We start from the raw sequence: 115,343 nt of genomic DNA, 5'->3' as shown, positions 1-115,343 counted from the left end.
ACCCGGTCGAGATCCTGGGCCTGAACAGCGTGCCCACGGCCGGCGACGAGTTCCGCGTGTTCGAGGACGAGCGCGACGCCCGCAAGCTCGCCGAGGAGCGCGCGCTGCGCGCGCGCTTGGCCGAGCAGGAGACGAAGTCCCACGTGAGCCTGGACGACCTGTTCAGCCGCATCGAGGAGGGCAAGCAGACCGACCTGAACCTCATCGTGAAGGCCGACGTGCAGGGCTCCATCGAGGCGCTGCGCGACGCGTTCGAGAAGATGGACCAGTCCGAGGTGCGCATCAACATCGTGCACTCGGCCGTGGGCGGCATCACCGAGACCGACGTCACGCTGGCCTCCGCCTCCGACGCCATCATCATCGGCTTCAACGTGCGTCCCACGGGCAAGTCGAAGGTCCAGGCCGAGAAGGAGAAGGTGGACATCCGCCTGTACCGCGTCATCTACCAGGCCATCGAGGAGATCAACGCCGCGCGCGTGGGCCTGCTGTCCCCCGACATCGTGGAGGAGGACACCGGCATCGCCGAGGTGCGCGAGACGTTCAAGGTGCCGAAGGTGGGCACCATCGCCGGCTGCTACATCACCGAAGGCGAGATCCACCGCGACGACAAGGTGCGCATCGTGCGCGACGGCACCGTGATCTTCGAGGGCGTCATGGCCAGCCTGCGCCGCTTCAAGGACGACGTGAAGTCCGTGAAGCAGGGCTACGAGTGCGGCATCGGCATCGAGAAGTTCCAGGACCTCAAGGTGGGAGACACCATCGAGGGCTACCAGGTGAAGGAAGTCGAGCGCACGGAATAACGATGATCGAGGCGCGGGTTGGAAGGTGGATGCTTTTCAACCCGGCCCGCAACGGGGGGGGGTGGCGCGATGTCCAGTCGCTCGGCAGTCCTGCTCGCGCGAAACGTCCGCTGGACGTTTCGGCTCGTGCGGAACTCGCTTGGTGGACACCGTGCCACCCCCTGTTGCTATTGAAACTATATGGCTACCGTTTGCCCTAACGCGTCCGTCTGCTTCGACGATGCGGTAACCTGCGAGAGCGGTATCCCTCTCTTTAGAAGATGAGAAGAAAGAACAGTGAAGAAGGAGGCGGCATCATGAAGCAGGGTTCTTCAAACCGCAAGGTCAACGAGCAGGCGCGCGAGGTCATCGCGAGCATCCTGCTGTTCGAGATATCCGATCCGCGCTTGGAGCTCGTCACCGTCACAGGTTGCGAGGTCAGCTACGACCGCAGCGTGTGCAACGTGTTCTACACCACCGAGCCCGAGCGCTACGACGACGTGGCGGCGGCCTTCCAGAAGGCGGCCGGGCGCATCCGCTCGCTCATGGCGCGGAAGCTCTCGTGGCGCGTGGCGCCCGAGCTGCGCTTCCTGCTGGACCAGAGCGTCGACCAGGCGGAGCGCATCGCGAGCGCGCTCGCGGCCGACGCGCACCGCAGCGCCGTGGCGGCGCCGACGGACGCCGACGTGCCGGCCGACGCCGACGCGTTCGCGAGCGAGCGCGTCGCCGAGCAGCAGGCCGAGGAGAGCGCGCGGGACGGGGAGGACGCATGAGCGTCACGCCCCAAACGAACACGACCCTGCCCGAGCTGGCCGCCGCGCTGCTCGAGCGCGACGACTTCGTCATCTGCGGGCACGTGAGCCCCGACGGCGATTGCATAGGCTCGCAGCTCGGGCTCATGCATGCGCTGCGGTCGCTCGGCAAGCGGGCCGTGTGCTTGCTGGCGAAAGACGAGCCCATCGACGTGCGCCTGGCGTTCTTGCCGGGTGCCGACGAGCTTGCGCCCGCCGCGACCTACGCGGGCCCCGCCTCCACGTTCGTGGCGGTGGACGTGCCCATGCGCGACCGCATGAACTCCGCCGCCGCGCGCCTTCTGGACGCGTGCGACTTCTCGGTCACCGTCGACCACCACGCGTTCGACGAGCGCATGAGCGACCTCGCCTACGTCGACCCGGACACCGCGGCCACGACGATGCTCGTGTGGGAGCTCGCGGGCCTCATGGGCGCCGAGCGCGGAGCCGAGCTCGCCACGTGCTGCTACACGGGCCTCGTCACCGACACGGGGCGCTTCCAGTACCAGAACACCGACGCCGCCGCGCTCGCGGCGGGCGCCGCCATGGTGGAGGCGGGCGCCGACCCCGCCGCCGTCGCGCGGCACATCTTCCAGAACCGCTCGCTGCCCTCCGTGAGGCTCGAGGCGCTGGCCGTCGAGCGCATGCGCTTCGGGGCCGGCGGGGCCTACGCGCTCAGCTGGGTGAATCGCGCCGACTTCGAGGACACGGGGGCCGTCAAGGCCGACGCCGAGCCCATCATCGACGCGCTGCGCTCCCTGCGCGGCGTGCGCGTGGCGTGCATGCTGCGCGACCAGGGCGACTCGGTGCGCGGCAGCTTCCGCGCGAAAGACGGCACGGACGTGGCGGCGCTCGCGCGCACGATGGGCGGCGGCGGCCACAAGGCGGCGGCCGGCTTCACCTTGCCGGGGTCGATGGACGCGGCGGTCGAGCGCGTGAGCGCGCTTCTGTCCGACGACCTGGACACGGGGGAGCGCGGGGCGTGAAGCGAGGCACTTCGGGGCTCTCCCTGGTCGTGGGGGTCAACAAGCCCGCGGGCATGAGCTCGCACGACGTGGTCAACCGCTGCCGGCGCATCTTCGACGAGCGGCGCGTGGGGCACACGGGAACGCTCGACCCCATGGCCACGGGCGTGCTGCCCATCTGCGTGGGCCCGGCCACGCGCTTGGACGCCTACCTCGTGGGCCATGACAAGCGCTATCGCGTGCGCATCGCCTTCGGCGCGGCCACCACCACCGACGATGCCGAGGGGGAGGTCGTGCGCACGGGCGACGTGCCCGAGCGCGTGCTCGACGCCTCCTTCGCCGCATCGTTCGCAGAAGGCCTCGCGGGCGCGCGCAAGCAGCTGCCGCCGGCGTACTCCGCCATCAAGGTGAACGGCAAGAAGGCCTGCGACGAGGCGCGCCGCGGCACCATCATCGACCTGGCGCCGCGCGACATCGTGGTGCACGAGGCGCGCCTTCTGGCAGTGCACGAGGCGGGCGACGGCTGCGAGCTGCCCTCGTGGGACGTGGAGTTCCACGTGTCGAAGGGCACCTACATCCGCGCGCTCGCGCGCGACGCGGGTGTGGCCCTGGGCTGCCCCGCGCACGTGGCGGCGCTCGAGCGCACGCAGCTGGGCCTGCTGCGCCTGGAGGAGTGCGTCACGCTGGAGACGCTGGCCGAAGAGAAGGACCGCGTGGCGCTCGACCCGGTGCGCCTGCTGGGCGCGCGCTTCGTCTTCGCCGACGAGGAGCTGGCGCGAACCGTGCGCAACGGGGGCGCGCTTCCCGGCTCCACCGTGCTCTTCGAGCGTCGGCGCTCCACGTTGGAAGCCGAGCTGTGCGCCTGCACGGCGGGCGTCCGCGAGAGCTGCGAGGGGCCGCGCAACGACGAGGTCGTGGCCGTGATAGCGGAGAACAAGCTGGTGGCCCTGTACGCATATGACGAGGCTCGCGCCGCCTACAAGGCGCGGTGCGTGTTCCAGACGGGGGTGTCTCGTGGCAGAGATCTATGAGGTGGGGGAAGGCTTCGACCACGCGTTCTTCGAGGGGACGTCGTGCGCGTTCGGCGTGTTCGACGGGGTGCATGCGGGGCACCGCTACCTGCTGTCGCAGGCGCGGGACACGGCGCGGCGCGCCGGCGGCGCGAGCGTCGCGCTCACGTTCGACATCGATCCCGACGAGGTGTTCCACCCCGACCGCCTGAAGAAGCTCATGACGAACGAGGAGCGCCTGGCCATGCTCGCGTCCACCGGGGTGGACGCCGTGGTCGTGCTGCCGTTCACGCACGCGTTCGCGGCGCTCTCCCCCCAACAGTTCCTCGAGGCCACGTTCGACGGCACGGCCCCCGCGTACCTGCACGTGGGGTACGACTTCAAGTTCGGCGCCCGCGCGGCGGGCACCGTGCGCGAGCTGGAGGCGTGGGGCGCCGTCGCCGGCACGCACGCGGTGTCGCACGACCTCAAGGGGGCCGACGGCGCGCCCATCACGGCCACGCGCATACGCCTGCTTTTGGCTGTCGGCGACATCGAGGAGGCGAACCGCCTGCTCGAACGCCCGTACTTCGTCACCGGCACGGTGGAGCCGGGTCGCGGGGAGGGCGCCGACATGGGATTCCGCACGGCCAACCTCGCGGTGCGCGACCAGCTGCGCGCCCTCGGCGACGGCGTGTACGCCGCCTACGCCACCGTGGACGGCGCGCGCTACAAAGCGGCCGTGAACGTGGGCGTGGCGGCCACGTTCGCCGACCGCGCCACGGCCACCTGCGAAGTGCACCTGCTGGACTTCGACGGCGACCTCTACGGCCGTCCCGTCAAGGTGGAGTTTTTGCACTGGCTGCGCCCCATGCGCAAGTTCGACGACGTGGCCGAGCTCATCGCCACTGTCAAAGGCAACATCCAGTGGGTGAGGGACAACCTGTAGGGGGCCGCGTCGAACGCCGAAAACGCCCTTCGACGGCGCGTCTTGCTGGACAGGGCCGCATCGAAGGCGCCGCCAAAGCGTGCTCTGCAACCGTCCTGTAGGGCAAGGGCTCTGCCCTTGCCGACGACCTGCGAGAATGTTCCTCGTCGAACGGCAAGGGCAGAACCCTTGCCCTACAAGAACACCCTTGCAGCACCTTTGGCACAGTCCTTACAGGAGACTGTGGGGGCATCGTGCCTGCGGATCCTACGCTCCGGCCGCCCGGCCCCAGAACGCCGATCGCGCCTCCTTGTTGAACAGGTTGTCGTACTGCACGATGGCGTAGGAGCGCAGCGTGTCGACGGCCTCGCCGTCCCCCTCCTCGCCGAACCAGCGCCACACGCCGTCGGCGGCGAGGTAGCCGTTGAGGTTCACGGCCGGCACGCTTTCGCTCGCGGCCAGCAGGAAGCGCTGGTAGCTCGTCGTGGGGAGCCCGGCCGCCTCCACGACTTTGGCTCCCAGGTAGTTCAGGCTCGAGCGCGCCCCCATGCTTTCGCCCCCGCGCTCCGGTGCCTGCGCGCCGTTCTCGCGCGCGGCCTCGTTCGCCCAGATAAGATAGGGAACCGTGTAGCGTTCCTGCACGGCGTCCAGACCCATCTCGTCGGCTTGGGCTCCGTAGGTGACCTCGAACAGCCAGTCGCTGAAGCCGGGCTGGTGGTCGCCGAAGAAGCACAGCACCACGGGCCGCTCGAGCGCGTCGAGCCGCTCCACCAGGTAGGCCAGGTCGCGGTCGGCCTGGCGGATGCAGCTCGCGTACTCGTCGAGCTCGGAGGAGGCCAAGCCGTCGGCCAAGGGCACGCTCACGGCGTCCTCCTCGGCGATGCCGCCCACGTCGTAGCCCCCGTGATTCTGAATGGTCACGTCGAACACGAACTGGGGTCCCTCGTCGGCCGCGAGCAGGTCGAGCACGTGGTCGTAGGTCGCGCGATCGGTGGCCAGCCCGCGCAGCGTGTCGGCCTCCGAGAACGCCCGGCCGTCGGCGAAGTCGTCGAAGCCCAGCTGCCCGTACACGCGGTCGCGGCGCCAGTTCGCGCTTTCGGCGGGGTGGACGGCGTGCGTGGCGTAGCCCAGCGACGAGAAGTACGACACGAGGCTCTCGGAACCGTCCAGGTCGTAGAGCACGTAGGGGTACACGCCGCCGCCCAGATACCCCATGCTCGATCCGGTGAGGAATTCGAACTCGCTGTTGCAGGTGCCGCCGCCCAGCGCCGAGACGTAGGCGTCGCCCGCCTCCAGGGCGCTCGCCGCGATGTCGTGGTAGTACGCGGGCCGCGCGTCGGTGTCGGCCAGCCCGGGATAGCGCGAGAGGTCGGCGAACGTCTCGTTCATCACGGCGATCACGGTGGGGGCCGAGGGCCGGTCCGCCCCGTCCTCGAGCACCGCGTCGGCGTGCCGGGCCAGCAGCTCGTCGGCCGCTGCGGCGGCGTAGCCGTCGGGCTCGGCGGGGCTCAGGTCCTGGACGCGCTTCAAGAAGCACAGGGCCGACCCGCGTTCGGCGTAGGACTCTTTCACGCCCCACACGTCCACCGGGCAGGCATAGGCCTCCTCGATGTCGTAGGACCCCATCCACCAGCCGAAGCATCCCGCCACGGCCAGGGCGCACACGGCGTTGGCCGCGACGCGACGCGGCGTGGCCGGCACCTTCGGCAGGAACGCGAGCACCGCGCAGCATGCGGCGAAAGCCGCCAGGGCCTCGAGCAGCCGCGCGTCGAGCGCGAAGGTGTAGCCCGAACCCACCGAGGCCGCCGTCGAGAGCGCGAAGAGGTCCGCCGGCACGATGGGCTGGCCCTTGAACGCGATGACGAAATGGTTCGCCACGCCGGCCGCGAGGCAGGCCGCCAAGAACGCCGCCACGGACGCGCGGGAGCGCTGCCCTGCGAAGTACACGACGGCGAACAGGAGCGCGAGCACGCACAGGTTCGCCGCCGCGTAGTAGGGGTCCATGGCGAACAGGCCGTCGTTCCAAGGCCGCTCCAGCAGGTAGAAGCCCGCCGGCACGGCGAGCGCCACGGCGAAGGGGCGCGCGGCGCCGGCCGCGCGCCGGCCGCGCTCGGGCAGGCGGCCGCGGGCGAGCGGCGCGCAGGAGCAGGCCGCTATCGCGAGGGCGGCCGCCGCCACCGCCTGCCAAGGCGCGTCGGCGAACCCGGCGGCGGCGTACGCGCAAAGCCCCAGGGCGAAGGCGGCGCCGAGCAGCGCGCCGACGACTTCGGCGCGCTTCGGGCGCGCGCGGGCCGTGGGGGAGGGGTCCTCGGGGGCGGGGGGCCGGAGCGGCGCGGAGAGGCGGGGCCGGCTCAAGGTCATAAAGCACTCCTCGATCATGAACGTTCGAACGCATCGCATATAAGAATGTTCCATCATACCCGAGATCCCGGCGGTTTCGGCCGCGAGCGCCGGCGAGCGGCGAGCCGGTCGGCGAAGCGCGACCGCCTGACGGGCCGATACGGGCGCACCTCCAAAAAACCTCGATTTCCCCTTCACATTATCTTCGAATCCCCTAAAATGAGGCAGTTGCGATCTTCCCACCACAATGCCCGGTGAGAAGGCCGCATCGTCAGTAACGGACGAACCAAGGAGGAAACACGTGACTACCGCAGTCGCATGGATGGCCCCCGTGTGCGCCTTGATAGGCATCTGCATGGCGGGCTACCTCGGTTCCTGGGTGCTAAGGCAAGACCCGGGTCCCGACAAGATGAACAACATTTCGCTGAAGATCCAGCAGGGCGCCAAGGCGTTCCTCATGAGCGAGTACAAGCTGCTCGTCATCTTCATGGTCGTCGTGGCCATCGTCATGGCGATCTTCCTGTCGCCCATCACGGCGCTCGCGTTCGTCACCGGCGGCGTCATGTCGGCCGCCGCGGGCTACGCGGGCATGCACGTCGCCACGCGCGCCAACACGCGCACCGCGCATGCCGCCGAGGAGTCGGTGGCCAAGGCGCTGAACATCAGCTTCAAGTCGGGCCTCACCATGGGCCTGTGCGTGGCCTCGTTCGCGCTGCTGGGCCTGTCGCTGTGGCTCATCGCCATGGTGTTCGGCCTCGCCATGGGCGTGGACATCAACGCCGAGCTGGTCGATCTCATGCACACGAACATCGGCATGGTCGAGGGCTTCGCCACCGGCGCGTCCGCCGTGGCGTTGTTCGCCCGTGTGGGCGGCGGCATCTACACGAAGGCGGCCGACGTGGGCGCCGACCTCGTGGGCAAGGTCGAAGCGGGCATTCCCGAGGACGATCCGCGCAACCCGGCCACCATCGCCGACAACGTCGGCGACAACGTGGGCGACGTCGCGGGCATGGGCGCCGACCTGTTCGAGTCCTACACGGGCGCCATCCTGGCCCCCACCATCCTCGCGGCCACGTTCGGCGCGCTGGGCGGCTACTTCGCCACGGGCGACCTGGTGTGGGCGCTCGTCACGCCGGTCATCATCGCGGGCTGCGGCATCATCACGTCCATCATCGGCCTGTTCGCCGTGCGCGCCAAGGAAGGCGCCGCGCTGCACAAGGCCCTCAACCGCGGCACGTACGTGGCTGCGGCCATCGAGATCATCGTGATCTTCTGCCTGTTCTTTGCGTGGAACTCCCAGAGCGTCGAGGCGGAGCCGCTGTGGCTGTTCGGCTCCGTGCTGTGCGGCCTGGTGGCGGGCCTCGCCATCGGCAAGATCACCGAGTACTTCTGCTCCGACAAGTACAAGCCGGTGCACAAGATCGCCGACGCCGCTGACACCGGCGCGGCCACCGTCATCATCGAGGGCCTGGGCACGGGCATGCTGTCCACCATCGCCCCCATCGTGCTGGTGGCGCTCGCCATCATCGGCGCGTACACGTTCGGCAACATGGCCTTCCCGGCCGCGTCGGCTGAAGGCGGCATCGCCGTCGGCCTGTTCGGCGTGGGTCTGGCCGCCACGGGCATGCTGTCCAACACGGCCATCACCATTGGCGTGGACGCCTACGGCCCCGTGGCCGACAACGCGGGCGGCATCGCCGAGATGGCGGGCCTGCCCGAAGAGGTGCGCGACCGCACCGACGCCCTCGACGCCGTGGGCAACACGACGGCCGCCATCGCGAAGGGCTTCGCCATCGCGTCCGCGGGCCTGTCGGCCATCTCGCTGTTCGTGTCCTACCAGGCCACGATGCACCATGCCATCCCGGCGTTCGAGCTCACGCTCACCGATCCGCTCATCGTGGCCGGCATCTTCATCGGCGCCATGATGCCGTTCATGTTCGCCGCCCTCACCATGGGCGCGGTGTCGCGCGCGGCCCACGCCATGGTGGAGGAAGTGCGCCGCCAGTTCCGCGAGATCAAGGGCATCATGACCTACGAGGCCGAGCCCGAGTACGACAAGTGTGTGGCCATCTCCACGTCCTCGGCGCTGCGCGAGATGATGCTGCCGGGCATCCTGGCCATCATCGTGCCGGTCGCCATCGGCTGCTTCAACCCGGCCATGCTGGGCGGCTTTTTGGCCGGCGCCGTGGCCACGGGCATGCTCATGGCCATCTTCATGTCCAACGCCGGCGGCGCGTGGGACAACGCGAAGAAGTACATCGAGCAGGGCCATCACGGCGGCAAGGGCTCCGAGGCCCACAAGGCCGCCGTCGTGGGCGACACCGTGGGCGATCCGTTCAAGGACACCTCCGGCCCGTCCATGAACATCCTCATCAACCTCATGACCATCGTGTCGTTGACGTTCGCCCCGATGTTCATCGCGGTGCAGGCCCTGTTCTAAGAAGCCTTGCGCGACAGAGTGTGAGAATCGGAGGCCCTGGCATCGCCGGGGCCTCCGCGCTGTTTCGGGGAGGGAGCCCTTATGGACATCGAGATCCGGCGTGCGGGCGCAGACGATCGCGCCGCCCTCGAGGACGTCATGCGCGAGGCGTTTTGGAACCGCTACGCCCCAGGGTGCGTCGAGCACTTCCTGCTGCACGTCATGCGAAAAAGCCCGGCGTTCGTGCCCGAGCTCGAGCTGGTTGCGGCGCGCGACGGCGAGGTGGTGGGTGGGTCGGCGTGCATGCGCGCAACGGTGGAAGGCGACGACGGCCGGGTGCGCGAGGTGCTCTCGTTCGGCCCCGTGGGGGTGCTGCCCGCCTGCCAGGGCGCAGGAGCGGGCGCGGCCCTGATCGAGCGCACGGCGGAGGATGCCCGCTCGCTGGGGTTCGACGCGGTGCTGCTATGCGGCGACCCGGCCTACTACGGACGGCGGGGTTTCGTCCCGGCCGAGGACCTGCGCATCCGCACGTCCGACGACGAGTACGCCGCGGCCCTGCAGGTTCGCGAGCTGCGCGAGGGCGCGCTCGCCGGCGCGGCGGGCCGCTACGTGGAGGATGCCGCCTACGACGTGGACGAAGCGGCAGCGGCGGCGTTCGACCGGGCGTTTCCGCCGAAGGAGAAGAGGGCGGGCACCCCGTCCCAGCTCCGGTTCTTGGAGCTGGTCTCTCAGCGCAAGAAGGCGTCCGGCTGGTGAGGTGCCCGCCATAGGTCGCCGCTTCCGCGGCGAACCGGAGTCGGCGTGTACCGCGTCGCCCCGCATGGTTGCAGGCGATTCGAAGCACGGCACGCGCCAAGGGCGGTCCGTCACAGGGGAGGGCTCGGAAACGCGATACGGATCACCGAGGTGTCGCGTCTCGAGGACGGCTGCGGGTTCTTCCCGCGCCCTGCCGTACCGCATCTTCGAGGCGCCTGCCCGGGTCGCACGCGCCGGGGCGCGGTCGCTCGGGCGTTTCGGGTGCCTCGGCATCGCCTTGGGCGGATGCTGCGCGTACGACGGCCCTTTCGCTGTTGGGTTTGCCATGGGCATATGACCTGGTCGACGTCGCGCTCGTGCATGCTCCGCCCCGCTTCGCGGCCCTTTCCACCTTGGCGGAAGCTGGTTGCGACCAGGCCGAAGCCTTTGCCGCCCGATGCGGGCATGAGCATGCATTCGCGGCGGTTCAACGCCGGCGGATCGGCCGACGGCACGAATCGACGGTTATGAACGATTTTTTCGCCGAAAAAGACGGTATCGTCTGCATAATCCCAGTTGGCACTTTCCACAGCTACTGAAATCGTTCATAACCGTCGATTCGTGCTATTCCCAGCCAAGCTCTCTGCTAGACCGCTGTTGGCACGTGCCAACATGCGTCGCATTCCGAATCGAGCGACCTGCAATCAGGTCGGCTGGGAGGAGCTCCCGCAAAAAGAACGGGCCTTCCCGAAGGTCGGTGAGGTTTTTGCAAGACGAAGTCGATCCAGACTCTGTCTGCCGCCTTTAACGCTGGTTTTGCCTAGAGCCGCCCTGATCTCTGCCGGCAAATCGGCACGGATGCGGCACCTGCGCCCGCATGCGCGGGGGGGGCAGAGGCGCCTTTCGCCGTCAAGTCGGCGTCGACTTGGGCTATGCCAACGTCGGCTTGACGTGGGGCTGGGCGATTGCCCTTGAAGCGCACGCTTCCCAAGTGGCGGGCGCACCTTATAGCAAGAACATCCGTTTGCTTGTTGCCGCTTCCTGTGGTATGTTCGATCGGAAGGCGATACCGTAAGGAGGAACTCGTCCATGATCGTGAGCGCGTCGCGGCGCACGGACATACCCCGGTTCTTCATGGACTGGATGCTGAACCGCCTGGAGGAGGGCTACTCCCTCGTGCGCAACCCGATGAACCGCGCGCAGGTGAGCCGGGTGGCGCTCGACGGGCGCGCCGTGGACTGCATCGCGTTCTGGACGAAGGACCCCGCGCCGCTGCTGGCGCGGCTCGACCGGCTGGAACGGGTTTCGCCCGCGCCGTGGTTCGTGCAGTTCACGCTCAACGCCTACGGCTCCGACGTGGAGGCCGGGCTGCCGCGCAAGGCCGTGCTCGTCGAGACGTTCCGCGCCCTGGCCCGCGCGATAGGCCCGGATCGCGTCGTGTGGCGCTACAGCCCCATCCTGCTGGGCGGGGCGGGCGGGCGCTACACGGAGGAGCACCATCTGCGCTACTTCGAGACGTTCGCGCGCAAGCTGGAAGGATCGACGCGCTCGTGCCGCCTGAGCTTTTTGGACGCGTACCCCAAGATCGCACCCCGCCTGGAGGCGCTCGGGCTGCACGGCGTGGCGCAGGAGCGCAAAGCCGCGCTTTCGCTCAAGCTGGCCGAGATAGGCGCGGCGCACGGCATGGAAGTGGGCGGATGCGGCGATCCCGCGCTCGCGGAGGCGGGCCTCGCGGGCGCGGGCTGCATCGACGCGGCGCTCGTCGCGCGCGTGGCCGGGGTCGCCGCGCGCCAGGGTTCGCCGGGCGAGGCCGGTGCGTGCCGCTGCGCGCCCAGCGTGGACGTGGGAACGTACGACACGTGCGCCAACGCCTGCGTCTACTGCTACGCGAACCCGGGGGCGCGCTGGACGGGCGGTGCCGGCCAGGGGGCGCATGCGTCCGTCGTCGGGCCGGCGGGGGCGTGCGCGGAAGCCGATGCGGCGCAAGGGGAGCGGGCGGGCGGCGCGAAACCGAGGGTGGCCCTCGCGGACGACGGGGCTCCGTGGCGCCTTGCGCGCTACGATCCGCACGCGCCGATGCTCTGCGACGGATTGCGGCCGGACGACGTGGTGACCGAGCGCGCGATGCCGCCGCTGCCGAAGGCCACCCTCCCGCTGTTCTGACGGGCGCGCCGTCTCGGAGCCTAGCGCAGGTCGCTCACGTGCTCGCAGGCGTCGCCGTAGGGCACGTAGCGGTAGGAGGCGACGACCTCCTGTCCGTTCGCGGGGTCGAGCGCCACGAAGTTGTCCAGCGTGAGCGCGTCGGGATCTTGGGCGTCCCGGTAGCCGATGAGGCAGATCCAGTGCTCGCCGTACGGGCCGGACACGTGCGCGACGGTGGGGCGCCCGGCCGCTATCTCGTCGTAGGCCTCGCGCAGCAGCGCCGCGTCCGATCCGAGCGAGCGGAACGACGAGTCGCCGCCGCCCCATCCCGGCCAGGTGCAGCAGCCGCAGCCGTAAGCGGCGTGGTCCCTCGCCTGGCCGGTGAGCACGGCATCGCCGTACGCGCAGGCGTAGCCGGGACAGCACACCGTGTGGCCTCCGTTCGCCTGGTTGCCGATGGCCGCGATGAGCGCCGGGTCGTAGGCGAGCACCTTGTCGGTGCGCTGGGCGGCCGCTGCTTCGGCCCGCTCGGCCTGCTGCCGTTCGTAGACGGCCTGCGCCGTGGCCAGGACCTCGAGGTCGGAGGAGGCGCCCGCTTCGAGGGGGGAGAGCGAGACGGGGGCGCAAGAGGCCGTCGCGGTGGGAAGCGGGGGAAGGGAGAGGCTCGCGGCGGGGCCCGAAACGAGGGACGTCGCGGCAACGTCGGCCGAGAGCGGCGCGGCCTCGGCCCGCTGGGCGGGCAGGCAGATCAGAAGGAGCAGGACGAGCGCCGCGAGATGAGCGAGCGCCGTCGGAAGAGCGCGCGATGCCATGGATCAGCATCCTTTCCACGGCCGTGTCGGGTGCGTTTGGAGTGGGTGTGCGGCCGTCGGCTCACGATGGTAACGAAACGGCAACGCCCGAGGTGAGGAAGGCTCCGAAACCCGCCGAACCAACACAGGGCGGGCACGCCGTCATCACAGGACCTGCAACGATTCTCCACGATCGGCCGCCCCTGCGCCGGGACGCGCGAGCGTGGCGGCGCGGCCGACGGCGGCACGACGGCAGGCGTCGGGTTCGCCCGGTCGTTCAGGCGCAGGGGGCTGCCGGCGGTCCGAGGAACGGAAGCCAACGGCGCGGTAGCGCCGCCCGGCCCGCTGCGGCCGGGCGGGATGCGGTGCGCTACAATAGAGACCGGAACGCGCGCGCACTGCGGCGCGCACAAGCGAAGGAGGCGCGCCATGGGCGCACGGGATACGGACGTCGTCATCGTCGGCGCGGGACCTGCCGGCATCTTCTGCGCGCTCGCGCTCGTCGAGCGCGGGTACGCGGGGCGCATCGTCATGGTTGACAAGGGCCTGGCCGTGGAGGACCGCGTCTGCCCCAAGCAGGCGGGAGGCCCCTGCGCGGGCTGCGAGCCGTGCCGCATCACGACGGGGTTCTCGGGGGCGGGGGCGTTCTCCGACGGGAAGCTCTCGCTGTCGAGCGAGGTGGGCGGCGACCTGCCCGACCTTCTGGGCCACGAGGCGGTGCAGGCGGCCATCGCCGAGGTGGACGGGGTGTACCTGGCCTTCGGCGCCGACGAGCGCGTGGAGGGCGCGGGCCCCCGGCCCGAAGTGGACGGGATACGCCTGCGCGCCATCAAGGCCGGCCTCAAGCTCGTGGACTGCCCGCTTCGCCATCTGGGCACCGAGCGCGCACGCGCCCTGTACGCGCGCCTCGAACGCCATCTGCTGGACGCGGGCGTCGATCTGCGCTTCCGCACCACGTGCACGCAGGTCGTCGTGGAGGGCGACCGCTGCAAGGGGGTGCGCGTGGAGGGCCCCGGCGGCGCGGAGGAGATACGCGCGGGCCATACCGTGGTGGCCACCGGCCGGCGCGGGGCCGACTGGCTCGAGCGCATGTGCCGCGAGCACGGTATAGCCCACGGGCCCGGCCCCGTGGACATCGGGGTGCGGGTGGAGGTGCGCAACGAGGTCATGCGCACGGTGAACGACGTGCTCTACGAGAGCAAGCTTATCGGCTACCCCAAGCCCTTCAAGAACAAGGTGCGCACGTTCTGCCAGAACCCCGGCGGGTTCGTGAGCCAGGAGAACTACGACGCCGGGCTCGCCGTGGTGAACGGGCACTCCTACAAGGAGCGCAAGTCGCCGAACACGAATCTGGCCATCCTGTGCTCGCACAACTTCTCGGAGCCGTTCGACCAGCCCATCGCCTACGCGCAGAAGGTGGGCGAGCTCACGAACATGCTGGGCGACGGGCGCATCCTCGTGCAGCGCCTGGGCGACGTCCTGGACGGTAAGCGCACCTGGGACAAGGAGCTGCGCCGCGGCAACGTCGTGCCCACGCTGGGCGACGCGGTGGCGGGCGACATCACGGCGGCCATGCCGTACCGCGCCATGACGAACATCCTGGCCTTCATGCTGGCTGTGGACGAGGTGGTGCCCGGTTTCGCCGCGCCCGAGACGCTGCTGTACTCGCCCGAGCTCAAGTTCTACAGCAACCGGGTGAAGATGGACGAGCGCTTCCGCACAAGCGTGCGGGGCCTGCGCTGCCTGGGCGACTCGAGCGGCTGGACGCGCGGCCTTATGATGGCATCTGTTATGGGGCACCTTGCCGGACGTGCGCTTATCGACGAGTAGACCTGCGGAAACGCACTTGTACGCCGTTTGCATGACAAGGAGCGGAGAGCCCGCATGACAAAAATCAGCCGTCTGCACGATAGTCGTGCGGCGGCTTGTGGCCCATACTCCGATGCTGTTGAAACCGATGGGGGCAAGCCCCCGACGCATAGGAGGCGTACATGAAGATCCTCGGAATGGGCATGCCCGAACTGCTTATCATCCTCGGCGTTATCCTGCTCATCTTCGGCCCGAAGAACCTGCCGAAGCTCGGCTCCGCCCTGGGCTCCACGGTCAAGAATCTGCGCGAAGGGTTGGGCGGCGACAAGAAGATCAAGGATCCCGAGGAGGACGCCGAGATCGTCGAGTCCGAGGAAGTCGCCGACGACGAGGAGGAGGGCGACGAGCCCAAGTCCACGAAGAAGGTGCGCGCCCGCAAGGCCGCCTAGCCAGCCGTTTCCCGCGCTGCGCGCTTCGGCGCGCATGCGCTTCCCTCCCTTGAGCGCGAACTCCCTCGTCGCGCTCGGACACGCGCCCGTGCCTTCCGCACGGGCGCGTGTCCGTTGTTGGGCGCCTTCGTTCGACCCGGCGCGCCCGGCTCGAACGGTGCGAGAGGCGCTGTGTCGAAAGCCGTCGAACCGCACGTTTTCGACGGTCGCTCGGTAGGGGGTGTATCAAAAGGACCGATTCTGCGTCCCCGTAGGGCAAGGGCTCTGCCCTTGCCGCTCAACAGGCAGCGTTTCCGCAGGTCGGCAAGGGCAGAGCCCTTGCCCTACGGGGACGGCCGCCGAAGCGCATGGCTCGACGGCTTTCGATGCGTCCCCTGCAGGGACGGGAGGATCGGCGCTGCCGATACGGTCCCTTCTTGCCGTTCAGGCGATTGGCGGAAGTTCCCGCGCGCGTGCTGGTTTTGCAGGCGCGCCTCCGTTTCGACCGACGTGCCTGGCTCTTTGCGGTATCATGGGGCTTTCGACGTCGACGGAAAGGAGGCCCGCATGGGCGCGCATCGTCATGGCGGCAGGGCCTCTCTGAGCGCCGTCGCGGGATTCGCCTGCAACCAGGGGTTCGTGTTCTCGTTGTTCTACATGGGCGCGAACCGGGCGTTCGGCGACGGCGTCCTGTCCTTCGAGCGCGCCGATTTGTTCGGCACGCTGCTGTTCATGATGGTGTCCTTCGCGCTGTTGCGCGTGGCGTCGCCCAAGGCACGCGGCGCGCTGCTCGCGCGACCGCTTCTGTGGTGCTACGCCGTGCTGCTCGTGCTGGGATCCGTCGTGCCCGCGCTGTCCGGGGGCTCGAACTCCGCGGGACTCGTGGTCGAGGCGGCGCTCGTGGGGCTTCCCGCGGGCCTCATGCTGGCGGCGTGGGGCCGCGCGCTGGGCGGGCTGCCCTTGGCGCGCGCGCTGCCCGCCGTGTTCGTGGGCTCGGCGGTGGGGGCCACGGCCTGCTTCGCCGTGGCCACCGTGCCGGTGGTCGGCGCGGCGCTCGTGCTGAAGCTGCTGCCGCTCGGCAGCGCGTGGGCGCTCAAGGGGCTCTCCCGCCCGGCGGGCGACGGCGGCGACGTGCTGGCGCCTGCCTCCGGAGGCGCGGAACCGGCGAGCGACGGCTCGTCTTGCGGGGAGCGCGCCGACGGCCCCGCGAAGGGCGAGCCCGCGCCGCTTTCCCTGCGCGCCCTCCTGGCCACGAGCGCCGAGCGCGAGCAGACGGCGCGCCTCTCGCTGAAGATGGCGGCGGGCACCGTGCTGTTCGGCCTGGCCGCCGGCTTCATGGAAACGTACGGCTCCGATCCCGGCATGGCCTCCACGCCCGCGTTTCCGGCGACGCTCTTGCTGTTCGTGCTGTTCTGCGTGGCCGCGATGCAGCTGCTGGCCACGGGCGGCCTCGATCCCGAGGGCGCGCCGTCCGGCGTCGGCCCGGCCGACGCGTCGGCCGACGGGTCCGCGCCCTCCGAGCCCGAGGGGCCGCTCGACGGCGTGTACCGCCTGGCCGTGCTCGTGATGATGGCGGGCTTTTTGTTCGTGCCGGTGCTCGGCGAGTTCGGCGTGCCCGGCGAGGCCATCGTGCTGGCGGGCTACCTGGGCCTTTCCGCCGTGCTCGAATCGCTGTTCCTGGTCATGGCGCGCATCACGGGGCAGGATGCGGCGCTCTCGTTCGCGCGGGGCTTCACGGCGCTGTTCGCGGGAGAGGTGGCCGGCATCGCCCTCGGCAACGTCATCGACGTGGTGTCCGGCACGGAGCAGACGCCCTACGTCGTGGTGGCCTGCGCCGGGCTCGCCGCCCTCTACGCCTGCCTGTTCCTGTTCACCGAGCGCGACTTCCGAGCGCTGTCCGTCATCGCGCGCGAGGCCGACCGCTTCGACGACGCGTGCGCGCTCATCGCCTCCGAGTGCGGCCTGTCCAAGCGCGAGGCCGAGATCCTGCCGTTCGCGCTCAAGGGGCGCACGGGCGAGCGCATAGCGGCCGAGTTCTTCATCTCCAAGAGCACGGTGGACACCCATCTGCGCCGCATCTACGGGAAATGCGGCGTGCACGGCCGCCAAGAGCTCATCGACTTGGGCGAGCGCACGGAGCGCCGCCTGTCGGGGCGCTGAACCGCAGCAGGTCCCGGGGGCTCGCTCGCGCGCTCCGCGCGGAGCTTTTTGCGATACAATGAAAAGGTTGAAGGTCAAAGGGCCGACGGCGCGGCGCGCCGTCGGCGAGGCGAAGGCGGTCACGGGCATGCAGCACGGCAAATCGCGATCGGGCCGCTGGAGCCGGGTCGACGTACAAGTGTCGGTCATCGTGGCCGCGGTGGTGGCGCTGTCGTTTCTGTGCGTGTACGCGTTCAACTACCAGGTGACCTACCGCGACATGATCGAGACGCTCAAGGAGCGCTCCGACAGCATCTACTCGTACGTGGAGGATTCGCTCGACAAATCCACGTTCGCCACCATCGACCAGGCGGCCGACGTCGACGATCCCGACGACGCCGCATACGGGGCCTACCGCGAGATGAAGGAGGCGTTCAAGCGCGTCAAGGCCGCTACGGGCGTGCGCTACCTGTACACGGCGAAGCGCGCCGACGACGGCACGCTCATCTACGTCGTGGACGGCCTTCCGTCCGACAGCGAGGACTTCCGCTACCCCGGCGACCCCATCGAGCCCGAGATCGTCGACGAGATGGAGCGGGCGCTGGCAAACGAGATCGTGTACCCCACCGACATCAAGTCCACGGACTGGGGGCATATCTTCGTGTCGTACTATCCCATCCACACCGACGAGCGCGTGGTGGGCGTGATAGGCATCGAGTTCGACGCGGAGCGCCAGTTCGAGGCGTTCCGCACCGTGCGCTTCGGCACGCCCGTCATCGGGGCGCTGTTCTGCCTGGTGGCGGTTGCCGTTGCGGTGGTGCTGTTCCGGCGCATCTCGAACCCCGCCTACCGCGACCTCGCGAACACCGACTACCTGACGAAGCTCAAGAGCCGCAACGCGTTCGAGGTGGACGTGGAGAACTGGAACCGTGCGGGCACGAGGGTTTCGGGCGTCGTCGCCATCGACCTCGACGGGCTGAAAACGGTGAACGACGAGCTGGGCCACGCCGCGGGCGACGAGCTCATCCGCACGGCGGCCGAGATCGTGGCCGGGCGCTGCGAGGACGTGGGGCCGGTGTACCGGGTGGGCGGCGACGAGTTCGCCGTCTGCTGCTTCGAGCTCGACGAGGAGGGCGCGCGGAATTTGGCCTGCGACCTGCGCGCGGCCTGCGCGGACGCGACGGTCGAGGGGCGTCCGCTGTCGCTGTCGGTGGGATGGGCGCTGCGCGGCGAGGGCGAGGACCTTCGGGACGTGCACCGCCGCGCCGACGGGCGCATGTACGAGGAGAAGGCCCGCGCGCGCACGCGGCGCACACGGACGTCCGACGACGAGGGGGAGCGGGCGTAGGGGCGCCGGCTCCGGTCCAGGCGCGGAAGCGGTCCGCTTCCGCGCCTGGACGGACCGTCAGCGCGCAGGCATCTGGAAGCCCTCGAGCGCCCGGTTGAGGAAGTCGTTCAGCGGCTTCATGCGCTCGAACTCCCGAGCGGCTTGCGCCGCGAAGCCGGGTGCGGCCACGTCCTCGTCGGACACGGGCAGCTCCACGTACCAGCTCTTGAACTTCAGCCACGCGGCCTGCGGATGCGCCGCGTCGAAGCCCTGCGGCACGCGCTTGAGGGCCTCGCCCTCCACCTTGAGCGGCGCGAGGCCGGCCACGATCCGCTCCCATTCGCCGCCGTTCGCGGCGATGGCGCGCCGCACGTGCTCGGTGGCGTCCTTGAACATCGCGGCGAACAGCCCGCCTCCCAGAAACGAGCGCCCGCCCGGCTTGACCATGAGGTAGTAGCCCACGGGCACGGGAAGCTTGCCCGCCGGGCCCACATGGGCGCGCAGCGACGGGTTGTAGGGCGACTTGTCGTTCGAGAAGCGCGTGTCGCGGGTGAGCTTGAACGTGAGCTTCTTCGGATCGTGGCCCAGCACGGCCGGATCGAACGCGCCCGCGAGGCCCTGCACCTCGGCCACCAGGGCGTCGAAGGACGCGAGCGCGCGGGCCCGCTCCCTCTTCGTGTCGGCGAACCAGGCGCGGTCGTTGTGCGCCTCGAGCTCGGCCAGGTAGGCGAGCGCCCCGCCCATGCCCGCCTCGGCGCCCTGCGCGGCCGTCATTCGGACACCGCCCGCGCGAACACGTCGGACGCCACGAGGTTGCGGGCGAACGCGGCCGCGTCGGCGGGGCAGCGGTAGCGCGGCAGCGACGCGAACACGCCCGACGCGTCGTCGAGCGCCTCCATGGCGTCGGCCCGCTCCTCGACGGAAGGGCCGGCGTCGGCTTCGGCGCCCTGCGCGCCCGCCGGGCCGTCCGCGAGCGTTTCGAGCGCCTGCCAGCCGGGGCGGGCGGGGTCGATGCGGTGCGTGGCGATGGCGTAGTCCACGCGCCGCGCGCAACGGCAGGAGCCTCCGGCCGCCTCGCAGTACGTGGTCAAAAACGCGGCCATGCGCGCCCGCGCGCGAGAGAGCCGCTGCCGGTACGCCTCGGGCGTGATGCCGAGCGCGTCGGCGGCGGCGCGGCTGTCCATCTTGAACATGGTGCCCAGCACGAACGCGCTGCGCCCCTCCACGTCCAGGCACTGCAGCATGCCGTGCATGCACGACACCTTCAGCTCGCGCTCCAGCAGGCCGCGGTCCGCGCCGCCGGACAGGTCGGGCACGTCGCGCTCGCGCCCGGAGGCGATGTCCTCGCCGTACACGTCGAAGCTCACGGGGCGCTGGGCGAACAAGCCCTTGCGGTACGTGGCCAGGTGGTTGAGCGCGATGCGGAACGCCCAGGTGGAAAACGCGCTCTCGCGACGGAACCCGGACAGGCGCGTGCACGCCTTCACCAGCACCTCCTGCGTGGCGTCCTCGGCGTCGGGCACGGTGCCCAGCATGCGCAGCGCCAGGTTGAACACCTGGTCCTGCACGCTTGCCAGCAGCTCGCCCAGGGCTTTCTCGTCCCCTGCGAGCGCGGCGTCGATCAATGCGTTCTCGTCGGTCATGCGGTCCTCTTCTCCTTCTTCGTCGGCCGTTCGCGGGCATCGGGCGCGCGCAGGCCTTCTCCGGCCGTTCCGCACGGGGCTTGTCCGATGCCCTCTCATGCATTGGACAAGCGAAGGTCCGCGCGTGTGACGAAAACGTCGGGAAATTTTTCAGGGAGGCCGAAGGCGCCTACCAGCCGCCTTCGGCGAGCGTTTCCCCGGAAAGCGACTTGAGGGCGAACGCGCCGCGCTCGTACACGGCGTAGCTCGCCGAGCCGTCCTTGGGGATGGACGTGCTGCCGGGGTTGACGAACAGCACGCCGTCGCGCGCGTCGAGCGTTTTCACGTGGGTGTGGCCCGAAAGGTACGCGTCGCCGGGGGAGAGCGGGGGCGGGTCGTCGGGCGTCATGCGCGCCACGTGGCCGTGGGTGAGGTAGAGCGCGTGCCCGTCGGCCTCCACCAGGGCGTAGTCGGCCATGCAGGGGAAGTCCAGCACCATCTGGTCCACCTCGGCGTCGCAGTTGCCGCGCACCGCCGTGACGCGCCCCGCCCAGCCGTTCAGGATGGGGGCCACCTCCTTGGGCGCGTAGCCGTGCGGCAGATCGTTGCGGGGCCCGTGGTACAACAGGTCGCCCAGCAGGATCACGCGGTCGGGGGCCTCGGCCTCGACGCGCGCCGCGAGCGCGCGCACGGCGGGCGCCGCGCCGTGGAGGTCGGATGCGACGAGCAGCTTCATCGGGCGCGGCCCTCCTCCTCCAAGTCGGCGCAGTAGCCGCGCGCGAAGACGCGCCGGCCGCTGCGCGGGAACAGGTGCGCGTACAGCGCCATGAAGTAGCTGTCGGTCATGGACGCCAGGTAGTCCACGACGATCTGGTTCGGCTCGCCGGCCAGGTAGTCGGCGGGCTTGACGGACAGCGACCGCGCGGCCAGGTTCGATACGTGGTGCCTGAACACGGGCGAGCGCTCGTCGCCGCGCTCGAGGTCGTCGAGCAGGCGGGCGTACAGCTCCTCGAACATCTCCTCCACCACGTTGCCCGCGCCGTTCGCGAAGCCCTCTCGGCTGTAGATGAGCTCGTAGTTCTGGCGCTTCGCCCGCTTGAGGTCTTGGAACACGGCCTCGCTCAGGGCGATGCGGTCGGTGCCGTAGCTGTTGTTCACGATGTCCACCGTGAGGTTGTTGATGATGCGCGCGTTGTCGCGGCCGATGACGTCGGAGTCGAACACGTCGAGCGACGGCACCACGCCCATGTCGATGGCGTCGTAGCGGTCCTTGCCCACGTAGGCGATCATGTCCGCCACGCGCACGACGCAGCCTTCGAGCGTGGAGGGGCGCAGGCGCTTGATGGCGCGCTCGTCGGCCGTGCACGCCTCCACCAGGCCGTCGAGCGCGGCGAAGTCGGCCGTGTCGCCCACGCGCAGCACCTGCTGGGCGAACTCCCCGTTATGGCAGAGCACGCCGTCGAGCGTCTGCAGGCTGATGTTGCGGCGGTACAGCCGGTCGAGCACGCGCACGGAGTGCACGTTGTGGTTGAAGTAACGCCCCGTGCGCTCGTGGTAGCACTGCGACAGGTAGCGCTCGCCCGCATGCCCGAACGGCGTGTGGCCCACGTCGTGCCCGAGCGCGATGGCCTCGATGAGCTCGCAGTTCAACCCCAGAAGCGAGCCGATGCCGCGCGCGACGCGGCTCACCAGCTGCACGTGCAGGCCGCGCCGGCAGATGTCGTCGTTCTCCACGAAGGAGAACACCTGCGTCTTGTCGGCGTAGCGGTTGTAGGCGGGCACGTTCAGGATCTTCTCGATGTCGCGCGCGAACGCGGGCCGGGCGAGCGTGGCCTCGTCGTGGGGCTTCGCCTCGCGCCGGGTGACGTTCGCGTCGTCGAAGGCGTGCGGGTGCATGCGCCCGGCGGCGCGATCGGCCCGGATGGCGGCCTCGATCTCGGGATCGAGCGTGAGATAGGGTATGCTCGTGCGTTCCATAATCGTCCTCTGCGAAGAAGGCGCCGCCGCGGCGGCGCGCGTCGTGGGTGTCGAGGACATTGTAGCGTGCCTTGCCGGCAAGGTGTCGCCCGAAACGGTCGCTTTCGGCGGGAAAACCGACCGTTTCAGGCGACACCCGCCGGCAAGGGGGCGGGCTCGCCGGGTGGGGCCCGCGCGCGTGCCGCCGATTCGATCAGTACCGGTACAGCGCGGCCATGCCGGTGTCGCCGGGGATCTTCTCGGCGGGAAGCTCGAACACCTCCGCGTCTTGGGCGAGCGCGGCGCGCGCGAAGGCGTCGGCCAGCTCGGGGCCTTGGAAACGGCCGTGGGGCTCGCGTTCGAACAGGCTCACCTCGCCGGTCGCCTCGTCGAAGCCGCCGGGGATGTAGGCGTCCTCGGCCGCGAACAGCGCGCGCACCTTGCGCTCCACGAGCGCGAGCCCGATGGCCGCGAGGTCGGTGGAGCCGCCGCCGTGCGGCTCGGCGTCGCCCAGCTTCTCCAGCAGCGCGTCCGCGCGCACCTCGCGCGCATGCTCGATGACGGCCTTCGCGGCGTCCAGCAGCTCGGGCGCGTCGATGCCGCCGATGTCCTTCTCGATGCCCTCGTCCAGCAGGTTCGGCACCGTGGAGATGCGGCGGAACGCGGTCTGGTGCTCGGGCAGGCTCACCAGGATCACCGGCAGTCCGGCGTCGGTCGCCAGATAATCCGTCACCGCCTTGTTCACGTGTTGGAAGAACTTCCCGGCCTCTTCCTTCCGCACGTCGTTGCGCGACTTCCATCCGTGGTAGGGAGGCAGGTGGTTCTCGAGCGACGAGTAGTCCAGCGCGCCCTCGTGGCCGTCGTACACGAGGGGGAACTCCTCGCTGAACTCGTCCAGCACGTCGGCGGGAAGCTCCACGCGCTCGAGCGAGCCGAAGTCGCCGCGCACGAGGGCGAAGCGGTCGGCCGACAGCCCCAGCAGGAAGTAGCGCGAGCCGAACTGGAAGTTCCTCAGCAAAGGACGCGCGTAGAACCGCTCGCCAACGAACGCGAGGGGCCCTACCTCGTAGCCCGGCTGGTAGATATAGGTGCGGTCGTTGCCCGCGAGCACGGCCAGGCTGCCGCCGGAAGCGGGGCTGGCCAGCTCCTCGAAGCGCGTGGCAACCTGGTCGAGGCGCGCGTCGAGGCCCGTGTGCTCGCGGTGCTCGAACTCCTGCGCCAGCTTGCCGCGCGCCTCTTCGACGAGGTTCTTGAACTCGATGCGATCCTCCTCTGCGCCGGCGTGGCCGTGCGTGGGCAGGTAGAGCGATACCAGGGGAGGCTCCGCGTGCTCGAAAAGGGCTGCGTCGAAGTCCGTAAGTACCGAGATGCCGTCTTCCATGTGAAAACCTCCGTGATCGCTTGCGTGCCCCGGCTTTGACAGGCCGGCGTGAAACACCGAAAGCATAGCAACGCCGCGCATCCGCGGCCGGGATTGCACGGCTCTGTAAGCGTCCGGTTGGCAAGCCGCTTCCTTGGCGGCTCGGCGCGGCCGCGCTTGCGCTATACTGTGCGAAACGACGAATCGGGAAGGCGGCGCATGAGGAACAGAGAAGGGGTGTACGCGGCGATCGCGGTGGCGAGCTTCGTCTTGATGGCGGGCAGCCTGGTGCTCGCGTACATGAACGCGGGCGAGGGCCAGCCGGAACTCGGCGAGTTCGTGCCCGCCATCCTGTTCGGCGCCCTGTTCCTGGTGAACCTCGTGCTGGCGAAGCAGAACAGGCGGAGGTAGCGGCGGCTCATGGCGGGCACCATCAGCGAGGAGGACATCCAGAAGGTCCGCGAGGCGAGCGACCTCGTGGCCATCATCGGCGAGCGCTCGCCCGTGAAGCAGCGCGGCCGCGACTTCTGGTGCTGCTGCCCGCTGCACCACGAGAAGACCCCCTCCTTCAAGATCGACCCGGTGCTGCAGCTGTGGCACTGCTTCGGCTGCGGCGAGGGCGGCGACGTGTTCGGCTTCCTCATGAAGACGGAGGACCTCTCGTTTCCCGAGGCCGTGCGCAAGCTGGCCGAGCGCGCGCACATCGACATCGCCGAGACGGGCGGGCGCCCCGGCGTGGCGAACAGCAAGAAGGCGCGCCTCAAGGCCGTGTGCGAGGCGACCGCCGCGTTCTACCACACCCAGCTCATGCGCAACCCCGAGCCCGACGCCGCCGCCGCGCGAAGCTACCTGGCGGGGCGCGGCCTGGGCGGCGACGTGCCGAAGCGCTGGCAGCTGGGCTTCGCTCCGGGGCACGGCAAGCTCGTGCGGCACCTGACGGCGCAGGGGTTCAACGCCGAGGAGATGGTCGAGGCGAACGTGGCCATGAAGGATCGCGGCGGCAAGCTGCGCGACCGCTTCTTCAACCGCGTGATCTTCCCCATCAACGACGCGCAGGGGGAGTGCATCGCGTTCGGCGGCCGCGTCATCGGCAAAGGGGAGCCGAAGTACCTGAACTCGCAGGAGACGCCCGTGTTCCACAAGTCGCAGGTGCTCTACGGGCTCGACCACGCGAAGGCGGCCATGGCGGCCACGGGCGTGGCCGTGGTGGTGGAGGGCTACACCGATGTCATCGCGCTGCACGAAGCCGGCATCGCCAACGCCGTGGCCACGCTCGGCACGGCCCTCACGCTGCGCCACATCCGGCTGCTGTCGCGCCATGCGCAGCACAAGATCGTGTACCTGTTCGACGGCGACGAGGCGGGCCAGCGCGCCGCCGACCGCGCGCTCGGGTTCATCGACGACTCCATGACGCCGGAGGCGGGGCGGGCGAAGGTGGAGCTGGCCGCCGTGACGCTGCCCGACAACCTCGATCCCGCCGAGTTCGTGGGCGCGCGCGGGGCCGACGCGCTGCGCGCGCTCATCGCCGACGCGCGTCCCCTGCTGAAGTACGGCATCGAGCGCCGCTTGGCCGCGCACGATCTGACCAGCGCCGAGGGGCGCTCGCGCGCGCTCGTCGACGCGCTCTCGGTGCTCGCGCCCATCAAGGACTCGCTTCTGGCCAAGGACTACGCCGTGCAGATAGCCAGCCGCTGCCGCGCCCGCGAACAGGACGTGCTCGACCAGCTCGCGCGCCTCGAGCCGCCGCGCCGCACGGGCGAGGCCGACGCCGGCGAGGAGCCGCGCCGCGCTGTGGCGACGCCTCCCGCCGCGGAAGGCGCCGGCGCTGCAGGGGATGCCGGCGGAGCCGCACGCCGCTCGGGGTTGTCGCAGCCCGAGCTCAACCGCCGCCGCTTCGAGCGCGAGTTTCTCAGCCTCGCGGCGCAGCATCCCGATCTCGCCCTCGTCCACGCCGACGCCCTCGCGCAGACGCAGTGGCACGAGCCGGCGCACGCCGCCCTCGCGCAGAGCATGCTGGTCACGCTCGCCGAGGACCCCGCCGCGCCCGCCGCGCGTGTCGTCAGCGACGCGGCGCGCACGCTCCCGCAGGCGCCGAACATCCTCACCTCGGGCTCGATGGCGGGCTCGGCGGACCCTCGGGAGGTGGCGCGCTTCCTGGTGGAGGAGCTGGGCATCGGCGACGCCGAGGACGCCGTGGCGGCCCTGCGCGCGCAGCTGTCCGACCCGTCGCTTCTGCCCGCCGACGAGTACGAGATGCTGTTCCAGAGCGTCACCGCCATGCAGAAGGACCTGACCCGACGCCGCCTGGCCCACAAGCCGTTCGTCTCCGAGTAACGTCTTCGCAAATTGCCCGCAAGGCCCCGCATCACCGCTTCGGCTGAGGCGCGCGGATGGTATACTCGAACGGAGAGAAAGGAGTCCGCCATGAGCCCCTTCGTCTGGCTGGGAGTCGCCGCCCTGATGGGCATCGTCGAAATAGCGTCGCTCGGCCTCATCACCATGTGGTTCTTCATCGGCGCCCTCTTCGCGTTCGCCGCGAACCTGCTCGGCGCCGACCTGTTCATGCAGATCGTCGTGTTCCTCATCGTGTCGGTGGCCTGCCTCGTGGGCCTGCGCCCCGTGTTCGTGAAGTATCGCGACCGCGGCAAGCGGGAAGAGCCCACGGTCGTCGGACGCACGGCCGTGGTGTGCGAGGAGCTGGACGACAAGGGCCTCACGGGCCGCGTCGAGACGGACGACCGCATGACCTGGGCCGCGCGTTCGGCCGACGGCTCCGTTATCCCCGTCGGCGCGGTCGTGCGCGTCGTCGGCCAAGAAAGCGTCAAACTCATCGTCGAGAGGAAGGCTTCCCAATGATCAGATTCGATCCGCTCACCGTCGCCATCATCGTGATCGTGGTGCTCGTGGTGCTGTTCTCGGTCACCTGCATCAAGATCGTCCCGCAGGCGCAGGCCGCCATCGTGGAGCGCCTGGGCTCGTACCTCACCACCTGGAACAACGGTCTGCACGTCAAGATCCCGTTCATCGACCGCGTGCGCTCGGGCATCACCTTGAAAGAGCAGGTGGCCGACTTCCCGCCTCAGCCCGTCATCACGAAGGACAACGTGACCATGTCCATCGACTCGGTCGTGTTCTTCAAGATCATGGACCCGAAGCTCTACGCCTACGGCGTGGAGAACCCGCTCATCGCCATCGAGAACCTGGCCGCCACCACGCTGCGCAACATCATCGGCGATCTGGAGCTCGACACCACGCTCGTGTCGCGCGACACCATCAACGCCAAGATGCGCTCCATCCTAGACGAGGCCACCGACGCGTGGGGCATCAAGGTGAACCGCGTGGAGGTGAAGAACATCACGCCGCCCGCCGCCATCCAGCAGGCCATGGAGAAGCAGATGAAGGCCGAGCGCGAGAAGCGCGAGGCCATCCTTCTGGCCGAGGGCGAGAAGCAGTCGGCCATCACGGTGGCCGAGGGCAACAAGCAGGCCCAGATCCTGGCCGCCGAGGCGGAGAAGCAGTCGGTCATCTTGGCGGCCGAGGCCGAGAAGGAGAAGCAGATCCGCGAGGCCGAGGGCGAGGCGTCCGCCATCCTGAACGTGCAGCAGGCCACGGCCGACGGCATCCGCATGGTGCGCGAGGCCGGCGCCGACAACGCCGTGCTCACGCTCCAGGCGTTCGAGGCCCTGAAGAAGGTGGCCGACGGCCAGGCCACGAAGATCATCATCCCCTCCGACATCCAGGGCGTGGCCGGCTTGGCCGCCAGCCTCAAGGAGATCGTGGTGGACGACAAGCAGTAATCCTTCCCGCTCGCCGCCGCGGGCGAGCGGGGTGCTCTGCCCACATAGCTCCGAAATGCACGTTTTCGGCCCCTATGTTACGTTTCCGGCTCCCGGTGGCCCGCTCGGAAGCCCGGAGCGCGGCGGCTGTCGATCCGGGCGGGCCGGTGCGATGCTGTGACCAGGCGGTATGGAAAGGGTGCGGAAATCGGAGTCCAGCGCCCTTTCGACGATGCAACATTGGGGCGAAAAGTGTGCGTTTCGGAGCGTTCTTTCTGTCGAGTCGGGTGGGCCAGCTCGTCCTTGGGGGCGGTTTTGGATGCGGAACAGGATGCAGGATGCGGAATCGCGTTCCGCGCGTAAATTCTCGCCTCCTTGCGCCCGAAACGGCGTAACCGCATGGTAACATGCACCTATCTTCAGACATCGACATGCCCTGCGCATGGCGCGCACGGGGCGGCTTTCCTGACGCGAGGACGGTGCGGGTATGGAACGATCGACGGCAGCATCGGGCGCGGCTTTGGCGCGCAGCATGAGAATCCTCGCAGGGGGGGGGGTGCTCCTCGCACTAGCCCTCGGCCTGCTGGCGGGGCTGCCCGCCCAAGCACATGCTGAAACCGTCACCCTCGGCGACCTCAATCTCAGAGCCACCGAAGGCGGTGCGCTGGTCGAAGGCGAAGACTATTCCTACGAAGACCGCACGATCAGGATACTCAGCAGCACGCCCGTGACCGTCTCCATGCGCGAGGGAGCAAACTCTACCTATTACGACCACATCGTCATTCCCGAATCGAACGCGGCGGCGAACGTTACGCTTGAGAGCGTCAACATCAACATGCGTTTCGGGCACGGTTGCGCCTTCCAGATAGAGCCCGGCGCCAGCGCGAACATCACGCTGATCGGAAACGGAGCCAGCGTGCTTCAGAGTGACGCCGGCTATGCCGGTTTGGAAGTCGCGCGCAGCGGCGGGAAGATCGCATCGGTCACCATCGGCGGCGGGGGAGGGCTCGCGGCCGAGTGCTACGCCGACAACGCTACCAGCGCGGGAATCGGCGGCAGCACCAATGGGTTCGGGCGGGACGCCGGCAACATCACCATAACCGGCGGAAACGTGGGCGCGGGCGGAGGCGAGCACGGCACGAGCGGCGCGGGCATCGGCGGCGCCGAGGGAGGCTCCGGCGGCAACATCAGCATAACGGGCGGGCGCATCGCGGCGTATCCGGGCGGTTCCGGCTCGCCGATGCCTATCGGTGGCGGCGCCGGCGGCTCCCTCGGCACAGTGAGCATCACGGGCGGGCTGTTCCACGACGCTGACGGCAGTGTCGTGGAAAACAAGGTCTATGGCATCGAGCCCGCTGCGGGATGTCTCGTGTACGGCAGCGGCGATGCAGGCTACCCTTATGCGGTGTCCGGCCCCGCAGGCGAATTCGAGGTAGTGGGCGGAGAGCTGGGGGCCGGCTACTCCTACGACTACGCGTCTGGCGTGCTCTCGGTCGAAACAGAAAGCCAGTTGGAGATATCCATGCGCAACGGCGTGAGTGCGACGCGCCGCGATCGCATCGTCGTTCCCGAGGGTAAGAACGCCGACATCGTGCTCGCGGGCGTCGACATCAACCTGGGCGGCAACGACGATTGCGCCTTCCAGATCACGCCCGGCGCCAGCGCGAGGATCACGTTGGCCGAAGGAAGCGAGAACTTCCTTATCAGCGGCAGGCACCGTGCCGGGTTGGAAGTCTCGCGCACCGGCACCGCGCCCGACGAGGCGATCGCCTCGGTTTCGATCGAAGGCAAAGGCTCCTTGACGGCGAAATGCGTTAACGGCGGCGGGCACGAGGCGCTTGGCGCGGGTATCGGCGGCGGCAGCGGCGGGTCTGTCGGCAAGATATACATAACGGGCGGCACGGTGAACGCCTCCAGCCATAGTATCCGGTCGGTCTACGGCGCGGGCATCGGCGGCGGGGATAGAGCTTCTGGCGGCAGCGTCACGATATCCGATGGCACGGTGAGCGCCACCAACATAGGAGGCAACGGCAGCGAGGTGGCGATATCCGGCGGCCGCATCACGGCTGAGATGGGGTACGACACGGTGAACATCACCGGCGGCCTGTTCGGGCGCGGTTCCACCAGCGACAACGTGGTGTGCAACAAGACGCCCGCCGCGGGATACCACGTGTTCGACAACCCCGATCCTGCCACGAAGGACGCCTACCCGGTTGAGGTCGATCTGGCCACGGGCGACTTCAAGGTCGAGGGCGGGACGTGGGGGACGGACTACTCCTTCGACCGGGCGACCGGCGAACTGAGTATTCTGACGGGTCAGCCGCTGACCCTGTCCATGCGCGACGGGGTCCTGCAGACGACGAGCGACCACATCCTCGTGCCCGAAACGAATGCGGGTGCGAACATCACGCTTTCGGGCGTCAAAGTGGATGTGAGCAGCTTCGACATGTATTGCGCTTTCGCAATCGAGCCCGGCGCCAGCGCGAGCATCACGCTGATCGGCGAAAACTCCCTTGTCAGCGGAGGGCGTCATGCAGGGTTGGAAGTCGCGCGCGCAAACGACGTCGAATTCGCATCGGCGACCATCGGCGGAGAAGGGTCGCTCACGGCGAAGTGCGTGAGCCATACGGACAACGCCCACGGCGCAGGAATCGGCGGCAGCGGGTATGTAGCCGCCGGGAAGATCGCGATCACGGGCGGCACGGTGATTGCGTCATGCGAGAGTTTTGAGAAAGCGTACGGCGCGGGTATCGGCGGCGGCCTCGGTAGTTCCGGCGGCGAGATCGCGATATCGGGTGGGCGCGTTATGGCCCAATCCGGTATCGGCGAGGATATCGGCAACGGTTACAACTACGGCGGCAACCCCGCCGACGTGTCGATCACCGGCGGCCTGTTCGCAAGGGGACACTCCGAGAGCAACGAGGTCTACGGCGTCACGCCCGCCGACGGGCGCTGCGTGTACGACAGCGGCGATACCGCCTACCCGTACACGGTGGGCTGGGCGATGGACTTCCAGGTCGAGGGCGGGACGCAGGGGGAGGATTACTCCTTCGACTACACGACCGGCGTGCTCTCGATCAACAAGGGAACCCCTCTGGTCATTTCCATGCGCGAAGGGGTGGACGTCACCGCCAGCAACCGCATCGTGGTGCCCGACGGCGCGGCGGCGAACCTTGCGCTTGCGGGTGTCAACGTTGACGCGAGCGGCAGCGACGACGGCTGCGCCTTCCAGATCGTGCCCGGTGCCAGTGCGAACATCACGCTGACGGGCGATAACTTCCTCGTCAGCGGACGGGAGCGTGCCGGGTTGGAGGTTTCGCGCAATTGGTATGACAAATATGCATCTGTGTTCATTTCTGGCACGGGGTCGCTCACGGCGAAGTGCGTAGGGTCGTGGGATGCGCGCGGCGCGGGCATCGGCGGTACCTTTCGTGAGTCTGCTGGCAACATCACGATTTCGGGTGGTACCGTGAACGCCTCGTGCGAAGGCGATTTTGCACAAGGTGCCGGTATTGGCGGTGGTGAACGAGGTTCTAGCGGTATCATCGAAATTTCCGGCGGCACGGTGAACGCCTCCTGCAAGGGCACGATAGACGCATACGGATCAGGTATCGGCGGCAGGTCCGACTTCGGCCCGTCATTTGACGGCGCCATCCTCATATCTGGTGGCACGGTGAACGCCTCCTGCGAGGGCGGTGAGTACGCGCTAGGGGTGGGTATCGGCGGCAGGTCAGAGCCCGGCCCGTCGTCAAACAGCACCATCACAATAACTGGCGGTACGGCGAACGCTGCCTGTATGGGTGACACTGTCTGGGGTTCGGGCATCGGCGGCGATGGCGACTTCGGCGGCACCGTCGCGATATCCGGCGGCCGCATCACGGTGCAGACGGGCTTCGACGTGAAGATCGGCGGCAGCACGGTAGAGATCACGGGCGGGTTGTTCGGTGAGGGTTCCATTGCGGACGATACCGTCTACGGCATCTCTGTCGGAACCTCGGCGCTCGCTTGTGCCGTCGCAGCCAACCCGGACAACGCCACGTCGGGCGATTACCCTGTTGGCGTGGGCAAGAAGGTGGAATACGCGCCCGCGCTGGCACCGAACGGTGGTTTCACGTACACAGGCTCCGCGCTCGAAGCATCCGATTTCTCGCTGAGTGATACGGGGGCTCTGCTCTCGGAAGACGTGCTTGCCGCGCTCAAGGGTGCTGCGACGTTCGCATACGGTGTACAGGGCTCCGAGCCCTCGACCGACGGCTTCCCGACCGATGCGGGTGCCTACGTTGTGCGCGCAACGCTGCCGGCGAAGATGCTGCACGAGGACAAGGGAGTCTACTCCTGCTACCTGCCGACGGGCACGGCCGATGTCGACGTGACTATCATGCAGGCTGCGACCTCGCTGGGCCTCACGGTGGACAAGGCCGCCCCCGTCTATGGCGACGCGGTCACGTTCTCGGTCACCCCGAGCGTCAGCCAAGCTGCGAACGGGTTGCGGACGGCTTCGCCGATGGTGGAGTTCTTCGTCGTCGACTCGGACGGCAACGAGGTAAGCCTCGGTTCCGCTCCCGTCTTCGAGGGCGTCGAGGCGACGGTTTCCTACAGCACCGCGGGCAAGGCGCTCGCCGTCGGGGAGAACGTCGTCAACGCGCGCGTGACGGGCCTGCCGAACCTGCAGGACGCGACCGAGCAGGTGACCGTGACGCTTGCGGCCAAGCCCGTGACGCTTGAGTGGAGCGGGATCGACGACCGCTTCTATCATGACGGCAGGCAGGCTGCAGCGACGGCGGTGGGCGTCCTGCCCGGCGGCGACGTGTCGGTTTCCGTGGAGGGCGGCGGCTCGGAAAGCGTCGGCGAGAACACGGCAACGGGATCGCTTGCGGGCGAGGATGCGCGCTTCTACGACCTGCTCGCCGACCAGGCGAGCGCGAGCTACGAGGTCTCGAAGGCCCCTGCCTTCGAGAAGAGCGCTGCAGCGACCCTGCTGCGCCTCCAGCCGAGCGCGACCGCCGAGGTGGACGTGGCCGGGCTGCTGCCCGAGGGCGCGGACGGGGCCTCCTTCGCGGTTTCGTCCTTCACGAGAAACGGTCTGACCTCCGCAGAGGTTGACGCCGCCACGGGCGTTCTCGCGCTTGTCGCGGACAACACCACGAGCACGGCGGGCGATACCGTGGTCGTCAGCATAACCGGCTTGGCCAACTACGAGGACTCCACGGCGACCGTTGCCGTGTCCTACACCGACAAGCCGGTAGCGAAGGTGTCCGGCGTTGAGGCGCTCTCGGGCCTCGTGTACGCCGGAACCCCGCAGAAGGGCTACGCGGGCACGCCGACGGCGACCTACAAGGGAGGCACCTACGAAGGGCCGTTCGCCGTGTCGTACACGGGCACGGGACAGACCTCCTACGGCCCGTCGCCCAACGCGCCCACGGGTGCCGGGGACTATGCCGCCATAATCTCGGTTCCCGCCGACGAGTCGACCTGCGCGGGCTCGATCTCCCTCAACTTCTCCATCGGCAAGGCCCCGCTCGCGGTGACGGCCAACGACGTGGAGGCGACCTACGGCGAGGCCGCGCAAGCTGCGGGTGCCGCCTTCGAGGGCTTCGTCGCCGACGAGGGCGCGGGCGACCTGTCCGGGAGGCTCGCCTACGGGTTCGGTGATTACAAGCCCGGCTCCAACGTGGGAACGTACCCCGTAGAGCCCTCGGGCCTGGCCTCCGAGAACTATGCGATCTCCTTCAAGGCGGGCACGTTGGCCGTGCGGCCCAAGGCGCTCGCGGCGATGGTCGCCTCCAGCGACCCCTCGGCCTCGCGCGCCTACGACGGCACGGCGGCGTTCGCCGGCGTAGCGCTCGCGCTCGACGGCGCGCTTGCGGGCGACGACGTGTCCGTCGTGGCCGACGGCGAGGCGGCCGACGCCCTCGCGGGGACGGGAAAGGAGTTCGCGACGACGATGGTCCGCCTATCCGGCGCTTCCTCGCCCAACTACGCGCTCGACCCCGGCGACGTGTCGGGCACGGTGTCCATCGCCAAGGCCGCGCTCGTCGTTCGCGTGAAGGATGCGGCCATGGTCGCGGGCAGCGCGCTGCCTGCCTTCGGCTACGAGGTGCAGGGGCTGGCAGCGGGCGACAAGGTGCTCGCGCCGCCGACGTTCAGCGTGGAGGGCGACACGTCCGCGCCCGGCGCTTGCGCCATCGTGCCCTCGGGCATCTCGGTAACCAACGCCGACTGCTACGATACGTCTTACGAGAAGGGGTCGCTCACGGTGACCGCCGCAGGTGGCGGCGGCAACGGCGGCGGGGGAGACGGGTCGGGCGACCCGAAGAAGCTCGCTCCCACCGACGACCCGCTGACTGCGGCTCCGCTTGAGCTCGGCCTCGCTGCGGTGTTCTCGGGTCTCGCCGTCCTGTTGGTGCGAAGGAAGGTTTGCAATTCGTGACGCGCATCCGTGCCGATTCGCAACGCATACAGCATGCGGTCGGCGCGACGCGCGACGCTTGCACCTAGAAGCCCCTGCCGTGCCTGCAGGGGCGCTCTCTCTTTGGGCGCGGGCGGATCCGAAGGCTTCCATCCGCGCCTAGAGGGGATGCGGGATGCTTCGGCCATGCGCCGTGGTATCCTTAACTCCATAGACGCTGAAAACCCTGCTGTCGCGTACGGGATCTCGGACGAAAAGAGGAGGCCATGCCACACGCGGCTACAAAGACACACGTTTCGACGAAGCACGCCCTCCTCCTTCTGCTTCCCGCACTGGTGGTCGCGCTCTGCCTTGCGCCCACTGCGGAGGAGGCGAGCGCGTATGGAGTGGGCGGCGACACCTCTGCCGCACACCCGGCGCTGGTTGCGCAGAACCTCTCGCCCATCGGCTCCGACGAGGAGCTGGCCGCTCGATTGCCGGTCGATCCGACGGGGAGCGACGGGGCCGTGAACGCCGCTACGCTCGCTTCCGCCGACAAGGACCCCACCGTTGCCATCGCTTCCGCAGCGGATAGCGCGTCGGCGACCGCCGCGGGCGCAACCGGCGGGAAAGCACTCGCGTGCGGCGCGCCGGACAGGGCGGCCTCGGACGCGGGCGTCTATGCTTCCCTCATGGCCCGCGCCGCCGAGCCCCGCCTGTTCTCTGAAATGTCGTACCAGGTGGGAGACGTGCGGTCGTTCTACAGCGACGTGCGTGCGGGCTCCGAGGGCTTCGACATCGAATGTGTGGCCGTAGGCGAGAACTTCACGCTCTGGGTTGACAAGGAGAACCGCGCCCTTGTCTCGAAAGCCGACCTGCAGGATCTTGCCGCGCGCATGCCCACCATCATCAACTCCGAGGTGGAGGCGTTCGGCGATTGGCGAGACGCCTGCGACGTCGACGGCGACGGGCGGGCGGCGTTCGTGCTCTACCCGTTTGTCGACGCAAGCTGGGCAGGGTTCTTCGACGCATCTGATCTGCTTCCCGCAGACGACGAGGGCGCCTCCGGCAACGAAATGGACGTGCTGCACCTCAACGTGTTCAACTACACGCTTGACGACGGCACCGATACCGTGGTCTTCGATGCCGGCACGGCCCGTTCCCTGCTTGTTCACGAGCTCCAACACCTCATCAACTTCGCCCAGACCGGCGGGGAGTCGGAAACGTGGCTCAACGAGGCGTTCTCCCAGGCGGCGGTGGCCATGCTGGGGCTTGCCGCCGACGGCAACCTCAGCGGGCTCCTCTCCGCGCAGATAGACAATGGCTACGTGCCGCCGTTCGTGTTCGAGGGCTACTACGTGCCGAGCACGGCCACGCTCGATGGCGACGGAGCGTACGGGCTGTGGCTGCTGTTCGGCCGCTATCTGTCGTCTCAGACCGAGGGGCTACCGGGCGGGGGCGACGAGGTGTACAAGACGATCCTTGGCGCGCAGAAAAATTCCGATACGGGCACGTCCGCCTGCACGAAGGAGAGTCTTGCGGCGGCGCTCGCCGGCATGGGATATCTGGGGGAGGGCGAGGACTGCGTGGTACGCGACTTTGACGAACTGGTGGTGAACTTCGGCCGTGCGTATATGCTGCGCGAGGCCAGCGGACCCTACAGCCTGACGAACGACCCGGCCGCGCATCCTTCTGTTGTCGATGGGGTAAGCGTTCCCCTGGTTCTGTTTTGGGAGGCGGCCGATGCCGTTCCCGGAGGCGGCGCGATCGGCGTGATGGATCTAGTAGACGACACGGACGCGGCTTCAGCGAACAGGGTGGCAAGCGAAGCAGCAAGTCCCCTCGTCCGCAGCGTTCTGGACCTGCCCGTTCCCGTGGGCACGCGCATCATACGCGACCCCCAAGGCACCGAGTTCACCGAAGGCGACCTGATCAGCTTCACGTCCACTGCCGCAGGCGGGCGCGTGTTCTACAGCTACGAATACGAGTTCGGCGAAGAAAACGACCTCTATGAAACGACGGGGCCCTTCGCCCTGCCGGCGGGAAGCTACTGCATTGTGACCTACGCCGAGTTCCCGCAAGGGCGCACGAACTTCTTCCGTACGGCGCCGCTCACCGTCGCGCCGCGCGGTGGCGGCGGTGGGAACGAGAGCGAAACGGGAAGCACGCCCGCGGAACCCCCCGCTCAGCCGGCCGCAATGCCTGCCCCCAAGCCCCTTGCGCCGACCGGCGACCCGCTTGCTCCCCTTGCGGGCGGCACCCTCGCGCTCGCTACGCTGTGCACGGCGGTTGCGGCCCGAACCCGCCGCCTTGCGCGCCGGCAGTAGGGGCTCGGATCAGGGCAGCAACCTGCGACGGCGAGCGGCGGGCGCGCGCCGTCATCTCGAAGCCGTCATTGGCGCGTAAGCCCGCAAAGCTGCTACAATGCAGGCATCTCGCAGAAGGGCACGGGTCTTTCCTGGACGTACGAGAAGGGGAACGCGCATGATCCCATTCGGAACTTCGGCAAGTCGCGTCAACGGTGCAGGGCGACAAACCTGTGAAGCCAATCGCCTCGATGCCATCCAGCTTGAAACGCCCTGCTCCTGCGGGGGAGCCTCTTTCCTACACCACCCTATTCCTTATCGCCCTGCCGACGGCATCCGCCGTTTGCTCGCAATATATGAAAAGAGGGGTTGCCATGAGTAAGGAACACGCCCGCTCTTCGCGCACGATCACCACTTGGCTGCTCGTTGTTTGCGTGGTGCTGCTGGCAGTCGTTTTTTCGACAGCACCGGCTTATGCCGAAGAGAATGCCGAAGAGGGAACGGGAGCCCCTGCGCTCGAGACAGCACAGGAATCGGAGCCTCTTGCGGTCAGCCCAGATCAAGCTGTAAATTCCAGCTTGGCAGCCGAGAGCGGCAGCCTACCCGAAACAAATCCCAGCCTCAGCATCGAAGACGGCTCACTGTTTCTTCGCAGCGACAATCGAACGCTGTTCTACAGCAGAAACGGCACCGACTGGAATGCCTATACCGGTAACATCACGGTTTCGGGGTCTTCGAGCGGCAACGGTATCCACGTGCAAAGCGGGCGGCACGAGGTAACGCTTGACGCCGTGTCTATAACGGGAGTAGGCAAAGCCCCCATTACGGTTCGCGGCGAGTCAGGCGGAACATCGGGGGTTCCCATTCTCGTCCTTACCCTTCAAGGTTCAAACATGCTTGCCGGCCCCGATTACTATCCGGCCATCAACGTCGTCAACGCGCCCGGCGAGGTCGGCGCCCTTCGCGAGGCGTGGCTTTTCGTACAGGGGAAGGGCGACCTTGTTGCCAAGGGCGGTTCGGGCGCTCCGGCGATAGGGATAGACTGCGTCGCCACAGATAACTTCGCATGTGGCACTATCGTGCTGGAAGGCAAAGGACACCTTTCAGCCATATCGGGATCGGGGGCACCCGCCCTGGGCGATCCCGCTTCGGCTGCCACAGATCGTACGGGCTTTCTTGAGGTGTACGATGGAAACATCACGTTGCAGTCTTCCGCCAACACCGACATCGCCGTTCCCGACGACCACCTCATCGTAAACGGCGGCAATCTCCTTTTCTCTCGGGGAAATATTCCGACCTCCACCTATCGTCCTGATGGTTCGGGATCCCAGCCAAATGCCTATATCAAGATCACGGGGCTTTCGACAAGCGTCGATCTCACCAAAGCTTACTTTAGCTTCACGGACAACAACTACGCGTTCATCCCCGACATCGATGATATCTACGAGTATGACCGCGATCCCCTCTACAGCGACTATTACGGCGTTGGAGCGTTCACGCCTACGGTTGCAGATGCGCCCTTGGGGATGTTCGCACCTCCCTCCCAGTTGGTGGACGGCAAAACGGTGAAGTTCTATATCGATAAATCTTCCTTTCTCAATGATGCCGACGCGGACTTCGAGGGAGTTATCCGCTCGAATGGCACGGCGGGCTTCTCGCTTGCCTTGCGCCCGGTCCAGCCGCCCGTGTCAAACCCCGAGGTCAACCTTGGTTCGATCGGCCAGGTCGTTGTACGTCAAAACGATGAGGGGGCGTTGCAGTACAGCACCGATGACAGGGTGCAGTGGATCACCTACAGGGACTCGCTGATTCTGTCCGGTTCCGGCATGGCCGGCAAAAACCAGCCCAAGGTGGTGATCGAAAACGGCACGCACACCATCCAGATGCGGAACTGCTCCATCTCGGGCTCGGGCGAGGGCTTTGATAAAATTCCTGCTGTGCTGGTGAAAGGCTCTTCCGAAGTTGTCCTTTCGCTCGTTGGCAACAACAGAATTTCACCACCCTGGTCGGCCTCGGCAATCCGCATCGAAGAGAAGGCGTCGCTCACGATCAACGGACGGGGCACGCTAACGGTCGACCTTCGCTTGGATAAATCGGGGGCCTCGGCCATAGGCGGAAACCGAGACGAATCGGTGGGATCCATCACCATTGCCGGCGGCACCGTCAACGCAACCGGCAGCTGGGGTGCGGCTGCCATCGGAGGGGGTGAGCTGGGCACCGTCAAGGGGAAGATTGTCATTACCGGCGGCACCGTCAATGCGCAAGGCGGATGGGGGGCTTCGGGCATCGGCGCGGGAAACGATGGAGCGTATGATTCGATCAAGATATCCGGGGGAACGATTGTTTCGAAAGGCGGGAAGGACGCTCCTTTCGATATCGGGTGTTCGTTTAGGATGAGCCCCGGAGCCGTCGCCAAAAAAGTGGTGATCACAGGCGGCACGGTGACGGGCAGCTATTCCGACGGAGGGTTGCTGCCGCGCTCGCGCTCTGCCAACGCTCTGAGTATCGGCGTGGGCGAGACAGGCGTAAGCGACGAACGTGATGCTTACCAACAGGAAGCAGAATCGGAAGCGGCGAAGAATCCCGTAGCAACAGCCGTCGTCTTGCAGCCCGTGAACGAATCGGGCGAGGTCGTACACTGCCTTGAGATTTCCGGATTGCCTAAAAGCACCGCGTTGAGCGAGTTCCAAATGCGACTGCTCGACACCGATTTCATGGATGATCCGTCTGGTCGGGCAGAGGAGTACGGCGTGCGCGATGTCGTGACCGACGAAAAAGGCATCCTGCGCTTCTATTTGAGTGAAAAGGAGGTGGCAAACAAGCTTGTCACCGCTTCATTCGGCGAAGCTTCCTATGCGGGCTTCGTGTCATCGACGGCGTCCAACGACGGCGATACGCAGGGGTACGCCGTGGCGCTCAAGCCTACCACAGCCGCCCTGTTCTACGAAGGCCATACCTTCGAGCAAGGCTGGCTTTACGAGGACGCGAAGGTCGACTGGGCAACCGATGGCTCTTCAACCGGCTCCGTCGAAGGGCATGCGCTTACCGCCATTCGTTTTGAAACTCCTCTCGGCGGGTTGGGCGTACGCTATGCAACCGACAACGGCGCGGGCTGGGGAGACGCAGTGCTCGACGGCGACATCGCCGGTGAAATGTCCGATGCGCTGCAGGGCCTGCGCATGGAGCTCACCGGCGAGCAAGCGGCCAATTACAAGGTGCACTACCGCGCCTACGTCGAGGGACACGGCTGGACGGCATGGGCAACTGACAACCAGATGTGCGGTTCGACGGGATACGGAGCCGCCGTCAAGGCGGTGCAGGCGGCAGTGATGCCCGCAGGAGCAGGTGCGCCCGAGTCCGATCCGTCTGATCTTTCTGAGGCGTACCTGGTTAAAAGCGAACAGCCCGCATCCGGCGCGAACGCTTCGACGCTCGCACCCACCAGCGACTCGGTGACGGCACCTGGCATGCTGGTCGGTGCGGTTGCCCTGGCCGCCGCCGTGGCGCTTACCGCCGCCATCTGCGCACGCGGCAAACGCGCAGGTTGCGAGAGCGAGAAGCAGTAAGACCAGCCAGCTGCGTTAAGGTGCGCGCTGCGGGTTCGCAGCGCAGCGGATCGAGTCGACGAAGCGCGACAGCATCAGCTTCGACATCTTCCCGGAGGCGCACACCTCTTCGGCATCCTGCTGCTGTCGTTTGCCCTCCCTGCCTCGGGGCTTGTGGATGTTTGCCGCATGCTACTGGACAAAGAACCATCGAAACCGCACAATGGCTCCATAAGGAGTTTTCCGCGTCCCGGCCTGCGCCGGGACGCCTGCGATAGAACGAAAAGGACGTGCCGACGTGATCACCATCGTGCAATCACCCAACCCTATATTGAACACGGTGTGCGAGCCGTGCGATTTCGATGACAAGAGCCTGCGCAAGCTGGCGAAGCAGATGGCCAAGGCCATGTACAAGAACGACGGCTGCGGCATCGCCGCGCCCCAGCTGGGCGTGGCCAAGCGGCTCGTGGTGGTGGACTGCGACCAGTCCGAGTCCGGCGAGCAGGACCCCATCGTGCTGGTGAACCCCGTGCTGGTGGAGACGCAAGGCGACCCGGTGGTGGAGGGCGAGGGGTGCCTGTCGTGCCCCGGCATCTCGGTGCCCATCGCGCGCCCGCCGTGGGCGCGCGTGCGCTACTTCGACCTGGACGGCGAGGAGTGGGAGATCGAGGGCGACGAGCTTCTGGGCCGCTGCCTGCAGCACGAGCTCGACCACCTGGACGGCATCACCATGTTCGAGCGCTGCGACCCCGTCGCGCGCATCCAGGCGCTGCGCGACTACGAGGCCGCGCGCGCCGCGGGCGCGAAGCCGGGCGAGACGTCGCTCGATGTGCGGGTGCGCTGATCATGCGCGTGGTGTTCATGGGCACGCCGGAGTTCGCGGCCACCATTCTGGAAGACTTGTCCCAGCAGCACGAGGTCGTTGCCGTGTACACGCGTCCCGACGCCGTGCGCGGGCGCGGCAAGGCGCTCGAGCCCTCGCCGGTCAAGCGCGCGGCCGAGCGTCTGGGGCTGCCCGTGCGCACGCCGCGCACGCTGCGCGACGAGGCCGCGCAGGTCGAGCTGGCGGCCCTGGAGCCCGACGTCGTGTGCGTGGCCGCCTACGGCGCCATCCTGCCGAAGGCCGTGCTCGACATCCCCGTTTACGGTTGCCTGAACGTGCACGCGTCGCTTCTGCCCCGCTGGCGCGGCGCGGCACCGGTCGAGCGCGCGATACTCGCTGGCGACGTGGAGACGGGCGTATGCGTCATGCGCATGGAGGAGGGTCTGGACACGGGCGCCTTCTGCGTGTGCCGCACGGCCCGCGTCGACGCCAAGACGGCGCCGGAGCTCACCGACGAGCTGGCGAACCTGGGCTCGCACGCGCTGCTCACGGCCCTCGTGCACGTGGCCAGCGGCGTGGCCGAGTGGACGGAGCAGGACGAGGCGCAGATCACCTACGCCTCCAAGGTGGAGAAGGGCGAGCTGAACCCCGCGCCCGAGGACGACGCCGCGACGGCGGTGCGCAAGGTGCGCGCCTCCAGCTCCGCCCATCCTTCCCGCGCGCGCGTGGCCGGGCGTCCCGTGACCGTGCGCGCGCTGCGGACCCTCGAGGACGCGCGCGCCCGCGAGCTCGCCGACGGCATGGCCCCGGGCGAGGTGCGCTTCGCCGGGAAGCGGCTGTTCCTGGGCTTCTCCGACGCCGCCGCCGAGGTCTTGGCGGTCAAGCCCGACGGCAAGCAGGACATGGACGCCAAGGCGTTCGCCGCCGGGGTGCAGGGCATCAAGCAAGGCTCGCTCGCATGGGAGGTCGTCCATGAGTGACGATCGCGCGCGCAAGCGCCCGTCCGAGCCCGGCATGGCCGGCCGCGCATCCGATGGGCGGAACGCCTCGCGCGGCAACCGTCCCCGCAAGCCGCAGGGAGGCTCCTCTCGCGCGCAGGGCGGCGGTTCCGAGGAACCCGCCCGCAAGGAGCGCCCGTCGAAGGCGAGCCCGGCCCGCCTCGCGGCGCTCGACGTCGGCCGCGAGGTGCGCCGCCGCGACGCCTACGCCCAGGACCTCATCGCCGCGCGCATCGACAAGTCGGACATGAGCCCCGAGGACCGCGCGTTCGCCACGCTCCTCGCGCTGGGCGTGGCCAGCTGCGTCGGCACGCTCGACGAAGCCCTCGACCGCGCGCTCAACAGCCCCGCCGACGTGCAGGACGACGTGCGCGACGCGCTGCGCATAGCCGTCTACGAGATCCTGTTCCTGAACAAGAGCCCCCACGCCGCCGTCGACCAGGGCGTCGAGCTCGTGCGCTTCGTGCAGCCCCGCGCGGCGGGGCTCGGCAACGCCGTGCTGCGCCGCGTGGTTGCCATGAAGGAGGCGTTCCCCTTCGGCGACCCCACCCGCGACGTGGCCGCGCTCGCGCGCCTGCACGCGTTCCCCCTGTGGCTGGCCAAGCGGCTCATCGCCGATGTGGGCCCGCAGGCGGCCGCGGACTTCATGCGCGCCTCGAACGAGCCCGCGCCGCTGTTCGTGGCCGTGAACGAGATCGAGGCGACGCTCGAAGAGGTGCGCTCGACGTTCGCGCAGGCGGGATCGGCGGTTGCTCCCGTGGAGATCGACGGCGCGGCCGTGCCGGGCTGCTTGCGGGTGCCCGACCCGCGCGTGCTGCAAGACGGCCGCGTCAAGCGCCTGTTCGCGCAGGGCAAGGTGCTCGTGTCCGACGCCGCCTCGCAGCTCGTGGCCGAAAGCGTCCTTCCCGCGCACATGCCCGCCTCGTTTCTGGAGGTGGGGGCCGGGCGCGGCACGAAGACCATCCTGCTTCAAAGCGGAGCCCTGCGCGCCTACGGCAGCCAGATGGAGCTCGTGGCGCTCGACAACCACGCGTTCAAGACCGACCTTCTGCGCGAGCGCGCGCGGACGTACGGCGCGCACGTGGCCGAAGCCCTGACGGGCGACGCGACCAGGCTCGACGACGTGCTGGGGGCGCGGCTTTTCGACGCCGTGTTCATCGACGCGCCGTGCTCGGGGCTGGGCACGCTGCGCCGTCATCCCGAGATCCGCTGGCGCCTCACCGAGGAGCGCATGGGCGACCTGGCCGCGCTCGGCCTGGCGCTTCTGCGCTCGGCCGCCGGGCACGTGGCCCCGCGCGGGCAGCTGGCGTACGCCACGTGCACCGTCGCGCACGTCGAGAACAACGCCGTGGTGAAGCGCTTTCTGGAGAGCCCGGAAGGCGCGGACTTCGAGCTGGCACCCATCGCCGGCCGTGCGTGCGTGGCCACGCGGCTCGCGCCCGGCACCCCCGACGCGCACTTCGCCGTGAGGTTCGCGCGCAAGCGGTGACGCGGGGCCCATCCGATTGCGAAGATGCTAGAATCGGGCGGATCTGCCTTGCGCCCGCGCGGCGTTTGGCAGGCGAGAAGTCAGAAAGGCGGGGACATGCAACCAGCACGCATCCTGGAAATGCTCGGCGTGGCCGAAAGGGCCGCCATCGCGTCGGCGGAGTGGATCGGCAAGGGCGACAAGATGGCTGCCGACGAAGCGGCCACCACGGCCATGCGCGAGGCGCTCAACAGCATCGCCTTCTCGGGCCGCATCGTCATCGGCGAGGGCGAGCGCGACGAGGCGCCCATGCTCTACATCGGCGAGGAAGTGGGCCTCGGCGGCGAGGAGGTCGACATCGCGGTCGACCCGCTGGAGGGCACGGATCTGTGCGCATGCGGCAAGCCGAACGCTCTCACCGCCATCGCCGTGGCCCCGCGCGGCACGCTGCTGTTCGCCCCCGACACCTACCTGGAGAAGATCGCCGCCGGCCCTGCCGCCGCCGGAGCCGTGCACGTCGACAAGTCGCCCGCCGAGAACGTGGCCGCGGTGGCCGAGGCGCTGGGCAAGCCGGTGGGCGAGGTGAACGTGTGCATCCTCGACCGCGACCGCCACGCGGGACTCGTCCAGGCCGTGCGCGACGCCGGCGCGCGCGTGCGGCTCATCGGCGACGGCGACGTGTTCGGCGCCATCGCGGCGGCCGTTCCCGGCACGGGCATCGACCTGTATTTGGGTGCGGGAGGCGCGCCCGAGGGCGTGCTGTCGGCTGTCGGCCTCAAGGCCATCGGCGGCGTGTTCATGGGCCGTCTGCGTTTCGACCTCGACAAGGACGGCGAGGAGAAGCGCTGCCGCGCCGAGCAGACCGCCGACGTCGACCTGGACGGCGTGCTCACCATGGACATGCTCGTGCGCACGGGCGACGCGGCCTTCATCGCGTGCGGCGTGACCGACGGCGAGATGGTGTCCGGCGTGTCGAAGGCCCACGGGTGCGTGACCACCGAGAGCCTCGTCATGAACGCCGCCGAACGAACGGTCCGCTTCGTCAAGACGTGCCGCTGCGGCGAGAACGGCAGCGTCCGGTTCGGCTAGCCCCGCAAGAAACCGCCGTGCCCCGAGGACCCGCGCGAGCGGGCGAAGAGCGTCTTCGGACAACCCGAGGGGCGCCCGCCGCCGAGGGAGGCTGACTCGTTCGAGAAGAAAGAAGCCCATGGAAGAGAAAACGACGTTGTTCGGGTACGTGTACGGCGACCTGTCGGGCCAGATCGCCGACGGCACGATGCGCCACGGCGACGTGCTTCCCTCTATGAACGACCTGTGCAAGCGCTACGGGGTGGGCATCAGGACGGTGCGAGACGTGCTGGCGGCCCTGCGCGCCGACGGCTACATAGCCACCGAAGAGCGCAAGCGGGCGGTGGTAACCTATCGGGCGTCCGAGGCCGACGAGCGGGGCATACGGTCGCTCCTTGCCCGCAAGGACGGCATCCTCGACTGCTATCGCACGTTCGAGCTCGTCATGCCGCCGCTGTTCGCCTTCGCCGCCCGCTTCTGCGACGAGGACGATTTCCGCGCGTTCGAGCGCGCCGCCGCGCAGGTGGGTGACGCGCCCGACAAGGGCGACTGGCGGCTCCGCCGGTCGTCGACCCTGCTGCACCGCCTGCTGGGGAAGACGGGCAACCCGCTGCTTTCCGAATGCTACGCAAGCATCGAGCGCGCCTGCACGGTGCCGACGTTCCCCGGGTTCTCGGCTCCCTACGCGCGTGCGATGGAGGACATGGACGGCACGTTCGCCTGGGCGGTCGAATCGCTTTCTCTCGGCGACGACCGCGAGGTGCAGCGGAGGTTCGGGCGGATGTACCGGGACACGGCGACGTACGTGGAGGCGTACCTCGACGAGCTGGCCGAGGCCTATCCGGGCGTGCGGTCGAGCGAGCCGGCCTTCAAGTGGAGCGCCCGGGCGGGACGGGAGCGCGTCTTCGCGCAAGTCGCCCGCGACCTGGTGCTGCGCATTTACAACGGCGAGTTCGCCGACGGCGACGACCTGCCGTCCATCGCCGAGTTGGCCGATGCCTACGGCGTGTCGCCCTCGACCGTGCAGAAGACGATGGGCATCCTCAACATGATCGGCGTGGCGCGCACGGTGAACGGGTGCGGCACGCGCGTCAGCCTCTCCGACATCTCCTTCGATCGCCGCGCGCTCGCCGACGGCTCCTTCAGGCGCGACATCGAGGCGTTCGTCGACGCGCTGCAGATGCTGTGCGTCATCGTTCCCGCCGCGGTGGGCACGGTGGAGGGACGCATGGAAGCCGTCGCCCGCGACGTCGAGGGGCTTCTCGCCTGCGACGAGGATGAATGGGCCGTGCCCACCGCGCTCATGCGGGCGCTCGTGGACAACCTGCCCTTCCCGTCCTTCCAGGTGGTGATGAACGAGCTGGGCCAGCTCATGCTCTGGGGCCGCTTCTTCGCGTTCTTCGGCCCGACGGGCGCCTCCACGCGCGAGCAGCGCTCCCTGGGCCTCGAGGGGCTCGCCTGCGTGCGCGCGGGCGACGCGCAGGGGCTCGCGCGCGCCATGGGCTCCTATTACCGGGTTCTGCTCGAGGCCGTCCCGGCCTTTTTCGAGCGGGCCGGCGCGTCAGGGCTGAAGCGGGTCGTCGTTCCGTAGCGCCGCGGCGCCGCGCGCGTCCGCCCAGCGTTCGAACTCGTCGCAGGGCAGGGGCTTCGAGAACACGTAGCCTTGCACGAGGTCGCACCCGACGGCGCGCAGGAAGCGCAGCCGTTCGCCGTCCTCGATGCCTTCGGCCACGGTCGTCAGGCCCAGCTTGTTCGCAAGGCCCACGATGGACTCCACCACGTCGCGGGCGCGGCTCGAATCGTCCAGGAAGAAGGAACGGTCGAGCTTGAGCGCGTCGACGTCGAACTCCTTGAGAAGGCCGAGCGACGAGTAGCCCGACCCGAAGTCGTCGAGCGAGCAGGTGAAGCCGTGGTCGTGCATGGCGTCGACCGCCTTCTTCACGTTGCCGATGGCCTCGTCGTCGAAGAATATGGACTCGGTCATCTCCATCTCGACGAGGCCGTGCGGCACGCCGTGCTCGTCGGCTATGCGGACGAACGGCGCCAGGAACCCGGGATCCTCGAAATGCCTGCGCGAGAGGTTGACCGACACGGGGACGGGTTCGCGCCCCGCCGCGATCCAGCGCGCCAAAAACTCGCACGACTGCTCGAACATCAGCAGGTCGATCTTCACGATGGTGCCCGTCTTCTCGAATACGGGCACGAACTCGGCGGGACTGATGACGCCCTTCTGGGGGTGGTGCCAGCGCACGAGGGCTTCCGCTCCGGCCAGCTTGCCGTCGGAAAGGCGCACCTTGGGCTGCAGGGTGACGATGAAGTCGCGGTTTTTTATCGACCCGTCTAGCAGGTTCGCCAGCTCTTTCTCGCGCTGGAGGCGCTCCACGACCGCGGCGTCGTAAAAACGGCACAGCGCGTCCGAGCGGGCAGGGAGGCCCTTGCGCGCGTCGTTCGCGCGGTCGATCATGGCGGCGACGTCCAGCCCTTCGTCCTCGACAAGGTAGACGCCGCAATTCAAAACCAGGTAGTACGGATGCTCCCGGTTCGCGTTGAACGCGTTCGCATCCTCCGCGATGCGCTCGACGCGGTCTTCGATGGACGCGGGATCGCCCTCCCTCAGCAGCAGGTAGAAGTGATCGGCCTCGCCCCGCGCGACCGCCTCGCCCACGCCCAGGCGCCCGTCGATCACGCGCAGGATATGGCGCAGCACGTCGTTGCCCCGTTCGTTTCCGAAGCTCTCGTTGATCAGGCGGAAGTCGCGCACGTTCAGGGCGACGATGCTCTACTCCTCCGCGCCCGCACGGCCGAGGAGCTCTTCGCAGACGATGCGGAACCGAGACGCGGACATGCCTCCGGTCAGGGGGTCGACGAAGGCGATCTCCTCTATGCTTCGGCGATGGCTTCGCTCCAGGGCGAGCATGACGAGCAGGATCGCCGCGAAGGCGAGCATCGCGACGCCGATGATGGCCGCTATCTGGGCGGAAACGTCGCTTTCGTGTCGTTCGGTCGCCAGGTTCGCGGCCTTCTGGAGCTGGACGGCGTTGAACGCGAGCAGGGCCGAGACGAGCGCGACGAGCAGGACGGCGGCCGCGAGCAGAGCCCGCCGTCCCGTCCGATCCCTTGCCCCGAAGGCCGTCTCTCTGCGGCGACTCCCGCCTCGCAACGAGCCGTCGAGCATGCTCTCGTTCTTCATTCGCTTTCTCGCGATCACTAGCTTATTGGTAACGTACACAATGTAATTATTGCACTAAAGTAGCAGAAAGGGAAGTCGGCTGCAATATCCGAGCGTTGTGTTTCGTACTTTGATCGGGGTGTTCGCCGATCGCGCGATTCGAAGCCCCTCTCCGGTGCGCGGGGTCGGACTGCCGTGTGTGGCGGTGCGCATCGGCAGGGAGGGCGCCCGTTTTCCTGGGAGCGTCGCCGCCGCCTGCGGAGATTTCACCCTTCTCGCACTGCAACCGACTAAAGTGCTATACAATATGAAGACTTTTCATCGGCCAGGCATCGTTTTGGCGGCGATGCCGCGTCACAGCAGAAGGAGGTCTTGCGACTTCTATGGAGCCGAACATCGAAGAGGTGGCGGGGCGCATTCGGGCGCTGCGCGAAGACCTCGACATCACCATGCAGGAGATGGCCGACGCGACCGGCCGCTCCGTCGCCGAGTACGCCGCCCAGGAGTCGGGCAAGCAGGACCTGTCGTTCACGTTCCTGTACAAGTGCGCCGAGCGTTTGGGCGTGGACGTCATCGAGCTTCTGACCGGCGAGAACCCGCACCTGTCGGGCTACTCGCTCACGCGCGCGGCCGACGGCCTGTCCATCAAGCGGCGCGCGGGCTTCGAGTACCTGCACAAGGCGCCCCACTTCAAGAACAAGCTGGCCGAGCCGTTCCTGGTCACCGCCCCGTACCTCCCGGAGGAGCAGGACGCGCCCATCCACCTGTCCTACCATGTGGGCCAGGAGCTCGACTACATCATCTCCGGCAAGATGCGCTTCGCCTACGAGGACCACGTGGAGGAGCTGGAGGCCGGCGACCTGCTCATGTACGACTCGGGCCGCGGCCATGGCATGATCGCCACAGGCGGCGAGCCGTGCGTGTTCCTGGCCGTCGTCATGAAGCCCCACGGGGAGACGATTATCTAGGCGCTGCCCTGCGCCCGCCGCCCCGCCGCGCAGCGACGGGGACGCGACGGGCGCGCGGTTCAGCGCCGAAGCACCTGATGATCGTATCCGTCTCGCGGCGGACGGCCCGCCGCATCGCCTTCAAGGAAGAGAAACCATGAGAAACATCAACCTCCGCTTCGTCACCGAACGCTACGACGAGGACGGCCTCCTCGCCGATTTCTCCGTCAACTGCCCCGCAGGCTTCAACTTCGGCTACGACGTGGTAGACGACATCGCCGAGAACGATCCCGACCGCCGCGCCATGGTGTGGTGCAACCCCGAGGGCGAGGAGCACGTCTTCACGTTCGCCGACATGAAGAGGTGGTCGGACAAGACGGCGAACTACCTGGCCGACGCTGGCATCGGGCAGGGCGACTACGTGATGGTCATCCTGCGCCGCCACTACCAGTTCTGGTTCGTGGCCACGGCGCTCGCGAAGCTCGGCGCCGTCATGGTGCCCGCCACGTTCATGCTCAAGGAGCACGACCTGGAGTACCGCCTGAACGGGGCCTCCATCAAGGCGATCATCGCCACGTCGCTCGGCGACATCGCCGACGTGATGGACAACGTGGCCGAGGCGTGCCCCACCGTGCAGGTGAAGATGCTGGTGAACGGCGCGGGAGGCGGCCTCACGCCCGAGGACGCCGACGGCAACCTCGTGTTCCCCGACGACGGCCTGCCGCTGGGCGCGGCCCTCTCGGGCCCGGACGGCGTCTGCTCCGCCCCCGCCGAGCGCGCGGGCTGGCTCGACTTCAACACGGGCGTGCGCGCCGCGAGCGAGGACTTCGCGCGCCGCGAGACGGCCGCGGGCGACCCCATGCTCATGTACTTCTCCTCCGGCACGTCCGGCAACCCCAAGATGGTGCTGCACGACTCCGAGTACGCCATCGCGCACCTGGTCACGGCCAAGCACTGGCACAACGTGCAGCCTGACGGCCTGCACTTCACCATCGCCGACACCGGTTGGGGCAAGGCCGTGTGGGGCAAGTACTACGGCCAGTGGCTCATGGAGGCGTGCGTGTTCACGTACGACTTCGACCGCTTCCATCCCTCCGAGATCCTGTCGCTCATCGGGAAGTACGGCATCACGACGCTCTGCTGTCCGCCCACTATGTACCGCATGATGATGGCCGAGGACCTGGACTCCTACGACCTGTCCACGCTTGCGTACTCCACCACGGCGGGCGAGGCCCTGAACCCCGATCTGTTCGACTTCTGGAAGGAGCACACGGGGCTTGTCATCTACGAGGGCTTCGGCCAGACCGAGACGCCGCTCACCATCGCGAACCTCACCGGGTCCACGCCGCGCCCCGGCTCCATGGGCAAGCCGGTGCCGCTGTACAACGTGGAGATCCAGCGCGCCGACGGCTCTCGCTGCGACACGGGCGAGACGGGCGAGGTGTGCATCGACGTGCACGAGAAGGCCGCCGGCATCATGCTGGAGTACTACCGCGACCCGGAGAAGACGGCCGCGGCCGTGTACGACGGCTGGTACCACACCGGCGACACCGCCTGGTGCGACGAGGACGGCTACTTCTGGTACGTGGGCCGCAACGACGACGTCATCAAGTCGAGCGGCTACCGCATCGGCCCCTTCGAGATCGAGAGCGTGCTTCTGGAGCACGAGGCCGTGCAGGAGTGCGCCGTCACGGGCGTGCCCGACCCGGTGCGCGGCAAGGCCGTGAAGGCCACCGTGGTGCTGGCGTCCGGCTTCGCAGGGAGCGACCTGCTCACCAAGGAGCTGCAGACGTGGGTGAAGAAGCGCACGGCGCCCTACAAGTACCCGCGCATCGTGGAGTACGTGGACGCCCTGCCCAAGACCGTGAACGGCAAGATCCGCCGCGCCGCCATCCGCGAGGTGGACGAGCAGGCCGCCCCGGAAGGCCTGGTGTGATGGAAGGCGAATCTTGTCATCCCGAGGATGCGTCGGAGCGACCCCTCTGTCATCCCGAGCAAGCGGACGCTTCCCTCTGTCATCCCGAGCAAGCGGACGCTTCCCTCTGTCATCCTGAGCGGAGCGCGCAGCGCGGAGTCGAAGGATCCCGTGCGGAGGTAGCAGGGAATCCTTCGGTTGGCACCGCGCGGGATCCTTCGACTCCGCTCCCTTCGGTCGCTCCGCTCAGGATGACAAGCGCGCCCGTCCTCGTGGTGTGCGGGCACTACGGGGTGGGCAAGACGAACCTCGCGCTCAACCTGGCGCTCGACGCCGCGGCGCGCGGCCTCGAGGTGACGATCGTCGACCTGGACGTGGTGAACCCGTTCTTCCGTTCGAGCGACTACGCGGGGCTGCTCGACGAGGCGGGCGTGCGGGTGATCGCGCCCGTGTTCGCCGGCACGAACCTGGACGGGCCGAGCCTGTCGGGCACCATCCTGCCGGCCATCGAGCAGGCGCGCGCGAAAGAGGGGCGCCTGCTCGTCATCGACGCCGGGGGCGACGACGTGGGCGCCACGGCGCTCGGACGCTTCGCGAAGACCGTGGCGGCGGGCCCCTACGAGATGCTCTACGTGGTGAACCGCAGCCGCAACCTCACGCAGGACCCCGCCGAGGCGGTGGAGGTGCTGCGCGAGATCGAGGCGAAGTCGCACCTGGTCGCAACGGCCGTGGCGAACAACACGCACCTGCAGGGCGACACCGACGAGGACGTCGTCGCGCGAGGCATCCCGTTCGCGGAAGAGGTGGCGCGGCTCGTGGGCCTGCCGCTCGCCTTCACCACGGTGCCGACCGGGCGGGCGGGGCAGGTCGCCGACCGGAAAAACACCCACCTTGCGCCGAATGGGGGGAGCCAAGCGCTCTATCCTGTGCAAGTATATGTAAGAACTCCCTGGCAATAAGACGAGAGAGCAGCGCGCGGACGGCAACCGCCGCCGGCGCGAGCATACGGACGAGACGAGGAAGGCGGATCATGGCGAGAATCAGCGTAGACGACCGCTTCTGCAAAGGGTGCGGCCTGTGCGTCGACGCGTGCCCCGAGCACATCATGGAGCTCGACAACGACAAGATCACCGCGAAGGGCTACCACCCGGCGTACTGCACCGATATGGATGCGTGCACGGGTTGCGCGTCCTGCGCGACGATGTGCCCCGACGTTGCGATCACGGTAGAGAGGTAGGGGAACATGGCAGAGAAAGTGCTCATGAAGGGCAACGAGGCGCTCGCCGAAGCCGCGATGCGCGCCGGTTGCCGCTTCTTCTTCGGGTATCCCATCACGCCGCAGACGGAGCTCGCGGCCTACATGTCGAAGCGCATGCCCAAGGTGGGCGGAACGTTCCTGCAGGCCGAAAGCGAGATCGCGGCCATCAACATGGTGTACGGCGCCTCGGCGGCCGGCGCGCGCGTCATGACGTCGTCCTCGTCGCCGGGCATCTCGCTCAAGGGCGAGGGCATCTCCTACATGGCCGGCGCCGACCTGCCGGGCGTCATCATCAACGTGCAGCGCGGCGGCCCGGGCCTGGGCGGCATCCAGCCCTCGCAGGCCGACTACTGGCAGGCCACGCGCGCGCTCGGACACGGCGACTTCCGCGTGGTGGTGTACGCGCCCTCCACGGTGCAGGAGATGGCCGACTACGCGTTCACGGCCTTCGACGTGGCCGACAAGTACCGCACGCCCGTCATGATCCTGGCCGACGGCATGCTCGGCCAGATGATGGAGCCCGTGGTCATGCCCGAGCCCCGCGACGAGCAGATCGAGAAGCCGTGGGCCACCACCGGCCACAAGCACGCACGGCCGCACAACGTGGTGAACTCGCTGTACCTCACGGCCGACGAGCTGGAGAACCTGAACGTCGAGCGCTACGAGCGCTACGCGCAGATCGAGCGCGACGAGCAGCGCGCCGAGACGTTCCTCACGGAAGACGCCGATATCGTGGTCGTGGCCTTCGGAGCGAGCGCCCGCGTGGCGCGCAGCGCCGTGGTCGAGGCGCGTGCGAAGGGCGTCAAGGCCGGTCTCGTGCGCCCCATCACGCTCTGGCCGTTCCCGACGAACGCCATCGAGGCCGTCGTGCCCACCGCCAAGGCGTTCTTGGACGTGGAGATGAACATGGGGCAGATGGTGGACGACGTGCGCCTCGTGGTGGCCGGACGCCACCCCGTGGAGTTCTTCGGCCGCACCGGCGGCGTCATCCCGACGCCCGTGGAGGTGCTGGCCCGCATCGAGGACCTGAACGCCCGCGTCGAGAAGGGAGGGGAGTAACCCATGGCTGAAAAGGAAACGAAAGTCGTGTTCGAGCGCCCGCACGCCCTGCTGCCCGTCGTGACGAACTACTGCCCGGGCTGCACGCACGGCATCATCAACCGCCTGGTGGCCGAGTGCCTGGACGAGCTGGACGTGGAGGGCGACGCCGTGGGCGTGGCTCCCGTGGGCTGCTCCGTCATGGCCTACGACTTCTTCGGCTGCGACATGATCGAGGCCGCCCACGGGCGCGCACCGGCGGTCGCCACGGCCGTGAAGCGCGTGCATCCGGAGGGCGTGGTGTTCGCCTACCAGGGCGACGGAGACTTGGCCTCCATCGGCATGGCCGAGACCATCCATGCGGCCACGCGCGGCGAGAACATCACCGTCATCTTCATCAACAACGCCATCTACGGCATGACGGGAGGCCAGATGGCCCCCACGAGCCTGCCGAACCAGGTGACGCAGACGAGCCCCTACGGCCGCGACACGGACGCCGCCGGGTTCCCCATCCGCGTGTGCGAGCTCTTGAGCTCGCTCGACGGCGTGGCGTACCTGGAGCGCGTGACGGCCGACTGCCCGAAGAACGTGCGCAAGGCGAAGAAGGCCATCAAGAAGGCGTTCCAGACCCAGATCGACGGCGCGGGCTACTCGCTCGTGGAGGTGGTGGCCACGTGCCCCACGAACTGGGGCATGACGCCGCAGGATTCCTTCGAGTGGATGCGCGAGAACATGCTGCCGTACTACCCGCTGGGCGTGTACAAGGACGTGCGCGCCGAGGGCTTCGCGAACGCGTCGGAGGCCGCCGCGGCGCGCGCGGCCGACTGCCCGATCGCGAACCCTGCCGCGCAGGCGGAAGGAGGTGCGCGATGAGCCGCTCCCTGAACATCGTGCTCGCCGGCTTCGGCGGCCAAGGCGTTCTGTTCGCCGGCAAGCTCATCGCCTACGCCGGCCTGTTGGAGGACCGCGAGGTGTCGTGGCTGCCCTCCTACGGCCCCGAGATGCGCGGCGGCACGGCCAACTGCAGCGTGTGCCTGTCCGACGACCCCATCGGAAGCCCGCTCGTGCTGGCTCCCAACGCGCTCGTCGCCATGAACCAGCCCTCGCTCGACAAGTTCGCGGACGCCGTGGCCGAGGGCGGCGTCGTGGTGGCCGACTCCACGCTCATCGCCGACATCCCGGACATCCCGGGCGCGAAGATGTGCGCCATCCCCGCCACGGCCATGGCCGAGGAGGCCGGCTTCAAGAAGCTCGCCAACATCATCATGGCCGGCAAGCTGTACGCCGAGACGAGGTTCTGCGCCGAGGACACGCTCTGGAAGGCCATGGAGAAGTGCGTGCCGGCCAGCAAGGCCGCCATGCTGGAGATGAACAAGAAGGCCCTCACCTTGGGTATGGAAGCGTAAAGACATTGTCATCCTGAGCGAGCGCAGCGAGTCGAAGGATCCCGCGCGGCGCCAGCCGAAAGCCTCCCTGCTATCGCCGCACGGGATCCTTCGACTGCGCTCTCTGCGGTCGCTCCGCTCAGGATGACAGTTTGATTGAAAGGAGCGCGCATGGTTGAGGTACTGCACGAGATAGGGCTGCGCATCAAAGGCTTGCGCGAGGCGTGCGACGTCACGCGCGAGGAGATGGCGCGCGACCTCGAGGTGCCGCTCGAGACTTACGAGCGCTGGGAGGAGACGGGCGAGGACGTGCCCATCTCGGCCATCTACCACATGGCCCACAAGTTCGGCGTGGAGTTCACCGAGATACTCACCGGCACGGCCGCCAAGCTCGACACCTACCAGGTGGTGCGCTGGGGGGAGGGCCGCGAGGTCGACCGCTACCCGGGATACCACTTCGAGGACCTGGCCTGGCGCTACAGCGGCAAGATCATGCAGCCGCTGCTGGTGGTGCTGGACCCCTCCGACGAGCCCGCGAAGCTCGTGACGCACTCCGGCCAGGAGTTCAACCTGGTGCTGGAGGGCTGCGTCGTGGTGACGTGGGGCGACAAGGAGTTCGAGCTGTGCGCGGGCGACAGCATCTACTTCAACCCCGAGCATCCGCACGGCCAACGCTGCGGGGGAGATGTCCCTGCAAAATTCGTGACGATCATCGCAGAGTAGGAAGCACAGCCCGTGAACCACATTTTGAAACAATACTGTCCCCGCATCGAGTTCGACTCCTACGAGGACTTCTTCGAGAACTTCCAAATCGACGTGCCCGAGGCGTTCAACTTCGGGTTCGACGTGGTGGACGAGTGGGCGCGCGTGGAGCCCGAGAAGCGGGCGCTCGTGTGGTGCGACGACCATGACGGCGAGCGCACGTTCACGTTCACCGATCTGTCGCGCCTGTCGAACCAGGCGGCCAACGCGTTCGCGAAGCTCGGCATCGGCAAGGGCGACGTGGTCATGATGATCCTGCGCCGCCGTTGGGAGTACTGGGTGTGCGCCGTCGCGCTGTGCAAGCTGGGCGCCACCATCATTCCCGCGTCGCTGCAGCTCACGAAGAAGGACATCGCGTACCGCGCCAACAGCGCGCAGGTGAAGATGATGGTGTGCGTGAACGACGACTACGTGTGCACGCAGACCGAGGAGGCGCTGCCCGATTCGCCCTCCATCGCCAACCGCGTGATCGTGGCGGGCGAGCGCGACGGCTGGACCCCGTTCGACGAGCTCATCGCGGGCGAGTCCGAGACGTTCGAGCGCCCGACGGGCGAAGCCGGCGTCACGAGCAAGGACACCATGCTCATCTACTTCACGTCCGGCACCACGGGCATGGCGAAGGCCGTGTGCCACAACTTCGCGCACCCGCTGGGGCACATCATCACGGCGAAGTACTGGCAGCAGGTACAGGAGAACACGCTGCACATGAGCGTGACCGACAGCGGCTGGGCGAAATTCGGCTGGGGCAAGATCTACGGCCAGTGGATCGCCGGCGCCACCATCTTCGCCTACGACATGGACAAGTTCGTTCCCACGAAGCTGCTGCAGAAGATCCAGGACTACAAGCTGACCACGTTCTGCGCTCCGCCGACGATGTACCGCTTCATGCTGCAGGAGGACGTGGCGTCCTACGACCTGTCGAGCGTGCACAACTTCGCCACGGCCGGCGAGCCGCTGAACGCCGAGGTGACCATCGCGTGGAAGCGTTTGACGGGCAAGAACATCCGCGAGGGCTTCGGCCAGACCGAGGGTCCCGTGCTGCTGGCGACGTTCCCGTGGGTGGAGCCGCGCCCCGGTTCCATGGGCAAACCGTCGCCGCTTTTGAACATCAAGCTGCTGGATGACGACGGCAACGAGGTGCCCGACGGCGAGGAGGGCGCGATCTGCGTCACGGGCCTCAAGGAGGCGTACCCGCCGGGCCTGTTCACGGGCTACTACCGCGACGAGGAGCGCACGCGCGAGGCTGTTGGCGGGGAGTACTACAACCTGCACGACATGGCGTGGCGCGACTCCGACGGCTACTGCTTCTTCGTGGGCCGCAACGACGACGTCATCAAGTGCTCGGGCTACCGCATTGGGCCCTTCGAGGTGGAGAGCGCGCTCGTGGAGCACCCCGCCGTGGTGGAGTGCGCCGTCACGGCCGCGCCCGACCCCATCCGCGGCAAGGTGGTGAAGGCCACCGTCGTGTTGGCGAAGGGCTGGGAACCCTCCGACGAGTTGGTCAAGGAGCTGCAGAACCACGTGAAGCACACGACGGCGCCCTACAAGTACCCGCGCATCGTGGAGTTCGTGGACGAACTGCCCAAGACCATCGGCGGAAAGATCAAGCGCAAGCTCATCCGCAACAACGACGGCATCGAGGACTGACGGAGAACCTCGCCGGTTACCGTAGGGGCGGCCAGCTGGCCGCCCGGCGCGAAGTGCCAAAGGCAGATCGACGACGCGGCGAGCGCACGATGCGCCCGCCGCGTTTCTTTTCCTGCCACAACCGTTCGCGGCGGGCGAGCGACAGAGCAGGCCGAAGGACGAAGTCGAAGTATCTCCTGCCGCAATGGTATGATACCTGCCATGGATTCCGATCAGCCTACATACCGCGACTTCTCCCGTTGGGCGCAGCTGCCGCTCGAGGACATCGCGCGCGAATGCGACGTGCAGGTGTTCCGCGCGAGCGGGCCGGGCGGGCAGTGCGTGAACACCACCGACTCCGCCGTACGCATGACGCATCTGCCGAGTGGCCTCACGGTCACGTCGCGCGAGTCGCGCAGCCAGTTCCGCAACCGCCAGCTCTGCCTGCAGAAACTGCGTCGCCTGTTCGAGGCCAAGGCGCGCCCGCCGAAGGTGCGCCATGCCACGAAGGTTCCCCGTCGGGCCAAGGAGGCGCGTCTGGCCGACAAGCGCCGACGCGCCGAGACGAAGGCCAAGCGCCGTCGCGTGGAAGGCGACTGAGCGGACGGCGCGATCTTCCAGACGCGGCGAAAGGGCGTCGGTGAGGTATCGAACGTTCCGTCGAATCCCTTTGTAGGGCAAGGACTCTGCCCTTGCCGCCCAATATAAAACGGTTTACAGGTTGACCGGCAAGGGCAGAGTCCTTGTCCTACGGGATGATCGCGAAAACCGTGCGTTTCGACGGCTTTCGATAACGTAGCCTTCAGCCCTCGGTGCTCGCAACGCGGGTTTCCGCGTTGCCGGCGTGTTGCGCAGCGGCAGGGGAGCCGTTGGTTGCGCGGGACGCTGAGCGGGCGTGACAATGGGTGTCACGACAAGCAACGTGCGGTTCCGGCGCCGCGCGAGGAAGCGAGGCCCTCATGATCCCCGACCAGTGGTACGCCGTCATGGCATCCTCCGAAGTGAAGTCCGGCCGTCCCGTGGGCGTCGTGCGCTTCGGGCGGCGGCTCGTGCTGTGGCGCGATGCGGAAGGCAACGTGGCCTGCTTGGACGGCACGTGCTGCCATCGCGGCGCGGACCTCGCGGCGGGCCGCGTGGAGGGCGATCACGTGCAATGCCCCTTCCACGGCCTGCGCTACGCGGCCGACGGGCGCGTCGTGGCCATCCCGGCGAACGGCCTTGGGGCCGAGGTGCCCGAGAACTTCCGCGTGCGGCCGTGGCTCGCGGTGGACGCGTTCGGCTTCATCTGGGTGTTCTACGGCAAGCCCGCCGACGCTCCCGACGACCTGCCCATGTTCCAGGAGCTTCGCCACGGCTTCCCGTACGCCGAGCGCTCGGAGGTGTGGGACGTGCACTACTCGCGCGCCATCGAGAACCAGCTCGACGTGATCCACCTGCCGTTCGTGCATCCGAACACCATCGGGCGGGGCCATAAGACGGTCGTGAACGGACCCGTGACCAAATGGGACGCCGACACGCTCACGTTCTACGTGAAGAACGAGCCCGACCGCGGCCAGACGCCGCAGGCGGCCGGCGAGATCGAGGATTGGGAGCAGCTGAACAGCCTGCAGTACCGCGTGCCGAACCTCTGGCAGAACCGCATTTCCGACGACCTGCGCGTCTTCGCGGCGTTCGCGCCTATCGACGACGAGCACGTGAAGATATACCTGCGCCTCTACCAGCGCATAGTGCGCGTGCCCGTCCTGCGCGGCCTCGTGTGCGCCCTCGGCAACGTGGCGAACGGCGTGATCCTGCACCAGGACCGCCGCGTCGTGCTCACGCAGCGACCGAAGAAGACCGAGCTGCAGATGGGCGAGAACCTGCTGCGCGGCGACCGCCCCGTCATCGAGTTCCGTTCCCGTCGCGACGAGCTCAAGCGCGCCGCCGAGGGACGCTAGGACGGCGATGCCCCGCCGCCGGGAGGCGGCGAAGCCGAGGGGCGTCGAAGACCGGCCCGATCGACCGGACGAGCGGGAAGGAGCCGCTACGCCTTCCATCGACCGTCTGCGGCGGAATTCGGCAGGCAGGGGGAAAGCGCCCGATCATCCGCGTTCTTCGCACACCCGCTCCATGGCGTCGAGGAACGCCTGCGTTTGCCGGTTGGGCATCGTCGAGCGCCAGACGAGCCCTTGGTGCGCCTCGAAGCGCGGGGCGAAGGGGACGAAGACGAGGTCGCTGTCCTCGCTCGTGTCGAAGAGGCCCTCGTAGGTGAGCATGCAGCACATGCCCTGGCGCACGAGGTAGCGGCCGTTTAAAGGCAGGTTGAACGTGGCGACGACGCGCATCCGGTCGAGCGCGTCGCCCGCCCAATCGCGCAGGGTTCCCGCGAGCGCCTGGCGTGAGGCGGCGATGCTTTGCCCCTCCAGGTCGGAAGGGGTTACTCCCTCGAGCCGGCCCACGGCGCTGTCGCGCAGCGCGATCGCGCCCCACGTGTCGGTGATCGGCAGCGGCATGGTGTTCATCTTGGCGTGGTCGCGCATCTCGCACTCCAGCATCACGTCGTAGAACCCTCGCACCAGCCCGTCCTTCAACTCCGCGGTGGTGCCGCTGTGGATGGCGAAGTCGACGGCGGGGTAGCTCTGCCGCGTCTCGTCCATGGCCTGGGCGATGAGGGCCATCGCCTGCGACTCGCCTGCCGCGATATGCACGGTGCCGCCAATGGAGCGCTCGGGCGGCATCATGTCGCTCTCGGCCTTCCGCGCCATTTCCACGATGGACTCGGCATAGTGGTGCAGGATGGCCCCTTGGTCGGTCAGCTCGATGCCTTTAGGGCCCCGCGTGTACAGCTCGCGTCCGAACTCCTTCTCGAGCGACGACAGTTGGCGCGAGAGCGTCGGTTGGGTCACGTGCAGGGTTTTCGCCGCGTTCGAGATGTTGCCCTCGCGTGCGACGGCCAGGAAGTACTCGAGCGTTCTCAATTCCATGTTGTTTCCTTTCCGCGGCTGCCTTTGGCGTGAGAGTGTCTCTCGTCGACCGGATCGTGCCGAACGTGCTGTCGATACGTTCTTCGTAGGGACGTGCCGCTGCCCGTCCGGCGCGGACGGCCGCAACTGATCGAAGCCATGCGGCGAGCGCACCGTGTACTTGCCATATGGTCCACCTTCTTCGGACGTTGCTGCGCTCGTGCGGCCAGCAGGCCGCCCCTACGGGCAACCATCCATGTGCGACGTGTTCGACGCGTGCTACTTCTAAGTTATGCAAAACATACATACATAACATTTCATTATAGGCATTTTTCATATTGCGGCGGGTGTTTTACTATCTGGTCTAGAGGGAAACTTCAGACACCGAGAAAGGGGGCGTATGTAATTTGGGGCAGGTCGCTCACGCGCTCAGGATGCGTGCGACGCCGTCCTCCACGTAGATGGCCTGCTTGTCGTCGAAGGGGCGCACGTCGAGGGTGCCGCCGTACTCGCGCATGATCTGGTCGGCGCTGGGACCCAATTCAGGGTTGCGCTCGTGGGGCACCGGGTAGAAGTCCACGAGGCCGAGGCCGGTGAAGTCGTGCAGATCGGGCGCTTGGCCGGGATGGTCCATCGCGCGCGAGTACGCGATGTCGGGAGCCGCGACGATGGCTCCGGCCGACTCCCCGACGTAGAGCTTCCCGGCGCGCACCGCTTCGGCGAGCAGCGCGTCGGCTCCCGATTTCCTGAGCTCTTGCAGCAAGTAGAAGGTGTTGCCGCCCGCGACGAAGACCAGGTCGCAGTCGGCCAGCGCGCGCCGAGCGGTTTCACGGGACGCGGTTGACACGTCGATCGCGTTCACGCGCAGGCCCATGCCGTGGAGCACCCAGCGGGTCATGCGGGCCAAGAACCCTAGGCGCTCGACGCGGCTCGCGGTGGGGATGTACGCGACGGATTTGCCTTTGAGGTCGGGCTCGATCTCCTTCAAGAGGCCCGTGGCGTTTTGGAACATCGATACGAGCAGCAATCTCTTCATGCGAGCCGTCCTTTCCCGCTTGACTTGAAGTGCTCTCCCATGGGTATGGTATCAGAGAAACGACGACGAAGGAGGTCGCAATGAACGAGAAGAAGGGCACGCGCATAGCGGCGAGCATAGACCGTCGCACGTTCGTCATGGGCGCGGCCGCGCTCGGCGCGGCGACGCTGGCGGGGGCCATGGGCGGATGCGCGGGCGGTGAGGAACAGCCCGAGCCGCTACCCGAACAACCGGGCGCCTCCGACGCGTCGGCGCACGGGCCCGAGGATCCGAGCACCGCGCATCATCCCTACGATTCGGCGTTTCCGCCGCACGAGCCCTTGGGGCGCGGGGTGGGCGCCATGCCGGGGCGCGTGGCGTGGGTGCGCGACGCGGCAGCGGTGACGTGGGACGGATCGGGCTTTTGGTGGCAACGCGAGCACTATGACGAGGACGCGGTGCGGCGCATGGTGGCCGACGGCGTCGCCGCCGCGGCGGGCACGGACGAGGCGGCGGCCGGATGGCGCAAGCTGTTCGAGGCGCACAACGCCACGCACGGACGCGAGGGCGGCTACCGTGCGGGCCAGAAGATCGCCGTCAAGGCGAACATGAACGGCGCGGGCACGTTCGGATCCGACGAGGACAGCGCCATGAGCTATACGACGCCGGTGCTGTTGCGGGCGCTGCTGCTGTCGCTCGTGGAGGATGCGGGCGTCGCGTCCGGCGACGTCACGGTGTACGACGTGTGCCGCATCTTCCCCGCGCATATGATGGAGCTGTGCTCGGAGGGCGCGCTCGCCGGCGTGCGGTTCCGCTACAACGACGAGGGCGGCCCGAACGACGCCGCGGGCGACGAGGGCGCGCCCGTCGCGTGGTCGGCGGACGTGGCCGGCGCCGCGAACGTCGTGCCGGCGTGCATGTCGGAGGCGGACTACCTGATCAACCTCGCAAGCCTCAAGGGGCACAGCTACGGGCTCACGCTCTGCGGGAAGAACCACTTCGGCTCGCTCGTGAACTCGAGCCGCCTGCGCCCGCCCGAGGCGGCCGGCATCCATCGCTACGTGTCCGGTCAAACCATGGGCAGTTACACCGTGCTCGTCGACCTCATCGCCAACCACCTGCTGGGCGGCAAGTCCGTGCTGTGGATGCTCGACGGCTTGGTGGTGGCAACGTCCGAAGGCGCCTTGGTCACGCGCGAAGCGGCGCTGTGGAAGGGCGCGCCCTTCGACGACGGCTTCACCGCCAGCATCTTCCTATCGCAAGATCCGGTGGCCATCGACTCGGTAGGTGCGGACTTCCTCATCAACCAGCCGGCCGTCACGAGCCGCAACGCCGCGCTCGACGGCAACCTGGGCGTGGAGAACTACCTGCACGAGGCCGCGCTCGCCCCCGCGCCCCCGTCGGGCTCCGCGTACCGCGACGGCGCGGGCAACTCGGCGGAAAGCCTCGGCGTGCACGAGCATTGGAACAACGCGGTCGAGCGCCTGTACGGCCGCGATCGCGGCGAGGCGGAGGGCATCGAGCTCGTCCGCATCCTGCGCTGAGCGCGCTGCACACGATCTCCATTTGACTTGGAGTCAGCTCCAAGTCGTAGACTCAAGGAACGGAAGCGAGAGGAGAAACGAACATGAGGCGAAACGAGTTGGATCGGCGTACCTTCGTCATGGGGTCGGTCGGGTTCGGCATGGCGGTCCTCGCCGGCGGAATGCTCGCCGGATGCGCCGCAGCGGGGGAGTCGGCTGTGCCCGAGGCACGCAGGTCGCCCGACGCGCCGGAATCGGACGGCGCGGAGGGTCCGATCGAGGCGCCCGAGGCGGCATCCGAACCCGGTGCGGGCGGCGCTCGCTCGCTCGTGGCGGCGTTCTCGTACTCGGGCACCACGCTCACGGTCGCCGAGCGCATTGCGGAGACCACCGGTGCCGATCTCTTCCGCATCGAAACGAGCGACGTCTATCCCGATGACTACGAAACCATGACGGCTCAGGTGCAGCGCGAGAAGGACGAGGGCTACCTGCCGCCCATCAAGGCGGGCGTGCCGGATTGGGACGCCTACGACACGGTGTATCTGGGATACCCCATCTGGTGGGGCGGGCTGCCGCACGTGATGCGCGCGTTCCTTCTACAGCACGACCTGGCGGGCAAGGCGGTCGCGCCGTTCTGCACGAGCGGCGGCAGCGGCATCGAGGGCGCCCTCGCCGACATCCGCGCGCTATACCCTGATGCAAGCCTCTTGGAGGGCCTCGTGCTCACGCGCGGCAGCCTTCCCGGCGCGCTCGACAAGGTGCGGCCGTGGGTTGAAAAACTGCGTCGTTAACCGAACGAGAAAGGAAAGACATGAACGACTTCATCTTCCACAACCCCGACAAGGTGTACTTCGGCAAGGACCAGCTGAGGCGTCTCCCCGAAGAGCTCGCGGCCTTCGGGACGAAGGTGCTGATGGTGTACGGGGGCGGCTCCATCAAGAGAAGCGGCCTGTACGACGAGATGCGCGGCCTTTTGGAGGGCGCCGGCATGCAGATGTTCGAACTCGCCGGCGTTGAGCCCAACCCGCGCCACACCACCGCCAACAGGGGCGCCGCCCTCTGCAAGGAGAACGGGATCGACGTGGTGCTCGCCGTGGGCGGCGGGTCGGCCATCGACTGCGCGAAGGGCGTGGCCGCGGCGGCTAAGACCGAGGACGGCGACGTGTGGCCCCTGGTGGCGGGCGGCGTGTGGGTGACCGACGCCCTGCCCGTGGTGGCCGTGCTCACCAACGCCGCCACCGGCTCCGAAATGGACGCCTGGGGCGTCATCACCAACTGGGAGACCAACGAGAAGATCGGCCTGGGCGGCAGCGCGCTGATCCCTCGCGCCGCCTTCGAGAACCCCGAGCTCAGCTACACGCTGCCGCCGTACCAGACGGCCTGCGGCGCGTTCGACATCTTCAACCACGTGCTGGACAACTACTACCTCGCCGGCGAGGCGACCTTCGACGTGGTCATGGAGATGCAGGAGGCCGTCATGCGCGCGGTGGTGAAATGGGCCCCGGTGGCGCTGGCCGAGCCCGAGAACTACGAGGCGCGCGCGAACCTGATGTGGGCGTCGTCGCTGGCGCTCAACACGATCCTCGACGCGGGCACGGTGCACGCCTGCGCCTGCCACGCCATGGAGCACGAGCTGTCCGCGTACTACGACATCACGCACGGCCACGGCTTGGCCATTCTCGCCCCGCGTTGGCTTGAGTACATCCTGAACGAGCAGACCGCGCCCGCCATCTACCGTCTGGGCACTGCGGTGTTCGGAGTGGAGGAGGGGCTCGCCCCCGAAGAGGGCGCTCGCAAAGCCATCGAGCGCTTGAGCGGCTTCGCATTCAACACGCTGGGTCTGGAGAGCACGCTCTCCCATTTCGGCATCGACGACGCGCACTTCGAGGATATGGCAAAGCATGCCTGCGCAGACGGCGAGATCCCCGGCCTGCGCAGCCTGAGCGTTGACGACGTGGTGAACATCTTCAAGATGTGTCGGTAGAGACGGTTCGGCGCGTCCACGGCTCTGTTTGCCCGAAGAGCCGTGGACGCAGTCGTTTACCTCTACGGCGCAGTCGAGGCGCGCAACACTCACCCTTGCGGTCCTCCGCCTTCCTGTGGTATAAACGACGGCGTCATTACTATTTAAGGAGCATGACTTCTGTTACACGCACGCACGGAGATTGCCGTAAACCGGGAGGTTTGCGAGCTCTAGTCTCCGCCGGAACCTCCCAAACAAGGCAATGACCATCAACGTTTTGGGAGAACCACCGTGGAAAAAATCAAAAGAGGCAACGCCTTCTATCAGGCCCATGCCTGCATGGACAGCTTCGCCTGCAAACAGTGCGGCTGTCTCGTCACGCCCGACGAGGCGGGAAGCCGCCATCGCAACCACTGCCCCCAGTGCCTGCACAGCCTGCACGTCGACGAACGGCCCGGCGACCGGGCGTCCGTGTGCGAAAGCGTCATGGAGCCCATCAGCGTGTGGGTGCGCAAGGGCGGGGAGTGGGCCATCGTGCACCGCTGCAAACGCTGCGGGCATTTGAGCTCGAACCGCATCGCGGCCGACGACAATCCCGTCAAGCTCATGTCCATCGCCGTGAAACCGCTGGCCGAGCCGCCGTTCCCCCTCGAAGGCCTGACGGTAGGCGTTCACGACGCACAGGCGGGCGAAGGGGGCGAGGCATGATGGCGCCCGTCGACCTGCGCGCGTACGGCGTGACCGATGCGTTTATGCAGCAGGCGCGCGTGGCGTCCGGCACCGAGGAGCCCGTCGTGGGGCGCGTCCTGTTCCAGGCGCACGAGCTGTACCGGGTCGTCAGCGAGGGTGGCGAGCTCTTCGCCGAAGCGGCGGGCAGGCTGCGCCACGTCGCGCGCTCGGCCGCCGACTTCCCGGCGGTGGGCGATTTCGTCCTCATGGACCGCGCGGACGACGCGGGCGGCCGCGCGGTTATCGGCCAGGTGCTTCCGCGCGCAAGCGCCTTCGTGCGCAAAGCGGCCGGCGCGGCGCTCGAGCAGCAGGTTGTGGCGGCGAATATCGACACCGCCTTTTTGTGCATGTCGCTTGCGGGCGACTTCAGTCTGCGGCGGCTCGAGCGCTACCTGACGCTCGCATGGGAGAGCGGGGCGGTTCCCGTCGCGGTGCTGACGAAGGCCGATGCGTGCGACAACCTGGAGCGACGGTTGCGCGCCGTGCAGTCGGTGGCCCTCGGCGTCGACGTGCTGGCCGTGTCATCGGTGGCGGAGGACGGCTGCGAGGCCGTGCGCCCCTACCTGCGTCCCGGGAAGACTGTCGCGCTTCTGGGTTCGTCGGGCGTCGGCAAGTCGACGCTGGTCAACCGGTTGCTGGGCGAGGACATCTTGGAGACGCGCGACGTGCGCGCCGACGGTCGCGGGCGCCATGCCACCACGCGTCGCCAGCTCGTGCTGCTGCCGGGCGGCGGCCTTGTGATGGACACGCCCGGCATGCGCGAGCTGGGCATCGGCGATGCGGCCGAGGGTCTCGAGCGGGGCTTCGCCGACGTGGAGCGCCTGTTCGCCATGTGCCGGTTCTCGAACTGCACCCACACCTCCGAGTCGGGATGCGCGGTTTACGAGGCCGTCGCGGACGGCGAGCTTTCCGAGCGGCGCTGGCAGGCCTATCGCAAGCTGAAGGCCGAAGCCGCGTTCGCCGAGGACAAGGCGGGCTACCTGGCCAGGAAGGAGCGCACGTACAAGGAGATCTCGAAGGCCGTGAAGCGCCTGCCCAAGAAGCGCTGATGCGCCTTGGCGCGCTGCCGACCCATCCGAGTTCGGGCAAGGCGGCGGCGCGCGGCGCGATCGCGCTTGCGGATCCTTACATCGTGTCCCAGGAGTGCGTCTGCTTGTACTCGTGGACGTCGGCCCACATGCCGGAGCGGATGGAGTAGCCGCCATCGCTCACGAGGGTCTGCCCGGTGATGTTGCGGGCCAGGGGGCTGACCAGGAACAGCACCGCGTTGGCGATGTCGTCGGCGGTGCCGTGGCGCTTGAGCGGCGCGTGGCGCTTCAGCATGTCGAATTGGAACTTCACCGACTCGTTCGTCTCGGCGTAGGCGAGGATGCCCTCGCTCAGGATGGAGCCCGGCACCACGGTGTTGCAGCGCACGCCCCGATCGCCGTACTGCACGGCCACCGAGCGCGTGAGCGCGTTCACGCCGGCCTTGGCGCACGCGTAGGCGGCCGTGTTGTCCTCGCCTGCGATCGAGGCCGTGGAGCTCACGTTGACGATGGCGCCGCCCTGCTTCAGCAGATGCGGCAGGCTGTGGTGGATCATGAGGAAGTCGCCGCGCATGTCAACGGCGATGATGCGGTCCCACACCTCGGCGGGCGTCTCGTGCAGCTGGCCCTCCTTGAGCTGCATGAAGCCGCAGTTGACGACGATGTCCAGCTCGCCGTAGCGCTCCACAGCCGCATCCACGAGGGCCACGATGGACGCCTCGTCGGCCAGGTCCATCTGCACGAAGAAGGTGTCGTGGCCCTGCTCGTTCAGCTTGTCCGACTCCTCCTGGCCCGTCGGCTTGATGTCGGCCATGACCACCTTGGCACCCTGCTCGGCCAGCAGCTGCGCGATGCGCAGGCCCGTGCCGCCGGCCCCGCCGCCCGCCGCGCCCGTGACGATGGCCACCTTGCCGTCCAGCTCGTAATCGACCATGCGATGCTCCCTTTCCCAAGCATTCTGATGCTTGCCAGTATAAAGGCGATCTTCCGCCACGGCGTTCGGCGTTCCGCGAACAGGTGGGTAACATGCGGATACCGGCCCGCAAGCGAGGGGACGGGGCATCCCGTTCGGAGCGGAGCCTTGCGCGCGTCCCGCATTGGCTCGCCGGCCGCGATCGCCATCCCGCGTGCAAGCGTCGGCGCCTCCGCAAGAGGGTTCTACGACCGCGCAGTTGCGGCGGGGCGTTTCAGGAGGCGGTCCCGCAGCGTGAGGTGGACGGGCTTTCCGGCACGGGGAGCTCGGCGTCAGCGTTGACGCGCCTCCCGTGCCATGTCGAGCACGGGTGTCAGCCTCTCGCGGTTCTCGTTGAGCGAGGCCAGGTAGAACGTCACGTGAGCGCCGGCGTCGCGGATGGGCAGGAGCGCGCGCCCTTGCGCGGCGAGGGCCGCGCCGTGGGCGTCGCTTGAGAAGCTGAGCAGCGGAGTGGCGCTCGCCATCTGCCCGAACACGAGGTAGTCGTTCTGCTCCACGAAGCGCGCGTTGGGCAAGCGGTCGCGGCACAGGTCGCGCCAGAAGCCGATGCCGGTGTACAGGAGGAACGTCTCGCCGTCCACCTCGGAAAGATCGATGCTCGCGCGTGCGGCCAGCGGGTGGCCCTCAGGCACGGAGAGGAACAGGTTCTCGTGCATGAAGGGCGCGCACGAGACGGTCGGCACGGGGAAGGGGCTCGGCAGGACGGCGAGGTCGATCCGCTCGCTCATCAGGTCGCGCTCGAGATCCTTGCGGGACAGCGTCTCGGTCGTGAGGATGACCTCGGGAAGCGCTTCCGACACGAGGGACGCCAGCCGCCAGAGCGGCGCCGGCGCGCAGGTGCCCACGCGCAGGGTGCGCTGACCGCGCTCGAAATCGCGCACGGCGTCCCGCAGGCGCTCGACGTCGCGCAGCACTTCGCGCGCGTGCTCGAGCGCGAGCCGACCTGCATCGTTGAGGGCGAGCCGGTTCTTCGTGCGGTCGAACAGCGGCGCACCCAGCTCTGCCTCGAGCCGCTGGATCGAGCGGCTGAGCGCCGGCTGGGACAAGCGCAGCTCGTCGGCGGCCTTCGACACGGTGCCGTGGCGGGCGATGGCGTCCAAATGGCGCAGCTGCTCGAGTTCCACGGGATCCGCCTCCTTTCGGCATGCGCGCGATGCATGCCATGTTGCTCGATCGGCATTGTACAGCGCGCGCCTCGCCCTCCACAATGGGGACGGAGGAAAAACCGAGCGAAAGGAAGCGATCATGGAGTTCGTCACGTTGAACAACGGCGTGGAGATGCCGAAACTGGGCTTCGGCGTGTTCCAGGTGCCCGATGCGGCCGCGTGCGAGCGCGCGGTGTCGAAAGCGCTGGAGGTTGGATACCGCCTGATCGACACGGCGGCAGCCTATATGAACGAGGAAGCCGTGGGCGCGGCGCTGGCCAAGAGCGGCATCGCTCGTGAAGACGTGTTCGTCACCACGAAGCTCTGGGTGCAGGACGCCGGCTACGAGGGCGCCAAGCGGGCGTTCCAAACCTCGCTCGACAAGCTGGGCTTGGACTATCTGGACCTCTACCTCATCCACCAGCCGTTCGGCGATTACTACGGCGCATGGCACGCGATGGAGGAGCTGTGCGAGGAGGGCCGCATCCGCGCCATCGGCGTGTCGAACTTCGAGCCGGCGCGCCTTGTCGACCTGGTCATGAACAACAAGGTGGTCCCCGCCGTGAACCAGGTGGAGCACCATCCCTTTTTCCAGCAGGCCGCGGCCAAGCCGCTCATGGCCGAGCTGGGCGTGCAGCCGGAAGGGTGGGGTCCCTTCGCCGAAGGCAGCCAAGGTATCTTCGCCAACGAGACGCTCGCGAACGTCGCGGCCAAGCACGGAAAGACCGTGGCCCAGGTCATCCTGCGCTGGCATATGCAGGATGACGTGGTGGCCATCCCGAAGTCGGTGCACGCTGAGCGCATCGAGGAGAACTTCGACGTGTTCGACTTCGAGCTGGACGCCGAGGACCTGGCGGCCATCGCGGCGCTCGACCAGGGGAAGAGCAGCATCGTAGACCACCACGACCCCGCGTTCGCCAAGATGCTCAACGAGCTGAAGGTGCACTGAGGGCCGCTGCCGAACGACGGAGGCGTGGGCGCGTTGTCGCCCGAAAGACTCGCTTTCGCGGAGAAAAACGAGTCTTTCGGGCGACAACGCGCCCGCTGCGCGGTGCCGTCACTCCCCGAAGTACGTGGCGATCTCGCGCATGCGCTCGCTTTGGCGGACGCCGAAGGGGCAGCGGGCGTCGCAGTGGCCGCAGCCTGCGCAGTCGCCCGCGTGCAGCGCGAGTTTGCGGTAGTGGCCGGCGGCCATGTCGTCGCCCACGCGGGCCAGGTCGTAGTACTTGTTCACCATGCCGATGTCGATGCCCACCGGGCAGGGCTGGCAGTGGTGGCAGTACACGCAGCGGCCCTCGGCCTCTTGCGGCGCGAACGTGCCGATGACGCTGTAGTCGCGCTCCTCCTCGGACGCGTCGCAGAACGCCAGCACCTCCGCCACGTCGGCGGCGTCGCGGAAGCCCGGCAGCACGCATACCACGCCCGGCTTGTCCAGCGCGTAGGCGATGCACTGCGCCTTCGTGAGCGCGCGGCCGAACGGCGAGGCCTTCGCATCCAAGAGCTGTCCGCCGGCGAACGCCTTCATCACGGCTATCCCGATGCCGTCGCGCTCGCAGGCGCGGTACAGGTCCATGCGCTCGTCCGCGCGGCCCCGCCCGTAGGCGCCCTTCGAGTAGTCGTAGGCCGGGTTGACGCTGAACATGCACTCGTCCACCAGGCCCGTGTCCAGGAAGCGCCGCGCGACGGCGGGGTTGTGCGACGAGAAGCCCAGGTTGCGGATCACGCCCTGGCGCTTGAGCTCGAGCGCGTAGTCCCAGATGCCGTTCTGCCGCATGGCATCGAAGTCGTCGTCCTCGTCCATGCAGTGGATGATGCCGAAGTCGGTGTAGCCGGTCTGCAGCGTGTCCAGCACGCGCGCGAACTGGCGCTTGATAGCGTCCAGATCGCGGCTCCAGCCGTACTGGCCGCCCGCGCCGTACACCGCGCCCAAATGCATCTGCGTGAGCACATCCGCCCGTCGCGGCGCGAGCACGCGGCCGTAGGGGGCGTAGGGGGCCGCTTCGGAGGGTGCCAGATCGAAGAAGTTCACGCCCGCGTCGAGCGCCAGTTCGAGTGCGGCCTCGATCTCGCGCTCGTCGGCCGCTTCGTGGATGGACCCCATGCCGAAGCCGATGACGCTCGCGCGCTCGCCGCCGTGGGGGAAGGTGCGGTATTTCATGGTCATGCTTGCCTTTCGCTCGATTGTCTTACCCGTCGTTGTCGTTTCGCTCCATGGTATTCCTTGGAGCCGCCTCCAAGTCAAGCGGCTCGAGGGTGTTGGCTGCTTCCAAAAACGAACGGGCACGATGGCTGCTTGTCGTCGCTGGTTGCCCGTAGGGGCGGGCAGCAGCCCGCCCCTACGGGCGTTTCGGCCCTTTTACGCGCTCTCTTTGAAGCGGTCTTCCAGCTTGTTGCTCAGACGCTCGGTGGTGGTCGATTCCTCGCGATCTTGTGCCGTCAGGCGCACGAGCACGAGTGCAAGCACGGCGGCGACCAGGGCGAACAGCGCGCCGATCGGACCTGTGGCCAGAAGGCCGCCCGCGTTCACCACGACGCCGCCCGCGAACGAGCCGAGCGCGATGCCGGCGTTGAACGACATGGGGTGCAGCGACGAGGAGAACGTGAGCGCGCTCGGGTAGTCCCGCCGCGCCACGTCTTGGAACAGCATCTGCACGGTGGAGTTCATCACGTACATGAGCAGGCATACGCACGCGATGTCGGCGAGGCCCGCCGCGCCCAGGGGCACGGTCACAGCCAGCAGCGCCAACAAGGCGGCGTGCAGGGCGAACGTCAGCGGCAGGGCGCGCATGCCAAAGCGGTTCGCTACCCACCCCGACAGTAGGTTCGACACCACGCACGCCGCGCCCAGCGCGAACAGGATGACGCTCACGGCGCCGCCGCCGAAGCCCATGACGTCCTCGAGGACGGGCGTGAGGTAGGTGTAGAACACGTAGGTGGACGCCGCGCCCGCCAGGATCATGGCGATGTTGGCCAGCACGCGCCTGTCGCCCAGAAGCCGCAGCTGCGAGCGGAGCGTTGTCGTCTCGTGCGCTGCGCGCGCCTTGCGGGGAAGGGCCGGTAGCAGCAGCGCGCTCACCACCAGACCCAGCACGAGCACGCAGGCGTAGGCGGCCTTCCAACCGAAGGCGTCGGCGAGCGCGGTGCCGATGGGCACGCCGACGACGCTCGACACCGAGAAGCCAGCCAGCACGAACGACAGCACGCGCGCCACCTTCCCCACGTCCACGATCTCGGGCACGTAGGTGAGGGCGATGGCCAGCAGCGTGCCGGACGTGGCCGCCGGCAGCAGGCGCGACATCAGCAGCAGGGCGTAGCCGTCCGCGAACAAGGTGAGCAGGTTGCCGGCATTGAACACGACGAGCAGCACGGCCGTGAGCTTGAAGCGGTTCGCGCGCGCCGTAGCGAGCGCAACCACCGGGGTGGCCACGGCGCAGGCGAGCGCGTAGTAGCCCACGATGTCTCCGATGAGGGTGAGGGGCTCCCCCAGTCCTTCGGCCACGTCCGGCGTGATGCCGATGAGCACGAACTCGGCGAACCCGAGCGCGAACGCCAGGGCCACGAGCAGCGCGGCGACGAAGGATGGGCGGGCTTTCGATACGGTTTTCATGGCGACGTTCTTTCTGACAAGGGGCGACTTATTCCTCCGCTACCGTACCTCGTCCCTGCAGCAATAGCTAATACCTATAATGAAACAATCTCTATGCGCAAATCGTATAGGAAAAGCGCGCTTCCCGTTCGCCCATCGCTAGGTCTTAAGACGATTCCGGAGTTTCCGGCGACGAACGCGAAGCGAACCGACGAAAGGGGCGCTCGGTTAAGGCATCGGTGGGGCGCTCGGCTCCGTTTCCGCACCTCCCGCCTACGGGCGCGTGACGATTTGGAAGCACGGGGGACGCGCCGCCGGCAAACGGGTATCGTGGTGCGCATACACAAAGCGAAGGCGAAACGCGATCCGCGCGCTCGGGGTGGCGCCGCCTGCGAACGAGGAGGCATTCATGGCAGATCTGCAAAGCCAGCAAGACCGGATTACCCTGCGCAACGGCTACGGCATTCCCTGCGTCGGTTTCGGAACCTACAAGATGCCGGACGGCGAGGTGGGCATCGACGCCGTGCACCAGGCGCTCGAGGACGGCTACCGCCACATCGACACGGCGGCGTTCTACGACAACGAGGCCACGGTGGGCAAGGCGCTGGCCACGTCGGGGCTCGCGCGCGAGGAGCTGTTCGTCACCACGAAGGTGTGGAACACCGACCGCGGCTACGAGCCCGCGCTCAAGGCGTTCGAGGAGTCGCGCAAGAAGCTGCACCTGGACTACGTTGACCTCTACCTCATCCATTGGCCCGCAACGCAGGGCTCCGACGAGGATTGGCAGCGCACGAACCAGGAGACGTGGCGCGCCCTCGAAACGCTCTACCTCGACGGCCAGGTGCGCGCCATCGGCGTGAGCAACTTCAAGCCGCGCCATTTGGAGCCCCTCATGGACGCCGCCGAGATCCTTCCCATGGTGAACCAGATAGAGCTGCATCCCGGCTGCAACCAGCAGGCCACGCGCGACTTCTGCAACCGCAACGATATCGTGGTGGAGGCGTGGTCGCCGCTCGGTTCGGGGCGCGTGCTGGAGAACCAGCTGCTCATCGACATCGCCGCTTCCTACGGCTGCACGGTGGCGCAGCTGTGCGTGCGCTGGTGCCTGCAGCGGCGCGCCATCCCCCTGCCGAAGTCGACGAACGCGGGCCGCATCGCCGAGAACGCCCGCGTGTTCTGGTTCAACATCACCGACGAGGACCTGCAACGCATCGACGAGCTGGATCCCCTGGGCCAAAGCGGCCTCGATCCCGACACCATAGACTTCTAAGAGTCTCCCGCCGCGGTTTCGCCATCTGCGGAGGCGGGTCGTTCGTGCTTGGCATGACGGGCGATCGGGCTTTCGTTTTCAACATGCGCACCGAAAGTTCGCCGGGCCCGCTTGAAGCGGGCCCTTTCTCTGCTCACCCCGCCTGAGGGATATTAGCTTCCAGCTAATGTTTTCGACCATCGGTTTGCTTAGCATAGGCAGTGCTTCATCAAAGGAGGGGCCAAACGGCCTCGCAGAGAAAGGACTCCTATGAGCGAACAGCAGTATCCCCGTGTCGACGGCAGCCGCCCTTACGGGCAGCCGGCGCCAAACACCGTCCTCTCCACGTCCGCCATGGCCGTGACCGGTTTGGTGCTGGGCATCGTTGCCCTCCTCACTTCGGCCCTCCCCATCATCAACAACTTCTCCTTCTTCTTGGCGGCGCTCGGCGCGATCTTCGCCATCGTCGGATTGGTGGCAACCGTTCGTAAGACGCGCAAGGGCAAGGTTTTGGCCGTGGTCGGCCTCGTGCTGAGCGTGGTGTCCATCGTCGTCGTCCTGGCATCGCAGAGCATGTACAGCGCCGCCATCGACAAGGCGGTTTCGGGTCCGAGCGTCGTGGGCTCCTCGACCTCCGCCGCCAACGACCAGGCGGCGTCTTCGGATCCGTCGCCGAAAGAGGATTACAGCAACCTCTCCGTTGGCAGCGCCGTCGACCTGGACGACGGATTGTCCGTGTGCGTGCAGTCCGTTCAGCCCGGACTCGCGAATTACGACGGGTCGGAGATAGTGGCCGTCGCGGTGACCTACGCGAACAACGGGTCTCGCGAGGCTTCGTTCAACGTGTTCGACTGGAAAGCGCAGGATGCGCAAGGAGCCCAGCGGAACACGGCCTACTATTCCGAGGCCGAAAACGAGTTGAACTCCGGCACGCTCGCGCCGGGCGGCACGGTCACGGGTAACGTCTATTTTGACGGCGGCGTGTCCAAGGTACTGTACTACTCCAATATGTTCAGTGACAGCACGGTCGCTTGGGTCGTATCCTAGCGTGCCAGAACCGTCTGCCCGGTCTCGGGTGGGCCGTTGCGCGAGGCCCTTTTTCGGGCGGTGCCGCGACGCCCTTTCGACGCGCCGGAGACAACTGGTATCATGAACCCTACGGCAAAACGCAAACGGAGGAAGCGCCGCGTGAAAGAACCCTTGACCGACGAGCTGTTGCAAGAGTTGCTTGATGCTCCCGATCCCAAAACATTCGCGGACAGTCATCGCATCAAGGAGCGCAGCTTGTCCGGCTACCTGCAGCAGCTTCTTGACGAGAAGGGGCTCGAACGCGCCGAAGTCGTGCGGAAGGCCGGGCTCAACGAGACGTTCGGGTACCAGATTTTCATGGGGCAGCGTGGCGCTTCGCGCAACAAGGTGCTGCAGCTGGTTTTCGCCATGGGCCTCTCGCTCAAAGAGGCCGACCGGCTGCTGCAGGCGGCGGGCGCCAACGAGCTGTACTGCAAGAGCCGGCGCGACGCCATCATTATCTTCTGCCTCGACCGAGGATACGGGCTGCAGAAAACCGACGAGGAGCTGTACCGGTTCGGCGAAGACACGATCTGCTGATGCCGCAAGCGAATCGGCATCGCCTGGGAGCGTTCCCGGCGTTATCTGGTACCATGGACCCCACCATGCCAGACGAACTTGCCGAACACCTCGATGCCCTTGCGCGTGACGATTGCTACCGCGTCGACGCCGTCTTGAAAGACGGCGTGTTCGAGACGACCCAGCGCGTCTTCTTCGTGGGCGCGAACGGCGCCGAGCAGGGCCCGTACGTGCGCAAGTACCTCGACGGAGACGCGGGGCTCGGCTTGGCGTACGAACGCATTATGAAGGCGCAGCGCTCCGGCCGCCGGTTCCTCCACGTGCCGCTTATCGTCGATTGCTATAGGGCGGGGGAGCGGCGAGCCGTGGTCATGGAGTACGTGCGAGGTGAGACGCTCGCCGACGTGGTGTACCGCTGCGACCCTTCCGTTGAGTTGGCGTGCGACGTGTTCCCCAAGCTGTGCGAAGCGGTGAGCGAGTTGCACGACGGGTTCGATCCGCCCATCATCCATCGCGATCTCAAGCCGTCGAACATCATGCTCACGAGCAGCAGCCTCACCGTCATCGATTTCGGTATCTCGCGCACGTTCAACGACGGAGCCGACGAGGACACGCGCCGCTTCGGCACCCGCGCCTACGCGCCGCCCGAGCAGTTCGGCTACGGGCAGACCGACGTGCGCTCGGACGTCTACGCGCTGGGGATGCTGCTGTACTTTTGCCTGACGGAGAAAACCCCCGATGCGAAGGCGCGCAAAAACGGGTTCCACGATGCGCGCGTGCCCGAGTCGACGCGCGCGGTCATCGTGAGGGCGACGGCGTTCGATCCGGCCGACCGCTACGGGAGCGTCGTCGAGTTGGAGCGGGCCTTCCGTACGGCGGTCGGGTGCTCGGGCACCGTGGATGCGTTTCCGGGAGCCGCAGCTCCCGTGCCTATGCGAGCCCTCTCGCGAGAGGCGGCGACCGGCGATCCTCAGACGGGTTCCGCGGAGAAGCGCAGGGTTCCGCGCACGGCGCTCGGGCGCATGCTGTCCCGCATCCCCTTCGCGCTCGGAGTCGTCTGGGACGTGTTGCTGGTCGCGTTCTTCGCGCTGCTGTGCGCCGTGGCGGCCATCCAGACGATCGACCCCGCCCAAGGCTCGGCGCAGTACGCGGCGGCCCCGCTCGGCTTGCGCGCCCTGTCGTACGGCAGCCTCGTGCTGCTCGTGGTGGGGCCGGTTCTCTACCTCGTTTCGGATCGCCGCCCCCTGGGGCGCTTCGTCCCGCGGCTGCTGAGCATTTCCGTAGAGCGCGATATGGCCGTGTGCTTCGTGGTGTTCCTCGCGGGGTTGGCGGTGTTCATGGTGACGGGGCAGTTCTTTCCTCCGGTTGACGTGAGCCTGGCCACCGGATAGGCGGACTTTCGCCGTATTCGGACGCGCTTGCTCGTCCAAGTGGCCTGATTGTTCCGTTTGCGGCTGAGGTACAGGCAACGGGAGCGCTTCGAGTCGTTGACGGTGGATCGATGCGGGGCGCGCGGGGAATGTTCGGGGGTAGAGTGGGGCGAACGGCCGGCCGGCGGGCCGGCGGGCGCAGCGTGCGCTTACCCCATCCCGAAAGGAGCCGGCCCATGGCAGAAGCCGCACACGGACCCAGCCGCCGCGCCTCGGGCGCGAACGCGGCCTCCTCCGCATCGAGCGCCGTCGGCGGGTCGCCCGATACCGGCGCCCGTCAGCTCAAGCGCGTGCTCACCGTGCCGGACATGATCGTGTACGGGCTCATCTTCATGGTTCCCATCGCGCCGATGGGCATCTACGGCGGCGTGTTCTCCGAGTCGGGCGGCATGCCCGCGCTCGTGTACCTCGTGGGGACGCTGGCCATGGTGTTCACGGCGCTGTCCTACAGCATGCTCATCCGCGAGTGGCCGGTGGCGGGCTCGGTGTACGCCTACACCTCGCGCGGCCTGGGCAAGGGCATCGGCTTCGTGACGGGCTGGACGCTCTTGCTCGACTACCTGCTGATCCCCGTGCTCATGTACGTGGTGGCCTCCACGGCGTTGTCCGGCCTCGTGCCCGAGATCCCGCCTTGGGCGTTCGCCGTGGTGTTCGTGGTGGCGAACACGTTCGTGAACGTGCGCGGCATCGGCCTCACCGACATCGTGAACCGCGTGGCGCTCGTGCTGGAGGTCCTCGTGCTGCTCGTCTTCGTCGTGCTGGGCGTCCGGTGGCTGCTCGCCGATCCCGTATCGCGCGGTTTCTCGCTGGACCCTCTCTTCAACCCCTCCACGTTCGACCCGAACCTGGTCATGAGCGCCGTGTCGCTGGGCGTGCTGTCGTTTCTGGGCTTCGACGGCATCGCCACGCTGTCGGAGGAGGCGAAGGACGGCCGCCGCGGCCCGGGGCGCGCCATGATGGCGTCGCTGGCCATCGTGGGCGCGCTGTTCGTGCTGCAGACCTACATCGCTGGTTGCATCAGCCCCGACGGCGCCGCGTTCGCGGGCGACTCGGGCAACGCCTTCTACCTCGTGGCGCAGGTGGTGGGCGGCAGGTGGCTGTACGTCGTGTGCGCGGTCGCCACGGCGCTGGCCTGGGGCATCTTCACGGCGCTGGCCGCGCAGACGGCGGTGTCGCGGATACTCTTCGCCATGGGGCGCGCGGGCGGGCTTCCGAAACCGCTGGCGAGGATCCACCCGAAATACCATACGCCCTACGTGGCGTCGCTGTTCGTGGGAGCCCTCACGCTCGTGCTGGTGCTGACGTTCGGGCGGCTCGGCACCGACACCATCTCGCTGTTCGTGAACTTCGGCGCGCTCACGGCCTTCCTCATGCTGCACGTCACCGTCATCGGGTACTTCTTCGTCAAGAAGCGCGACGGGCGCTGGGCGGCGCATCTGCTGTCGCCTTTGTGCGGCATTACCGTGATCGGCTACACCTGGTGGAGCCTCGACGTGCCCGCGAAGGTGCTCGGCCTCATATGGATGGCGGCGGGCATCGCGTACTACCTCGTGCTGCGCTACGGGTTCAAGCGCGAGGTGACGATAGGGGGATAGGGCGGAGCGGCCGGCGCCCTTTTTTTGCGCTCCGCCGTTGCGTGCTCGCGGCCGTCCGCAAGCGGTCGATAGGCTATCATGGGCTTCGAAGCCGCGCGGGAGCGCGGGTGCATGATGGTTGGCGAAGGGGGTGCGGGTGGACGTCGACGCCGTGATCGAAGCGATGACGCTCGAGGAGAAGTGCGCGTGCCTGACGGGCGAGGGGTATTGGGAGCTCGGCGGCTGCCCGCGGCTGGGCGTGGGCCCCATCCTCGTGTCGGACGGCCCCCACGGCCTGCGCCGGCAGGCGGGCGCGGCCGACAACCTGGGACTTGCGGACAGCGAGCCGGCCGTGTGCTTCCCCACGGCGAGCGCCGCGGCCTGCACGTTCGATGTCGGCCTCGTGCGCGCCATGGGCGAGGCGCTGGGCGACGAGGCGCGCGAGCAGGGGGTGGCCGTTGTCCTGGGGCCGGGCGCGAACCTGAAGCGCAGCCCGCTGTGCGGCCGCAATTTCGAGTACTTCAGCGAGGATCCGTACGTGGCGGGACATCTGGCCGCCGCCTATATCGAGGGCGTGCAGAGCCGCGGCGTGGGCACGTCGCTCAAGCACTTCGCCTGCAACAACCAGGAGACGAACCGCCTGATCGTGGATGCGGTGGTGGACGAGCGCGCCTTGCACGAGCTCTATTTGGAGCCGTTCCGCATCGCCGTGAAGCGCGCGCGGCCATGGTCCGTCATGTGCGCCTACAACCTGTTGAACGGCACGTACTGCTCCGAGAGCGAGCGGCTCATGGGACAGGGGCGCGCGTGGGGCTTCGACGGCGCGTACGTGTGCGACTGGGGTGCCGAGAACGACAACGCCGCCAGCCTGCCTGCGGGTTTGGACCTGGTCATGCCCGGCCCCCGGCCCGATTACCGCGCCGACGTCGAGGCGGCCGTGCGCGCGGGCGCGCTGCCCGAAGAGCGTTTGGACGAGGCTGTGCGCCGTGTGCTGGAGCTGCACGCCAAGCACGAGGCCGCGCGCGGGATGGACGTGCGGACGCGCGCGGAGGAGCGTCTGGACGTGGCGCGCGCCGTCGCTGCGGAGGCGGCGGTGCTGCTGGAAAACGACGGCGTGCTGCCGATAGCGCCCGGCGCGCGCGTGGCCGTGATCGGCGCGTTCGCGAAGGAGCCGCGCTACCAGGGCGCCGGCTCGTCGAAGATCAACCCGGTGTCGCTCGATTGCGCTTGGGACGCGCTCGAGGCGTCGGGCGCCGCGTGCGTCTTCGCGCCCGGCTACGACGTCGCCACGGGCGAAACGTCGGAGGCGCTGTTGGACGGGGCCGCGCGCGCGGCTGCGGCGGCAGACGTGGCCGTCGTGTTCGTTGGACTGCCGGACGCCTGGGAGTCCGAGGGTTCCGATCGTGCGGACATGAAGCTTCCGGCCGGGCACGACGCGCTCGTGGAGCGCGTGTGCGCCGCGAATCCCGACACGGTGGCGGTGCTGCAGGGCGGGTCGCCCGTGGAGCTGCCGTGGCGCGGCGGGCCGCGCGCGATATTGCTGAGCTACCTGGCCGGATGCCGGGGCGGCCGGGCAACGGCCGACCTGCTGCTCGGCCGGGCCAACCCCTCGGGCAAACTCGCCGAGACGTGGCCCGAGCGCCTGGCCGACACGCCCTGCGCCGGGTTCTTCCCCGAGAAGGGCCGCCAAGCGCTCTACCGCGAGAGCGTCTACACGGGTTACCGCTACTACGACGCGGCCGGCGCGAAGGTGGCCTATCCGTTCGGCTACGGCCTGTCGTACACGACGTTCTCGTATCGCGACCTGCGGGTGGAGGCGGACGGCGAAGGCGGCTTCGCGGTGTCGTGCCTCGTGCGCAACGAAGGCGGCATCTTCGGCAAAGAGGCCGTCCAGCTGTACGTTGCGCCGCTCGACCCCGGTGCGTTCCGGCCGCCGCAGGAGCTCAAGGGCTTCGCGAAGGTGGCGCTCGAGGCGGGCGAGGAACGGCGCGTGGAGCTGCCGCTGTCGCGACGGGCCTTCGCCAGCTACGACGCCGACGCCGGGGCGTGGAGGGTGGAGGCGGGCATCTACGAGGTCAGGCTCGCCGCCTCGAGCCGCGATGTGCGCCTGCGCGCGCGGGTGGAGGTCGCGGGCTCTCCGCGCCGCGACGACGGCGCGCCGGACGGCTACCGCCGCGTGCGGCCGGGCGGATTCACGGACGAGGCGTTCAAGGAGCTGTACGGCCGACCGCTGCCGAAGAAGGTCGTGGCCATGCGCCCCTACACGGCCAACGCCACGGTCGGCGATCTGAAGGCGTCCCTCGTGGGCCGTGCCGTGCACTTCCTCCTGCGCCACGAGCTTCGGCTGTTCCTGCCCGACGACGCCGCCGCGCGGGCCCAGGCCGAGCTTGCGGTCATGGACGCGCCGCTCAGGGCGCTTGCCATGTCCGGCACGGACATGAACCTGGTGGACGCGGTGGTGGACATAGTGAACTACCGTTTCGTGCGCGGGTTCAGGAAGCTGCGGACCTTGAAGAGCCGGTCCGCAGCCAAGGCCGCGTCGCCCGCGCCCTGCGAGGACGACGTCGTTTGCCGCGGCCGCTAAGGAGCTGGCGTCCACGGGTTTTGCGAGGCGGGTGGTTGGATGCGCGCCGAAATCGGCGGCGGTGCGTGGGAAGGGCTCGTTGGCGGAGATGCGTGCGAATCGAACACACCCGAGACGTTCTGCGCGCCTCACAACGGCTTTGAAGGCCGCGGGGCCCACCAGGACCCATCCATCTCCATCGAGCAAAATGCAACGCTGAACATAATACGGTAAAAAAGCCCGAAACGCCGCAAAATGCGAAAAACCGTCATCTTCCAGCCCGGATGGCGTTGAAACGATCGCTGAAACGCGCGCTCCCGACGGTCTGCCCCGTGGCGGCTATGTCAAAAGCACCGTTTCGTTGGTTTTGTAGGGCAAGGGCTCTGCCCTTGCCGTCGGCCTGCGAAAACGCCGCTTGTTGGGCGGCAAGGGCAGAGCCCTTGCCCTACGGTGCGGTCGTTGAAAGAGCGCCTTTCGGCGGCTTTTGACACAGCCCTACAAAGATCGACGAAGTGGCACGTTCCTTGGCGCGGTCCTGGTCACAACCGTTTGGGGCCCAGCGTGCGCGCGTCGCCGTCTCGGCGTGTGACGCCCTGGGCGTCGAAGTGCTCCAGCAGGGGTATGGCGTACTTGCGCGTCGTTCCCATGGCGTCGCGCAGTTCGGCCGCCGTGGCGCCTTCCTTCGCGCGCAGCAGTTTCACGGCCGCCTGCTCCAGCGTCTCGTAGGCTGCCGCATCGAACGCGAAATCGCCGCTCACGCGCCGAATGCGCCCGGCCTTCTCGAGCGCGCCGAGCGCGCGGTGGGCCACCGAGGAGTCGACGCCCGTCTGCGCGACGAGCTCGGGGACGCTCGGCGGCGCGGAGCCGGCTGCGGCCAGTGCCTCGGCCAGTGCCTCGGCCGCCTGCTCCTCCATCTTGCGAGCGCCCCCGCCGGCACGGGGGTGGCCGATCAGGCCGCCGTCGACCACCGCGCGCCCGTCCGCGCGGGCGCGGTCGACCAGCGCGTCGACGCACGCGTCCGAAAGCGCGCCGGGCAGACGGGCGGCGAGCGCCTTCTTCGACACGCCCGTGGCCGCCGGCTGCTCGGCATGGAAGCGCACGAGCGCGTTCTCCAGCGCCGCGTCGAGCTTCTGCAGCACGGCGCGTTCGGCGAAGTGGCTCCCGGCGCCCGTGCCCAGGCGCTCGAGCCCGCCCCCCGCGCACCGCTCCTCGAGCCGCCGGACGGCGGAGGATGCCGGTATGCCGGCCGCGCCCGCGAGCTCGTCGGCCGTGACGGGACGTCCGGCCAGCGCGAGCGCGGCGTCGCAGGCCGCGTCCTCGTCGCCGGCGCGCAGCGCGTCGAGCAGCGCCTCCTCGCCGGGTTTCAGGTTCGTGCGCCGGCGCGGGTGCGCGTGCAGCACCTGGCCGCCGCCCATCACCCGCACGGGGGTCATGAAGCGCACGACGAAGCGGTCGCCCCCGCAAACGGGCAACGGCTCGTCCAACCTGATCTGCGCATACGAGCTCTCGCGCGGCGCGAGCTCCTGGCGGCCGTCCATGAACAGCACGCGCCCCGCCACCTCGGCGGTGCCGTGGGCCACGCGCACGCGCGTGCCGGTGGCCAACGCCCCGGGCACGCCTTCGGCGCCCAGGTACGCCAGGCGCGCGTCGAAGCGGTCCGTGGGCTCAACCGCGCCGGGCGTTGCCACCCATCTTCCGGGGCGCACGTCGTCGGTTCCCACGGCGCCCAGGTTGAGGGCCACGCGGTTGCCCGCGTCGGCGCGCTCGACCGCGTGGCCGTGGATCTGCGCGGAGCGCACGCGCGTCCGCGTTCCCTCGGGCAGTATCTCCAGCTCGTCGCCGGCCGACACCGACCCGCTCCACAGCGTGCCCGTGACCACGGTCCCGGACCCTTTGATGGTGAACACGCGGTCCACGGGCAGGCGGGCGGCCGACCCCTCCTTCGTCCGGGCGAGCCCGCGGGCGGCTTCGGCGAGCGCGGCGCGCAGGTCGTCCAGGCCCGCGCCCGTGCGCGCCGACACGCCCACGACGGGAGCGTCGGCGTAGGGGGTGCCGGCCAGGCGCTCCCGAACCTCGTCGGCCATGAACGCCGCCCAGTCTTCGTCCACCAAGTCGGTCTTGGTGAGCGCCACCACGCAGCGGTCGATGCCCAAAAGCTCCAGCACCGCCAGGTGCTCCACGGTCTGAGGCATGACGCCGTCGTCGGCTGCGATGCACAGAAGCGCCAGGTCGATGCCCGTGGAACCGGCTATCATCTGCCGCACGAACCGCTCGTGGCCCGGCACGTCCACCACGCCCATGGAGGAGCCGTCCGGCAAGTCGAGCTGCGCGAAGCCCAGCTCGATGGTGATGCCGCGGCGCTTCTCCTCCTCCAGGCGGTCGGGGTCGGTGCCGGTGAGCGCCTGCACGAGCGACGACTTGCCGTGGTCGATGTGCCCCGCCGTGCCCAGCACGACGTGACGCTCGGGCGCGCCTGCGGCCCCCGTCATGCCCCCACCTCGGCGAAGTACTCGGCGAGCCCCGCCGCGATCTCGTCCATCTCGTCCTCGCCGAGCACCGTGCGCGCGTCCAGCAGCAGCGCGTCCTTCTTCAGGCGCCCCACCACGGGCACGGCGCGCTCGCTCACGAGGTGCCGCTCGCAGCCCAGCGCGTCGCCGCGCGAAAACGCCACGCGCACGCAGAACGTGGGGATGTCGCACATGGGCAGCGCCCCGCCGCCGGCACGGGCCACCTCCTCCACCACGTCGAGCTTCGCGCATCCGGCCGGCAGCGCGGCCGCCACCGTGTCGCGCAGCTTCTCCGCGCGCACGCGTACGTCCTCGGCCGGTTCGGCCAGCATGCGCAGCGTGGGTATCTCGGCCAGCGCGCGCTCGGGCTCCAGGTACAGGCGCAGCGTGGCCTCGAGCGCCGCGAGCGTCATCTTGTCCAGGCGCAGCGCGCGGGCGAGCGGGTTGGCCTTCAGGCGGTCGATGTGGCGCTTCGCGCCCACGACGATGCCGGCCTGCGGGCCGCCCAGCAGCTTGTCGCCGGAGAACGACACCAGGTCGCAGCCCGCGCGCAGCGACTCGGCCACGGCCGGCTCGGCGTAGGCGCCGAAGGCGTCCAGGCGCATGAGCGCGCCCGATCCCTGGTCCTCGTACACGAGCACGTCGGGGGCCCCGGCCGGCGTGCCGGCCGCCTTGCGCCGGGCGTTCTCGGCGTCGGCCAGCGCGCGCAGCTCGCGCACGCCCACGCTCTCCGTGAAGCCGATGAGCCGGTAGTTGGACGGGTGCACCTTCAGCAGCATGGCCGTATCGAGCCCCAGGGCGCGCTCGTAGTCGGCCTCGTGCGTCTTGTTCGTCGTGCCCACCTCCACCATGGCGGCCCTCGAGAGCGCCATGATGTCGGGGATGCGGAACGAGCCGCCTATCTCCACCAACTCGCCGCGCGACACCACGGCCTCGTGCCCGCCCGCGAACTCGGAGAGCACCATCATGACGGCAGCGGCGTTGTTGTTCACGGCGATGGCGGCCTCGGCGCCGGTGAGCGCGCATATCAGGCGCTCGCAGTGGGTGTGGCGGCTGCCGCGCGCCATGCGGTCCGTGTCGTATTCCAGCGTGGAGTAGCCGCCCGCCACGTCGAGCGCCGCCTTCACGGCGGTGGGGGCGAGCGGGCTGCGCCCGAGGTTCGTGTGCACGATCACGCCGCTCGCGTTCACCACGCGCCGCAGCGACGGGCGCGTGAGCGCGAGCGCCCGCACGGCGGCGTCCTCGGCCACGCGCGCCTCCGACACGTCGCAGAGCTCGCCGTCCAGGATGCGCCTGCGCAGCGCATCCACCGCGTTGCGCACCGCCTCCACCACGAAGGGTCGGGGGAGGTCGGCCAGGAGCGCCTCGACGCGCGGTGCGCGCAGCACCTCCTCGACTTGCGGGAGGGAACGGAGCAGTTCTCGGGACGCTTCGGTGGGCATGGGCGGGGCCTTTCTCATGATCGTCGATTGCGAGCCATTATACCAAGCCGCGATAGACCGGATGCCGGAAAGACGCTACTATGGCGCTATGAGAATCCTCAACGTCACCGCGCAGAAACCCGACAGCACCGGCAGCGGCGTGTACCTGGCCGAAACGGTGCGCTGCCAGGTGGCCGCCGGGCACGAGGCCGCCGTCGTGTGCGGCGTCGGACCGCGCGACGAGCCGGTCCTGCCGCCGGGCGTGCTCGTGCGCCCCGTGCGCTTCGAGACGGACGAGCTGCCCTTTCCGGTGGTCGGCATGTCCGACGAGATGCCGTACCGCTCCACGCGCTACCGCGACCTGACGCCGGACATGACGGCGCGCTTCGACGCGGCGTTCTCGGCGGCGCTGGCCGAGGCGGATGCCGCCTTCCGGCCCGACGCGGTCGTCTGCCACCACCTGTACCTGCTGGCCGCCGTCGCGCGCGAGCGCCTGCCGCACCGTGCCCTAGGGGCCGTGTCCCACTCCACCGACCTGCGGCAGATGGCCTCGCACGACCTCGCGCGCGAGCGCATCGTGGCGGGCGTGCGCGGCCTGGACGCCGTGTTCGCGCTGCACGGCGAGCAGAAGCGCCAGATCGAGCGCGCCTACGGCGTTGACCCGGCGCGCATCCACGTGATCGGCACGGGCTACAACAAAGACGTGTTCTCGCGGGCGCCCGAGGCGCGCCCGGCCGCTTCGGCGGGGGCGCGCCCGCGCGCGGCCGAGCTCGCGTACGCGGGCAAGATCGCGGACAAGAAGGGCGTGGCGAGCCTGCTTGCGGCCATCGACCAGGTGGACGCGGGCCCGGCGGGGCTGCGGTTGCGCCTGGCCGGCGGCGCGGGCGCGGCGGACGAGTACGAGCGCATCCGCGCGCGGGCCCGCGCGTGCGAACACCCGGTGGAGTTCCTGGGCAAGCTCGCGCAAGGCGAGCTGGCGCGGGCCTTGCGCCGCGCCGACGTGTTCGTGCTGCCGTCGTTTTACGAGGGCCTGCCGCTCGTGGTGGTGGAGGCGCTGGCCTGCGGCTGCACGGTGGTTGTCACCGACCTGCCCGGCATCCGCCCGTGGCTCGCCGAGCGCATCCCCCAAGCGCCCATCGTGTACGTGGAGCCGCCGCGCATGCTCGGCGTCGACGAGCCGGATCCGGCGGCGCTGCCCGCGTTCGAGCGCCGGCTCGCCCGCGCCGTCGAGGAGACGCTGGCGCTGCCGCCGCGCCCGTGCGACACGAGCGGTCTGGCGTGGGAGCACGTCGCCGACGCGATGGCGAACGTCATGGCCCAGGCGGCTGCGGCGCGCTATAATCTGCATTAACGGCCCCACGATCCCGGTGCGCGCTTCTGCCTCCGTGCGCACCTCTCTTCTGCCCAAAGGGACGTCCGGCCCCTCACCGCGCTTCAAGGGAAGCCGGCGAGCGCGCCTCTGCCACGCGCCCGCCCGTTCTGCACCGCCGTTCCGGGCGGCGCTTCCGCATGCCTGCGAACGGCTTTGCATCGCATGAAACGAGAAGACGAGACGCAGACCCCCTGCGAGGAGGAAGCTATGACCGACTACCGCCAGATGTGGACCGACCTTGACATGGATCTGGACACGCACGACCAGCTATGCGCCGTGCTGCCCGACGCGTTCGGCGACACGTACCTGAGCCAGGACAATCGCCCCGAGAACATGGCTTTCTACGACTTCGTCGTGTCCGAGATACACGGCGTGCGCCCCGCCGAGCTCATCGAACTGCAGAAACAGGGCGGCAAGGTGTTCGGCACGTTCTGCGTGTTCGTGCCCGACGAGGTGGTCATCGCCTGCGGCGGCGCCGTCACGGGACTCTGCGGCGGCTCGCAGTTCTGGGTGCCCGCGGGCGAGAAGGTGCTGCCGAGCGATACGTGCCCGCTGGTCAAGGCGTCGCTGGGTGCGCACTTCGGCAAGACCTGCCCCTACTTCAGCGTGGCCGACGTGTACGTGGGCGAGACGACGTGCGACGCCAAGAAGAAGGCCTACGAGATACTCGGCGCTGACAAGCGCACCTACGTCATGGACATGCCCCAGATGAAGCGGCAGAAGGACGTGGACAAGTGGACGGGCGAGATCGCCGACTTCGCGGCCGAGGTGGAAGGGGTCACGGGACGCGCGCTCACGCCCGAGAACCTGGGCGCGGCCATCAGGCTGGTCAACGAGAAGCGCCGCGCGCTCGCGCGCGTGTTCGAGGCGCGCAAGGCGACGAACTGCATCCCCATCAGCGGCAAGGACGCCCTGCTCATGGTGCAGATCGCGTTCTTCGACGACCCGGCCCGCTGCGCCGAGATGGCCAACAAGCTGGCCGACGAGCTGGAGCAGCGCGTCGCCGACGGCGTGAGCGTGTTCCCGGCGGGCACGAAGCGCATCCTGGTGACGGGCACGCCGCTGGCCATCCCGAACTGGAAGCTGCACCACATCATCGAGACGAGCGGCGCGGCCGTGGTGTGCGAGGAGATGTGTACGGGCACGCGCTACTTCGAGAACCTGGTGGACGAGGGCGCGGATACGCTGGAGAGCCAGTTCCAGGCCCTGAGCGAGCGCTACATGAAGAACAACTGCGCCTGCTTCACGCCCAACCCCGGCCGCGTGGACGACGTCGTGCGCATGGCGCGCGAGTACCACGTGGACGGCGTGATCGACGCGAACCTGAAGTTCTGCACGCTCTACAACGTGGAGAAGCCGAGCCTGGCCGCTGCGCTCGAGGCCGAGGGCATCCCGGTGCTGGCGCTGGAGACGGACTACGCCGACAACGACGCCGAGCAGCTGCGCACGCGCGTGGGCGCGTTCGTGGAAATGCTGGGGGAGTAGGCCCGTGGAGCCCGTCGGGGAAGGCCGCGAGGGCTGCGAGGGCGTTGCGCCCGACGCGCTTGCGGGGGCGCCCGGCCCGGCCGGCCGCGAAGGCGGCCCGACGGGGGCGCCTGCGGAAGGGGTGCCGGAGGGGCCCGTGGACTGCTACGTGCTGTTCCGCGGCCACACCGACGGGCTCGCGCTGTTCTCCGCGTTGAAGGACGCCGGCGTGGGCGCGCGCATCGCGCCCACGCCGCGCGCCGCGCGCGCCACCTGCGGCATGAGCCTGCTCGTGTCGTGCGACGACGAGGAGCGCATCCGCGACGTCGCCCGGGAATGCGGCGCCCACGTCGAGGGCGTGGCACGCCTCGCCCGCCAGATACGCCCCGACCGCGACCGCTACTGCTAGGGTGCGCGTTCGTCGGTCGTTCCGAGCGAACTGTTGTCATCCTGAGCGCAGGCCGAAGGCCGTAGTCGAAGGATCTTCGGTAACGGGAGACTCCCTTCGTCGAAGATCCTTCGACTCCGCGCTGCGCGCTCCGCTCAGGATGACAACGGAAGGGACTCGAACGGAAAGCACAACCGCGCGTGTTCGGCAACCGCCCCGTAGGGCAAGGGCTCTGCCCTTGCCGCCGACCTGCGGGAACGCGCCTTGTTGAATGGCAAGGGCAGAGCCCTTGCCCTACGGGCTCCAGCTGTTGAAGAACCGGCGCCGCGAACGAGGACGATGAAAGGAAGACCATGCATTACGTGGGCATCGACGTGGGGTCAACCGCCACGAAGGTCGCCGTGTTGGACGCCGACGGCGCGCTTTCGCGCACGTTCCTCTGCCCCACGGGCTTCAGCAGCGTGGAGGCGGCCCGCCGCGTGCGCGCGCTGCTGGACGAGGCGGGCATCGACGTGGGCGACGGCGCGTGCGTGGCCACCGGCTACGGGCGCGTGGCCGTGCCGTACGCCGACAAGGTGGTCACGGAGATCACCTGCCACGGCCGCGGCGCAGCGCGCCTGTTCGGGCGCGACGGCACGGTGGTGGACGTGGGCGGGCAGGACACGAAGGTCATCGTGCTGAAGAGCGGCGCGGTGAAGAAGTTCGTCATGAACGACAAGTGCTCGGCCGGCACCGGGCGCTTCTTGGAGATCATGGCCGATCGCCTGGCGGTCGACCAGGACGAGCTCGCCCGCCTCGCGCGGGCCGGCAGCCCCACCCCCATCTCGAACATGTGCACCGTGTTCGCCGAGTCCGAGGTCATCTCGCTCGTGGGCAAGGGAGAGCCGCGCGAGAACATCGCCAACGGCGTCGTCGAGTCCGTGGTGGCGCGCGTGGCGACGCTCGCGGCGCAGATGCCGGGCGAGGCGTACTTCCTCACCGGCGGTTTGTGCGACAACGGCTACGTGGTGGAGCGCCTGGCCGCGCACCTGGGCAAGCCGGTGGGCACCTGCCCCGAGGCCCGCTTCGCCGGCGCCCTGGGCGCGGCGCTGAGCGCGCTGCCGTGACGCGGCGGGTGTCGCTTCGCTGTCGGTTCTGCGGCATGCGCCGGTGCGCGCGGATGCGGGGCGGGGAACTGGTATGATGCGGAGAGCAAACGGAAAGGCTCGCACATGATCTACTTCGACAACGCGGCCACCACCCGGCACAAGCCGCCCGAGGTGGCCGAGGCCGTGGCCGCGGCCATCGGCTCGTTCGGCGGCGTGGGACGCGGCGTGCACGAGGCATCGCTCGACGCCGGCATGGCCGTGTACGACGCGCGCGACAAGGTAGCCCGGCTTCTGGGCGCGCCCTCGGCGGCGCGCGTGTCGTTCGCGGCGAACGCCACGATGGCGCTCAACATCGCGCTCGCGGGGCTGCTGCCCGCCGGCGGCCGCACCGTGACGACGGCAGCCTCGCACAACTCGGTGCTGCGCCCGCTGTACAAGGCTCGCGACGAGCGGGGCTGCACGGTGGACGTCGCGCCCGTCGGGCCGGACGGGGCGCTCGATTTCGCCGCCTACGAGCGGCTGCTCGAGGGCGGGGTGGACCTCGTGGCGGCCACGCACGCGTCGAACCTCACAGGCGACGTGTACGACGTGGCGCGCATGGCGCGGCTCGCCCACGAGGCGGGGGCGCTTTTCGTGCTCGACGCCGCCCAGACGGCGGGCGCGCTGCCGCTCGATATGGGCGCGCTCGGCGCCGACGTCGTGTGCTTCACCGGGCACAAAAGCCTGTACGGCCCGCAGGGCACGGGCGGCCTGACCGTGGCGGAGGGCGTGGACGTGCCGCCTCTATTGGAGGGCGGTTCCGGCACGCACAGCTTCGACGAGCGGCACCCGCGCTTCATGCCCGAGGCGCTGGAGGCCGGCACGGTGAACGCGCACGGGCTGGCCGGCCTGGCGGCGGGCGTGGCCTACTTGGAGCGCGAGGGCGTGGACAACGTGGCCGCGCGCCTGCGCGCGCTCACGGAGCGCTTCGAGGCCGGCGCGCTCGCCGTACCGGGCGTGCGCGTGCTGGGCGGGCACGGCGGCATCGACCGCTGCGGCATCGTGGCCGTGGACGTGGAAGGGGTTGACTCGGCGCTCGCAGCCGATCGGTTGTCCAACGAGTTCGGCATCTGCACGCGCGCGGGCGCCCACTGCGCCCCGCTCATGCACCGTGCCCTCGGCACGGAGGAGCGCGGCGCCGTGCGCTTCAGCTTCTCCAGCTTCACCACCGAAGACGAGATAGACGAGGGCCTGGCAGCGCTGGCCGCCGTCGCAAGCAAGTAGGCTCCGTAGGGGCGATCTCCTGATCGCCCGTTCCGGCGAAGCCGGAAAAGCGGCCGGGGCTCGCGTTCTCGCGCTTCGCGCGAGCGGGCGCTCAGGAGAGCGCCCCTACGGGGGTTCGTCGATCTTGATGAGCCTCCGCGGGCAACCGGCGAAAGCAGAGCAAACCGCACGACGAAAGGAACCGTACATGAAGATCATCGACGCATTCGGCATGCAGTGCCCCAAACCGCTCGTGCTGGCGAAGAAGGAGATCGACGCGGGCTGCCGCGAGCTGTCCGTGCAGGTGGACAACGAGACGGCCGTGAAGAACCTCACGCGCCTGGGCGGCAAGACCGGTCTGGTCGTGTCCGTGGACGACATCGAGGGCGGTTGGCTCGTCTCGTTCGCCGAAGGCGACGGCGAAGTCCCGGCATCGGTCCCTGCGCCGACGGGCGCTGCCTGCGCGCCGGGCGCGGGCTGCGGCTACGCCGTGTTCGTGGGCAAGGACCACGTGGGGGAGGGCGACGGGGAGCTCGGCTACAACCTCATGAAGATGGCGCTGTACACCCTGTCCGAGTCCGACGACGTGCCGGCGTCGCTGCTGTTCATGAACTCCGGCGTGAAGCTCGTGGCCGGCGGCGAGCAGCAGGTCGTCGACAACGTGAGCGCGCTCGCGGAGAAGGGCACCGAGGTGCTCGTGTGCGGCACGTGCCTGGACTTCTACGGCGTGAAGGACCAGCTGGCCGTGGGCGAGGTTTCCAACATGTACGACATCCTTGGCCGCATGCAGGAGGCGGCCAAGGTCATCACGCTGTAGGAGGGTCGCCCCGTGCCCCGCTTCCTTCTGGCGTTCGAGTCCACCCACGCGGCCATGGCCGCCAACAAGGCGCTCGCCGCCGCGCGCCCCGCCGTGATCCCCACGCCGCGCGCCATCACCGCGAGCTGCGGCATGACGCTGCGCTTCGAGGCCGACGACGAGAGGGCGGCCGCCGCGCTCGCCGCCACCGTCGACGAGGCCCGCGGCCTGGCCGCCCTCTACGCCGACGAGACGGGAGAGTACCGCCTGTTGAAAAAGCTGTAGCGCCGCAGCGGGCGGCTACCCCGCGAAGCGGATTGCGCCCGCCTCGCCGACCTCCACGAGTCCGATGCGCGCAGGCGCACGGCCGGTGCGGGCCTCGAAGGCGCGCTCGAACACGCCCGCCGCCTCGGGCGGCACGGCGGCGAGCAGGCCGCCGGAGGTCTGCGGGTCGCAGATCACGGCCAGGCGGTTGTCGTACTCGTCGTCGTCCAGCGCGCCCTGCTCCACGTATCCTTCGGCCTGGTCCATGATGGTGAACAGGCGGTTCGGCCGGCAGTAGGCGCGCGCGAAGCCCTCCACGCCGTCGAACAGGGGCAGCGCGGCGAAGTCGAGGGACGCGGCGCACCCGCTCGCCTCCAAGAGCTCGTGCAGGTGCCCGGCCAGGCCGAAGCCCGTCACGTCGGTGGCGGCGTGCACGCCGGACTCCGCGAGCGCGGCGGCCCCCGCAGCGTTCAGCTCCATCATCGACTCCACCGCCGGGCGCAGTCCCGCGTCGTCCACGAGGTCGCAGGCGCGCGCGGCCACCATGATGCCGGTTCCCAAAGGCTTCGTCAGGTACAGCGCGTCTCCCGGCAGCGCTCCGGCATTGCGCACGATGCGGTCGGGATGCACGGTGCCGAACACGGCGAGGCCGTACTTCGGCTCGGCGTCGTCGATGGTGTGCCCGCCGGCCACCACCGCGCCCGCCTCGCGCACGGCATCCGCGCCGCCGCGCAGGATGGCTCCGGCCACGTCGGGCCCCAGCGCGCAGTCGAGCGCCAGCAGGTTCAGCGCCACGTGCGGCACGGCCCCCATGGCGAACACGTCGGAAAGTGCGTTGGCGGCCGCCACGCGCCCGAACTCGTACGGGTCGTCCACGATGGGCGTGAAGAAGTCCACGGTGAGCACGGCCGCCGCGTCGTCGGAGAGCTTCCACACGGCCGCGTCGTCGCACGTGCCGAAACCCAGCAGCAGCCGCTCGGACCCCGGCACGGGCTCCTGCCCGTCGCCGGTCGCGGCGAGCGACGCCAGAATGTCGTCGAGGTCTCCCGGACCCCACTTCGCCGCTCAACCGCCCTTCGACGTGAGCTTCGTCAGTTTGATGCGCTCGAGCTCGTCCATGGGGGCTCCTTCTCGTTCATCGTCCGCTTCGCGCCGCGCGCCCGCGCCTTCCGGCGGGGAACCCGCGGCCGGTTCGTTGTCCGCAGCCAGTATAGCAGGACACCGCTTCGACGCGGGCAGGGCGCCTCGCCGCCGGAACCGTGCGGTTACCGTGGACGCCGAGCCGCGCGCCGCCCGGCCGGTTGCCGATCCCTGAGGCGCGCAGGCCGAAACCTCGCGCCCGTCCACCTGGCCGCCCGCCCGACCGCTCGCCGCCTCACAATGTCTTTCACCTGCGAAAACATACCGTTCACGGCAGGGGAAAGCGTATGGAAGGCCTTTCGCCGAAAACCTCACGAAGAGCACGCCCCGCTTGGGGGCGGCTCCTTCCGGGCGCCATGGTACGCTTTTCGCACCGGTCGGCGGAGGGCGCCGAACCGGCGGCCCGCTGCGGGCCGGACCGCGTCGCGAAACGAGCCGTACCCTCAGGCCCTCGGTCGCCTCGTCTCCGCGCACGGTCCCCATGCAGGAACCCTATCAGGCGAGTAGGAAGGAACTGAGGACCATGAACCTGTCACGCAGGGGCTTTTTCAAAGCCGCCGGCGCAGCGTTCGCAACGAGCATGGCATTCGAACTGTCCTCGCAGTCGGAGGCGCTGGCCGTCGAGCCGCACCCCGACTGGAAGCTCGTGAACACGGAGGAGTACACGAACATCTGCTGCTATTGCTCGGGCGGATGCGGCGTGATCTGCTCCACGCGCGATGGCGAGCTCGTGAACATCGAAGGCGACCCCGACCATCCCATCAACGAGGGCGGTCTGTGCCCGAAGGGCGCCACCATGTTCCAGCTGCGCAACGTCGTCGACCCCGACACGCGCGAGATCATCAAGAACACCAACCGCAAGACCAAGCCGATGGTCCGTCGCCCCGGCGCCTCCGCATGGGAGGACATCACCTGGGACGACGCCGTCGCCGAGATCGCGCGCTGGGTGAAGGACACCCGCGACGCCACCTTCGAGACGGTGAAGAACGGCATCACGGTGAACCGCTGCCACGGCATCGCCAGCTTGGGCGGCAGCCAGCAGAACTCCGAGGAGGAGTACCTCATCAACAAGATGATGCGCTCGCTCGGGATCATCGCCATCGACAACCAGGCGCGTGTTTGACACAGCCCCACCGTTGCCGGTCTGGCAGCAACCTTCGGTCGCGGTTCGATGACGAACCACTATTGCGACATGCAGAACGCCGACGTCATCATGACGATCGGCTCCAACAACGTTGAGAACCATCCCGTTTCGTCGAAATGGGTGCAGAAGGCGCTCGACCGCGGCGCCACGTGGATCGTCGTGGACCCGCGCTACACCCGCTCCGCCGAGATGGCCGACATCTACTGCCCCATCCGCTCGGGCACCGACATCGCCTTCTACGGCGGCCTGTTCAACTACATCATCGAGCACGACCTGTGGCAGCACGAGTACGTGCTGAACTACACGAACGCGTCGTACCTGCTCGACGCCCAGTACTCGTTCGACGTGAACGAAGGCATCTTCTCGGGCTTCGACGAGGACACCGCCACCTACGACAACCACACGTGGCACTACCAGGTGGAGTCCACCAAGGAGTGGGACACCTCCGCCGGCGGCGCTTACGCGTGGGCCGCGGCCGAGGGCGTGCCCGCCTTCACGCCGCCTGTGGTGGAGGTGCCGAAGCGCGACATGACGCTTCAGGACCCGATGTGCGTGTTCCAGCAGATGAAGAAGCACTACTCCCGCTACGACCTGGACACCGTGTCCAGCGTGTGCGGCATGGACAAGGAGATCCTGGAGAAGGTGTACGCCACGTACGCCTCCACCGGCGCTCCCGACAAGTCCGGCACCATCCTGTACGCGCTCGGCCAGACGCAGCACACCTACGGCGCGCAGAACTGCCGCTCCATGGGCATCCTGCAGCTTTTGCTGGGCAACGTGGGCGTGGCCGGCGGCGGCGTGAACGCGCTGCGCGGCGAGCCCAACGTGCAGGGCGCCACCGACATGGGCATGCTCGTGGCGAACCAGCCGGGTTACCTGAACTGGCCCACCGAGTACGGCACGCCGTCTCTGCGCGCGTGGTGCGAGAAGGAGACGTACTCCGACGGCTACTACACCAACAAGCCGAAGTTCGTCGTGTCCGCGCTGAAGGAATGGTTCGGCGACGCGGCCACGGTCGAGAACGACTACGGCTACGACTGGTGGCCGAAGGTGCCGAAGAGCCCCGACTACTCCATCATCGGCTCGTTCGAGCTCATGAGCCAGGGCGTCATCAAGGGTTACTTCAACTGGGGCATGAACCCCTGCCACTCGGCCCCGAATGCGAGCAACGTGCGCCGCGCCATGGCGAACCTCGACTGGCTCGTGGTGGCCGACTGGGTGGAGACGGAGTCGGCCTGTTTCTGGAAGGCCCCCGACATGAACCCGGCCGACGTCGACACCACGGTGTATTTCCTGCCGGCGGCGCTCATCTACGAGAAGCCCGGCATCATCGCGAACTCCGGCCGTTGGCTGCAGTGGCGCAACCAGGCCGTGGAGCCGTGGGACGAGGCCAAGCCCGACTACGAGATCTGCGACGTGCTGTGGACGGCCATCGTCGACCTCTACAAGAAGGAAGGCGGCGTGGCGCCTGAGCCTATTTTGAACACGAAGTGGGACTACTACGTGGACGGCAAGATCGACCCGCGCCCCGTGAACTGGGCCCTCAACGGCTACGTGTACGACGGCACCGAGTGCAACACGACCTCGGCCGCCCCGAAGACCGAGCTGCTCTCCTCGTTCGCGAACCTCAAGGCCGACGGGTCGACGGCCTGCGGCATGTGGATCTACACCGGCTTCTGGGCCAACAACGACGCGCCGCTCGACCCGGCCGAGCAGGCTGCCGGCGGGCGCAACACCGAGGACCCCTCGGGGTTGGGCCTGTATCCGAAGTTCTCGTTCGCCTGGCCGCTCAACCGCCGCATCATCTACAACCGCGCCTCCGCCGACATGGAGGGCAAGCCGTGGAACCCGGACCGCACGCTCGTGGAATGGACGGGCGAGAAGTGGGTGCAGAACGACGTGGGCGACTTCGTGGCCGTGTCCAACGGCACTCCCGTGCCCCCGAACAACAAGGCGTTCATGATGCTCTGGGAGCAGAACGCGCGCCTGGAGAGCTACGGCATGGGCGACGGGCCGCTGCCCGAGCACTACGAGCCCTTCGAGAGCCCGTCCGACAACCAGCTGAACGGCCGCCAGAACTCGCCGTGCGTGCGCTTCGCCGAGTTCGAGTCGGTCAAGCGCGGCGACCGCTCCGAGTTCCCCATCGCGGTGACCACCTACTCGGTCACCGAGCACTGGCAGACCGGCGGCCAGACCCGCACGTGCCCGGCCCTGGTCGAGGCCATGCCCGAGCAGTTCGTGGAGATGTCGCTGGAGCTTGCCGAGGAGAAGGGCATCAAGAACGGCGAGAAGGTCCGCGTGCGCAACAACCGCGGCTCGGTCGAGGTCATGGCCTTGGTCACGCCCCGTTTCAAGCCGTTCACGGTGGACGGCAAGACCGTGCACCAGGTGGGCATGACGCACCACTTCGGCTGGGCGGGCGAGTACGCCACGGGCGACATCGTCAACGACCTGCCGCCGAACGTGGGCGACCCGAACTGCTGGGTGCCCGAGTACAAGGCGTTCCTCGTCGACATCGAGAAGATCTAGGGAGGTGTTGAATGATGAGTGAGAAAGCCATACTGTTCGACACCTCGCGCTGCAGCGCATGCCGCGGCTGCCAGGTGGCCTGCAAATGCTGGAACGACCTGCCCTCGACGCTTGAGAAGAACGGGAACCCCTCCACGGGCTCGTACCAAAGCCCGATGGATCTGAACGCCACCACGCGCCTGCTCATCTCCTTCAACGAGGAGGCGGGCGGCAGCAAGGGCGTGAAGTGGGCCTTCGGCCGCCGTGCGTGCCAGCACTGCACCGACGCCGCGTGCGTGACCGTGTGCCCGGCCGGCGCCATCACCAAGCACGAGGCCACCGGTTTGGTCACGGTGGACGACTCCAAGTGCGTGGGCTGCCAGTACTGCTCCACGGCATGCCCGTTCGACGTGCCCCACTACCAGGAGGGCCTGCGCACGACGGTGAACAAGTGCACGGGCTGCGTCGACCGCATCGAACAGGGCCTCGAGCCGGCCTGCGTCACCACGTGCCAGCCGGACGCGCTTCTGTTCGGCGACCGCGACGAGATGATCGCCATCGCCCACGAGCGCGCCGATTTCCTCAAGGCCAAGGGCTACGAGGACGCGGTGGTCTACGGCGAGGACGAGATGGGCGGCCTGCACGTCATACAGGTGCTCAAGTACGGCGTGGCCGCGCACGGCCAGGTGGAGAACCCGCAGGCCAACCCCGTGGTGGGCCTGACGCAGATCATGAAGCCGATCACCGGCATCGCCACGGGCGTGACCGTGGCCGGCCTCGCCGCCATGTTCGCGCTCGGCATTGGGTACAAGCGCGACAAGCTGGCCTACAACCCGGATACGGAGGACACCCTCTCCGTGACCACCGGCGAGGTGGTCAAGCACGGCGACGGCCAAGACGAGGAGTCGGTGATGGAGCACATCACCGAGAACCTGGGCGGCAAGAAAGGAGGCCGTGATGAGTAAGGGACCAGTCATGGTTTCCGCCGAGGAGACCGCGAAGAACCGCGCGTTCCTCGAACAGATGTCCGCGAGCGGCACGGAGCGCTACATCAAGCGCCACTCCAAGCAGGCCCGCTGGACGCACGGCATCACCATCGTCGCATGCATCCTGCTGTGCATATCGGGGCTGTTCGTGTTCGTGCCGCAGCTTGCGGCGGCGGCCGGCGCCGACACGGTGTTCGTCATCCGCATGTCCCATCGCGTTATCGGCGTCATCTTCGTGCTCGTGCCCTTGATCAGCGCCATCGCGGCGCCCAAGGGCGTGGCCCACATCTTCAAGAACCTGTTCGACCGGTGGGATTCCGACGACAAGAAGTGGATGGCGCTGTTCTTCCCGTACCTGTTCATGGCCAAGTGGATCCACATGCCCGACCAGCGCGAGGTCAAGAGCGGCCAGCGCTTCGCCGACGGCATGCTGTGGTTCGCGGGCGCGCTCATGGGCATCACGGGCGTCATCCTGCTTTTGGGCACGACGCTGTTCGACTTCGGCGCCGGCGTGCACGGCGTGGCGCTGTTCCTGCACGACATCGGCTTCCTGCTGATCGCCGTGTTCGGGTTGGCGCACATCTTCCTGGGCGCGGGCATCTTCCAGCCGTACCGGGGCACGTACAAGCTCATGTTCGGTGACGGCACCGTCTCCGAGTCCGACGCCCTGTACCACTGGGGCCACTGGGCTCGCGAGGAGATCGCCAGCGGCGAGAACGTCGTCGAGAAGAAGGCGTAAGGACGACCGCGGCATCCCGCCCCTCGCAGGGCAGGGTGCCGCCGCGCAGTCCCCGTTTCCGACGGGAGCGGGGACTGCGTCGAGCATCGCGCCGCTCGACGGCGCTGAGCCGCCTCAGCAAGGAACCTGGTTGTCATCCTGAGTGGAGCCGCCGAAGGCGGCGGAGTCGAAGGATATTCTGCGTCGGCAACGACGCCTGGACGCCCGCCGCACGGCCTGCGCTCAGGATGGCAAGCAAACCGAGACACGACAAGGAACCCTATGAACCTGAAAGCAATCGACGCGGCTCTCGCCGCCTACCGCGGCAAGCTCGACGAGGGAGACGCCGCGCGCCTGGAGTTCTTCCGCAAGCTCTGGGACGCCGTGAGCGCGGACGCGGCGCCCGGCGCCGGCTACGACGTTCCGTCCGATGCCGACCTGCGCGCTTGGTACGCGGCGGGCGAGCCCGTGTTCGCGCAAGCGCCGGCCGCGGTGGAGGCCGCCCCGTTCGCGGAGGCCCTCGCGCGCGCGGCCGCCTGCGCGGCCGAGCACGGCGGCTTCGACGAAGGCACGGCCGACGCGCTCGGCCGCACGAAGTGGGATCGCATCGTGGCCGCGAGCCCGCTCGACGAGGCCGGCAAGGATCCGGCGGCCTACCTCGACGCATTGGCGGACCTGCTGGTCGACGACGGCATGGCCGAGGGGCAGGCCCGCACGGCGGCGCTCGTGGCGTCGCTCGCGTTGCGCTCCCAGCTGGAAGCCCCCGCGCGCGCCGTCTCGCGCGCGCTCGACCAGGCCGGCTGCGAGGCGCCGCGTCCGCTCGACTGCCCGGTGTGCGGCGGCGCGCCGGCAGCGGCGCGCGTGGGGGGCGAGAACTCCACGCAGGGGCGCGGCAAGACGCTCTGGTGCGCCCAGTGCGGCACGACGTGGGAGATCGAGCGCGTGCGCTGCGCGCGCTGTGGCACGCAGAACCAGGGGCGCCTGCACTACTTCAACGTGGAGGGCGACGACGCCCACCGCATCGCCACGTGCGACGAGTGCGGCGGCTATATGCGCACCGTGTACGCCGACGACGCGCTCGCGCCGTTCTCGTTCGAGGTCGAAGACGTGGTCATGGCGCGCCTCGACGCCATAGCGGCCGATCCGGCCTTCGCCGGCGGAGCGGGTGCGCCCGCCGAATAGCCCCCGCGCACCCGCCGGCCGAGCGCTAGCATCGAAAGCGGGAAGGCGCCGCGAAAAGGCGCCGTCTCGGAAACCTACGAGGAAAGGAGGCCGCATGGCCGTTATCGAGTACCGGGCATCCGCGCCGCGCACCACGGCCGAGCGGCCCATACGCATATTCCTGAACGACGCGCCCGTGGCGGTGAGCCAGGGCAGCCCTTACGACTTGGCCGAGCTGGCCGTGGGCTACCTGTTGTCCGAGGGGCTCATCGCCGACCGCGAGCGCTTCGTGGAGGTCACGGCCGACCCCGATGAGGCAGCCGTGTACGTGGCCAGCGGGGAGCGCGCCGCGGACGGCTACGTTCCGCTGCATCGCGTGACCTCGGCCGGCTGCGCCCGCTCGGCGCTGCTCTCGGGCGGGGGCGACGTGCCGGCTCCCGCGCGCCTCGAAACGAACGCGCGCTTCGACGCCGACGCGCTGCTGGCCCAGATGGACGAGCTCTGCGAGCGCAGCCCGCGCCGCAACACCGGCGAGTGTGTGCACGGCTGCGGTTTGGGCGACGGCCGCGCGGGCGGGCTCCTGCTCGTGCGCGAGGACATCGGGCGCCACAACGCCATGGACAAGCTCATCGGCCAGGCGTGGCTCGACCGCGTGGGCGTGGGCGACAAGGCGCTGTTCATCACGGGCCGCATCAGCTGCGAGATGGCGCTCAAGGCCCATCGCGCCGGCTGCCCCGTGCTCGTGTCGCGCAAGTCCGCCACCGACGAGGCCGCCCGCCGCGCCGAGGAGCTGGGCGTGACGCTGGTGTCGCACTGCCGCGACGGCCGCCTGCGCGTGCTCTCCTGCCCCGACCGCATAACGGGGTAGGGGCCGGCCGAGGAGCCTTTTCCAGCGGGTCTCGCCGCGCTCCCGGCAACGCTTGCGTGCCGGATCGGCGGCGGGGGCGGGCACGGCTCGCGGGCCGGGCCCGAGCGGTGTACAATGGCGGAAAACGCCCGCTTCGCGTGGTGCCTCGCCTGCGCGCTTCGGGCCGGTCTTGCTGAAGGAGCCGCACATGAGCATCGTCGCCGCCTACGTCGTACCCCATCCGCCGCTCATCGTGCCCGCCGTCGGGCATGGCGAGGAGCGCGCCATCCAACGCACCGTCGACGCCTACGAGGAGGTGGCCCGGCGCATCGCCGCCCATGCGCCCGACACCATCGTGGTCGTCTCGCCCCATGCCCCGCTCTACTACGATTGCTTCCATATCTCAACCGGCGACGCCGCCCATGGCGACATGGGGCAGTTCGGCGCTTGGGACGCGGCCATGAACGTGCCCTACGATCCCTCCTTCGCCGCCGCGGTGTCGGCTTGCGCTCGCGCGCGCGGCGTGCCCATCTGCGGCAGCGGCATGCGCGACGGCGAGCTCGACCACGCCACCTTCGTGCCGCTGCACTTCGTGAACGAGCGCTACGCGGGCTACCGGCTCGTACGCGTGGGCCTGGCGGGCCTGCCTCCGGCCGACCACCGGGAGATCGGCCGCTGCATCGCCGAAGCGGCGCGCGACCTGGATCGGAGCTGCGTGCTCGTGGCCTCGGGCGACCTTTCGCACAAGCTCAAGGAAAGCGGTCCCTACGGCTTCGCGCCCGAGGGACCCGTGTTCGACCGCGACGTCACGGACCTGCTCGACGCGGGCGACCTCGAAGGGCTGTTCGCGTTCGACGAGGCGTTCCTCGAAGCGGCCGCCGAATGCGGCCTGCGCTCGTTCCAGATCATGGCGGGCGCGTTGGACGGCCTTGCCTGCACCCACGAGCTCCTGAGTTACGAAGGCCCCTTCGGCGTGGGTTACGCCGTGGCGGCTTTCGAGGTCCAGGGAGCCGACGGCGACGGCGCGGTGGCCGCGGCGGTGGACGCGGCGGCCGACAAGCGCGACGCTGCCGACGAAGCGGCGGGCGAGGGCGGCGTCGACCCGTTCGTCGCGCTGGCGCGCGCCTCGGTGGAGGGGTTCGTGAGCACGGGGCGCCCCATCGCGCGTCCCGAAGGGCTGCCGCCCGAGCTCGCCGACGCGCGCGCCGGCGTGTTCGTGTCGCTGCACGAGGGCGGCAACCTGCGCGGCTGCATCGGAACCATCGAGCCCGTCACCGGATCCGTGGCCGACGAGATCATCCGCAACGGCGTGGCCGCCGCGAGCGAGGATCCGCGGTTCCCGCCGGTGGGAGAGGAGGAGCTGGACGCCCTGTCGTATTCGGTGGACGTGCTGTTCCCGCCCGAGCCCGTCGATTCCGAGGCGCAGCTCGATCCCGCGCGCTACGGCGTGATCGTCGAGAAAGGCTGGCGCCGCGGCCTGCTGCTGCCGAATCTGGAAGGTGTGGACACGGTGGCCGAGCAGGTTTCCATCGCGCGCGCCAAGGCGGGCATCGCGCCCGACGAAGAGGGCGTGCGCCTTCAGCGCTTCGAGGTCGTGCGCCATGACCGCGGAGGCGGGGCCCGGCGTGGTTGAGCGGGTCGAGGGAGCGCGCCGGCGCGGGTCGGCGGGCGGACGGGCGCCGGCGCTCGAGGACGCGTCGGTCGTTGCGCCCGGGCCCGAGCATGCCGACTCGGTTACGGACCCTGCTTCGCGCGCGGCCCGCGCCGTCTGCCGCATCTGCCCGCACGCCTGCGCGCCCGCCGAGGGCCGCCACGGGATATGCCGCGCCCGCGTCGCGCGGGGCGGGGAAGTGGTCTGCGAGAACTACGGCCGCGTGACGTCGCTCGCGCTCGACCCCGTGGAGAAGAAGCCCCTCGCGCGCTGGCGCCCCGGCGCACTCGTTCTGTCCGCAGGCTCCTACGGCTGCAACCTGCGCTGCCCGTTCTGCCAGAACGCCGAGATAGCCTGCGCGGGCGAGGGCGACGTGGCGTGGCGCGCGCTGGAACCGGCCGAGCTCGTGGCGCTGGCGGCGGAGGCGCGCCCGCGCGGATGCGTCGGCATAGCCTACACGTACAACGAGCCCTTCGTCGGCTTCGAGTTCGTGCGCGACACCGCCCGGCTCGCCCGCGAGGCCGGTTTGGCGAACGTCGTCGTGAGCAACGGCATGGTCAACCCCGGGCCGCTCGCCGAGGTGCTGCCGTATCTCGATGCCGCCAACATCGACCTCAAAGGGTTCACGCGGGACTTCTACGACCTGGTGGGCGGCGACTTGGACACGGTGAAGGAAACGATAGCCGCCTTGTCCGCCTGTTCAACGTGCCACGTGGAGGTGACGACGCTCGTGGTGCCCGGCTTGAACGACGACGCCGCCGAGATCGACGCCGCGGCCGCTTGGCTCGCCTCTCTCGATCCCGCCATCCCGTACCACCTCACGCGCTTCTTCCCCTGCCATCGCATGGCCGACCGCGCGCCCACGCCCGTGTCCACCCCGCGCGAGCTCGCCGTCGTCGCCCGCCGCCATCTGGACGACGTGCTGTTGGGCAACTGCTGAGCGCGTCGCTCGACGCCCCCGGCGTGACCGTTCGCCGCGGGCTCTTCCGCGCGGACGCCTCCATGTCGCCCGCTTGCGCTCGCTCATACGGCATGCCCTCCGTTTCGCCTGCTCGCCCTTGCCCATGCGACACGCTCTCCGTTTCGCGCGCACTGGTTTATGCGGCAAGCCCTTCCGTAGGGGCGCTCTCCTGAGCGTCCGCTCGCGCGCAGCGCGAGAACGCGGCCCTCGGTTGCTTTTCCGGCTTCGCCGGAACGGGCGATCAGGAGATCGCCCCTACGGGCTTCGCGGTCGCCGCCCGCCCCGCGCATCCGCTATACTGGCTCCTAACCGCTTTTGAGGAGAGCCATGCTGCCCTATTTCAAGAAGTACCTGATCGCCGCCTACGCGCTGTCCGTGCTGATACCCGTGGCCTCCCTGGCCGCCTTCTCGGTGGTCATGGGCGGCAACGTGGTCAAGACGCTGCCGGGGCTGTTCTCGTCGCTCATGCTGTTCGTCGCCTGCCTCTATGCGCTGCCGCGCATCATGGGCCGGCAGGCCGACCGAAAAGCCGACGCCATCGTGTCGCTCTACAACGACGCCTGCGATCCGCCGGCTTTCCTGGAGCAGGCCGCCGTGCCCGCCGGTGCCGTGAAGGCGCCGTACACGGAAGCGGGCTCGTGGTTCCTCTCGTTCTACGCGCTCGCGCTGGCCGACGAGGGGCGGGCGGAAGAGGCCGCGCGCATCGGCGAGAACATGCGCGCGAGCGCCGCTCAAACGCAGGATCCGAAGGTTCGCGCGGCGCTGTTCGTGAACATGGAGCCCGTAGTGCTCAGGCTGCTGGGCGCCCAGGTCGCGCTTGGCGTGGTCGAGGAGGCCGAACGGCTGTTGGTCGGCGCGGTGGACGAGGAGAGCGCCCAGCGGCGCAACTTCCTGGCGTGGGAGCGCGGCGTGCTGGGAGCCCGGTTGGATGGCGACGACGACGTGCTGGCGGAGAAATTCGAGCACGTGCGCTCCCAAGCCGCTTACCCGCTGCGCATGCGCGTGCTGGCCGCCGCCGACGAGGCGGAGGTCCGCCGCCGTCAGGGCGACGCAGCCCGCGAGCGGGAGTGCCTGCGGTTCGTCGCGGAGCACGGCAACCGTCTGCCCGCCGCGGCCGCCGCGCACGCGCGCCTCGCGGAACTGGGCGCCTAGCAGCCTGCGCCCTCATTGCTTGAGACGGGCCGGGTTCGGGTTGGCGAAAGCCTCCCAACAGGCTTTGCGCAAGATCGAACGGCAACGAGGCGTCGCGCAAGACGTCGCGTGGGCCGATGAATGCCGGCAAGGGGCGTCCGCCGGCCGGTCTGGCTTTTTTCGCATGGTGCGCGGCCGCTTTCGCCGTGGTCGTTGACCTGCTCCACCTTCTTTCTAAGATGGAACGAATCGCAATCGACGCGCGCCTGCCTGCGGCGCGCTAGGGGAAAGGCCTGTTCGTGGAGAAGCGCCGTCCGGCGCGGCGTCGAGCCGCCGTTGTCCTATTCACCGTGTTGCTTGCCGTGCTGGTCTGCTCGGCGACGGCGGGCTTCGGCTTCCTGCTGTGGCAGCAGGGCCAGGCGGCTCGAGCCGTGCAGGAGGTGGTCGAAACGCCGCTGCCGGCGTTGGAGCGCGCCTTCGACGCGCCTGCGGACGAGCCGATGCAGAATCCCATCGACTTCGCCGCGCTCCAGGCCGAGAACCCGGACGTCTACGCGTGGGTGTACGTGCCGAACACGAACGTCAACCTGCCCGTGCTCCAGCGGCCGGGCGACGACTTCTACTACCTCGACCACGACCGCCACGGCGAGCCCGCCGTTGAGGGCGCGGTGTTCTCCCAGATGGCGAACGCGAAGGACTTCTCCGATCCCGTCACCGTGCTCTACGGACACAACATCGTGAACGACGGCATGTTCGCCACGCTGCACGACTTCGAGGACCCGGCGTTCTTCGAGGCGAACGACGCGTTCTACGTCTACGTTCCGGGGCGCATCCTCGAGTACCGGGTGGTGGCGGCCTACGAGTACGACGACCGGCACATCCTCAACTCGTTCGACTTCTCCGACCCCGCCGTGCGCGCCGGCTACTTCGCCTCCGTCCTCGCGCCCGACGACCCGCAGGCGAACGTGCGCGACGGCGCGCAGCTCGACGCTGAAAGCCGCATCGTGCAGCTCAGCACCTGCCGCTCGGCCCTCACGAGCGATCCGGTGCGCTACCTCGTCACCGGCGTGCTCGTGGGCGAGACCGCCACGGCGTAGGACGCGGCCCCGCTTTCGCAGCGAGGGCCGCCGCTTTCGTCGGAGGGGTCGTACGAGGCGCCCGCGTGCCGTAGCATGAGGTGGCTGTGGAACGCTTGCGCCCTTTTGCGGGAGCGCATCGACGAGAGAGGTGCTGATATGAGGAAGAAGCTGGCGGCGCTCGCATGCGCCGGGATGATGGCGTGCGCGCTCCCCGCGCTCGCGTGGGCCGACGAGGTCGCTGAGCCGACGGCCGATCAGGCGACCGCGCAGGAGCCGGCAACGGCCCGCTCGATCGGGCCGTGGCAGGAGAGCGCGTCGAGCGAGGACGCCCTCCTTACCTGCGAGACGAGGGCGTCCTCGCTCGTCGTCATCGCTACGAGCGAGACGACCGACGACGCTCTGGACGGCATGCCCTCGTTCGTGGTCGTTGTCGGGAACGCCACCAAGAAGATCGATTTCGGCGTCGGGCTCATCGCGGGCGGCGCATACGCCGGCTGCAACAAGCTCGAGGTGCACGTGAAGCCGAGCGCGGGCAGCGCCGGCGTCGCTAAGACGTTCGAGGTGACGAGGGCCGCCAACCAGAGCAGCTTCAACTTCTCGTCCGAGATGTTCAACCTCGGCGACCAGACGGGCGATGCCACCTACAACGCCGAGTTCGTCATGACGCTCGTGCCCTCGAAGGTGGACGTGGACGAGCCGGAGGCCGATCAGCCCGCGGCGGCCCCGTCCAACGCGGACACCGGCACCACGTCGCCGAAGACCGGCGGGGACGCCGGCGCGCTGGCGGGCGCGTCCTGCGGCATGCTGGCCGCCGCCGGGGCGCTGGCCCTCGCACTGCGCAGGATGCTTGCGAAGTAGCCTGCGCAGTCGTTGTCGAACGGGTGGAAGCGGGGCCGCCCGTTCGACAACTGGAGGAGGTGAGTCGTCGCGCGGGCGGCAGGTTTGAGAAAGCCTTCGTGGCTCTCTTCCCGTTTATCGGTCAGCCGAGGTACTTCTCGAAATACCCTGCGCCCTTGAAAGCGAACGTCTTGCTCTTGACGCGCAGGTTGAAGGCGAAGGGAACGAGGATGAGGAGCACGGCGACGCCCAGGCATATCCCGAGCCCCGCTAAGACTTGCGTCCATTCGAAGGCGTTGTTCGCCAGCCAGACGATGCCGAAGACGGAGAGCGGAGCCAAAACGAGCAGCGACGTCGCCTCTCCGGGGGCGTATATCGTCCTCTTCCCCTTGTCCTTGAATCGCCGGTGCATGCCGATGCCCTCGCGCGTGTGGTTGAGCAGCTCCACCAATCCGAAGAACACCGCCACCGTCACGGCGGTCGCGCCGAGCGTGCCGGCATTGACCGCGATCAGCACGAACGCGATTTCCGCGCCGAGGTTGGTGACCATGTTGGTGGCGCGGTTCTGCGGATAGACGAGCGGCTCCGTCGAGCCGAAGCTCAGGTTGTTCATGTAGAAGAAACCGCCCGGCCACGTGTTCTCCTCGAACACATGCATCGGTATGCCGACCGCCAGCGCCCAGGCGATCCTTTCCGCAACGCTCAGGTTCCCCCAATTGAAAACGAGGACGGCGAGCGCTGCAAGGCCCAAGGCGTACACCGCCGCAAGCCATGCCTTGTCGCACCATACGCTGAGCGCCTTCTTAACAGTGCCCATGTCGTCCTCGTTTCATCGGTTTCTCAGCCCGAGCTTGGAATTGCCCGCAAGCCAGCCGAGGCCGATCAGCAAGGCGGCGTTGAACACCTGGATGGCCACCAGAACCTCGCCGCTGTAGGCCCCACGGAGCACGAAAAGGATCACCGAGCCCATGAGCACGACATGGCAGAGAACCCCTATCCCGATCGCCGCAAGAAGGGACGTGCCGGGGAGCTTCCCTTTGGCCTTGCCGACGCCCAGAACGAACATCCAGATGACCAGCGGGTAGAAAAGCACTATCGCGCTCACCGCGCCGGAGGTGTAGCCGACGCCGATGATGAGAGGCGCCGTGTGCGTGACGGCGTTCACCAGCAGCATGGACGCGAGGACCAAGGATGCCAGCGGGCGCTTCTTGCCCATGGCCGCCAGAAGCGGAAACGCGATCCACACCATGGACACGTTGACCACGGTGAAGAACAGGGCCGGGACGTCGCCCGAGCCGCCGAGCATGCCCGCCAGGCGCTCTATCGACGCGGGGAAACCGTACTGCATGCCGGTGATGTCGATGCCGTATTCCTCGAAGTTGTGGATGAAGTACGCAAGCGAGCATGCCCAGCCGAGCCAGTAGAGGTCTTTGTAGCGCGGCGTCGCAAGGTTGCTCCTCAGCTTGTTCGTGAAGAACAGGAAAAAAGCCAGCACAAGGCCCAGGCACGAGCCAATCCACACCCAATTCATGTCGAACCATGTAGTTTCCATTCGCAAGCCTCCTTCATGCAACACGTTCGTCATGTCGATTATAATTAGCCTCATGTGTTAATTAAACGGCCTGATTCGCCAGATGAGGCCAATTGGGGGGATTGGGAGGAATCGTGAGCAGACCGAAGTACGAGCCGGGCGCCAAAACCGCGCGAGATCAGGTGATAGAGTCCTTCTGGGCCTTGCTGGAGCGAAAGCCCTACGAGAAGATGGGCGTGCGCGAGATAATCCGCGCTGCCGAGGTGAACAAGAACACCTTCTACCACCATTTCGAGAACATCGACGACCTCGCCCAGCAGGCGATCGACGAGGCCCTGCCCAAGGAATTGTGCAAATTCTTTCTCATGGAGGGAGGTTCCGCTCGAAAAGACGCCCTCTTCCTCATGAGCGCGCCTTACACCGCAGCTCGGTTCGACCGGGTCAAGGTGATGCTTTCCGACAACGGCGTCGCTTTGCAGGGACGCGTCAAGCTGAAGGTGATCGATGCCTGGCGCGAGGCGCTCGGTCTCGACGCGTTCAGCGAGATTCAGAGAAGACTCGCTCTGTTCCTTGCCGGCGGAATTATCAGCACGCTGCAAGGGAGGGATCCTCGCGAGTACCCGACCGTGTTGTCCGAGCTTGCCGGCACCAAGCCCCTTCAAGCGTTCATGGAGGAATTGAGTAGCTGGAAAAGTTGAGGTTCGTGCTTTGGTGGCGAAAACACAGAGGCTTCGGCGAAAAGCAAAATGGAGGCACCCGTGCAATCAAACCGTTGCGATTATGCAGAACTTCTTCAAGTTTCTGCATAAAAGGGGTTACCAAACGGGTTCAAAGCGCATATACTGCCCTCAGTCCTTTAAAAGCGGTACAGAGAGACCGACAAGGTAGAACCCCAAGCGCCCACCCGAACAAGGGCGCGACGAGTCGAAGCCTTTGTCTGTCGCGGAGGCTTTTTTCATGCCCGGCGACGGACGCCCGCGAAGCGGGGGAGTGCGAAAGCGCGAACCGGCGAGGCGTGGTGAGGGTCGCCTGTACCATCCCGAATGAAAGGGGTGGGTGCATGACCGAAGCAGGCACGGTCAAAACCGTCTGCATGGATGCGGACGAGATCGAGCGGTCGCTGACGCGCATCGCGCATCAGATCCTCGAAACCAACAAGGGCGCGGACAACATCGCGCTCGTCGGCATCGTGACGCGCGGCGATCTGCTCGCCAAGCGCCTGGCCGAGAAGATCGAGGCCATCGAGGGCACGAAGGTGCCGCTCGGCAAGCTCGACATCAGCTTCTACCGCGACGACTTCGCGACGCATCTCTCTCCCGAGGTGCACTCCACCGACATCCTCTTCGACCTGGACGGCAAGGACGTCGTGCTCGTGGACGACGTGCTGTACACCGGCCGCACCATCCGCGCCGCGCTCGACGCCCTCATGGACATCGGCCGCCCCGCCACCGTGCAGCTGGCCGTGCTGGTGGACCGCGGTCACCGCGAGCTGCCCATCCGCGCCGACTTCGTGGGCAAGAACGTGCCGTCCTCGGCCGACGAGAACGTGCGCCTGTTCCTAGAGGAGACGGACGGCAAGTCCGAAGTTGAGATTCTGGAAATGGCTCCGGGCTCCCGTGCGGGTTCGGCACCGCTGGGAGGTGAATAGGGCATGGCCTTCAACCACAAGCATCTGATCGACATCACGGAGTACTCCGCCGACGACATCATGACCGTCCTCGAGACGGCCGTCCGATTCAAGGAGGTCAACGAGCGCCGCATCAAGCAGGTGCCCACGCTCAAGGGCGTCACGGTTGTGAACATGTTCAACGAGCCGTCCACGCGCACGCGCTCCTCGTTCGAGATCGCCGAGAAGCGCCTGAGTGCCAACAGCCTGAACTTCGGCGGCAGCTCCACCTCCACGGTGAAGGGCGAGAGCCTGGTGGACACGGTAGAGACGCTCTGTGCCTATAAGATCGACATGATCATCGTGCGCGACAAGCACGCCGGCGTGCCGCGCAAGATCGCCGACGTCTCCGGCGCGCACGTCATCGACGCGGGCGACGGCAAGCACCAGCATCCCACGCAGGCCCTCTTGGACCTGTACTCCATCTGGGAGGTCAAAGGCGATCTTGCCGGCCTCAAGGTGGGCGTCGTGGGCGACATCGGGCACTCCCGCGTGTGCGGCTCGCTCATCCCCGCGCTCAAGATCATGGGCTGCGAGGTGACGGTTATCGCCCCGCCCACGCTCATGCCGGCCCGCCCCGACATCCTGGGTGCCGACCATGTGACCACGAAGCTCGACGAGGCTCTGCCGGAGCTGGACGTGGTGTATATGCTGCGCATCCAGCGCGAGCGCCTCGAGGGCGCGCCGTATCCGTCGCTGCGCGAGTACAACATGCTGTACGGCCTGACGAAGGACCGCGAACCCCTGATGAAACCCGACGCCCTCATCTGCCATCCCGGCCCCATCAACCGCGGCGTCGAACTGGATAGCTACATGGCCGACCACCCGAAGCGCTCGGTCATTCTCGATCAGGTCTATGCCGGTATCCTCACCCGCATGGCCGAAATGTACCTGCTGCTCGGAGGGAGCGAAGATGGCCTTACTGCTTAAGAACGCCCATGTGATCGACCCGCAGGTCGGTCTGAACGAAACGGCCGACATCCTCGTGCGCGACGGGAAGATCGTCGAAATCGGCCAGAACCTTTCGATGGAGAAGGGCGTCGAGCGCGACCTGGGCGGCAAGGTCGTCGTCCCCGGCCTCGTGGACATCCACGTGCATCTGCGCGAGCCCGGCTACGAGCTGAAGGAGGACATCGCCTCCGGCACGCGCGCCGCAGCGCACGGCGGGTTTACGGCGGTGTGCTGCATGCCGAACACGAAGCCCGTCATCGACAACGCCGTGGGCGTGGAGTACGTGAAGGCCCGCGCGGCGGCCGTCGGCAAGTGCCGCGTGCACGTGGCCGGCTCCTGCTCACAGGGCTTGAAGGGTGAGACGCTGTCCGAGATGGGCGACATGGTGGCGCACGGCGCCGTCGCCTTCACCGACGACGGCCGCGGCGTGCAGGGCGCGGGCATGATGCGCCGCGTCATGGACTACGCCGCGCAGTTCGACCGCGTGGTGATGAGCCACTGCCAGGACGAGGACCTCGTCGGCGCCGGCCAGGTGAACGAGGGCGTCGTGTCCACGCGCCTGGGCATGCTGGGCTGGCCGGCCGAGGGCGAGGAGATCCAGATCGCCCGCGACATCGCCATCTGCCGCCTCACCGGCTGCCCGCTGCACATCCAGCACCTCACCACGGCCCGCGGCCTGGAGCTTGTGCGCGCCGCCAAGGCCGAGGGCCTGCCGGTCACCTGCGAGGTCACGCCGCACCACCTGTTCCTCACCGAGGACGCCATCGGCGACGACTACAACACCTTCCTCAAGGTGAACCCGCCGCTGCGCACAGCCGAGGACGCCGCCGCGCTCGTCGAGGGCGTGAAGGACGGCACGGTGGACGCCATCGTCACCGACCACGCGCCGCACAACGACTTCGAGAAGAACGCCGAGTTCGAGCTGGCGCCCTTCGGCATGATAGGCCTGGAGACGTCGCTCGCGCTCGTCATCACGAACCTGGTCAAGCCGGGCGTCATCAGCTGGGAGCGCGCCGTGGAGCTCATGGCCGCGAAGCCCCGCGAGATCCTGCGCGTCGAGCGCGTGGCGCTCGAGCCGGGCGCTGTGGCCGACCTCACGGTCATCGACCCGGAGGCCGCCTGGACGGTGGACGCCGCCGACTTCCAGTCGAAGGCCGTGAACTCGGGCTTCATCGGCGCCGAGCTGACCGGCCGCGCCACCGACGTCTACGTGGGCGGCTACGCCACCCTGGAGGACGGCGCCATCGTCGAATAGACGCGAAACCCGCACGACCCGCACTCAGCAGCCCCGCATCGACATTTCGGTGCGGGGCCGCTCTGCGTGAAACGCACGGTTTCTTTCACGGAGCCCGCAGGGTTTCGTGCAGTTTCTTCCCTTCGAAACGCACGAAAATCACCGCTGTGAAGCCGCAGAGCAACGTATGGACAAAATCCTCTGTTTCCGTATTTTCAAAACACCAGTTCACAGCCTTGGGATTTCGAAAGACTCATAGCTCCTTTAGCCGGCGACGCTTCCGGTGCCCTTTTTCGCGCCTTTAACGTCGCGCGAAAGCTTCACAGCGGTGATTTTCGTGACTTAGGTCCGAATTCGGAAGCATGTGCTACTATGGCGTCATCAAAGAGCCGATGCAGGCGCTCTTCGTACCAAGAAGCTGCCCAGTGTGGAAACCGACGCCCTTGTTTCCCCCTCCCACGCTTGCAAGATCCTCTCAGCCTAAGGGCGTGTGAGGGGAGCCTTGCGCCATGAACGGTTTGCGACTCTATTTCGGCCATCGAACGGCGTTTCAATTCCTGCGCACGACGCGACCCTGTTCCCGTTTTGCGGTGCGGAGCGGCCCGGTCAAGCTACCCGATCAAGCGCCAAGCGACGAAGAGCTTGCTAAAACCATCGAGCGATTGCAGGCGACTCATCCGAGCATGCGCATCGATTTCCCTGTCCATGTACTGGTGGGTTCTGGCGAGCTTCGCCGCTTCTCAAGCGCTTGCAAGGAACACGTGGTGTCTGCTCCTTTGGCGGGTAGATCGTTCTATCGCCTCACGGAAGGCGCGTACGCGGCGGCGCCTGCTTTTGCTCTCGTGCAACTTGCTGCGCGAGAGAAGAGCGAGGTTGCCCTGCTGGAGTTGGCCTACGAGGTGTGCGGAACATATCAAACGCAGCGAACGGGGGTTGATTCTGCTTACGACGCGACCCCTCTCGCATCGGTTCACGATCTACGGGATTTTGTATCGCGGAACCCGTCGCTCGACGGCGCACGCAAGGTCGCTCGCATCCTGCGCTATGCGGCCGACGGGTCCGCGTCGCCGCGCGAGACGAAGCAGGCGCTCGTGCTGGGGTTGCCGCATGCACGCGGTGGCTACGGGCTGGGCATTCCCCGGATGAACTACGAGGTGCGCGCGAGCCCGGCGGCCCGGGCCCTTACGGGCAAGGCGTTCTTCCGGTGTGACCTCTGCTGGCCGGAGGCGAAGCTGGACGTGGAGTACCAGAGCCGTTGGGCACACGAGGGCGAAGCGAAGCGCCTCGAGGACTCGCGCAGGACGAACGCGCTCGCGACCATGGGATGGACGGTCGTGGGCGTCACCAACGACGAGTTGGACAGCCTCGCCGCCACCGATGCGATAGCGAACACGATACGCCGGCACCTGGGAAAGCGCACGCAGGTGCACGTGTCGGACCACCATGCACGCAAGCTGCGGCTTCGGCGGCAGTTGGGACTCCCCGTAGGATACGAGTGAGGGGTTCCGACGGATAGCCGCGCCTTCTGGGACGGCCCGAGCCTCCATGCAAGGCGGCATGGGCGGGGGGTCGGCGGCGTTGCACGCGACGCAGCCCCCTGCCGGCTCCGAGGTTCCGGCAGGGGGCTGCGTCGAAAGCACCGTTCCATCGATCTGGTAGGGCAAGGGCCCTGCCCTTTGCCGTCCGACGAGGGATGACTGAGGCGGCCTTCCGCAAGTTGCCGGTCAGCTCTGCGGAAGGGTGCCGGAGAGGTGCCTTGCGGCGGCTTTTGATACGCCTCCGCTGAAAGGGAACGTTTCCCGGGTTGGCGGCAAGGGCAGAGCCCTTGCCCTACGGCGCTGCCGAAAAGACTCCTTTGCCGCAAGCGTCTTCGCGCTTCTCGCGCATTGCACACATGCACACGTAAGCTATTAATTATACGCCTTCTAGGCCAAGTCGGCGGTAGTAACTTCGGGATGAACTGGCTGGTCCGGTAGTAAATCGGTATGAAACGGCTTGCCGTGCCTCGCAGCAAAATATTTATTCTTCAAAAAGTCTAAATTGGGTCGATTACCGGCACCCCTGCCTCTTTGCGAACATAAAGCCGGTTTCCGAATCGTAGCAGTTGAGAAAGGAGGGGGAGCGGATCGGACGCCGCGCAAACGACTCGATGCAAACAACGGATCGTATTAGGACAGGGAGTGAGGAACAGTGACGCTTAAAGTTGACATAACTCATGACAGCGACGCGACGAAGGAAGTTCGCCCCACCTTCTTCAACGAGCCGCCGGTCATGTACACCGGGGGAGACGTTCCGTGGCAGTGGGAAGAGGACGGCATGGTGTGCACCCGTTCGGCCGCCTGGTCGGCGCCGGGGTGCCATGACGGCTGCGGCGTCGTCATCTACACCGACAAGGAGACGGGCAAGTTCGTCAAGGTCGAGGGCGACGAAGAGAACCCGTACTACCAAGGGCGCCTGTGCTCGCGCTGCCTGGACGTGGCGGAGGCCATCTACCATCCCGACCGCCTGCTGTACCCCATGATCCGCGATCGCAAGGACCGGGGCAAGGCCGACGCGTTCAAGCGCATCAGCTGGGACGAGGCGTACGACACCATCGACCGCGAGTTCACGAAGATCCGCGAGGAGTCCGGCGGCAAGTCGATCATATTCGCGTCGGGCACCGGCCGCGTGACGCCGCCTATCAACGCGCGCCTCGGCTACGCGTTCGGCTCCATCCAGTACTCGTACTTCCTCTCGGGCAACGCCTGCTACGTGCCGCGCGTGGCCGCCTCCAACACCATCATGGGCTGCTACACCTGCCCCGACTTCTCCATGCAGTTCCCCGACCGCTACGACAACCCGGAATGGGTCGCGCCGAAGAACATCTTCGTGTGGGGAAACAACCCGCTGGTGGCCAACGCCGACGGCAACCTGGGCCACTGGGTCGTCGACTGCATGAAACGCGGCTCGCAGCTCATCGTGGTCGATCCGCGCGCCACGTGGCTCGGCACCAAGGCCGACCTGTGGCTGCAGATCCGACCGGGCACCGACTCCATGCTGGCCCTGGCCATGGGCAAGTACCTCATCGAGAACGACCTGTACGACCACGAGTTCGTCGAAAGCTGGTGCTACGGCTTCGAGGAGTACTACGAGGCCTGCAAGCCCTACGACCTCGACACCGCCTCCGAGATCACCTGGCTTTCGAAGGAGGACATCGTCGAGGCGGCCGAGCGCATGGCGCAGAAGCCGTCGTGCGTGCAGTGGGGCCTGGCCATCGATATGAACCTCCAGTGCATCAACGCTTCCCAGGCGGTCGTCAACCTGTGGTCCATCACCGGTCAGATCGACATCCCGGGCGGTATGATAACCGTTCACGATCCGTACAACACCGAGGTGTGGCTGCCTCCCGACCCCAAGGAGGTTTTCACCCCCGAAGAGGAGAAGCAGCGCATCGGCAGCGTGTACGAGATGATAACGAACTCCGGCATGGTCCAATGCCAAGCCGACACCATGGTGGACCAGCTGATCACCGGACGCCCCTACAAGGTGCGCGGCGCATGGCTGCAGTCCACCAACCCCTTGGCCTGCTGCGGCCAAGAGCCGAAGAACCGCATCGAGAAGGGCCTAAAGAACTGCGAGATCGTCGTGTGCGTCGAGTGCTTCATGACGCCCACCGCCATGGCCTGCGCCGACATCGTGCTGCCGCTGTGCTTCTATCCGGAGCGCGAAGGCCTGCGCTCGGTGTGGTACTACATCCAGAACACGAACAAGGCCTGCGAGCCGCTCGGCGAGGCGAAGGACGATTTCCAGATCAACTGGGAGCTGGGCCGCCGCTGGAACAAGGACCTGTGGCCGGGCGACACGCTGGAAGACTACTTCAGCCACCTCATCAAGGAGGCCAACCTCACCTACGACGAGAGCCGCAAGGCCAACTGGGTCTACCCCGAGTTCCACTACCAGAAGTACCGCACCGGCGAGCAGCGCCCGGACCACCAGCCCGGCTTCAACACCATCACGGGCCGCGTGGAGCTGTACTCGCTCTTGCTGCAGCAGTGGGGGCAGGCGCCGCTGCCGTCCTACCACGAGCCGCCCATGAGCCCCGTCAGCCGGCCCGAGCTGGTCGAGGAGTACCCGTTCATCCTGACCACCGGCGCCCGCCATTACGCGTCGTTCCATTCCGAGCATCGCCAGATGGACCGCTTGCGCGCCATGCATCCCGACCCGTGGTTCGAGATCAACCCCGAGGCGGCAGCCGACTTGGGCATCAAAGAGGGCCAGTGGTGCTGGCTGGAGAGCCCCGTGGGACGCGCGCGCCTGACGGCGCACATCACGCCCATCATCGACGCGCGCGTCGTGCAGGCCGACCATGCCTGGTGGTTCCCCGAGGCCGACCCCGAAGACCAGGGCGAAGGCTGCTTCGCCACCTACGCGACCAACATCAACGAAGTGGTTCCGGCCGGTTGCGGTGACACGGGCTTCGGCGACCAGTGCAAGTGCTTCATGTGCAAGGTGTACCCCTGCGAGCCTCAGGAGATCCCCTTGCCTACGGCCGCCGACCCCAAGGATCGATTCGCCGAGGGCAGCTTCCGTAACTTTACCTACGAAGCGGAAAGGGAGGCATAGCGATGGCTGAGAAGGCATGCGGGCTTCTGATCAACTACGAATACTGCACGGGATGCCGTGCGTGCGAGATGGCCTGCTCGGTAGAGCACGGCATACCGCTCGGCCGCTTCGGCATCAAGCTGTCCTGCACCGGTCCATGGAAGATCGACGGCAAGCGCTGGCAAAACGACATGGTGCCCATCCCCACCGACGAGTGCGATCTGTGCGCCGGTCGTTTGGAAAAGGGCCAGAAGCCGACGTGCGCGAAGCACTGCCAGGCGCTGGTCATCGAGTACGGCGCGGTTGACGAGCTGGCGGCGAAGATCGCCTCGGCCAAGACGAAGCACGTCCTGTTCGTGCCCAAGGCCGGTTGCGCCGACTAGGATACGGCTCGTTGGCAGGGAGGGGTATCAAGGCTGTCGAAAGGCGCGTTCTCGGCATCGTATCGTAGGGCAAGGGCTCCGCCCTTGCCCTACGGAAACGCTCCGACGATGCTTTTGGTATCCCTTCTGTTTTCGATTGAAGGGGACGGGGTGCGCTCGTGTGCGGAGGCTATACCAGGGTGTGCGTGCAGTGCGGCAGATGCGGGAAGGTGGCTCCTCGCCCCCTGAACGTCCTCGGCCGGTGCGTTCGCTGCGGTTTCGAGAACGACGCCGACGCGCTTCGGTGCGAACGCTGCGGCGCGGCCATCCCGAAGGCCCCCGGTGCCAAGATGGCGCTCCCGTCCCTGCCCAAGGGGAGTTCTCGGAAAGGAGATCGATCGACATGATCAGCAAGGAGGATGTTGGGGCGATCGTACCCGCCGCGTCCGTTCCGCCGGAGCAAGCGCAAGCGCTGAGGCATTCGGCGAGGCCCAAGCCCGAAGGGGAGGGTGCGGTCGAGATCTACTGCACCGTGTGCAACCAGCCTGCCACCGACGGCAGGTTCAGCCATTACGGTCCGAGCATGGAATGGTGGCATACCATCACGGGAACGCTCGACGAGATTCAGCTGGTCTATCAGACGGATCGCAATTACTGGGACAAAGTGGTGGCTCAAACGGTTCGCTGCGGCTGCGGCTGCGGAACCCCGCCGTGCGATCCGATGAAATGGGAAGTGCGCCAAGTGCCGCCCGGTGCGTGATGCCGTTCCCTCGCATTCGCATCCGGCAAATCCGCCTGTATCCCCGCACCGTGCGAGGAGAAAGGATCCGTTATGAGCAATACCGATTCGAGCACCCTTAAAACACCCGATCCTGCCGATACCGGCCCGAGTGGGCGGCCGCCCGCGTCCGACGAGGCGCGGAGCCTCCAGCGCAAAGGCTGGATCGTGCTGTTCGCCATGCTGTTCTGCGGCATCATCGTCATCATGAACCAGTTCAAGGTTCCCACGTTCAT

Annotated in this window: 93 protein-coding genes and 1 tRNA gene (1 of these 94 running past the window's edge); 73 read left to right on the top strand and 21 right to left on the bottom strand. The window is 68.0% G+C overall.

The features are described from left to right. The 5 genes from infB to ribF form a co-directional block, all read left to right on the top strand. Window positions 1-800, top strand: partial view of a translation initiation factor IF-2 gene (gene infB, locus HCH03_RS10040; RefSeq protein ID WP_221689391.1) — the final stretch only. 1,978 nt of this gene lie to the left of the window's left edge; only the last 800 of its 2,778 coding nucleotides appear in the window; its start codon lies off the left edge, out of view; it ends in the stop codon at window positions 798-800. A 296-nt stretch (window positions 801-1,096) separates the two neighbouring features. After that, window positions 1,097-1,552, top strand: coding sequence for a 30S ribosome-binding factor RbfA (rbfA, locus tag HCH03_RS10035; protein ID WP_221689390.1), 456 nt, complete (start codon window positions 1,097-1,099; stop codon window positions 1,550-1,552). Continuing rightward, window positions 1,549-2,556 (top strand): DHH family phosphoesterase, encoded by a 1,008-nt coding sequence (locus tag HCH03_RS10030; protein WP_221689389.1) that lies wholly within the window; start codon window positions 1,549-1,551, stop codon window positions 2,554-2,556. The genes rbfA and HCH03_RS10030 overlap by 4 nt, the downstream gene beginning before the upstream one ends. Further along, window positions 2,553-3,566 (top strand): tRNA pseudouridine(55) synthase TruB, encoded by a 1,014-nt coding sequence (gene truB, locus HCH03_RS10025; protein WP_221689388.1) that lies wholly within the window; start codon window positions 2,553-2,555, stop codon window positions 3,564-3,566. Before HCH03_RS10030 ends, truB begins: the two co-directional genes overlap by 4 nt. Continuing rightward, window positions 3,550-4,473, top strand: coding sequence for a riboflavin biosynthesis protein RibF (gene ribF / locus HCH03_RS10020; RefSeq protein WP_221689387.1), 924 nt, complete (start codon window positions 3,550-3,552; stop codon window positions 4,471-4,473). Before truB ends, ribF begins: the two co-directional genes overlap by 17 nt. A gap of 246 nt (window positions 4,474-4,719) precedes the next feature. On the opposite strand, the gene HCH03_RS10015 is transcribed toward ribF, so the two are convergent. Next, complete coding sequence (locus tag HCH03_RS10015; protein WP_221689386.1) at window positions 4,720-6,813, bottom strand: LTA synthase family protein; 2,094 nt, start codon at window positions 6,811-6,813, stop codon at window positions 4,720-4,722. A gap of 301 nt (window positions 6,814-7,114) precedes the next feature. Here HCH03_RS10015 and HCH03_RS10010 point away from each other — a divergent pair, with 301 nt between their 5' ends. From HCH03_RS10010 to HCH03_RS10000, 3 genes are all read left to right on the top strand, one after another. Continuing rightward, window positions 7,115-9,232, top strand: a complete 2,118-nt coding sequence (locus HCH03_RS10010) for a sodium-translocating pyrophosphatase (protein WP_221689409.1) — start codon at window positions 7,115-7,117, stop codon at window positions 9,230-9,232. Between the two features lie 81 nt (window positions 9,233-9,313). Continuing rightward, the gene (locus HCH03_RS10005; RefSeq protein ID WP_221689385.1) at window positions 9,314-9,967 is read left to right on the top strand and encodes a GNAT family N-acetyltransferase; all 654 of its coding nucleotides are present in this window, start codon (window positions 9,314-9,316) and stop codon (window positions 9,965-9,967) included. 1,068 nt (window positions 9,968-11,035) lie between these two features. Further along, window positions 11,036-12,109 carry a DUF1848 domain-containing protein gene (locus HCH03_RS10000; RefSeq protein ID WP_221689384.1) on the top strand — a complete coding sequence of 358 codons (1,074 nt, stop codon included), beginning with the start codon at window positions 11,036-11,038 and terminating at the stop codon, window positions 12,107-12,109. Between the two features lie 20 nt (window positions 12,110-12,129). On the opposite strand, the gene HCH03_RS16420 is transcribed toward HCH03_RS10000, so the two are convergent. Then, a complete protein-coding gene (locus HCH03_RS16420) occupies window positions 12,130-12,900 on the bottom strand; it encodes a hypothetical protein (RefSeq protein ID WP_246599938.1) in 771 nt (256 codons plus the stop codon). A 408-nt stretch (window positions 12,901-13,308) separates the two neighbouring features. Between HCH03_RS16420 and HCH03_RS09990 the strand changes: the two genes are divergently transcribed. The 4 genes from HCH03_RS09990 (at window position 13,309) to HCH03_RS09975 (ending at window position 18,603) form a co-directional block, all read left to right on the top strand. Further along, window positions 13,309-14,709: an NAD(P)/FAD-dependent oxidoreductase gene (locus HCH03_RS09990; protein WP_221689383.1), complete on the top strand. Its 1,401-nt coding sequence runs from the start codon at window positions 13,309-13,311 to the stop codon at window positions 14,707-14,709. 161 nt (window positions 14,710-14,870) lie between these two features. Then, window positions 14,871-15,137, top strand: a complete 267-nt coding sequence (gene tatA / locus HCH03_RS09985; protein WP_221689382.1) for a twin-arginine translocase TatA/TatE family subunit — start codon at window positions 14,871-14,873, stop codon at window positions 15,135-15,137. Window positions 15,138-15,683: 546 nt separating this feature from the next. Beyond that, the gene (locus tag HCH03_RS09980) at window positions 15,684-17,276 is read left to right on the top strand and encodes a helix-turn-helix transcriptional regulator (RefSeq protein ID WP_221689381.1); all 1,593 of its coding nucleotides are present in this window, start codon (window positions 15,684-15,686) and stop codon (window positions 17,274-17,276) included. A gap of 58 nt (window positions 17,277-17,334) precedes the next feature. Then, window positions 17,335-18,603 carry a GGDEF domain-containing protein gene (locus HCH03_RS09975; RefSeq protein WP_221689380.1) on the top strand — a complete coding sequence of 423 codons (1,269 nt, stop codon included), beginning with the start codon at window positions 17,335-17,337 and terminating at the stop codon, window positions 18,601-18,603. A gap of 57 nt (window positions 18,604-18,660) precedes the next feature. Here HCH03_RS09975 and HCH03_RS09970 read toward each other — a convergent pair whose 3' ends face one another. The 5 genes from HCH03_RS09970 to HCH03_RS09950 all read right to left on the bottom strand — a co-directional run bounded on the left by HCH03_RS09970 (window position 18,661) and on the right by HCH03_RS09950 (window position 23,541). Beyond that, entirely contained in the window at window positions 18,661-19,356 is a 696-nt protein-coding gene (locus tag HCH03_RS09970) for a DUF2461 domain-containing protein (RefSeq protein WP_246599937.1), read from the bottom strand. Beyond that, the gene (locus tag HCH03_RS09965) at window positions 19,353-20,225 is read right to left on the bottom strand and encodes an RNA polymerase sigma factor (protein WP_221689379.1); all 873 of its coding nucleotides are present in this window, start codon (window positions 20,223-20,225) and stop codon (window positions 19,353-19,355) included. The genes HCH03_RS09970 and HCH03_RS09965 overlap by 4 nt, the downstream gene beginning before the upstream one ends. A gap of 169 nt (window positions 20,226-20,394) precedes the next feature. Beyond that, window positions 20,395-20,940, bottom strand: a complete 546-nt coding sequence (yfcE, locus tag HCH03_RS09960) for a phosphodiesterase (protein WP_221689378.1) — start codon at window positions 20,938-20,940, stop codon at window positions 20,395-20,397. Next, window positions 20,937-22,181, bottom strand: a complete 1,245-nt coding sequence (locus tag HCH03_RS09955; RefSeq protein ID WP_221689377.1) for a deoxyguanosinetriphosphate triphosphohydrolase family protein — start codon at window positions 22,179-22,181, stop codon at window positions 20,937-20,939. The genes yfcE and HCH03_RS09955 overlap by 4 nt, the downstream gene beginning before the upstream one ends. Before the next feature lie 193 nt (window positions 22,182-22,374). Then, window positions 22,375-23,541: a baeRF8 domain-containing protein gene (locus HCH03_RS09950; protein WP_221689376.1), complete on the bottom strand. Its 1,167-nt coding sequence runs from the start codon at window positions 23,539-23,541 to the stop codon at window positions 22,375-22,377. Between the two features lie 198 nt (window positions 23,542-23,739). Between HCH03_RS09950 and HCH03_RS09945 the strand changes: the two genes are divergently transcribed. The 12 genes from HCH03_RS09945 to HCH03_RS09890 all read left to right on the top strand — a co-directional run bounded on the left by HCH03_RS09945 (window position 23,740) and on the right by HCH03_RS09890 (window position 45,483). Further along, on the top strand, window positions 23,740-23,931 hold the full coding sequence (locus HCH03_RS09945) for a hypothetical protein (RefSeq protein WP_080143219.1): 192 nt from the start codon (window positions 23,740-23,742) through the stop codon (window positions 23,929-23,931). A gap of 9 nt (window positions 23,932-23,940) precedes the next feature. Then, complete coding sequence (gene dnaG, locus HCH03_RS09940) at window positions 23,941-25,854, top strand: DNA primase (RefSeq protein ID WP_221689375.1); 1,914 nt, start codon at window positions 23,941-23,943, stop codon at window positions 25,852-25,854. A gap of 90 nt (window positions 25,855-25,944) precedes the next feature. After that, entirely contained in the window at window positions 25,945-26,376 is a 432-nt protein-coding gene (locus tag HCH03_RS09935) for an NfeD family protein (protein WP_080143217.1), read from the top strand. Beyond that, entirely contained in the window at window positions 26,373-27,317 is a 945-nt protein-coding gene (locus tag HCH03_RS09930) for an SPFH domain-containing protein (protein WP_221689374.1), read from the top strand. Before HCH03_RS09935 ends, HCH03_RS09930 begins: the two co-directional genes overlap by 4 nt. A gap of 535 nt (window positions 27,318-27,852) precedes the next feature. Then, complete coding sequence (locus HCH03_RS09925) at window positions 27,853-33,726, top strand: MBG domain-containing protein (protein ID WP_221689373.1); 5,874 nt, start codon at window positions 27,853-27,855, stop codon at window positions 33,724-33,726. A gap of 245 nt (window positions 33,727-33,971) precedes the next feature. Continuing rightward, window positions 33,972-36,011 carry a hypothetical protein gene (locus HCH03_RS09920; RefSeq protein WP_221689372.1) on the top strand — a complete coding sequence of 680 codons (2,040 nt, stop codon included), beginning with the start codon at window positions 33,972-33,974 and terminating at the stop codon, window positions 36,009-36,011. A gap of 353 nt (window positions 36,012-36,364) precedes the next feature. Further along, window positions 36,365-39,556, top strand: a complete 3,192-nt coding sequence (locus HCH03_RS09915) for a carbohydrate-binding domain-containing protein (RefSeq protein ID WP_221689371.1) — start codon at window positions 36,365-36,367, stop codon at window positions 39,554-39,556. A gap of 277 nt (window positions 39,557-39,833) precedes the next feature. Next, on the top strand, window positions 39,834-40,379 hold the full coding sequence (def, locus tag HCH03_RS09910; RefSeq protein ID WP_221689370.1) for a peptide deformylase: 546 nt from the start codon (window positions 39,834-39,836) through the stop codon (window positions 40,377-40,379). A gap of 2 nt (window positions 40,380-40,381) precedes the next feature. Then, window positions 40,382-41,338: a methionyl-tRNA formyltransferase gene (fmt, locus tag HCH03_RS09905; protein ID WP_221689369.1), complete on the top strand. Its 957-nt coding sequence runs from the start codon at window positions 40,382-40,384 to the stop codon at window positions 41,336-41,338. After that, window positions 41,331-42,845 carry an RsmB/NOP family class I SAM-dependent RNA methyltransferase gene (locus tag HCH03_RS09900; RefSeq protein ID WP_246599936.1) on the top strand — a complete coding sequence of 505 codons (1,515 nt, stop codon included), beginning with the start codon at window positions 41,331-41,333 and terminating at the stop codon, window positions 42,843-42,845. The genes fmt and HCH03_RS09900 overlap by 8 nt, the downstream gene beginning before the upstream one ends. Before the next feature lie 96 nt (window positions 42,846-42,941). Then, window positions 42,942-43,913 carry a class II fructose-bisphosphatase gene (gene glpX, locus HCH03_RS09895; protein ID WP_185905110.1) on the top strand — a complete coding sequence of 324 codons (972 nt, stop codon included), beginning with the start codon at window positions 42,942-42,944 and terminating at the stop codon, window positions 43,911-43,913. Between the two features lie 118 nt (window positions 43,914-44,031). Continuing rightward, window positions 44,032-45,483 carry a GntR family transcriptional regulator gene (locus HCH03_RS09890; protein ID WP_221689368.1) on the top strand — a complete coding sequence of 484 codons (1,452 nt, stop codon included), beginning with the start codon at window positions 44,032-44,034 and terminating at the stop codon, window positions 45,481-45,483. On the opposite strand, the gene HCH03_RS09885 is transcribed toward HCH03_RS09890, so the two are convergent. Beyond that, window positions 45,454-46,659, bottom strand: a complete 1,206-nt coding sequence (locus tag HCH03_RS09885; RefSeq protein ID WP_281421122.1) for a putative bifunctional diguanylate cyclase/phosphodiesterase — start codon at window positions 46,657-46,659, stop codon at window positions 45,454-45,456. The two genes, HCH03_RS09890 and HCH03_RS09885, sit on opposite strands and share 30 nt — an antisense overlap. 12 nt (window positions 46,660-46,671) lie before the next feature. Beyond that, window positions 46,672-47,067 carry a hypothetical protein gene (locus tag HCH03_RS09880; RefSeq protein WP_221689366.1) on the bottom strand — a complete coding sequence of 132 codons (396 nt, stop codon included), beginning with the start codon at window positions 47,065-47,067 and terminating at the stop codon, window positions 46,672-46,674. Between the two features lie 377 nt (window positions 47,068-47,444). Between HCH03_RS09880 and HCH03_RS09875 the strand changes: the two genes are divergently transcribed. From HCH03_RS09875 to HCH03_RS09825, 11 genes are all read left to right on the top strand, one after another. Then, the gene (locus HCH03_RS09875) at window positions 47,445-48,029 is read left to right on the top strand and encodes a helix-turn-helix domain-containing protein (protein WP_221689365.1); all 585 of its coding nucleotides are present in this window, start codon (window positions 47,445-47,447) and stop codon (window positions 48,027-48,029) included. Between the two features lie 136 nt (window positions 48,030-48,165). Further along, on the top strand, window positions 48,166-49,944 hold the full coding sequence (locus HCH03_RS09870; RefSeq protein WP_221689364.1) for an AMP-binding protein: 1,779 nt from the start codon (window positions 48,166-48,168) through the stop codon (window positions 49,942-49,944). Beyond that, window positions 49,944-50,882 (top strand): ParA family protein, encoded by a 939-nt coding sequence (locus HCH03_RS09865; protein WP_246599935.1) that lies wholly within the window; start codon window positions 49,944-49,946, stop codon window positions 50,880-50,882. The genes HCH03_RS09870 and HCH03_RS09865 overlap by 1 nt, the downstream gene beginning before the upstream one ends. A 71-nt stretch (window positions 50,883-50,953) precedes the next feature. Continuing rightward, window positions 50,954-51,160 (top strand): 4Fe-4S binding protein, encoded by a 207-nt coding sequence (locus HCH03_RS09860; RefSeq protein ID WP_080143207.1) that lies wholly within the window; start codon window positions 50,954-50,956, stop codon window positions 51,158-51,160. A 6-nt stretch (window positions 51,161-51,166) separates the two neighbouring features. Next, complete coding sequence (locus tag HCH03_RS09855; protein WP_221689363.1) at window positions 51,167-52,240, top strand: 3-methyl-2-oxobutanoate dehydrogenase subunit VorB; 1,074 nt, start codon at window positions 51,167-51,169, stop codon at window positions 52,238-52,240. A gap of 3 nt (window positions 52,241-52,243) precedes the next feature. Continuing rightward, window positions 52,244-53,092: a thiamine pyrophosphate-dependent enzyme gene (locus HCH03_RS09850; protein ID WP_080143205.1), complete on the top strand. Its 849-nt coding sequence runs from the start codon at window positions 52,244-52,246 to the stop codon at window positions 53,090-53,092. Beyond that, window positions 53,089-53,625: a 2-oxoacid:acceptor oxidoreductase family protein gene (locus HCH03_RS09845; protein WP_080143204.1), complete on the top strand. Its 537-nt coding sequence runs from the start codon at window positions 53,089-53,091 to the stop codon at window positions 53,623-53,625. The genes HCH03_RS09850 and HCH03_RS09845 overlap by 4 nt, the downstream gene beginning before the upstream one ends. 150 nt (window positions 53,626-53,775) lie before the next feature. Then, on the top strand, window positions 53,776-54,327 hold the full coding sequence (locus tag HCH03_RS09840; protein WP_080143203.1) for a helix-turn-helix domain-containing protein: 552 nt from the start codon (window positions 53,776-53,778) through the stop codon (window positions 54,325-54,327). Between the two features lie 12 nt (window positions 54,328-54,339). After that, window positions 54,340-56,013, top strand: coding sequence for an AMP-binding protein (locus tag HCH03_RS09835; protein WP_221689362.1), 1,674 nt, complete (start codon window positions 54,340-54,342; stop codon window positions 56,011-56,013). 201 nt (window positions 56,014-56,214) lie between these two features. Beyond that, window positions 56,215-56,592, top strand: coding sequence for a peptide chain release factor family protein (locus tag HCH03_RS09830; RefSeq protein ID WP_221689361.1), 378 nt, complete (start codon window positions 56,215-56,217; stop codon window positions 56,590-56,592). 359 nt (window positions 56,593-56,951) lie between these two features. Then, on the top strand, window positions 56,952-57,929 hold the full coding sequence (locus tag HCH03_RS09825; protein ID WP_221689360.1) for an aromatic ring-hydroxylating oxygenase subunit alpha: 978 nt from the start codon (window positions 56,952-56,954) through the stop codon (window positions 57,927-57,929). Window positions 57,930-58,073: 144 nt separating this feature from the next. Here the strand turns inward: HCH03_RS09825 and HCH03_RS09820 are convergent, their stop codons facing one another. After that, window positions 58,074-58,955 (bottom strand): LysR family transcriptional regulator, encoded by an 882-nt coding sequence (locus HCH03_RS09820; RefSeq protein ID WP_221689359.1) that lies wholly within the window; start codon window positions 58,953-58,955, stop codon window positions 58,074-58,076. 400 nt (window positions 58,956-59,355) lie between these two features. Continuing rightward, entirely contained in the window at window positions 59,356-59,970 is a 615-nt protein-coding gene (locus tag HCH03_RS09815) for a Type 1 glutamine amidotransferase-like domain-containing protein (RefSeq protein WP_221689358.1), read from the bottom strand. Between the two features lie 80 nt (window positions 59,971-60,050). On the opposite strand from HCH03_RS09815, the gene HCH03_RS09810 reads away from it, so the two are divergent. The 5 genes from HCH03_RS09810 (at window position 60,051) to rsgA (ending at window position 65,213) form a co-directional block, all read left to right on the top strand. Beyond that, the gene (locus HCH03_RS09810; protein ID WP_221689357.1) at window positions 60,051-61,493 is read left to right on the top strand and encodes a DUF362 domain-containing protein; all 1,443 of its coding nucleotides are present in this window, start codon (window positions 60,051-60,053) and stop codon (window positions 61,491-61,493) included. 83 nt (window positions 61,494-61,576) lie between these two features. Continuing rightward, window positions 61,577-62,263 carry a flavodoxin gene (locus HCH03_RS09805; RefSeq protein WP_221689356.1) on the top strand — a complete coding sequence of 229 codons (687 nt, stop codon included), beginning with the start codon at window positions 61,577-61,579 and terminating at the stop codon, window positions 62,261-62,263. Between the two features lie 20 nt (window positions 62,264-62,283). After that, window positions 62,284-63,456, top strand: a complete 1,173-nt coding sequence (locus HCH03_RS09800; protein WP_221689355.1) for an iron-containing alcohol dehydrogenase — start codon at window positions 62,284-62,286, stop codon at window positions 63,454-63,456. A 270-nt stretch (window positions 63,457-63,726) separates the two neighbouring features. After that, on the top strand, window positions 63,727-64,143 hold the full coding sequence (locus HCH03_RS09795) for an RNHCP domain-containing protein (protein WP_221689354.1): 417 nt from the start codon (window positions 63,727-63,729) through the stop codon (window positions 64,141-64,143). After that, entirely contained in the window at window positions 64,140-65,213 is a 1,074-nt protein-coding gene (gene rsgA / locus HCH03_RS09790) for a ribosome small subunit-dependent GTPase A (protein WP_246599934.1), read from the top strand. The genes HCH03_RS09795 and rsgA overlap by 4 nt, the downstream gene beginning before the upstream one ends. A gap of 76 nt (window positions 65,214-65,289) precedes the next feature. Here the strand turns inward: rsgA and HCH03_RS09785 are convergent, their stop codons facing one another. Next, a complete protein-coding gene (locus HCH03_RS09785; protein ID WP_221689353.1) occupies window positions 65,290-66,126 on the bottom strand; it encodes an SDR family NAD(P)-dependent oxidoreductase in 837 nt (278 codons plus the stop codon). A 311-nt stretch (window positions 66,127-66,437) separates the two neighbouring features. Further along, complete coding sequence (locus HCH03_RS09780) at window positions 66,438-67,289, bottom strand: LysR family transcriptional regulator (protein WP_221689352.1); 852 nt, start codon at window positions 67,287-67,289, stop codon at window positions 66,438-66,440. 121 nt (window positions 67,290-67,410) lie between these two features. Here HCH03_RS09780 and HCH03_RS09775 point away from each other — a divergent pair, with 121 nt between their 5' ends. Beyond that, on the top strand, window positions 67,411-68,259 hold the full coding sequence (locus HCH03_RS09775) for an aldo/keto reductase (RefSeq protein WP_221689351.1): 849 nt from the start codon (window positions 67,411-67,413) through the stop codon (window positions 68,257-68,259). Window positions 68,260-68,367: 108 nt separating this feature from the next. Here the strand turns inward: HCH03_RS09775 and HCH03_RS09770 are convergent, their stop codons facing one another. Together HCH03_RS09770 and HCH03_RS09765 are read right to left on the bottom strand one after the other, a co-directional pair. Next, complete coding sequence (locus HCH03_RS09770; protein WP_246599932.1) at window positions 68,368-69,468, bottom strand: aldo/keto reductase; 1,101 nt, start codon at window positions 69,466-69,468, stop codon at window positions 68,368-68,370. Window positions 69,469-69,666: 198 nt separating this feature from the next. Beyond that, window positions 69,667-70,917, bottom strand: coding sequence for an MFS transporter (locus HCH03_RS09765; RefSeq protein ID WP_221689349.1), 1,251 nt, complete (start codon window positions 70,915-70,917; stop codon window positions 69,667-69,669). 388 nt (window positions 70,918-71,305) lie between these two features. Between HCH03_RS09765 and HCH03_RS09760 the strand changes: the two genes are divergently transcribed. The 6 genes from HCH03_RS09760 (at window position 71,306) to HCH03_RS09735 (ending at window position 79,320) form a co-directional block, all read left to right on the top strand. After that, window positions 71,306-72,166, top strand: a complete 861-nt coding sequence (locus HCH03_RS09760; protein WP_080143187.1) for an aldo/keto reductase — start codon at window positions 71,306-71,308, stop codon at window positions 72,164-72,166. Window positions 72,167-72,415: 249 nt separating this feature from the next. After that, complete coding sequence (locus HCH03_RS09755; protein WP_221689348.1) at window positions 72,416-73,192, top strand: DUF4352 domain-containing protein; 777 nt, start codon at window positions 72,416-72,418, stop codon at window positions 73,190-73,192. A 141-nt stretch (window positions 73,193-73,333) separates the two neighbouring features. Continuing rightward, complete coding sequence (locus tag HCH03_RS09750; protein WP_221689347.1) at window positions 73,334-73,753, top strand: XRE family transcriptional regulator; 420 nt, start codon at window positions 73,334-73,336, stop codon at window positions 73,751-73,753. A gap of 65 nt (window positions 73,754-73,818) precedes the next feature. Next, window positions 73,819-75,123: a serine/threonine protein kinase gene (locus tag HCH03_RS09745; RefSeq protein ID WP_221689346.1), complete on the top strand. Its 1,305-nt coding sequence runs from the start codon at window positions 73,819-73,821 to the stop codon at window positions 75,121-75,123. A 215-nt stretch (window positions 75,124-75,338) separates the two neighbouring features. Continuing rightward, a complete protein-coding gene (locus HCH03_RS09740) occupies window positions 75,339-76,757 on the top strand; it encodes an APC family permease (RefSeq protein ID WP_221689345.1) in 1,419 nt (472 codons plus the stop codon). A gap of 136 nt (window positions 76,758-76,893) precedes the next feature. After that, window positions 76,894-79,320: a glycoside hydrolase family 3 C-terminal domain-containing protein gene (locus tag HCH03_RS09735; RefSeq protein ID WP_221689344.1), complete on the top strand. Its 2,427-nt coding sequence runs from the start codon at window positions 76,894-76,896 to the stop codon at window positions 79,318-79,320. An 80-nt stretch (window positions 79,321-79,400) separates the two neighbouring features. Here the strand turns inward: HCH03_RS09735 and HCH03_RS09730 are convergent. From HCH03_RS09730 to selA, 3 genes are all read right to left on the bottom strand, one after another. Further along, window positions 79,401-79,497 (bottom strand) — tRNA-Sec (locus HCH03_RS09730). Between the two features lie 341 nt (window positions 79,498-79,838). Then, window positions 79,839-81,788 (bottom strand): selenocysteine-specific translation elongation factor, encoded by a 1,950-nt coding sequence (gene selB / locus HCH03_RS09725; RefSeq protein WP_221689343.1) that lies wholly within the window; start codon window positions 81,786-81,788, stop codon window positions 79,839-79,841. Next, a complete protein-coding gene (gene selA / locus HCH03_RS09720) occupies window positions 81,785-83,248 on the bottom strand; it encodes an L-seryl-tRNA(Sec) selenium transferase (RefSeq protein WP_221689342.1) in 1,464 nt (487 codons plus the stop codon). Before selA ends, selB begins: the two co-directional genes overlap by 4 nt. 88 nt (window positions 83,249-83,336) lie before the next feature. On the opposite strand from selA, the gene HCH03_RS09715 reads away from it, so the two are divergent. The 7 genes from HCH03_RS09715 (at window position 83,337) to HCH03_RS09685 (ending at window position 89,862) form a co-directional block, all read left to right on the top strand. Further along, window positions 83,337-84,578, top strand: a complete 1,242-nt coding sequence (locus HCH03_RS09715; protein ID WP_221689341.1) for a glycosyltransferase family 4 protein — start codon at window positions 83,337-83,339, stop codon at window positions 84,576-84,578. A 228-nt stretch (window positions 84,579-84,806) separates the two neighbouring features. Next, window positions 84,807-86,084, top strand: coding sequence for a double-cubane-cluster-containing anaerobic reductase (locus tag HCH03_RS09710; protein WP_221689340.1), 1,278 nt, complete (start codon window positions 84,807-84,809; stop codon window positions 86,082-86,084). 4 nt (window positions 86,085-86,088) lie between these two features. Beyond that, window positions 86,089-86,472 (top strand): DUF3343 domain-containing protein, encoded by a 384-nt coding sequence (locus tag HCH03_RS16815; protein WP_368042444.1) that lies wholly within the window; start codon window positions 86,089-86,091, stop codon window positions 86,470-86,472. A gap of 332 nt (window positions 86,473-86,804) precedes the next feature. After that, the gene (locus HCH03_RS09700) at window positions 86,805-87,557 is read left to right on the top strand and encodes an acyl-CoA dehydratase activase (RefSeq protein ID WP_221689339.1); all 753 of its coding nucleotides are present in this window, start codon (window positions 86,805-86,807) and stop codon (window positions 87,555-87,557) included. Between the two features lie 105 nt (window positions 87,558-87,662). Next, complete coding sequence (locus HCH03_RS09695) at window positions 87,663-88,802, top strand: aminotransferase class V-fold PLP-dependent enzyme (RefSeq protein ID WP_221689338.1); 1,140 nt, start codon at window positions 87,663-87,665, stop codon at window positions 88,800-88,802. Between the two features lie 187 nt (window positions 88,803-88,989). Next, window positions 88,990-89,598 (top strand): sulfurtransferase-like selenium metabolism protein YedF, encoded by a 609-nt coding sequence (gene yedF, locus HCH03_RS09690; protein ID WP_221689337.1) that lies wholly within the window; start codon window positions 88,990-88,992, stop codon window positions 89,596-89,598. A gap of 12 nt (window positions 89,599-89,610) precedes the next feature. Beyond that, complete coding sequence (locus HCH03_RS09685; RefSeq protein WP_221689336.1) at window positions 89,611-89,862, top strand: putative Se/S carrier-like protein; 252 nt, start codon at window positions 89,611-89,613, stop codon at window positions 89,860-89,862. Between the two features lie 15 nt (window positions 89,863-89,877). Here HCH03_RS09685 and selD read toward each other — a convergent pair whose 3' ends face one another. Beyond that, the gene (selD, locus tag HCH03_RS09680) at window positions 89,878-90,960 is read right to left on the bottom strand and encodes a selenide, water dikinase SelD (protein WP_221689335.1); all 1,083 of its coding nucleotides are present in this window, start codon (window positions 90,958-90,960) and stop codon (window positions 89,878-89,880) included. Between the two features lie 544 nt (window positions 90,961-91,504). On the opposite strand from selD, the gene HCH03_RS09675 reads away from it, so the two are divergent. The 10 genes from HCH03_RS09675 to HCH03_RS09630 all read left to right on the top strand — a co-directional run bounded on the left by HCH03_RS09675 (window position 91,505) and on the right by HCH03_RS09630 (window position 104,025). After that, window positions 91,505-94,654, top strand: coding sequence for a molybdopterin-dependent oxidoreductase (locus tag HCH03_RS09675; RefSeq protein WP_147581336.1), 3,150 nt, complete (start codon window positions 91,505-91,507; stop codon window positions 94,652-94,654). An 11-nt stretch (window positions 94,655-94,665) separates the two neighbouring features. Beyond that, window positions 94,666-95,598 carry a 4Fe-4S dicluster domain-containing protein gene (locus tag HCH03_RS09670; protein WP_246599930.1) on the top strand — a complete coding sequence of 311 codons (933 nt, stop codon included), beginning with the start codon at window positions 94,666-94,668 and terminating at the stop codon, window positions 95,596-95,598. Further along, on the top strand, window positions 95,591-96,358 hold the full coding sequence (locus HCH03_RS09665) for a cytochrome b/b6 domain-containing protein (RefSeq protein WP_080143171.1): 768 nt from the start codon (window positions 95,591-95,593) through the stop codon (window positions 96,356-96,358). The genes HCH03_RS09670 and HCH03_RS09665 overlap by 8 nt, the downstream gene beginning before the upstream one ends. A gap of 261 nt (window positions 96,359-96,619) precedes the next feature. After that, window positions 96,620-97,519 (top strand): formate dehydrogenase accessory protein FdhE, encoded by a 900-nt coding sequence (locus HCH03_RS09660; RefSeq protein WP_221689334.1) that lies wholly within the window; start codon window positions 96,620-96,622, stop codon window positions 97,517-97,519. 94 nt (window positions 97,520-97,613) lie between these two features. Continuing rightward, on the top strand, window positions 97,614-98,366 hold the full coding sequence (locus tag HCH03_RS09655) for a formate dehydrogenase accessory sulfurtransferase FdhD (protein ID WP_221689333.1): 753 nt from the start codon (window positions 97,614-97,616) through the stop codon (window positions 98,364-98,366). A 187-nt stretch (window positions 98,367-98,553) separates the two neighbouring features. After that, window positions 98,554-99,978 carry an AmmeMemoRadiSam system protein A gene (gene amrA / locus HCH03_RS09650; protein WP_221689332.1) on the top strand — a complete coding sequence of 475 codons (1,425 nt, stop codon included), beginning with the start codon at window positions 98,554-98,556 and terminating at the stop codon, window positions 99,976-99,978. Beyond that, a complete protein-coding gene (gene amrS, locus HCH03_RS09645) occupies window positions 99,971-100,936 on the top strand; it encodes an AmmeMemoRadiSam system radical SAM enzyme (protein ID WP_368042443.1) in 966 nt (321 codons plus the stop codon). Before amrA ends, amrS begins: the two co-directional genes overlap by 8 nt. A 348-nt stretch (window positions 100,937-101,284) precedes the next feature. After that, the gene (locus tag HCH03_RS09640; RefSeq protein ID WP_221689330.1) at window positions 101,285-102,109 is read left to right on the top strand and encodes a hypothetical protein; all 825 of its coding nucleotides are present in this window, start codon (window positions 101,285-101,287) and stop codon (window positions 102,107-102,109) included. A 278-nt stretch (window positions 102,110-102,387) separates the two neighbouring features. Continuing rightward, a complete protein-coding gene (locus HCH03_RS09635; RefSeq protein ID WP_221689329.1) occupies window positions 102,388-103,185 on the top strand; it encodes a class B sortase in 798 nt (265 codons plus the stop codon). A gap of 138 nt (window positions 103,186-103,323) precedes the next feature. Then, the gene (locus HCH03_RS09630) at window positions 103,324-104,025 is read left to right on the top strand and encodes a hypothetical protein (RefSeq protein ID WP_246599929.1); all 702 of its coding nucleotides are present in this window, start codon (window positions 103,324-103,326) and stop codon (window positions 104,023-104,025) included. 121 nt (window positions 104,026-104,146) lie between these two features. Here the strand turns inward: HCH03_RS09630 and HCH03_RS09625 are convergent, their stop codons facing one another. Continuing rightward, window positions 104,147-104,821 carry an HXXEE domain-containing protein gene (locus tag HCH03_RS09625; RefSeq protein ID WP_221689327.1) on the bottom strand — a complete coding sequence of 225 codons (675 nt, stop codon included), beginning with the start codon at window positions 104,819-104,821 and terminating at the stop codon, window positions 104,147-104,149. A 12-nt stretch (window positions 104,822-104,833) separates the two neighbouring features. Next, window positions 104,834-105,556 carry an HXXEE domain-containing protein gene (locus HCH03_RS09620; protein WP_221689326.1) on the bottom strand — a complete coding sequence of 241 codons (723 nt, stop codon included), beginning with the start codon at window positions 105,554-105,556 and terminating at the stop codon, window positions 104,834-104,836. Between the two features lie 113 nt (window positions 105,557-105,669). On the opposite strand from HCH03_RS09620, the gene HCH03_RS09615 reads away from it, so the two are divergent. The 9 genes from HCH03_RS09615 to HCH03_RS09575 all read left to right on the top strand — a co-directional run. Continuing rightward, complete coding sequence (locus HCH03_RS09615) at window positions 105,670-106,233, top strand: TetR/AcrR family transcriptional regulator (RefSeq protein WP_221689325.1); 564 nt, start codon at window positions 105,670-105,672, stop codon at window positions 106,231-106,233. A gap of 362 nt (window positions 106,234-106,595) precedes the next feature. Then, entirely contained in the window at window positions 106,596-107,183 is a 588-nt protein-coding gene (pyrR, locus tag HCH03_RS09610) for a bifunctional pyr operon transcriptional regulator/uracil phosphoribosyltransferase PyrR (RefSeq protein WP_080143162.1), read from the top strand. A gap of 3 nt (window positions 107,184-107,186) precedes the next feature. Next, window positions 107,187-108,131, top strand: coding sequence for an aspartate carbamoyltransferase catalytic subunit (locus HCH03_RS09605; RefSeq protein ID WP_185906307.1), 945 nt, complete (start codon window positions 107,187-107,189; stop codon window positions 108,129-108,131). Beyond that, window positions 108,115-109,407, top strand: a complete 1,293-nt coding sequence (locus HCH03_RS09600) for a dihydroorotase (RefSeq protein ID WP_221689324.1) — start codon at window positions 108,115-108,117, stop codon at window positions 109,405-109,407. The genes HCH03_RS09605 and HCH03_RS09600 overlap by 17 nt, the downstream gene beginning before the upstream one ends. A gap of 488 nt (window positions 109,408-109,895) precedes the next feature. Continuing rightward, window positions 109,896-110,885: an endonuclease domain-containing protein gene (locus HCH03_RS09595; protein WP_221689323.1), complete on the top strand. Its 990-nt coding sequence runs from the start codon at window positions 109,896-109,898 to the stop codon at window positions 110,883-110,885. A gap of 691 nt (window positions 110,886-111,576) precedes the next feature. Next, a complete protein-coding gene (locus HCH03_RS09590; RefSeq protein ID WP_221689322.1) occupies window positions 111,577-113,988 on the top strand; it encodes a molybdopterin-dependent oxidoreductase in 2,412 nt (803 codons plus the stop codon). Window positions 113,989-113,990: 2 nt separating this feature from the next. Then, window positions 113,991-114,350 carry a 4Fe-4S binding protein gene (locus HCH03_RS09585; protein ID WP_185906304.1) on the top strand — a complete coding sequence of 120 codons (360 nt, stop codon included), beginning with the start codon at window positions 113,991-113,993 and terminating at the stop codon, window positions 114,348-114,350. 382 nt (window positions 114,351-114,732) lie between these two features. Further along, complete coding sequence (locus tag HCH03_RS09580) at window positions 114,733-115,089, top strand: hypothetical protein (protein ID WP_221689321.1); 357 nt, start codon at window positions 114,733-114,735, stop codon at window positions 115,087-115,089. Between the two features lie 72 nt (window positions 115,090-115,161). Then, the coding region (locus tag HCH03_RS09575; protein ID WP_221689320.1) for a hypothetical protein at window positions 115,162-115,343 on the top strand (182 nt) is incomplete at its 3' end.

Source organism: Gordonibacter massiliensis (ex Traore et al. 2017), from assembly GCF_019731765.1.
Classification (GTDB): domain Bacteria; phylum Actinomycetota; class Coriobacteriia; order Coriobacteriales; family Eggerthellaceae; genus Gordonibacter; species Gordonibacter massiliensis.
Note: the sequence above shows the minus strand (reverse complement) of the source record. Positions and strands in the feature narration are given on the sequence as shown.

Coding starts and splice junctions, on each gene's coding strand:
- HCH03_RS09860 (WP_080143207.1), top strand. CDS start 50,954: ATGGCGAGAATCAGCGTAGACGACCGCTTCTGCAAAGGGTGCGGCCTG.
- rsgA (WP_246599934.1), top strand. CDS start 64,140: ATGATGGCGCCCGTCGACCTGCGCGCGTACGGCGTGACCGATGCGTTT.
- HCH03_RS09585 (WP_185906304.1), top strand. CDS start 113,991: ATGGCTGAGAAGGCATGCGGGCTTCTGATCAACTACGAATACTGCACG.
- HCH03_RS09965 (WP_221689379.1), bottom strand. CDS start 20,225: ATGACCGACGAGAACGCATTGATCGACGCCGCGCTCGCAGGGGACGAG.
- HCH03_RS09595 (WP_221689323.1), top strand. CDS start 109,896: ATGAACGGTTTGCGACTCTATTTCGGCCATCGAACGGCGTTTCAATTC.
- dnaG (WP_221689375.1), top strand. CDS start 23,941: ATGGCGGGCACCATCAGCGAGGAGGACATCCAGAAGGTCCGCGAGGCG.
- selA (WP_221689342.1), bottom strand. CDS start 83,248: ATGCCCACCGAAGCGTCCCGAGAACTGCTCCGTTCCCTCCCGCAAGTC.
- yfcE (WP_221689378.1), bottom strand. CDS start 20,940: ATGAAGCTGCTCGTCGCATCCGACCTCCACGGCGCGGCGCCCGCCGTG.
- HCH03_RS09950 (WP_221689376.1), bottom strand. CDS start 23,541: ATGGAAGACGGCATCTCGGTACTTACGGACTTCGACGCAGCCCTTTTC.
- HCH03_RS09870 (WP_221689364.1), top strand. CDS start 48,166: ATGAGAAACATCAACCTCCGCTTCGTCACCGAACGCTACGACGAGGAC.
- HCH03_RS09655 (WP_221689333.1), top strand. CDS start 97,614: ATGGCCGTTATCGAGTACCGGGCATCCGCGCCGCGCACCACGGCCGAG.
- glpX (WP_185905110.1), top strand. CDS start 42,942: ATGCAACCAGCACGCATCCTGGAAATGCTCGGCGTGGCCGAAAGGGCC.
- HCH03_RS09945 (WP_080143219.1), top strand. CDS start 23,740: ATGAGGAACAGAGAAGGGGTGTACGCGGCGATCGCGGTGGCGAGCTTC.
- HCH03_RS09890 (WP_221689368.1), top strand. CDS start 44,032: ATGGAAGAGAAAACGACGTTGTTCGGGTACGTGTACGGCGACCTGTCG.
- HCH03_RS09640 (WP_221689330.1), top strand. CDS start 101,285: ATGCTGCCCTATTTCAAGAAGTACCTGATCGCCGCCTACGCGCTGTCC.
- HCH03_RS09935 (WP_080143217.1), top strand. CDS start 25,945: ATGAGCCCCTTCGTCTGGCTGGGAGTCGCCGCCCTGATGGGCATCGTC.
- HCH03_RS09620 (WP_221689326.1), bottom strand. CDS start 105,556: ATGGAAACTACATGGTTCGACATGAATTGGGTGTGGATTGGCTCGTGC.
- pyrR (WP_080143162.1), top strand. CDS start 106,596: ATGACCGAAGCAGGCACGGTCAAAACCGTCTGCATGGATGCGGACGAG.
- HCH03_RS09920 (WP_221689372.1), top strand. CDS start 33,972: ATGCCACACGCGGCTACAAAGACACACGTTTCGACGAAGCACGCCCTC.
- HCH03_RS09800 (WP_221689355.1), top strand. CDS start 62,284: ATGAACGACTTCATCTTCCACAACCCCGACAAGGTGTACTTCGGCAAG.
- amrA (WP_221689332.1), top strand. CDS start 98,554: ATGAGCATCGTCGCCGCCTACGTCGTACCCCATCCGCCGCTCATCGTG.
- HCH03_RS09740 (WP_221689345.1), top strand. CDS start 75,339: ATGGCAGAAGCCGCACACGGACCCAGCCGCCGCGCCTCGGGCGCGAAC.
- selB (WP_221689343.1), bottom strand. CDS start 81,788: ATGACGGGGGCCGCAGGCGCGCCCGAGCGTCACGTCGTGCTGGGCACG.
- HCH03_RS09805 (WP_221689356.1), top strand. CDS start 61,577: ATGAGGCGAAACGAGTTGGATCGGCGTACCTTCGTCATGGGGTCGGTC.
- HCH03_RS09855 (WP_221689363.1), top strand. CDS start 51,167: ATGGCAGAGAAAGTGCTCATGAAGGGCAACGAGGCGCTCGCCGAAGCC.
- HCH03_RS09745 (WP_221689346.1), top strand. CDS start 73,819: ATGCCAGACGAACTTGCCGAACACCTCGATGCCCTTGCGCGTGACGAT.
- HCH03_RS09970 (WP_246599937.1), bottom strand. CDS start 19,356: ATGACGGCCGCGCAGGGCGCCGAGGCGGGCATGGGCGGGGCGCTCGCC.
- HCH03_RS09760 (WP_080143187.1), top strand. CDS start 71,306: ATGGCAGATCTGCAAAGCCAGCAAGACCGGATTACCCTGCGCAACGGC.
- HCH03_RS16420 (WP_246599938.1), bottom strand. CDS start 12,900: ATGGCATCGCGCGCTCTTCCGACGGCGCTCGCTCATCTCGCGGCGCTC.
- HCH03_RS10015 (WP_221689386.1), bottom strand. CDS start 6,813: ATGACCTTGAGCCGGCCCCGCCTCTCCGCGCCGCTCCGGCCCCCCGCC.
- HCH03_RS09875 (WP_221689365.1), top strand. CDS start 47,445: ATGGAGCCGAACATCGAAGAGGTGGCGGGGCGCATTCGGGCGCTGCGC.
- HCH03_RS09775 (WP_221689351.1), top strand. CDS start 67,411: ATGGAGTTCGTCACGTTGAACAACGGCGTGGAGATGCCGAAACTGGGC.
- HCH03_RS09700 (WP_221689339.1), top strand. CDS start 86,805: ATGCATTACGTGGGCATCGACGTGGGGTCAACCGCCACGAAGGTCGCC.
- rbfA (WP_221689390.1), top strand. CDS start 1,097: ATGAAGCAGGGTTCTTCAAACCGCAAGGTCAACGAGCAGGCGCGCGAG.
- HCH03_RS09665 (WP_080143171.1), top strand. CDS start 95,591: ATGAGTAAGGGACCAGTCATGGTTTCCGCCGAGGAGACCGCGAAGAAC.
- HCH03_RS09580 (WP_221689321.1), top strand. CDS start 114,733: ATGATCAGCAAGGAGGATGTTGGGGCGATCGTACCCGCCGCGTCCGTT.
- HCH03_RS09755 (WP_221689348.1), top strand. CDS start 72,416: ATGAGCGAACAGCAGTATCCCCGTGTCGACGGCAGCCGCCCTTACGGG.
- HCH03_RS09840 (WP_080143203.1), top strand. CDS start 53,776: ATGGTTGAGGTACTGCACGAGATAGGGCTGCGCATCAAAGGCTTGCGC.
- HCH03_RS09820 (WP_221689359.1), bottom strand. CDS start 58,955: ATGGAATTGAGAACGCTCGAGTACTTCCTGGCCGTCGCACGCGAGGGC.
- HCH03_RS09660 (WP_221689334.1), top strand. CDS start 96,620: ATGAACCTGAAAGCAATCGACGCGGCTCTCGCCGCCTACCGCGGCAAG.
- HCH03_RS09605 (WP_185906307.1), top strand. CDS start 107,187: ATGGCCTTCAACCACAAGCATCTGATCGACATCACGGAGTACTCCGCC.
- HCH03_RS09715 (WP_221689341.1), top strand. CDS start 83,337: ATGAGAATCCTCAACGTCACCGCGCAGAAACCCGACAGCACCGGCAGC.
- HCH03_RS10005 (WP_221689385.1), top strand. CDS start 9,314: ATGGACATCGAGATCCGGCGTGCGGGCGCAGACGATCGCGCCGCCCTC.
- HCH03_RS09930 (WP_221689374.1), top strand. CDS start 26,373: ATGATCAGATTCGATCCGCTCACCGTCGCCATCATCGTGATCGTGGTG.
- HCH03_RS10030 (WP_221689389.1), top strand. CDS start 1,549: ATGAGCGTCACGCCCCAAACGAACACGACCCTGCCCGAGCTGGCCGCC.
- HCH03_RS09765 (WP_221689349.1), bottom strand. CDS start 70,917: ATGAAAACCGTATCGAAAGCCCGCCCATCCTTCGTCGCCGCGCTGCTC.
- HCH03_RS09845 (WP_080143204.1), top strand. CDS start 53,089: ATGAGCCGCTCCCTGAACATCGTGCTCGCCGGCTTCGGCGGCCAAGGC.
- HCH03_RS09825 (WP_221689360.1), top strand. CDS start 56,952: ATGATCCCCGACCAGTGGTACGCCGTCATGGCATCCTCCGAAGTGAAG.
- HCH03_RS09600 (WP_221689324.1), top strand. CDS start 108,115: ATGGCCTTACTGCTTAAGAACGCCCATGTGATCGACCCGCAGGTCGGT.
- HCH03_RS09880 (WP_221689366.1), bottom strand. CDS start 47,067: ATGCTCGACGGCTCGTTGCGAGGCGGGAGTCGCCGCAGAGAGACGGCC.
- HCH03_RS09900 (WP_246599936.1), top strand. CDS start 41,331: ATGAGTGACGATCGCGCGCGCAAGCGCCCGTCCGAGCCCGGCATGGCC.
- HCH03_RS09915 (WP_221689371.1), top strand. CDS start 36,365: ATGAGTAAGGAACACGCCCGCTCTTCGCGCACGATCACCACTTGGCTG.
- HCH03_RS09830 (WP_221689361.1), top strand. CDS start 56,215: ATGGATTCCGATCAGCCTACATACCGCGACTTCTCCCGTTGGGCGCAG.
- HCH03_RS09865 (WP_246599935.1), top strand. CDS start 49,944: ATGGAAGGCGAATCTTGTCATCCCGAGGATGCGTCGGAGCGACCCCTC.
- HCH03_RS09955 (WP_221689377.1), bottom strand. CDS start 22,181: ATGGAACGCACGAGCATACCCTATCTCACGCTCGATCCCGAGATCGAG.
- HCH03_RS09770 (WP_246599932.1), bottom strand. CDS start 69,468: ATGAAATACCGCACCTTCCCCCACGGCGGCGAGCGCGCGAGCGTCATC.
- HCH03_RS09990 (WP_221689383.1), top strand. CDS start 13,309: ATGGGCGCACGGGATACGGACGTCGTCATCGTCGGCGCGGGACCTGCC.
- HCH03_RS09630 (WP_246599929.1), top strand. CDS start 103,324: ATGAGGAAGAAGCTGGCGGCGCTCGCATGCGCCGGGATGATGGCGTGC.
- HCH03_RS09710 (WP_221689340.1), top strand. CDS start 84,807: ATGACCGACTACCGCCAGATGTGGACCGACCTTGACATGGATCTGGAC.
- yedF (WP_221689337.1), top strand. CDS start 88,990: ATGAAGATCATCGACGCATTCGGCATGCAGTGCCCCAAACCGCTCGTG.
- HCH03_RS10010 (WP_221689409.1), top strand. CDS start 7,115: ATGGCCCCCGTGTGCGCCTTGATAGGCATCTGCATGGCGGGCTACCTC.
- HCH03_RS09785 (WP_221689353.1), bottom strand. CDS start 66,126: ATGGTCGATTACGAGCTGGACGGCAAGGTGGCCATCGTCACGGGCGCG.
- HCH03_RS09975 (WP_221689380.1), top strand. CDS start 17,335: ATGAAAAGGTTGAAGGTCAAAGGGCCGACGGCGCGGCGCGCCGTCGGC.
- fmt (WP_221689369.1), top strand. CDS start 40,382: ATGCGCGTGGTGTTCATGGGCACGCCGGAGTTCGCGGCCACCATTCTG.
- HCH03_RS09625 (WP_221689327.1), bottom strand. CDS start 104,821: ATGGGCACTGTTAAGAAGGCGCTCAGCGTATGGTGCGACAAGGCATGG.
- HCH03_RS09670 (WP_246599930.1), top strand. CDS start 94,666: ATGATGAGTGAGAAAGCCATACTGTTCGACACCTCGCGCTGCAGCGCA.
- HCH03_RS09810 (WP_221689357.1), top strand. CDS start 60,051: ATGAACGAGAAGAAGGGCACGCGCATAGCGGCGAGCATAGACCGTCGC.
- HCH03_RS10000 (WP_221689384.1), top strand. CDS start 11,036: ATGATCGTGAGCGCGTCGCGGCGCACGGACATACCCCGGTTCTTCATG.
- HCH03_RS09850 (WP_080143205.1), top strand. CDS start 52,244: ATGGCTGAAAAGGAAACGAAAGTCGTGTTCGAGCGCCCGCACGCCCTG.
- HCH03_RS09980 (WP_221689381.1), top strand. CDS start 15,684: ATGGGCGCGCATCGTCATGGCGGCAGGGCCTCTCTGAGCGCCGTCGCG.
- tatA (WP_221689382.1), top strand. CDS start 14,871: ATGAAGATCCTCGGAATGGGCATGCCCGAACTGCTTATCATCCTCGGC.
- HCH03_RS09695 (WP_221689338.1), top strand. CDS start 87,663: ATGATCTACTTCGACAACGCGGCCACCACCCGGCACAAGCCGCCCGAG.
- HCH03_RS09815 (WP_221689358.1), bottom strand. CDS start 59,970: ATGAAGAGATTGCTGCTCGTATCGATGTTCCAAAACGCCACGGGCCTC.